85 protein-coding genes (2 of these 85 only partly in view) are annotated in these 115,343 nt (G+C 72.1%); 45 read left to right on the top strand and 40 right to left on the bottom strand.

Going from position 1 to position 115,343, the window contains the following annotated elements:
• On the top strand, positions 1-459 hold the 3' portion of the coding sequence (locus WME97_RS16145) for a molybdenum cofactor biosynthesis protein MoaE (RefSeq protein WP_437552801.1). Its footprint begins 60 nt before the window's first position; only the last 459 of its 519 coding nucleotides appear in the window; its start codon lies beyond the left edge, outside the window; the stop codon is at positions 457-459.
• Between the two features lie 41 nt (positions 460-500).
• On the opposite strand, the gene phoU is transcribed toward WME97_RS16145, so the two are convergent.
• The 7 genes from phoU to WME97_RS16180 all read right to left on the bottom strand — a co-directional run bounded on the left by phoU (position 501) and on the right by WME97_RS16180 (position 7,497).
• Entirely contained in the window at positions 501-1,226 is a 726-nt protein-coding gene (phoU, locus tag WME97_RS16150) for a phosphate signaling complex protein PhoU (protein WP_437552802.1), read from the bottom strand.
• A 20-nt stretch (positions 1,227-1,246) separates the two neighbouring features.
• Positions 1,247-2,110: a phosphate ABC transporter ATP-binding protein PstB gene (gene pstB, locus WME97_RS16155; protein WP_437552803.1), complete on the bottom strand. Its 864-nt coding sequence runs from the start codon at positions 2,108-2,110 to the stop codon at positions 1,247-1,249.
• Between the two features lie 9 nt (positions 2,111-2,119).
• On the bottom strand, positions 2,120-3,031 hold the full coding sequence (gene pstA, locus WME97_RS16160) for a phosphate ABC transporter permease PstA (RefSeq protein WP_437552804.1): 912 nt from the start codon (positions 3,029-3,031) through the stop codon (positions 2,120-2,122).
• A complete protein-coding gene (pstC, locus tag WME97_RS16165; RefSeq protein WP_437552805.1) occupies positions 3,028-4,011 on the bottom strand; it encodes a phosphate ABC transporter permease subunit PstC in 984 nt (327 codons plus the stop codon). The genes pstA and pstC overlap by 4 nt, the downstream gene beginning before the upstream one ends.
• An 80-nt stretch (positions 4,012-4,091) precedes the next feature.
• Positions 4,092-5,201 (bottom strand): phosphate ABC transporter substrate-binding protein PstS, encoded by a 1,110-nt coding sequence (pstS, locus tag WME97_RS16170; protein ID WP_437552806.1) that lies wholly within the window; start codon positions 5,199-5,201, stop codon positions 4,092-4,094.
• 96 nt (positions 5,202-5,297) lie between these two features.
• A complete protein-coding gene (locus tag WME97_RS16175; protein WP_437552807.1) occupies positions 5,298-6,794 on the bottom strand; it encodes an ATP-binding protein in 1,497 nt (498 codons plus the stop codon).
• 7 nt (positions 6,795-6,801) lie between these two features.
• Positions 6,802-7,497: a response regulator gene (locus WME97_RS16180; RefSeq protein WP_437536566.1), complete on the bottom strand. Its 696-nt coding sequence runs from the start codon at positions 7,495-7,497 to the stop codon at positions 6,802-6,804.
• Between the two features lie 333 nt (positions 7,498-7,830).
• Between WME97_RS16180 and ndk the strand changes: the two genes are divergently transcribed.
• From ndk to dapE, 4 genes are read left to right on the top strand one after another with little or no spacing between them, the layout of a single operon-like run.
• Positions 7,831-8,265 (top strand): nucleoside-diphosphate kinase, encoded by a 435-nt coding sequence (gene ndk, locus WME97_RS16185; RefSeq protein WP_437552808.1) that lies wholly within the window; start codon positions 7,831-7,833, stop codon positions 8,263-8,265.
• On the top strand, positions 8,265-9,158 hold the full coding sequence (locus WME97_RS16190; RefSeq protein ID WP_437552809.1) for a hypothetical protein: 894 nt from the start codon (positions 8,265-8,267) through the stop codon (positions 9,156-9,158). Before ndk ends, WME97_RS16190 begins: the two co-directional genes overlap by 1 nt.
• A gap of 42 nt (positions 9,159-9,200) precedes the next feature.
• Positions 9,201-10,076, top strand: coding sequence for a 2,3,4,5-tetrahydropyridine-2,6-dicarboxylate N-succinyltransferase (locus tag WME97_RS16195; protein WP_437552810.1), 876 nt, complete (start codon positions 9,201-9,203; stop codon positions 10,074-10,076).
• Positions 10,073-11,176 carry a succinyl-diaminopimelate desuccinylase gene (gene dapE, locus WME97_RS16200; RefSeq protein WP_012235583.1) on the top strand — a complete coding sequence of 368 codons (1,104 nt, stop codon included), beginning with the start codon at positions 10,073-10,075 and terminating at the stop codon, positions 11,174-11,176. The genes WME97_RS16195 and dapE overlap by 4 nt, the downstream gene beginning before the upstream one ends.
• Positions 11,177-11,270: 94 nt before the next feature.
• Here the strand turns inward: dapE and WME97_RS16205 are convergent, their stop codons facing one another.
• From WME97_RS16205 to WME97_RS16215, 3 genes are all read right to left on the bottom strand, one after another.
• Entirely contained in the window at positions 11,271-12,263 is a 993-nt protein-coding gene (locus WME97_RS16205; RefSeq protein WP_437552811.1) for a sensor histidine kinase, read from the bottom strand.
• A 229-nt stretch (positions 12,264-12,492) separates the two neighbouring features.
• Entirely contained in the window at positions 12,493-12,921 is a 429-nt protein-coding gene (locus WME97_RS16210; RefSeq protein WP_012235585.1) for a response regulator, read from the bottom strand.
• Positions 12,922-13,149: 228 nt separating this feature from the next.
• Positions 13,150-13,614: a response regulator gene (locus WME97_RS16215; RefSeq protein WP_012235586.1), complete on the bottom strand. Its 465-nt coding sequence runs from the start codon at positions 13,612-13,614 to the stop codon at positions 13,150-13,152.
• A 348-nt stretch (positions 13,615-13,962) separates the two neighbouring features.
• Between WME97_RS16215 and WME97_RS16220 the strand changes: the two genes are divergently transcribed.
• Both WME97_RS16220 and WME97_RS16225 read left to right on the top strand, forming a co-directional pair.
• A complete protein-coding gene (locus WME97_RS16220) occupies positions 13,963-14,778 on the top strand; it encodes a sensor histidine kinase (RefSeq protein WP_437552812.1) in 816 nt (271 codons plus the stop codon).
• A 120-nt stretch (positions 14,779-14,898) separates the two neighbouring features.
• Positions 14,899-18,969: a HEAT repeat domain-containing protein gene (locus WME97_RS16225; protein ID WP_437552813.1), complete on the top strand. Its 4,071-nt coding sequence runs from the start codon at positions 14,899-14,901 to the stop codon at positions 18,967-18,969.
• Positions 18,970-19,188: 219 nt separating this feature from the next.
• Here the strand turns inward: WME97_RS16225 and WME97_RS16230 are convergent, their stop codons facing one another.
• Both WME97_RS16230 and WME97_RS16235 read right to left on the bottom strand, forming a co-directional pair.
• The gene (locus WME97_RS16230) at positions 19,189-21,216 is read right to left on the bottom strand and encodes a DsbA family protein (RefSeq protein ID WP_437552814.1); all 2,028 of its coding nucleotides are present in this window, start codon (positions 21,214-21,216) and stop codon (positions 19,189-19,191) included.
• Positions 21,217-21,628: 412 nt separating this feature from the next.
• Positions 21,629-22,123 carry a hypothetical protein gene (locus tag WME97_RS16235; protein ID WP_437552815.1) on the bottom strand — a complete coding sequence of 165 codons (495 nt, stop codon included), beginning with the start codon at positions 22,121-22,123 and terminating at the stop codon, positions 21,629-21,631.
• Positions 22,124-22,414: 291 nt separating this feature from the next.
• Here WME97_RS16235 and WME97_RS16240 point away from each other — a divergent pair, with 291 nt between their 5' ends.
• Both WME97_RS16240 and WME97_RS16245 read left to right on the top strand, forming a co-directional pair.
• Entirely contained in the window at positions 22,415-25,234 is a 2,820-nt protein-coding gene (locus tag WME97_RS16240; protein ID WP_437552816.1) for a protein kinase domain-containing protein, read from the top strand.
• A gap of 80 nt (positions 25,235-25,314) precedes the next feature.
• Positions 25,315-26,805, top strand: coding sequence for an MATE family efflux transporter (locus WME97_RS16245; RefSeq protein ID WP_437552817.1), 1,491 nt, complete (start codon positions 25,315-25,317; stop codon positions 26,803-26,805).
• A gap of 19 nt (positions 26,806-26,824) precedes the next feature.
• Here WME97_RS16245 and WME97_RS16250 read toward each other — a convergent pair whose 3' ends face one another.
• The 5 genes from WME97_RS16250 to WME97_RS16270 all read right to left on the bottom strand — a co-directional run bounded on the left by WME97_RS16250 (position 26,825) and on the right by WME97_RS16270 (position 34,717).
• Positions 26,825-28,894, bottom strand: a complete 2,070-nt coding sequence (locus WME97_RS16250) for a bifunctional aldolase/short-chain dehydrogenase (protein WP_437552818.1) — start codon at positions 28,892-28,894, stop codon at positions 26,825-26,827.
• Between the two features lie 46 nt (positions 28,895-28,940).
• Entirely contained in the window at positions 28,941-30,257 is a 1,317-nt protein-coding gene (ahcY, locus tag WME97_RS16255; protein ID WP_437552819.1) for an adenosylhomocysteinase, read from the bottom strand.
• Positions 30,247-31,359 carry an ArsR/SmtB family transcription factor gene (locus tag WME97_RS16260; RefSeq protein WP_437552820.1) on the bottom strand — a complete coding sequence of 371 codons (1,113 nt, stop codon included), beginning with the start codon at positions 31,357-31,359 and terminating at the stop codon, positions 30,247-30,249. Before WME97_RS16260 ends, ahcY begins: the two co-directional genes overlap by 11 nt.
• 263 nt (positions 31,360-31,622) lie before the next feature.
• Entirely contained in the window at positions 31,623-32,918 is a 1,296-nt protein-coding gene (locus tag WME97_RS16265; protein ID WP_437552821.1) for a M16 family metallopeptidase, read from the bottom strand.
• On the bottom strand, positions 32,915-34,717 hold the full coding sequence (locus WME97_RS16270) for a peptidylprolyl isomerase (protein WP_437552822.1): 1,803 nt from the start codon (positions 34,715-34,717) through the stop codon (positions 32,915-32,917). Before WME97_RS16270 ends, WME97_RS16265 begins: the two co-directional genes overlap by 4 nt.
• A 129-nt stretch (positions 34,718-34,846) precedes the next feature.
• On the opposite strand from WME97_RS16270, the gene WME97_RS16275 reads away from it, so the two are divergent.
• The 4 genes from WME97_RS16275 to WME97_RS16290 all read left to right on the top strand — a co-directional run bounded on the left by WME97_RS16275 (position 34,847) and on the right by WME97_RS16290 (position 38,518).
• Positions 34,847-35,356 (top strand): hypothetical protein, encoded by a 510-nt coding sequence (locus tag WME97_RS16275; protein ID WP_437552823.1) that lies wholly within the window; start codon positions 34,847-34,849, stop codon positions 35,354-35,356.
• Between the two features lie 121 nt (positions 35,357-35,477).
• Positions 35,478-35,861: a PilZ domain-containing protein gene (locus tag WME97_RS16280; RefSeq protein WP_437552824.1), complete on the top strand. Its 384-nt coding sequence runs from the start codon at positions 35,478-35,480 to the stop codon at positions 35,859-35,861.
• 127 nt (positions 35,862-35,988) lie between these two features.
• On the top strand, positions 35,989-36,414 hold the full coding sequence (locus tag WME97_RS16285; protein WP_437552825.1) for a hypothetical protein: 426 nt from the start codon (positions 35,989-35,991) through the stop codon (positions 36,412-36,414).
• A 10-nt stretch (positions 36,415-36,424) separates the two neighbouring features.
• Complete coding sequence (locus tag WME97_RS16290; RefSeq protein ID WP_437552826.1) at positions 36,425-38,518, top strand: ATP-dependent DNA helicase; 2,094 nt, start codon at positions 36,425-36,427, stop codon at positions 38,516-38,518.
• Positions 38,519-38,600: 82 nt separating this feature from the next.
• Here WME97_RS16290 and WME97_RS16295 read toward each other — a convergent pair whose 3' ends face one another.
• A complete protein-coding gene (locus tag WME97_RS16295; protein ID WP_437552827.1) occupies positions 38,601-40,241 on the bottom strand; it encodes a hypothetical protein in 1,641 nt (546 codons plus the stop codon).
• A 178-nt stretch (positions 40,242-40,419) separates the two neighbouring features.
• Between WME97_RS16295 and WME97_RS16300 the strand changes: the two genes are divergently transcribed.
• The 5 genes from WME97_RS16300 to WME97_RS16320 all read left to right on the top strand — a co-directional run bounded on the left by WME97_RS16300 (position 40,420) and on the right by WME97_RS16320 (position 49,739).
• A complete protein-coding gene (locus WME97_RS16300) occupies positions 40,420-41,007 on the top strand; it encodes a gluconate 2-dehydrogenase subunit 3 family protein (RefSeq protein WP_437552828.1) in 588 nt (195 codons plus the stop codon).
• Positions 41,004-42,650: a GMC family oxidoreductase gene (locus WME97_RS16305; protein WP_437552829.1), complete on the top strand. Its 1,647-nt coding sequence runs from the start codon at positions 41,004-41,006 to the stop codon at positions 42,648-42,650. Before WME97_RS16300 ends, WME97_RS16305 begins: the two co-directional genes overlap by 4 nt.
• Before the next feature lie 298 nt (positions 42,651-42,948).
• Positions 42,949-44,682, top strand: coding sequence for a sigma-54-dependent transcriptional regulator (locus WME97_RS16310; RefSeq protein ID WP_437552830.1), 1,734 nt, complete (start codon positions 42,949-42,951; stop codon positions 44,680-44,682).
• Positions 44,683-45,084: 402 nt separating this feature from the next.
• Positions 45,085-46,428 (top strand): zinc-ribbon domain-containing protein, encoded by a 1,344-nt coding sequence (locus WME97_RS16315; RefSeq protein ID WP_437552831.1) that lies wholly within the window; start codon positions 45,085-45,087, stop codon positions 46,426-46,428.
• A gap of 209 nt (positions 46,429-46,637) precedes the next feature.
• Positions 46,638-49,739 (top strand): hypothetical protein, encoded by a 3,102-nt coding sequence (locus tag WME97_RS16320; RefSeq protein WP_437552832.1) that lies wholly within the window; start codon positions 46,638-46,640, stop codon positions 49,737-49,739.
• A 4-nt stretch (positions 49,740-49,743) separates the two neighbouring features.
• Here the strand turns inward: WME97_RS16320 and WME97_RS16325 are convergent, their stop codons facing one another.
• On the bottom strand, positions 49,744-51,318 hold the full coding sequence (locus tag WME97_RS16325) for a hypothetical protein (RefSeq protein WP_437552833.1): 1,575 nt from the start codon (positions 51,316-51,318) through the stop codon (positions 49,744-49,746).
• Positions 51,319-51,598: 280 nt separating this feature from the next.
• Positions 51,599-52,282: a hypothetical protein gene (locus tag WME97_RS16330; protein ID WP_437552834.1), complete on the bottom strand. Its 684-nt coding sequence runs from the start codon at positions 52,280-52,282 to the stop codon at positions 51,599-51,601.
• A gap of 672 nt (positions 52,283-52,954) precedes the next feature.
• Between WME97_RS16330 and grxD the strand changes: the two genes are divergently transcribed.
• The gene (gene grxD, locus WME97_RS16335) at positions 52,955-53,269 is read left to right on the top strand and encodes a Grx4 family monothiol glutaredoxin (RefSeq protein ID WP_437552835.1); all 315 of its coding nucleotides are present in this window, start codon (positions 52,955-52,957) and stop codon (positions 53,267-53,269) included.
• Here grxD and WME97_RS16340 read toward each other — a convergent pair.
• Both WME97_RS16340 and WME97_RS16345 read right to left on the bottom strand, forming a co-directional pair.
• Positions 53,266-54,027: a uracil-DNA glycosylase gene (locus WME97_RS16340; protein WP_437552836.1), complete on the bottom strand. Its 762-nt coding sequence runs from the start codon at positions 54,025-54,027 to the stop codon at positions 53,266-53,268. The two genes, grxD and WME97_RS16340, sit on opposite strands and share 4 nt — an antisense overlap.
• Positions 54,024-55,274, bottom strand: coding sequence for an esterase/lipase family protein (locus WME97_RS16345; protein WP_437552837.1), 1,251 nt, complete (start codon positions 55,272-55,274; stop codon positions 54,024-54,026). Before WME97_RS16345 ends, WME97_RS16340 begins: the two co-directional genes overlap by 4 nt.
• 129 nt (positions 55,275-55,403) lie before the next feature.
• On the opposite strand from WME97_RS16345, the gene WME97_RS16350 reads away from it, so the two are divergent.
• Entirely contained in the window at positions 55,404-56,618 is a 1,215-nt protein-coding gene (locus WME97_RS16350; protein WP_437552838.1) for a hypothetical protein, read from the top strand.
• A 4-nt stretch (positions 56,619-56,622) separates the two neighbouring features.
• Here the strand turns inward: WME97_RS16350 and WME97_RS16355 are convergent, their stop codons facing one another.
• The 5 genes from WME97_RS16355 to WME97_RS16375 form a co-directional block, all read right to left on the bottom strand.
• Positions 56,623-57,225: an adenine phosphoribosyltransferase gene (locus WME97_RS16355; RefSeq protein WP_437552839.1), complete on the bottom strand. Its 603-nt coding sequence runs from the start codon at positions 57,223-57,225 to the stop codon at positions 56,623-56,625.
• Between the two features lie 41 nt (positions 57,226-57,266).
• Positions 57,267-58,043, bottom strand: coding sequence for a 5'/3'-nucleotidase SurE (gene surE, locus WME97_RS16360; RefSeq protein ID WP_437552840.1), 777 nt, complete (start codon positions 58,041-58,043; stop codon positions 57,267-57,269).
• A 24-nt stretch (positions 58,044-58,067) separates the two neighbouring features.
• Positions 58,068-59,681, bottom strand: a complete 1,614-nt coding sequence (locus tag WME97_RS16365; RefSeq protein ID WP_437552841.1) for an aldehyde dehydrogenase family protein — start codon at positions 59,679-59,681, stop codon at positions 58,068-58,070.
• 100 nt (positions 59,682-59,781) lie between these two features.
• Positions 59,782-61,989 carry a hypothetical protein gene (locus WME97_RS16370; RefSeq protein ID WP_437552842.1) on the bottom strand — a complete coding sequence of 736 codons (2,208 nt, stop codon included), beginning with the start codon at positions 61,987-61,989 and terminating at the stop codon, positions 59,782-59,784.
• A gap of 98 nt (positions 61,990-62,087) precedes the next feature.
• Positions 62,088-63,908: a c-type cytochrome gene (locus WME97_RS16375; RefSeq protein WP_437552843.1), complete on the bottom strand. Its 1,821-nt coding sequence runs from the start codon at positions 63,906-63,908 to the stop codon at positions 62,088-62,090.
• Positions 63,909-64,346: 438 nt separating this feature from the next.
• Here WME97_RS16375 and WME97_RS16380 point away from each other — a divergent pair, with 438 nt between their 5' ends.
• The 3 genes from WME97_RS16380 (at position 64,347) to WME97_RS16390 (ending at position 71,790) form a co-directional block, all read left to right on the top strand.
• Positions 64,347-65,975 (top strand): TolC family protein, encoded by a 1,629-nt coding sequence (locus tag WME97_RS16380; protein ID WP_437552844.1) that lies wholly within the window; start codon positions 64,347-64,349, stop codon positions 65,973-65,975.
• A 173-nt stretch (positions 65,976-66,148) separates the two neighbouring features.
• Positions 66,149-68,365 (top strand): sodium-translocating pyrophosphatase, encoded by a 2,217-nt coding sequence (locus WME97_RS16385; protein ID WP_437552845.1) that lies wholly within the window; start codon positions 66,149-66,151, stop codon positions 68,363-68,365.
• A gap of 95 nt (positions 68,366-68,460) precedes the next feature.
• Positions 68,461-71,790 (top strand): SNF2-related protein, encoded by a 3,330-nt coding sequence (locus tag WME97_RS16390; protein ID WP_437552846.1) that lies wholly within the window; start codon positions 68,461-68,463, stop codon positions 71,788-71,790.
• Positions 71,791-71,951: 161 nt separating this feature from the next.
• Here the strand turns inward: WME97_RS16390 and WME97_RS16395 are convergent, their stop codons facing one another.
• The 3 genes from WME97_RS16395 to WME97_RS16405 are packed head-to-tail and all read right to left on the bottom strand — an operon-like array spanning position 71,952 to position 73,801.
• The gene (locus tag WME97_RS16395) at positions 71,952-72,560 is read right to left on the bottom strand and encodes an ExbD/TolR family protein (RefSeq protein ID WP_012235622.1); all 609 of its coding nucleotides are present in this window, start codon (positions 72,558-72,560) and stop codon (positions 71,952-71,954) included.
• Positions 72,557-73,120, bottom strand: a complete 564-nt coding sequence (locus WME97_RS16400; protein WP_437552847.1) for an ExbD/TolR family protein — start codon at positions 73,118-73,120, stop codon at positions 72,557-72,559. Before WME97_RS16400 ends, WME97_RS16395 begins: the two co-directional genes overlap by 4 nt.
• A gap of 3 nt (positions 73,121-73,123) precedes the next feature.
• Positions 73,124-73,801 carry a MotA/TolQ/ExbB proton channel family protein gene (locus tag WME97_RS16405; protein WP_012235624.1) on the bottom strand — a complete coding sequence of 226 codons (678 nt, stop codon included), beginning with the start codon at positions 73,799-73,801 and terminating at the stop codon, positions 73,124-73,126.
• A 997-nt stretch (positions 73,802-74,798) separates the two neighbouring features.
• Here WME97_RS16405 and WME97_RS16410 point away from each other — a divergent pair.
• The 4 genes from WME97_RS16410 to WME97_RS16425 all read left to right on the top strand — a co-directional run bounded on the left by WME97_RS16410 (position 74,799) and on the right by WME97_RS16425 (position 78,007).
• Positions 74,799-75,419, top strand: coding sequence for a MotA/TolQ/ExbB proton channel family protein (locus WME97_RS16410; RefSeq protein ID WP_231864858.1), 621 nt, complete (start codon positions 74,799-74,801; stop codon positions 75,417-75,419).
• A gap of 226 nt (positions 75,420-75,645) precedes the next feature.
• Complete coding sequence (locus WME97_RS16415) at positions 75,646-76,215, top strand: biopolymer transporter ExbD (RefSeq protein ID WP_437552848.1); 570 nt, start codon at positions 75,646-75,648, stop codon at positions 76,213-76,215.
• 15 nt (positions 76,216-76,230) lie between these two features.
• Positions 76,231-76,812: an ExbD/TolR family protein gene (locus WME97_RS16420; protein WP_437552849.1), complete on the top strand. Its 582-nt coding sequence runs from the start codon at positions 76,231-76,233 to the stop codon at positions 76,810-76,812.
• A 190-nt stretch (positions 76,813-77,002) separates the two neighbouring features.
• A complete protein-coding gene (locus tag WME97_RS16425; RefSeq protein ID WP_012235628.1) occupies positions 77,003-78,007 on the top strand; it encodes a hypothetical protein in 1,005 nt (334 codons plus the stop codon).
• A 120-nt stretch (positions 78,008-78,127) separates the two neighbouring features.
• Here the strand turns inward: WME97_RS16425 and WME97_RS16430 are convergent, their stop codons facing one another.
• Genes WME97_RS16430 through WME97_RS16440 form a run of 3 tightly spaced genes read right to left on the bottom strand, consistent with a single transcriptional unit; the run spans position 78,128 to position 81,479 of the window.
• The gene (locus WME97_RS16430) at positions 78,128-79,393 is read right to left on the bottom strand and encodes a DUF4147 domain-containing protein (RefSeq protein ID WP_437552850.1); all 1,266 of its coding nucleotides are present in this window, start codon (positions 79,391-79,393) and stop codon (positions 78,128-78,130) included.
• A gap of 32 nt (positions 79,394-79,425) precedes the next feature.
• On the bottom strand, positions 79,426-80,148 hold the full coding sequence (locus WME97_RS16435; protein WP_437552851.1) for a hypothetical protein: 723 nt from the start codon (positions 80,146-80,148) through the stop codon (positions 79,426-79,428).
• Positions 80,148-81,479 (bottom strand): HD domain-containing protein, encoded by a 1,332-nt coding sequence (locus WME97_RS16440; RefSeq protein ID WP_437552852.1) that lies wholly within the window; start codon positions 81,477-81,479, stop codon positions 80,148-80,150. Before WME97_RS16440 ends, WME97_RS16435 begins: the two co-directional genes overlap by 1 nt.
• A gap of 942 nt (positions 81,480-82,421) precedes the next feature.
• On the opposite strand from WME97_RS16440, the gene WME97_RS16445 reads away from it, so the two are divergent.
• Both WME97_RS16445 and WME97_RS16450 read left to right on the top strand, forming a co-directional pair.
• Positions 82,422-84,539, top strand: a complete 2,118-nt coding sequence (locus WME97_RS16445) for a hypothetical protein (protein ID WP_437552853.1) — start codon at positions 82,422-82,424, stop codon at positions 84,537-84,539.
• Between the two features lie 289 nt (positions 84,540-84,828).
• The gene (locus WME97_RS16450; RefSeq protein ID WP_437552854.1) at positions 84,829-86,544 is read left to right on the top strand and encodes a serine/threonine protein kinase; all 1,716 of its coding nucleotides are present in this window, start codon (positions 84,829-84,831) and stop codon (positions 86,542-86,544) included.
• 39 nt (positions 86,545-86,583) lie between these two features.
• Here WME97_RS16450 and mutH read toward each other — a convergent pair whose 3' ends face one another.
• Entirely contained in the window at positions 86,584-87,267 is a 684-nt protein-coding gene (mutH, locus tag WME97_RS16455; RefSeq protein ID WP_437552855.1) for a DNA mismatch repair endonuclease MutH, read from the bottom strand.
• A gap of 217 nt (positions 87,268-87,484) precedes the next feature.
• Positions 87,485-91,102, bottom strand: a complete 3,618-nt coding sequence (locus WME97_RS16460; protein WP_437552856.1) for a protein kinase domain-containing protein — start codon at positions 91,100-91,102, stop codon at positions 87,485-87,487.
• Between the two features lie 418 nt (positions 91,103-91,520).
• Here WME97_RS16460 and WME97_RS16465 point away from each other — a divergent pair, with 418 nt between their 5' ends.
• Positions 91,521-92,720, top strand: a complete 1,200-nt coding sequence (locus tag WME97_RS16465; protein WP_437552857.1) for a kynureninase/PvdN C-terminal domain-containing protein — start codon at positions 91,521-91,523, stop codon at positions 92,718-92,720.
• A 28-nt stretch (positions 92,721-92,748) separates the two neighbouring features.
• Here the strand turns inward: WME97_RS16465 and WME97_RS16470 are convergent, their stop codons facing one another.
• Positions 92,749-93,606 (bottom strand): metallophosphoesterase, encoded by an 858-nt coding sequence (locus tag WME97_RS16470; RefSeq protein WP_437552858.1) that lies wholly within the window; start codon positions 93,604-93,606, stop codon positions 92,749-92,751.
• Positions 93,607-93,783: 177 nt separating this feature from the next.
• On the opposite strand from WME97_RS16470, the gene WME97_RS16475 reads away from it, so the two are divergent.
• From WME97_RS16475 to WME97_RS16520, 10 genes are all read left to right on the top strand, one after another.
• Positions 93,784-95,532, top strand: coding sequence for a phosphoenolpyruvate carboxykinase (GTP) (locus tag WME97_RS16475; protein WP_437552859.1), 1,749 nt, complete (start codon positions 93,784-93,786; stop codon positions 95,530-95,532).
• 179 nt (positions 95,533-95,711) lie between these two features.
• Positions 95,712-96,269: a GbsR/MarR family transcriptional regulator gene (locus tag WME97_RS16480; RefSeq protein WP_012235639.1), complete on the top strand. Its 558-nt coding sequence runs from the start codon at positions 95,712-95,714 to the stop codon at positions 96,267-96,269.
• Positions 96,270-96,359: 90 nt separating this feature from the next.
• The gene (locus WME97_RS16485; protein WP_437552860.1) at positions 96,360-97,436 is read left to right on the top strand and encodes a polyprenyl synthetase family protein; all 1,077 of its coding nucleotides are present in this window, start codon (positions 96,360-96,362) and stop codon (positions 97,434-97,436) included.
• Between the two features lie 80 nt (positions 97,437-97,516).
• Positions 97,517-98,791: a hydroxymethylglutaryl-CoA reductase, degradative gene (locus tag WME97_RS16490; protein ID WP_437552861.1), complete on the top strand. Its 1,275-nt coding sequence runs from the start codon at positions 97,517-97,519 to the stop codon at positions 98,789-98,791.
• Entirely contained in the window at positions 98,788-99,519 is a 732-nt protein-coding gene (gene ubiE / locus WME97_RS16495; RefSeq protein WP_437552862.1) for a bifunctional demethylmenaquinone methyltransferase/2-methoxy-6-polyprenyl-1,4-benzoquinol methylase UbiE, read from the top strand. The genes WME97_RS16490 and ubiE overlap by 4 nt, the downstream gene beginning before the upstream one ends.
• Positions 99,520-99,552: 33 nt before the next feature.
• Positions 99,553-101,397 carry a 2-succinyl-5-enolpyruvyl-6-hydroxy-3-cyclohexene-1-carboxylic-acid synthase gene (gene menD, locus WME97_RS16500; RefSeq protein WP_437552863.1) on the top strand — a complete coding sequence of 615 codons (1,845 nt, stop codon included), beginning with the start codon at positions 99,553-99,555 and terminating at the stop codon, positions 101,395-101,397.
• 49 nt (positions 101,398-101,446) lie between these two features.
• Positions 101,447-101,587, top strand: a complete 141-nt coding sequence (locus tag WME97_RS16505) for a hypothetical protein (RefSeq protein WP_437552864.1) — start codon at positions 101,447-101,449, stop codon at positions 101,585-101,587.
• Positions 101,584-102,519, top strand: a complete 936-nt coding sequence (locus WME97_RS16510) for a 1,4-dihydroxy-2-naphthoate polyprenyltransferase (RefSeq protein WP_437552865.1) — start codon at positions 101,584-101,586, stop codon at positions 102,517-102,519. Before WME97_RS16505 ends, WME97_RS16510 begins: the two co-directional genes overlap by 4 nt.
• Positions 102,520-102,524: 5 nt before the next feature.
• Positions 102,525-103,598, top strand: a complete 1,074-nt coding sequence (locus WME97_RS16515) for a mandelate racemase/muconate lactonizing enzyme family protein (protein ID WP_437552866.1) — start codon at positions 102,525-102,527, stop codon at positions 103,596-103,598.
• Complete coding sequence (locus WME97_RS16520; protein ID WP_437552867.1) at positions 103,586-105,145, top strand: AMP-binding protein; 1,560 nt, start codon at positions 103,586-103,588, stop codon at positions 105,143-105,145. The genes WME97_RS16515 and WME97_RS16520 overlap by 13 nt, the downstream gene beginning before the upstream one ends.
• 38 nt (positions 105,146-105,183) lie before the next feature.
• Here the strand turns inward: WME97_RS16520 and WME97_RS16525 are convergent, their stop codons facing one another.
• Positions 105,184-105,621, bottom strand: coding sequence for an acyl-CoA thioesterase (locus tag WME97_RS16525; protein WP_437552868.1), 438 nt, complete (start codon positions 105,619-105,621; stop codon positions 105,184-105,186).
• A gap of 270 nt (positions 105,622-105,891) precedes the next feature.
• Between WME97_RS16525 and WME97_RS16530 the strand changes: the two genes are divergently transcribed.
• Positions 105,892-106,860: a hypothetical protein gene (locus WME97_RS16530; RefSeq protein ID WP_437552869.1), complete on the top strand. Its 969-nt coding sequence runs from the start codon at positions 105,892-105,894 to the stop codon at positions 106,858-106,860.
• 217 nt (positions 106,861-107,077) lie between these two features.
• Positions 107,078-107,896: a lysophospholipid acyltransferase family protein gene (locus tag WME97_RS16535; protein WP_437552870.1), complete on the top strand. Its 819-nt coding sequence runs from the start codon at positions 107,078-107,080 to the stop codon at positions 107,894-107,896.
• A gap of 25 nt (positions 107,897-107,921) precedes the next feature.
• On the opposite strand, the gene WME97_RS16540 is transcribed toward WME97_RS16535, so the two are convergent.
• The gene (locus WME97_RS16540; protein WP_437552871.1) at positions 107,922-109,100 is read right to left on the bottom strand and encodes a lipin/Ned1/Smp2 family protein; all 1,179 of its coding nucleotides are present in this window, start codon (positions 109,098-109,100) and stop codon (positions 107,922-107,924) included.
• Positions 109,101-109,250: 150 nt separating this feature from the next.
• On the opposite strand from WME97_RS16540, the gene WME97_RS16545 reads away from it, so the two are divergent.
• The 3 genes from WME97_RS16545 to WME97_RS16555 all read left to right on the top strand — a co-directional run bounded on the left by WME97_RS16545 (position 109,251) and on the right by WME97_RS16555 (position 113,746).
• A complete protein-coding gene (locus WME97_RS16545; protein WP_437552872.1) occupies positions 109,251-109,907 on the top strand; it encodes a hypothetical protein in 657 nt (218 codons plus the stop codon).
• Between the two features lie 44 nt (positions 109,908-109,951).
• Positions 109,952-112,156 carry a protein kinase domain-containing protein gene (locus tag WME97_RS16550; protein WP_437552873.1) on the top strand — a complete coding sequence of 735 codons (2,205 nt, stop codon included), beginning with the start codon at positions 109,952-109,954 and terminating at the stop codon, positions 112,154-112,156.
• A gap of 99 nt (positions 112,157-112,255) precedes the next feature.
• Positions 112,256-113,746: a tetratricopeptide repeat protein gene (locus WME97_RS16555; protein WP_437552874.1), complete on the top strand. Its 1,491-nt coding sequence runs from the start codon at positions 112,256-112,258 to the stop codon at positions 113,744-113,746.
• Between the two features lie 24 nt (positions 113,747-113,770).
• On the opposite strand, the gene WME97_RS16560 is transcribed toward WME97_RS16555, so the two are convergent.
• Together WME97_RS16560 and WME97_RS16565 are read right to left on the bottom strand one after the other, a co-directional pair.
• Complete coding sequence (locus WME97_RS16560; protein ID WP_437552875.1) at positions 113,771-114,550, bottom strand: hypothetical protein; 780 nt, start codon at positions 114,548-114,550, stop codon at positions 113,771-113,773.
• Positions 114,551-114,636: 86 nt separating this feature from the next.
• Positions 114,637-115,343, bottom strand: the 3' portion of a protein-coding gene (locus WME97_RS16565) for an NAD(P)/FAD-dependent oxidoreductase (RefSeq protein WP_437552876.1). 631 nt of this gene lie beyond the right edge of the window; the window shows 707 of its 1,338 coding nt (coding positions 632-1,338); its start codon lies beyond the right edge, outside the window; its stop codon occupies positions 114,637-114,639.

Raw genomic sequence — 115,343 nt, forward strand, 5'->3', positions numbered from 1 at the left:
CCTGGCGCGGGCGGCATCGCCACGTTCCTGGGCGTGGTGCGCGACGTCAACGAGGGCCGTTCGGTCACGCTGCTGGAGTACGAGGCCTACGGGACGATGGCCGAGGCCGAGCTCGAGCGGATCCTGTCGGAGCTCGCCGCAGAGATCCCTGGCGTGCGCGTCGCCGCGACGCACCGGGTGGGCGCGCTCCACGTCGGCGATGTCGCCGTCGCCTGCGCCGCGAGCGCGCCGCACCGGGGAGAGGCGTTCCGCGGGTGCCGCCTGCTCATCGACCGCATCAAGGAGCGCCTGCCGATCTGGAAGCGTGAGCACGGGCCGGACGGCCCCTACTGGGTCGGATGGGAGGACGCCCGCTGCGCCGGCGAGCACGGGCACGAGGCGCATCACGGGCATGCGCACGGCGACGAGGAGCCCCACGGCCACGGTGGGACGGCGCCTCCGGCCAGCGCTGGCGCCTAGCGCAGGCGCCGGCCGTGCGCGCCTCCGGGCGGCGCTGGCGCCTAGCGCAGGCGAAGCCCGGCCGGCGGAGGCGAGGAGAGCGGGTCGTTCTCCTTCAGGCGGTTGTGGTGCCGGATGTCCGTCCCCTTGACGAGGAAGACGACCGACTCGGCGATGTTCATCGCGTGATCGGCGATGCGCTCCAGGTACTTGGCGATCGACTGGATGCGTGTGGCCCTGTACACCGTGCTCGGGTCGCGGCTCATGACGAGGAGCACCTCCTGGAAGATGCGGGCGTAGTGCTCGTCGATCACGTCATCGCGCGTGAGCAGCTGGTTCGCTCGCTCGCAGTCGCGGGCGACCAGCGCGTCCAGCGCCTCGTGCACCACCTCGATCGCCTCGTCCGCGAGGCCTTGCAGATCCGCCACCGGCGCGAGCGGCGGCTCCTCGTTGAGCTCCTGCACGCGCTCGCAGACGTTCACCACGAGGTCGCCGACCCGCTCCAGATCGGTGACGATCTTGAGCGCCGTGGTGACGAAGCGCAGGTCGGACGCGACGGGCTGGCGCGTCGCGAGGATCCTCATACAGAGCTCGTCGACCTCGCACTCGAGGCGGTTGATCCGGCGATCGAGCCGGATCGTCGCCTTGGCGAGGCCCGTGTCGCGCGTCGCGAGCGCGGTCGAGCCTTTCTGGATCATCTCCTCGACGAGGCTGCCCATGAGCAGCAGCTTCTCGCGAAGCGTGCGTAGCTCGTGCTCGTAGACCTTGCTCGTGTGCGACGTCGGCATGACTCTATCCCCCGCTTCCATCAGCCGAACTTCCCGGTGACGTAGTCTTCCGTCTTGCTCTCCTTGGGGTTGGTGAAGATCGTCTGGGTCCTGTCGAACTCCACCAAGTCCCCCATGTAGAAGAAGGCGGTATAGTCAGAGCACCGCGCGGCCTGCTGCATGTTGTGTGTTACGAGCACGCAAGTATATCGCTCTTTCAGCTCGTCGATGAGCTCCTCGACGCGCGCTGTCGCGATGGGATCGAGCGCCGAGCACGGCTCGTCGAGCAGGATCACTTCCGGCTCCACCGCGAGGACGCGGGCGATGCAGAGCCGCTGCTGCTGGCCGCCCGAGAGGGATAGCCCGGACTGATCGAGCTTGTCCTTCACCTCGTCCCAGAGCGCCACCTGGCGCAGGCACTTCTCGACGAGGCCTGTGGGATCCTTGACGGAGATGCCGTTCAGCTTGTGTCCGGCGAGGACGTTCTCGCGGATGGACATGGTTGGAAACGGGTTGGGTTTCTGGAACACCATGCCGACGCGGCGCCGCAGCCTTACCGGGTCGACGGCTCTGTCATAGACGTTCACGCCGTCGATCATGACGGAGCCCTTCGCCGAGGCCCCGGGCACCTGCTCGTGCATCCGGTTGAGACAGCGCAGGAACGTCGACTTCCCGCACCCGGACGGGCCGATCACCGCTGTGACCCGGCCGTCGGGGATGTTCAGCGTGATGTCGTGGATGGCGTGGAACTTGTGAAAATAGGCGTTGAGCCGGGTGACGCTGATCTTGGCTGGCGGCGCCTCGTCCTCAGGCTCCATGGAGCGGCTGTCGATGCCATCGGTGTCGAGCCCGCTGCGGCGTTCCCCGGACCGTACTTTGTGGTGCAGTGAGTCAAACGAGCTCATCGAGTGCCTTTAGCGCGCCTTGACGCTCCGCGACGTGACGATGCGCGCGAGCAGGTTGAGGAGGAAGACGATGACAATGAGCACGAGGGCGCCTGTCCACGCCTCCTGCTGCCACTTCGGGTAGGGCGAAGTGGCGTTCCGCCAGATCTGCACCGGCAGCGAGGCGATGGGGCGGTCGATGGCGAAGCTCCAGTACGATGAGCCGAGCGCGGTGAGGAGCACCGGCGCGGTCTCGCCGGCGATGCGGGCCACGGCGAGCATCACGCCGGTGCCGATCCCGGGCGAGGCCGTCCGGAGCACGACGAGGAGGCTCGTGCGCCACTCCGGCACGCCGAGGGCGAGCGACGCTTCGCGGAGGTGGGCGGGCACCAGCTTGAGCAGCTCCTCCGTCGTCCGGGTCACCGTCGGGAGCATCACGATCGCGAGCGCGATGCCGCCCGCGAGCGCCGAGAAGCGCTTCATCGTGACCACCACGAGGGCGTAGACGAACACGCCGATGGTGATCGAGGGGACGCCGCCGAGCACGTCGGCGATGAACCGGATGGCGGCAGCGAGCTTGCCGCGCCCGATCTCGGCCAGGTAGATGCCGGCGAGGATGCCCGTCGGCAATCCGATGCCGCAGCCGATGGCGACGAGGATGAGCGTGCCGACGACCGCGTTGCCCATGCCGCTCCGCTCGTCGCCGACGGGCTTCGGCAGCTGGGTGAAGAAGTCGAGGGACAGCCCGCCAAGGCCTTTGCTGACGACGTAGATGAAGATCAGGAACAGCGGGACCAGGACGACGACGGCGCTCGACACGCAGAGCCCTTCGAAGAAGTAGCTGCGTACGCGGCGCAGCGTCTCGCCGGGCGCGGGCTCGAGCAGCGTGCGCCGGGGGGCGCTCGTGGGGCTCGCCACGGGGACAGGGGTGTCGCTGTTCATGCGCGCTTCTCCAGCTTGCTCTTGGTCGAGCTCACGAGCCATCGGGCGAAGAGGTTGAGGAGGAGGGCGACCCCGAAGAGGAGCAGCGCGATCTTGGACAGCGCCGACACGTACATGTCGCTCGTCGCCTCGACGAACTCGTTGGCGATGACGCTCGCCATCGAATAGCCGGGGTGGAAGATCGACGCGCTCACCTTCGGTACGTTGCCGATCATCATCGTGACCGCCATCGTCTCGCCGAGCGCCCGGTTCAGCCCGAGGATGATGGCCCCGATGATGCCGGAGCGCGCCGACGGGAGGACCGCGTAGCGGATCGTGTCCCACGCGCACGCGCCGAGGCCGACCGCCGCCTCGCGGTGCAGCTGGGGCACCGCCTGCATCACCTCCCGCGACACCGACGTGATCGTCGGGACGATCATGATGGCGAGGATGACGCCCGCGGCGAACATGCCGAATCCGAGCGGCGGCCCCTCGAAGAGGGGGATGTAGCCGAAGTACTTGATGATGACCGGCTCGACGGTGTCCCGGAGCCAGGGGCGGAGCACGGCGATGCCCCAGAAGCCGTAGACGACGCTCGGGATCGCCGCGAGGAGCTCGACCATGAACCCGAGCGGCTTGCGGATCCGGTGGGGGGCCAGATCCGACAGGAAGATCGCGAGGCCGAGCGAGACGGGGACGGCGAGCACGATGGCGATCAGCGAGGTGACGACCGTGCCGTAGACGAACGGGAGCGCGCCGAACTCCTCGCGCGCAGGGTCCCACACGCTCCCGCCGAGGAACCCCAGCCCGAACTTGTCGATGGCGAGCCGCGACGATCGGATGAGCTCCAGCACCATCAGCGCTGGCACCGCGAGCACCGTGAGGCCGAACATCGTCAGGATGGCGCGGAACGCTCGATCGGCTCCGCGCGCGCCATGTGGCGCATCGCTGTGCGGCGCGGGCGAGGCGGCTTGTTGCATCGGGACTTCTACGGTGCTCATGGACCTATCCTGCGCTCCTGCGCGCACGCCAGCCGCGCACGGCGGGGCGCCGTTCGCGCGGCTGGCGCGCATTCCTGGGGTCATGGGGCGAGCAGGGGCTTGCCGTCAGGGCCGACCAGAGCGGCGAGCTTCTTGTTGACCTTCTCGACCACAGCCGCGGGCAGCGGGGCGTAATGGAGGTCGTTCGTGAACTTCTGGCCGTCTTGCATCGCCCACTTGACGAAGCTGCCGAGCACCTTGCCCTTCGCGAGGTCCTTCTGCTCCTGGTAGACGAGGAGGTACGTGAAGCCGGCGATGGGGTATGCGTCCTCGCCCTCGGCGTCCACGAGCGAGATCCGGAGGTCGTCCGGCATCCTGGCGGCGGCGCCGGCGCCCGCGGCGGTCGTGCTCTCCAGCGACGGGGTGATGAACTTCCCGCTCTTGTTCTTGAGCGAGGCGAACGTGAGCTTGTTCTGCATCGCGTACGCGAGCTCGATGTAGCCGATCGAGGCGGGCGTGCTCGTGATCAGGGCGGAGACGCCGTCGTTGCCCTTGGCGCCGAGGCCTCCAGGCCAGTTGACGCTCGTCCCGGCCCCAGGTCCGCTCTTCCACTCCGGGCTGACCGCGCTCAGGTAGTCGACGAAGATCTTGGTCGTCCCGCTGCCGTCCGAGCGGTGGACCGTCGCGATCTCCTTGTCGGGGAGCTTCACGTCCGGGTTCTCCTTCTGGAGGGCCGGGTCGTTCCACTTCTTGATCTTGCCCAGGAAGATGTGCGCGGCCGCCTCCGGCGTGAGCTTCAGGCCAGACGGGACCCCCTCGAGGTTGTAGGTCAGCACGACCGCGCCCAGGCACGTCGGCAGGTGAAGGATGCCGGCGGCCTTCCCGAGCTGCTCCTCGTTCATCGGGGCATCGGTGGCGCCGAAGTCGACGGTCCGCTCGGTGATCTGCCGGATCCCACCCCCGGAGCCGATGGACTGGTAGTTGATCTTGACCTTGGAGTTGGCCTTCTGGAACTCAGCGATCCACTTCGTGTAGAGGGGGTACGGGAACGTCGCGCCCGCGCCCGTCAAGGTGATGTCCCCGTCAGCGGTCGGCTGCGGCGCGGTGTCCTTCTTCGCGCCGGGGAGCGAGCCGGTGTCTTGGGGGGCATCGGAGCGACCGCACGCCGCGGTCAGGAGGAACATCGCCAGGGTGAGCAGAATTCGAGCCATGCACAGCAAGGCGTAATCGAGGTTTGTGACAGCTCCGTGACGGCAAGGTGGAACAGCGAGCACCGCGCTTTCCTGGCTTTGCGTGGTTCGCGTGGATCACCCGGCGCGCGCCAGGCGGACGGTGAACTGGGTGCCGCGGCCGATGGCGCTCTCGACCTCGATCGAGCCGTTCATCAGCTCGACCAGGTGCTTCACGATGGCGAGGCCGAGCCCGGTGCCGCCGAGATCGCGTGAGCGGCCGGCGTCGACCCGGTAGAACCGCTCGAAGATGCGGCCCAGGTGGTGAGGCGGAATCCCGGGGCCGTCGTCGACGACGGCGAGCGTCACCTGCTGATCGGCCGAGCGCGCCTTCACCGTGACGTGAGCTCCCTCGCCCGCGTACTTGATGGCGTTGTCGAGCAGGTTCATGAGCACCTGCTCGAGCGCGCGGCGGTCGCATCGGACGGGCGGGAGCGCGGAGGCGTCGACCGTCAGCGTGACCCTGCGCCGGCGCGCCGCCTCGGCGAGCAGCTGCGTGACGTGCTCGATGGCGGGGGCGATGTCGAGCTCCGACAGCGCGAGGCGGAAGTTCTTCGCCTCGATCTTGGAGAGGTCGAGCAGGTCGTCGACGAGGTGGCGGAGGCGCTTCGCGTGCCGATCGATCACGTCGACGAACTCGGCGGCCTCGTCGGGGTCCTTCAGCGCGCCGAGCTGCAGCGTCTCGGCGGCGGTGCTGATCGCGGTGACCGGGGTGCGCAGCTCGTGGGACACGTTGGCGACGAAGTCGGTCCGGATCGTCTCCAGCCGGCGGAGGTCGGTGACGTCGTGGAACACCGCGATGAGCCCCGGCTCGGCGGACGCGCCGTCGTGATCCGCGCCCCACGCGGCGAGGGCCTCGCGCTCATCGTGCCCGAGCCGCTCCGGGCCCTTCCGGCGCGACACGCGCACGAGCAGCCGCCTCGGCAGCGTCCGCCCGAGCTCGACCTCGGTGTCGACCGGCTCGTCCCGCTGGCCGGCGAGCTGGATCGCCTCGGTGAGCCGCGCGTTGCGGATCGACTCGATGACCGATCGACCGAGCGCGTCCTCGCCGAGGGAGGCCATCGCGCGGAGCGCCCGGTTGGCGAGGAGGATCCTCCCGTCGCGATCGAGCACGAGGACGCCCTCGCTCATCCCGTCGAGGATGCCCGCGAGCAGGGCGCGCTCCGTCCGCACCTCGGCGGTGGAGCGGGAGAGCTCGCTCGTGAGGTGGTTCAGCGCGCGCGCGAGCTGGCGGAGCTCGCCCGAGCCGCGCAGCGGGGCGCGCGTCGACAGGTCGCCCTCGGACATCGCCTGCGCGAAGCGGGTCAGCCTCCGGATCGGGCGCGTGACGAAGAAGGCCGTGGCGGCGCCGACCGAGACGGCGACGACGATCATGGTGCCCATGCCGAGCAGCAGGGTGCGCCGCGAGCGAAGGAGCGCGGCGTCGACGGCCGCGCGCGGGCTGTGCTCCGCGAGCAGCGCCGCCTCCATGTCGCGTGCGGCGAGGCGCTCGATCGGGACGCCAGCGATGAGGAGGGCGAGCACCGTCCCCGCCGCGAGCTTCGCGCCGATGCCCAGCCCCCTCGGCAAGCGCATGGGCCCTCTAGGCGATCTCGGGCTCGGCGCGGAACCGGTAGCCGACGCCGCGCACGGTCTCGATGTAATCGCCCGCCGCCCCGAGCTTCTCGCGGACGCGCTTCACGTGGGTGTCGACGTTGCGCGCGGTGACGTCGACGTGCGAGCCCCACACCTCGTCGAGCAGGAGATCGCGCGACAGCACGCGCCCGCGGCGATCGTAGAGCATCATGAGCAGGCGGAACTCGAGCGCGGTCAGGGCGATCTCGGCCTCCTGCACCCAGGCCCGGTGCGCGGCGCGGTCGACCCGCAGGATGCCGAAATCGAACTTCTCCGGCGCCGACGCCGGGCTCTCCGAGCGCTTGAGGATCGCCCGCGCGCGCAGGATGAGCTCGCGCACGCTGAACGGCTTGACGACGTAGTCGTCGGCCCCGAGCTCGAAGCCGACGATCCGGTCGATCTCCTCGCCCTTGGCCGTGACCATGATGACGGGCACCGCCGAGGTCTGCGGGTTCTGCTTGAGGCGGCGGCAGATCTCCGTGCCCGACATGTCCGGGAGCATCAGGTCGAGCAGGACGAGATCGAACCGCTCCTCCTTGACCGCCCGGAGCGCTGTCTCTCCGCTCCCCGCGGACACCACATCGAACCCAGCCTGACGGAAGTTGTAGGTGAGGACGCGCTGCAGGTCGCGCTCGTCCTCCACGATGAGCACATGGCTCGGCATGGCGGATGTATCTAGCAGCGCATTGTGACAGCTTGATGGCGATCGCGCGTGTCGCGCGTCGCCCTCGCGAGACGGAATTGCGACAAGGACGAGGTGCCGCGCGAGCGCGAGGAGAGCGCGGAGATCCGAGACGGACGGCGGGCGCATCGGACGCGGCCGATCCTCACCCGGGGGGCGCGGCCGGGAGAGCAGCCTGGAGCGGTCCGGCGGGACCGACAGCGATGACGGAAGCGCGGCCGGGCGGCGGGTCGTGCAGCGAGGCGGGCGGCGGCCTTTCAGGACGGAATGCGTGGCGCTTGCAACGCTCGGCGTTTTCGCCTAACTGGGCCGCCCATGGCCCTCGAGCGAACACTCTCAATCATCAAGCCTGATGCGATGGAAAAGAACACGGCCGGCGCGATCGTCGCCCGCCTCGAGCAGGAGGGCTTCACGGTCAAAGCGATGAAGCGCATCCACCTTACCCGCGCGGAGGCCGAGGGCTTCTACGCGGAGCACCGGGGGCGCGGCTTCTTCGACGAGCTCGTGACGTTCATGTCGCGCAGCCCCATCCTCGTGATGGCGCTCGAGCGCGAGGACGCGGTGGCCAAGTACCGCGAGGTCATCGGCGCGACGGACCCGGCCAAGGCGGCGGAGGGGACGATCCGCAAGCTCTACGGGGCGAACGTGGGCGAGAACGCGGTCCACGGGTCCGACAAGCCGGCGACCGCCGCGCGGGAGATCGGCTACTTCTTCGCGGGTTACGAGGTCGCCCCGAGCGCGACGGCCTGATGCTCGGCGAGCGGCTCGCGGCTGCGCTCGGCGCGGCGCGGGACGGCGCGGCAGGCATCGAGAGCTTCGCGCACCTGCTCGGCTCGCGCCGCGTCGGGCCGCGCGGGGTCGCGCTCGCGCTGCCGGAGGTGTGCGAGGGGTGCGCGGCGCTCGTCGTTGCCCTCGACAGCCTGTCCGCGGCGGTCCGCGACGGCTTCGTCGAGACAGACGCCGCCGTGGCGGCCGACGCCGCGGCGGCCGACGCCGCCTGCGCGGTCCTCGGCCACGCGGGCGTCGAGGTAGCGCGCCTCACGGACGAGCTGTCCCGCGCCGCCGCGGGCGCCCCGCCGGCGCGCGGCTCTGGCCGCGGCCGCGCGGATCGCGGCGGCTCCGAGCGCGGCATCGACGCGCGGCAGCGCCTCGGGCTCGAGGCGTCGGTGCGCAGGACGGCCCGGGAGCTGAGCGGCGCGCTTCGCCTGTCCGAGCTCGTGATCGCGACCCTCGAGCTGCGCCCGACGCCGCTCGATCTCATCGACGTGCTCCGCAACTGGAGCGCCGCCCCGGCCGAGGGGCGGCCCGTGGTCGGCATCTCGGTCGCCTCCTCCGATGGCCGCGCCAACGAGGTGGAGGGCGACGTGCGCGCCGTGAGCGGGCTCATGGAGCTCGCGGTCGGCATGGTCAGCGCCGCAGGCGTGGCCAGCCCGCACCTCGCCGTGTCCCGCCTCTCGGACGGGCGCTCGACGGTGCGCATCGCCGAGCGCGGCCCGCGCGAGGGCGCGCCGGCGGTCGCCCTCGACGTGGTGCTGCGCGACGGCGGCGAGCGGGCGGCCGCCGTGGCCCGCGTCGTCGCGCGCCGCGCGCGCATCGAGCTCGTCGAGGGGACGGGCGGGCGCGTCGTCACCATGACGTTCTGACCCCGGTGCCGGTGCTGGCTCGGCCGTGCTAAAGGCGGCGCCATGGCCACCGAAGAATCCATGAAGTCCCTCGTTGAGGCGGCGTTCCGCGACCGCGAGCTCCTCCGCTCGCCCGCGCACGAGGCCGCGGTCCTCCGCACGATCGAGAGCCTCGATCAAGGCCTGCTCCGCGTCGCCGAGCCCGACAAGACCGCGCAGGCGGGCGGCGAAGGCGCGGCGTCCACCGGCGAGGGCGCCCCGCACAGGTGGGTGACGCACGCGTGGATCAAGGAGGCGATCCTCCTCTACTTCTCGCTCCGCAGCATGAGCGTGATGGAGGTCGGCCCCTTCGAGTTCCACGACAAGATCCCGCTCAAGCGCGGCCTCGACAAGGCGGGCGTGCGCGTCGTCCCGCCGGGGACGGTGCGTTACGGCGCCTTCCTCGAGCAGGGCGCGATCGTGATGCCCGGCTACGTGAACATCGGCGCGTGGGTCGGCTCGGGGTCGATGGTCGACACCTGGGCGACGGTCGGCAGCTGCGCGCAGATCGGGCGAGGGGTGCACCTCGCCGGGGGCGTCGGCATCGGCGGGGTGCTCGAGCCGCCGGGGGCGCGGCCGGTGATCATCGAGGACGGCGTCTTCGTGGGCTCCCGCGTGATCGTGGTGGAGGGCGTCGTGGTCGAGGAGGAGGCGGTGCTCGGCGCCGGCGTGGTGCTCACCGCGTCGACGGCGATCCTGGACGTCACGGGGCCGGAGGTCGTCGAGCACCGCGGCCGGGTGCCCGCGCGCAGCGTGGTGATCCCGGGGACGCGGCCGAAGCGCTTCCCGGCAGGGGAGTTCTCGATCCCCTGCGCGCTCATCATCGGCAAGCGGAGCGAGGCGACGGATCGCAAGGTGTCGCTGAACGCGGCGCTGCGAGATTTCGCGGTGCCGGTGTGAGCGCGCGCGCCGACGCGGACGCGGCGGCCGCGGCCGATCTCGCGGACACGCTGCTCTGGCTCTGCTCCGTCCCGTCGCCTACGGGCGAAGAGCAGGAGCTGTGCTGCGCGGTGGCGGAGCGGCTCGGTCGGGCTCGGCTCGCCGCGCCGGTACGCCGCCACGGCGACTCGCTCGTCGTGCAGGTGACGCAGGGCACGGGCGGCCCGAAGATCGCGCTGGCCGGGCACCTCGACGTGGTGCGCACCTCGCACGACGGGCCGCCGCGGATCGAGGGGGATCGCCTCTACGGCCCCGGCGCAAGCGACATGAAGTCGGGGCTCGCGCTGATGCTCGACCTCGTCGAGGGCGAGCGGGAGGCGATCGCGGGCGTGGATCTGACGCTCGTGTTCTACGCGCGGGAGGAGGGTCCGTACCTGGAGAACGAGCTCGCGCTGGTCATCGAGCGCGAGCCGGACCTGCGCGCGCTCGATCTCGCGGTGTGCCTCGAGCCGAGCGACAACCGGCTGAGCCTAGGCGCGAGCGGGTCGCTCCACGCGGGGCTGACGTTCCGCGGGCGGACGGCGCACAGCGCGCGGCCGTGGCAAGGGGAGAACGCCATCTACAAGGCGGGCCCGCTCCTGTGCGAGCTCGCCGCGCTCGCGCCGCGCGAGGTCGAGATCGACGGCTTCGTCTACCGCGCCGTGACGACGGCGACGATGGCGCAGGGCGGGCGCGGGCGGAACGTCGTTCCGGACGAGTTCACGATGAACCTGAACCACCGCTTCCCGCCTGGGACGTCGATCCAGGAGGCGCAGCGGACCATCGAGGCGCTCGTGGACGGCCGCGCCGAGATCGCCTGGCGCGACCTCAGCCCTTCGGCGCCGCCGCACGCGTCGCACCCGCTCGTCGTCGCGCTGCGCGAGGCGGGCGTCGCCGCGGTCGAGCCGAAGCAGGCGTGGACCGACGTGGCCCGCTTCGCGGAGCTCGGGGTGCCTGCGGTCAACTTCGGCCCCGGCGAGAACGCCCAGGCGCACCAGCGCAACGAGTGGTCGTCGCTCCGAAAGCTGTCCGAGGGTCGCACGATCCTCCGCCGCTGGCTCTCGGCGCTCGGCCCGGCCTGACGCCGCGCGCCCCCGCTGCGCGCGCTCGGTGTCAGGGGGGAGCCGCCTGATCGCGCGCGGCGTTCGGGGCGCGCCCCGGTGACGCTCGTGCCCTTCAGGTGGCCGTGCGCACCGAGAGCCCGGCGGCGGGGATGGTGAAGAAGAACGTGCTCCCCTGGCCGGGCGAGCTCTCGACCCAGATCGTACCGCCGTGGGCCTCCACGATGCCCTTGGTGACGAACGCCGCGAGCCCCATCCCTTGTCCCATGGGCCTTCGAGGGGGCGCGTGGCGAGCGAAGAGCAGCGGTCGTTGCTCCGGGGAGATGCCAGGTCCTGTATCGGAGATCGAGAATCGCGCGTCGGTGCCCGACGGCTCGGCGCGCACCGTGATGCGTCCGCCCTTCGGCGTGAAGCGCATGGCGTTGCCGAGCAGGGTGGCGATGACCTGGACGATGCGCTCCCGATCGCACGCGATGGGCGGCAGCTCGTGCGGCAGCTCCTTCGCGATCTCGAGCGGCTTCAGCGCGACCGTGGGCGCCATGAGCTCGATCGCCTTGTCGAGGATCGGCTCGACCTCGTGCGCGCCTTTGCCGACCTTCAGCGATCCGCTCTCGATGCTCATGGCGTCGATCAGGTCCTGCGCGAGCTGGTTGATCTCGTCCGCCGCGCGGGTGATCGCCTCGAGCTGCCGCCTGCCCGGGCCCTCCTGAGGGACGGATCGCATCAGCATGCGGGCGCTCACGACGATCACGCTCAGCGAGTTCCTGAGGTCGTGAGAGATTGTGGAGACGGTCTCGCGCAGGATGCGCTCTGCCGCCTCCGCGCGGCGCTCGAGGAGCTGGCGCTGCTCCTCGATGATCCGCTCGCGCTTGGCCGCGTCGCCCCGCGGGGCGAGCCGCTCCGCGTCCGCCTTCGATCGCCTGGGCGCCCTGGCGCGCAAGGTCGCCGGTCCCGCGGATCGAGGCCCGCTCGCCGCGGCGGACGTCGAGCCCCGCTTCGGAGCGCGCAGGGGCGCCGCCGTGGTGCGCCCGCGGAGCGTGCGGCCGTGCGCTGCGTCCGCGCCGTCCGCCGCGTTCTTCCCGGCTTTTTTTCTCGTCACCCCCGCCATTCTTGTCCCCTCGTGCCTCTCAAGCACTCAGTTAGCCAGAAAGACCGGGCCGAGAATAGTCAGGTGGTGCCGCAGTCAAGTCCTGGCAGCGCGGGAGCGCAGGTGCGTTATTCGCAGTCTCGCCGCAGTCTCGCCGCGGTCTCGCGGAGGGCACGCGCCTCGCGGATCTCGCGAGCTCGTGCGCGCTGTGTAGGTCTCGCCGGTTCCGTGGAGGGGGATTCGCGGCGCGTCAGGGCGCGCTTTCCGGCTGCGATGACGCGCTGCCGCGCGACAGGAGGCGGCGAATCTCGAGCACGAGCGTGTCCGGCAGACACGGCTTCGTCAGGAAGGCGTCGCACCCCGCGTCCTTCGCCTCGCGCGAGTGCCCCGCGAGCGTGTGACCTGTGAGGGCGACGATGGGGATCCTCATGGTGCGAGGATCGCTCTTGAGGTGGCGGGTCGCCTCCCAGCCGTCGATCTCGGGGAGCGAGAGGTCCATCAGGATGAGGTCCGGGATCAGCTCGAAGGCGCGGTCGAGCGCCTCGCGCCCCGTCGCCGCCTCGGCCACGCGGAACCCGGAGAAAGACAAGTACTCCGCGAACATCTCCCGGTTGTCCTGGAAGTCGTCCACGACCAGGACGAGCGGCGAGACCGCGTTGTCATCAGACTTCACTTCCATCCCAGTGAACCTTTCCATTCCTCGGCGCGCCGCGCCGCCCGATCGATCGTAAGGGGCTCCGGCATCGCTCGGCCGGCCTCTCACGCAGGGTCATGTAGGGGGGCGATCCGCTCGGGTCACGTCATGTTTGTATACCTTATTGCGGGCACAATGCCGGGCATTTCCCCTCCCGCGCAGGGGTTATCCTGCATTTGCCCTGAAGGGGTTTCAGGTTGCTCCTGACGTGCCCTAGGTGGGTCCGTAGGGGCGGCGGACGCCGACGATCTCGTGGAGCAAACGAGCGGCGCTGTCCCAGTCGACCGGCTTCACGAGGACACCGTCGAATGCCGAGGCGTTGAGGGCGGCGCGGGCCTCGAGATCGCGCCGGCCAGTGCACGCGAAGATGGCGACGTGCTGGGTCGCCGGATCGGCGCGCAGCGCCTCGGCGACGACGAAGCCGTCGATGCCAGGCATCCTCAGGTCACACAGGATCACATCCGGCACGTCCTGCGTCGCGAGGAACACGCCACGCAACCCGCCGGCTGCCCGCTCTACCAGGAAGCCGTGCGCAGCGAGCGCCGCCTCCGCCATGACGAGGAAATCGGGATCATCATCGACGATGAGCACCCGGCGCCGCCGCTCGATCACCAGGGTATCCTCGTCTCCCTGCTCGTCGTGATGCTCGGTGAACTCTCTGCGCTCTGCCTCGGACATGCTCCCCCGCTCGCGGCTCGGCTGACAGCGCTCCCCAGGTGCTCGGGCTTCGATGCGCTGTGATGCGCGGAAGCGTGGAAGGAGAGCAACGAAGAGCAACGGCCTCCCGCCGGCGTTTCTGGAAAGGCCCCCCCGCGCTGGTGGAGGCGGAACCTGAACCCCAGGTACACCTTGTGCCCAGGTCGCTTATCCGCAACCATCAACTGTCCAGCGCAGATGGGGGTCTCTGCGCGGTTCACCCCCAGCCTCGGGCGACCGCTGTTTCGGGGGAGCCCCGACGACAGTTGGCTTGCTCGTCTGATGCTCGCGGTCCGCGCTGCTGCATATTCGGAGCAGGCGTTTATGTGGATGGATGACGAGTTCTTCGCGCGTGTGGGCCACGATCTTCGGGGCGAGCTGGCGACCATGCTGGCCGGGGTCCACTATCTCCTGCGTTACCAGAAGGACCTCGGGGCGGCCCCGCGGGACATGCTGGAGCGCGTGCGCGGCGCGGGCGAGCGGCTGAAGCGGCTGCTCGACGAGTTCGACAACTCCATCTGGCTCCGCCAGGACGCCAGCCGCCCCATGGCGATCGCCTCGTGTGATGCTGGCGAGCTCGCCCGCCGCGCGGCGGGGCATCTCGAGGAAGCGGCCACCGCGCGCGGCGTGCGCATCTCCTTCGACGCCGAGCCCGACGGGGGCGCGCCCGTGGAGGGGGATCCGGAGCTGCTCCGGGTGGCGCTCGAGTACGTGCTCGGCTTCGCCATCCTGCGCTCGCGCGATCGCCCCGTGCAGATGCGTGTCTCGATCTCTGGCGGCGAGGCGATGGTGACCGTCATCGACGAGGCCGGCCCCGTCGCGCCCGAGCCGCTCGCCCGGCTGCTCGATCCGTTCGGCGAGCGGGCGGCGATCCCCGCCGACCCTGTCGCGCCGCGCCGTCGAGAGCGGCTGGGCCTCGGGCTCGCCATCGCGCGTGGCATCCTCGGCGCGCACGGGGGCGGGCTGACCGTGGAGCCGTCGTCCGAGCGCGCGGACGGCGGCTCGACGGAGCCGGCCTCGGGGCTCTCCGCGACGGGGCTTCGATTCACGTGCTCTCTCGGCGGCGTTCGACGGGGCTCGCCCCCCGGCTCGACCGAAACGACGGATCGCGGCCGTGCGGCAAGCGCGAGCGGCGATGACGGATGAGATCCTGCCCTGGGCTCGCAACGCGCGGATCGTGTCCGATGAAGACTTCGTCTAGGATGGACGGGGCCGCACGTCGCGAGCGTGCTCCAACTTCCACCGCCCACCGATGAATGCGCCTCGATGCCGACGCTGAGCTCTCTCCTCGTGCAGCATGGGGTTACCTCGATGCGGGTGGTCGAGGAGGCGATCGCCCGCCAAGTGCTCCACGGCGGCGATCTCGCCACGAATGTGCTGGAGCTAGGTGCGGTGCGTGAGCGAGAGCTCACGGCGCTGCTCGCGGAGAGCCTCGGGCTCCCGCCCGCCGTGGGCCGGCTGCGGCCCGCGTCGCCCGAGGTGCTCCGGACGATCCCCGTCGATCTTGCGGTCCAGCACCGCGTGTTCCCCCTCGACGTACGCGCAGGCCTCGACGTGGCAGCGACGGGAGCCCCGCAGCGCGAGGCGACGCTCGTCATCGCCACGGCAGAGCCCCTCGCGTTGCCCGTGGCGGAGGAGCTGAGCTTCGCGCTGGGGGTCAGCCTGCGGCAGCTCGCCGCGCCGCTGGTGCGCATCCGCCAGGCGCTCGCCGAGCACTACGGCGTGGCCCTGGAGCGGCGGTTGTCGCGGCTGGTGAAGCAGCTCGACGCGCGCGCCGAGCCGAGCCCCGACGAGTCGAACGAGCCGAACCCGGCGAACGAGCCCGGCCCTGCGGTCCCGCCGGCGCCGGCGCCGCCGCCCGCCTCACCTGCGGGCACCGACGCGGCTCCGCACGCGGCGGTCGACGCGAGCTCGTCCGCGCAGATCGACACGAGTTCGCCTGCCGAGGTCGTCGAGGATCCATCGGCCGAGCTCGCTGCCGCCTCGCCCCTCGGCGCCGATGCGGATTCACCGGCAGGGGTCCGCCCCACGTCACCTCCAGGGGTCGATGCGGCTTCGCTGGCCAGCGTCGATGAGCCCGAGGATGCCGCTGAGACCCAGCAAAAGCGACCCAGCATCGAGGATGCTCCGACGGTCGAATCGCTGACCTCGATCTACGACGAGGACACGGTCGTCGCGGACGTCGCGCTCAACGAGGCGGTGCCCACGCCGAGGAAACCGCCGCTCCACGAGATGGATGACGAGCCGACGGTCGTCGCTGCGTATCCGCTCGATCTTTCCTTGCTCCGCAATCCCGAGGCGCACATGCCTCGGGTCGAGGCGGTCGCTTTACAGCGCGCCGCGCCAGCACCTGGTGAAGCGGCCGCGCCTACCGGCCAGGCGGCCGCGCTGCAGGAAGAGCCGGCGATCGAGCCGGCAGTGCCGACGCCGCGCTCCGAGCAGCTCGCTCCGCACCTCTCGCCGCTGGCGCCATCGGAGGCCGCGCGCACGCCGCCGCGCGTGGAAGCCCCGGCGCCGCCCGTCGAAATCCCGGAGCCGGCCCCGAAAGCAGCGGCTTCGCCGGCGTCGGCGCTGTCCAGCGTGCGTTCTCCAGCGCCAGGCACTCGGCTCCTGACGGGCTGGCTGAAGCGGGCCTCTGCTGCACACCGGCCGCAGCAAGAGCCGCTGCCGGGAGCCGCTGCGGCGCTCCAGCAGCAGCCCCACGGATCCGCGTCCACGGCGTCGACAACGGCGGCATCGCTACCCGCAGGTTCGACACCTGAGGCGCCGGTACCCGTGCCGTCAGCGCCTGCGGCGCCGGCGCCCGCAGTGTCGGCACCTGCGGCAACTCCGGCGGAGCGACGCGAGCTCTCCTCGAGCGCGCCGGCGGCGAAGGTCGCCATGCGGGAGGCGGGACGGTCTGCGTCCGCCGCGCCGAAGCGGAAAGGCCCCTTCACGCTGGCCATGGCCGAGCAGGCGCTCGCCGCCGTCGGATCGAGCGAAGAGGTGCTCGGGGTCCTCTTCGACTTCGCTCAACAGTACTTCGAGTACACGGTCCTGTTCACGGTGCACGGCGAGCGCGCCGAAGGCCGCAACGCTTCAGGTCCAGGCGCCGAGCGCGAGCGCGTCACGAAGATCGCCGTGCCCTTCGAACGTCCGAGCGCCCTCGCCAGGGCGCGCGCGCTCCGCGCGCCGGTCGTCACCGCCGTCGCCGGCAGCGCGCCTGACGCCGAGCTCCAGCGCGAGCTCGGAAGGAAGGTCCATGCGGCCGCCGTGGCGGTGGTCCCGATCGTCGTGCGCAGCCGCGTCGTCGCGCTCGTCTACGGCGACGACGGCGCCACCTCGGTCGAGCTCTCGAGCATCGGAGACCTCATCGCGCTCGCCGGCATCGCGGCGACGGTGCTGGAGCGGCTCATCCTGCGGAAGAAGCAGAACCGCAGCGGCGGAGCCCAGCAAAGCGACGGCCCGGCGCCCCACGAGGCCGCCACGCCGCAGCAGAAGGCGCCCGCGCCGCCGCATCCCGCGCCGCCGCATCCCGCGCCGCCGCATCCCGCGCCCGCGCGTTCTGAGGACGCCGCTGCGCCGATGGACGAGCAGGCCACGGAGGGGCCGCTCTCCCTCCGCACCCGCGCCGCGCTCATGGAGCTGAGCAGCATGGTCCGCGCGGACGCGCACGGCTCGCACGTCGCCGCCGCGGGCGCGCAGCTGCCTGCGGCGGATGCAGACCGCGACGCGGGAGAGCCCCCGCCCGCCGAGCCCTCCGACGCCGCGCCGCAGGCCGTGCGGCCGCAGGGCGGCTGGACAACGGAGGACGGCGCTTCCGGGATCGACGCCGTCGCGCGGGCCTTCGGCCTTCGCGGCACCGGCGTGGAGACCGAGCCCGTGCGGCCGGACGAAGGTGTCGCGCATGCGATGGCCTTCAGCTCGACGATCCCGCCGGCCCCGACGCCGCACGCGCAGCGCATGGGCTCCGAGCCGCAGTTCCGGTCGGGCCTCGAGGTGGACGCGGACGTGGTGTCCGGCACGGCCGTCACGGCGCCGATGATGCCGGCGGTCACGCCGCCCATGATGCCGGCGGTCACGGCGCCGATGATGCCGGTGGTCACGCCGCTGCCTGGGCCGCGCGCCGCGGCGTCGTCGGCGCCGGCGATCATCGACGAGATCCCCGACCTCGAGATCCCCGCGGCGCCCGTCCCTTCGGCGTCGGAGGACCTCGATCTCGGCGAGCCGGAAGAGGCGCGGACGAAGCGGTACTCACGGCCTCCGTGGATGCTCGACAGCTCGATCACGCCGGGCGCAGAAGAGCACCGGGAGCTCGGGCCGGCGCCGGCCACGGGGCGGCCCTCATGGCGCCGCCGTACGCCTGTTGCCGTCGAGACCGCCACGGCGTACGCGAGGCCCCCGTCCGAGCGGCGCGCCGCGGTCTCGCCGTCGCCGGCCGGCGACTTGCGCGCGGAATACACCTCGCTCCTTCAACATGTCCTCTCGGGCGGCGAGGCCGGCGCGAGGGCGTTCGCCGAGCTCGTGCGCAACGGCGACACGGCGATCTCGGTCGTCGCCGCGCGGTTTCCCGGTCCGCTCCGGGTCGATCGCCAGCGCTTCCGTGAGCAGCTCGCCGGCCCGGAGGGCGCCGCGATCGTCGCCACCGTGCCCCCCGCCTCGCAGTGCGGGCCGCTGCTCGAGCTCATCGTCGCGATCCGGCGCCCGGCGCTGCCCTTCATGACCGTGCGGAGCTCCTCGCCCGATCCCGAGGTGCGCCTGTGGGCCACGCACGTGCTCGGCGAGCTGACGTACCCGGAGGCCGCCAACGCGCTGCTCCCACGGCTCTTCGACGACAGCATCGCCGTGCGGCGGATCGCGATCCAGTCGGCCGCCTCGCTGATCGCGGCGCCGCCTGCGGGCGGCCCGATCCTGCAGGGGCTCGACCACATCGCGCGCGACCGCGAGGAGGCGCCCGCGCGGCGGCTCGCGGCCATCGAGACGATGACCGAGATCCGCTCGGGAGCCAGCGTGCCGGCGCTCATCAGCGCGCTCACCGATCCTCACGAGGCGATCGTCGAGGCGGCGGCGCGGGCGCTGGTCGTCGTCACGCGGGACGATCTCGGCCGAGACGCGCGCAGGTGGCTGTCGTGGTGGTCGAGGAACGGCGAGCGCCATCGCATCGAGTGGATCATCGACGCGCTCACGCACGAGAAGCCCGCCATCCGCCGCGCGGCGATCGACGAGCTGAAGGGCGTCACCAAGGAATACTTCGGGTACTACGAGGACCTGCCGCGGCAGGAGCGGGAGGCCGCCCAGGAGCGCTACCGCGCGTGGTGGATCTCCGAGGGGCGCTCGCGGTTCCGCACCACCGGCTGACGCCGCAACCATGGAGCGGGTGGCGGCGGGCGGGCAGCTCGCCGCGCCGCCTCCCGTGGGAGCGGCGCGCCGGCGCCTCACGGGCGACGCGCGCAGAAGGAGGTTGAGCCCGCGTCGCGCGGGGAGGCGGGCGGCTCGGCCGCTCAGCGGGAGCCGCCCGTCGGGTGGGCTTCAGGGAGGGTCAGGGGAAGGGGAGAGAGCGAACCGCGCAGCGGCGGTTCACTTCGGCGCGGCGGGGGCGGCGGCCGGCTGCGTGGTGGGCGCCGGCCTCTTGGCGGGCAGCCCGGCGGGCGCGGTCTCGCCGGCCTCCTTCATGGCCTTGTCGATGAGCTTCTTGAACTTCGAGAACGGCTGCGCGCCGCTGATGAAGTAGCCGTTCACGACGAACGCCGGCGTCCCGCTGATGCCCGCCTTGTCCGCCACGGAGTTCTCGGAGTCCACGAACGCCTTGTGGGTGTTCGCGTCGAGCGCCTTCTTGAACTTCGTCATGTCGAGGCCCTGCTCCTCGGCGTACTTCTCGAGCGAGGCGCGCGAGAAGGCGTCCGGCTGCCCCTGATTCTTGAAGAGCACCTCGTGGTACGCCCAGAACCCGGCGTTGCCCTTCTGCGTGTAGGCCTCCTGCGAGGCCTCGGACGCGAGCGGCGCGTTCTTGTGCATCGGCAGCGGCCGGTGGCGCCACACGATCTTCAGCTTGTCGCCGTAGGTCTTCGAGATCTGGGAGACCGTGTCCTCGACGCGCTTGCAGAACGGGCACTCGAAGTCCGAGAAGACCTGCATCACGACCTTGGCCTTCTCGCCGCCCTTCCACGGGCTGTTCGGCGCCGGCGCGGAGACCTCCTTGCGCTCGGGCGGCGGCGGCTCCTTGCCGTCCTTGATGATCTCGGCGTAGAGGTCCTTGGCCGCGACGCCCTTGGCGAGCAGCGCCTCCGACTTCTTGATCTCCTCGTCGATGATCGCCTTGAACTTGTCGAGCGGCTGCGCGCCGACGAGCCGGCGGCCGTTGATGAAGAAGTGCGGGGTCCCGGACGCCTGCAGGTCGTCCGCGAGCTCCTGATCGGCGGCGATGGACGCGCCGAACTTCTTGGTGGCGATCGCGGCCTTCACCTTCTCGACGTCGAGCCCGAGCTCCTTGGCGTAGCCGAGCAGGTCGTCGTCGCTGAGCTTCTGCTGGTTCTTCCAGAGCAGGTAGTACGCGTCCCAGAAGCCCTTCTCGCCCTTCTGCGCGCGGGCCTCCATGGCGAGCTCAGCCGCGGGCTCGGCGCGCTGGTGGAACGGGAGCGGGTTGTTCTTCCAGACGACCCGGACCTTGTCCCCGTAGGTCGTGAGGATCTCGTCGAGGGTCGGGACGACCTTGGAGCAGAACGGGCACTGGAAGTCGGACCACTCGACGATGGTGACCAGCGCGGTGGCCGGGCCCTTCGCCGGCGCGTCGCCGACGGGCACCTTCCAGACGGTCTTGTCGTCCTCCTGCGGGCGCTCGCGGTCCTTCTGCGGCGGCGCCTTCGCCTTGTTCTCCCCGGCGAGCTTCGCGTACACCTTGTCGGGCTTGGTCCCGGCGGCGACCGCCGCCTGCGCGGCCTTGAGCTGCTCGTCGATGACGGACGTGAACTTGTCGATCGGCTGAGCGCCGCTCAGGAACACGCCGTTGATGATCGAGGCGGGCGTGCCGGTGACGCCCGAGGTCTTGCCGACCGCCATGTCGGCGTCGATCTTGGCCATGTACTCCTGCCGATCGAACGCCGCCTTGAACTTCGCCTTGTCGACGCCGGCGTCGCCGGCCCACTTCTCGAAGTTCTCGGGCGTCAGGCTCTTCTGGTTCTGGAAGGCGAGCTCGTGGAACTTCCAGAACGCCTTCGAGCCGCCGAGGCGGAACACGGTCTCGGCCGCGAGCGCCGCCGGGCGCGCGTTCTTGTGGAAGGGGAGCGGGTTGTTCTTCCAGATGATGCGCAGCTTCTCGGGACCGTACTTGTCCTTGAGCTGGTTGATCGTCGTCTCGACCTTGGTGCAGAACGGACACTCGAAGTCGCTGAAGACGACCATCGTCACCGGCGCCGCCCGCGTGCCCCACATGGGGTCCTTCGACGACACCGGGACCGCCGCTTCCTCGTCGGTCCACGGCTGACCGTCCTCGACGGCCGCCGAGATCTCATGCCCGCGCGAGCCGGCGCTCCGATCGATGCTCCACATCAGCCCCATCCCTGCGATGAAGCAGAGAAGAAAGCCGACGATGGCTGTTCCCTTGTTCATGATGTTTCCTCTCTCAACGTGGTGGGGCTCCGCCAGGCGGGCCCCTCCTTCAACGCGGGCGCGGCACCGGGTGCAGCGCCCGCGACAAGATCGCCAATCGTGACCTCCCGGGGCGGCGAGCCACCCCGGGCCGAGGGAGCCTCCGCCGCGTGCGCGCGGCGCAGCCCCCGGCGGAGCGCCAGGACCGCTCTCGACCCCTCACGCCGGCGCCAGCGACCGGCCTCGGGCGCGGCTGGCACGTCGCCCTCGAGAGGGCGAGCCTGCGCGACGTGGGACCGGACCAGCGCCTAGGAGGCTCGGGTCAGACCGGCAAGCGCTCCGGACCTCGCGGCAGCGCCGCCCTCCCGCCGAGAGCTGCGGTCCACGAGAGACCACGCGGCGCGATCGGGGGCGGGCTGCCGGCGAGCTCGCCTCATCGAGGCGGGTGGTAGACGCCCTGCGCGACGCCGGGACGCGGTCCCCCGGAGACCGCCGCGAACGAGGAGAGCGAGACCGACGCGTACGGGGCAGGGAGGACGAGGTCAGGAAGGAGCAACGCCTGCTGCGGGGCGCTGGAGAGCTCGCTCACAGGGCCGGGGTGCCGCGAGTTCGGCCCGACCATCGGCCCGCCATCGCTCCAAGCGCAGCCTGGCGCCGCGTCGATCCGCGCGTCGGTGATCGGGAGGGTGCGGGGCGGAGCGACCGAGGAAGCTCCGCGGGGATCGCAGATCGGCGCGTACCTCGTCTCGCCCGTCGCATCGTCGACGCTGGTCAAGACGGTGCACGACGGCTCGTCCGGCGGGGCGAGGATCGTCATCCGGTCGTCCTCGCACACCGGGACGATCGCAGCGCGCGCTGTCAGCGGCAGGACCAGCGCCAACGCGAACGTCAGCACGGTCATCAGGCGCTGGACAGCGTGTCGCGACATCCCTCGCCAAGGATTAGCCGAGGCGTGCAGGGAGAGCAATGGCCCGGATCCCCGCGGGAACGCGGCACTTCGGGGTCTTCCTGGACGGATCCCGACGCTTCTCCAGGGTACCGCCCGGAGGACGCCACTTGTCGACAGGGTGTGGATAACTCTGTGGATAAGTTGAAGATCCCCTGTGTCGAAACGGTGGTTCGAGCGGCCCGCGCCAGCAGGAGCACGGGCTATTTCCGCGTCGCGCAGCGTTTCGCGCGAACTTGGCCCACCTTGTCCTACATCCGGTAGGTTCGCTTCATGGCGAACTCCTCCGCGACCGTGCCTCGCCCGGTTCCTCCGCCCTCGCACGAGCCCACCAAGAGCGGCTTCGCCGCGGATGATGTTCCCCGGCCGCTCGGCCGTTACGTGCTCCTGCGGCGCATCGCTCGGGGAGGCATGGGGGAGGTGTTCCTCGCCTCCACGACCGGGCTGGAAGGCGCCGAGCGCCCCGTCGTCGTGAAGATCATCCGCCGCGAGCACGCGTCCGATCCGAGCTACATCGCCCGCTTCCTGGACGAAGCGCGTGTGCAGGCGCAGCTCCAGCACTCAGGCGTCGCGCAGGTCATCGAGGCGGACGTCGACCCGGCGACGGGGGAGCCGTACGCGGTGGTCGAGCACGTCGAGGGCCGGAGCCTCGGCGAGGTCCGGGCCCGCGCGGTGCAGCTCGGGCACCGCTTCGACTGGGCGGAGGCGGTCGCGATCGCGACGATGATCGCCGAGGCGCTCGCCCACGTGCACGAGCGCAGGGACCCGTCGGGCGCCGCGCTCGCCATCGTCCACCGCGATCTGTCGCCGCAGAACGTGATGCTCGGCTTCGCCGGCGAGGTGAAGATCATCGATTTCGGCACCGCCCGCGGGCAGAACCGGCGCTGCCACACGGTCGCGGGCGTCGTCTTCGCGAAGCCGGGCTACGTCGCGCCGGAGGTCGCCAACGGCGACCCAGGCGACGCGCGGGTCGATCTCTATGCGCTCGGGATCATGCTCTGGGAGCTGTGCGCCGGGCGCCGGTTCCTCCAGGGCGACGCGCAGACGCACATGGCCGCGGTCGCGCGCAACCAGAACGACCCGCCGCCGATCGCGCTGTCGCTCGGGGCCCCGTCGGCGCTCGACGCCGCCATCGGGCGGCTCACGGCCTTCGACCGCGAGGCCCGGTACCCGTCGAGCCGCGCCGCCGCGCGCGACCTCGCCGCGCTCCTCGGGGCGGCGGTCGCCCTGCCCGGCGGCGAACGCGGCGTGCGCGCGCGGGCCGCGCACCTGATGCAGCGCCTGTTCCCTGGCGAGCCGGGGCGCTCGCGCGGCGAGTTCGCGGCCCTCGTCGCCGCCGCCAAGGCCCATCGCGCCACGGCCGTCACGCCGGTGAGCCCGCGCGCCGAGGCCATGGCCTCCGCCGAGCGCGTGGACGACGGCACGCTGCCCGGCACGCGCTACCGGCTGCTGCGCGAGATCGGGACGGGCGCGAGCAGCACCGTCCACGAGGCGGAGCACGTCGATCTGGGGCGCCGCGTGGCGCTCAAGGTCGTCTCGGCGGAGCAGTCGGCGACCGACGTGATCGCGAGCCGCTTCCGCCGCGAGGCCCGCGTCCTCTCGCGCCTCTCCCACGAGCACCTCGTGAAGGTCCACGATTTCGGCATGGCCGCGGACGGCCGGCTGTTCTGCGCCATGGACCTCCTGGAGGGCGAGACGCTCGACGCCCTGCTCGTCCGCGGCGGCGCGATCGACTGGAGGGACGCGCTCGCGATGGCCGCCAAGGTGCTGAGCGCGCTCGAGCTGGCGCACGCCGAGGGGCTCGTTCACCGGGACATCAAGCCCGAGAACCTCTTCATGACGCGCCCGCGCGGCGCCGAGGGGGCGCTCTCCCTCGCGGACGCCGGCCTGAAGCTGCTCGATTTCGGGCTCGCGAAGCGCCTCGCCGACGATCGCGGCGAGGCCGACGGCGTCGTGGACGAGACGGGCGCCGGCGAAGGGCCGGCCCGGGCCGCGGTCGCGATCGTCGGGACGCCCGAGTACATGGCCCCCGAGCAGGCCGCGTCGGGGCGCATCGACGGGCGCGCCGATCTCTACGCGCTCGGCTGCGTCCTCTACGAGATGCTCACGGGGCGCCTGCCGTTCGTCGAGCAGAGCCTCGTCGCGCTGATCGACGCGAAGATCAAGGGCAGCCCCGAGCGCCTCCGCGAGCGCGCGCCGACCCGGCAGATCCCGACGTTCGTCGACGATCTGGTGATGCGCGCGCTGGCCCGTCACCCGAGCGTCCGCTTCCAGAGCGCCGCCGAGATGCGAAAGGCCATCCTGGAGGCGCTGGGGCGACCTGCTCGCGCGCGCACCCGCCGCCGCGCGATGGGGTTCGCCGCGGTCGCCGCCGCGATGACGCTCGCGGGCGTGCTGGTCGTCGGCAAGGGGCGCGACCTGGTGGCCCGTGTCCCCGCGGTCGCTGCGCTCGTCGGCGCTGCGGGCGAGGCGGCCGCGTCGTCGGGCGACGAGGCGCAGCCCGCTGCGCCGGCGGTCGCCGCGGAGGCGCCGGCGGCAGCTGCGGAGGCGCAGTCGCTCGCCGCAGCCGCGGAGGCGCCGGCGGGCGGCGCGATTGAGGCAGCCTCCTACGCGCCGGCGTCCGTCGCGGCAGCTCTCGCGGCGGCCAGCGCGGCAGGGCAGGGGAGCGCCACGCCTTCGGCCCTCGCGGCTGTGCCCGCCGCCGGCTCCGATGCCGCCGCGCCCCGAGAGGGAGCCGCGCAGCCTGCGGCGGTCGTGTCGCCTGCGCAGGCCGCCATCGCGAAGAGCGACGCGGCGAAGCCGCCTGCGAGGGACGAGCCCGCCCGGCGCGCCTCGGCGATGACCGCGCGCGCGCCGGCGCCGAAGGCCGACAAACCTGCGGCGCGCGGCGCGGCGGATCGCGCCTCCCGCGAGGTCGCGAAGCGCGAGCCGAAGGCGCGCGAGCGATCGTCCTCGTCCGCGGCGCGCGAGTCGGCCGCCCCGACACCCGCGCGTGGCGAGGCTGACACGGCGGCGAAAGACGCGCACGAGGATCGCAGCGAAGCGAAGCGGCGCCGTCACAAGCGGCGGTCCCGGGTCGCCAAAGCGGAGTAGCCGCGCGTCGCGCGGCGCATTTCGCTCGCGCATGGGCTGCGGCGTTGTATACCGCGCAGCCTGCGATGGCTCAGATCGCCTTGTCCGCGCCGGGTTCGAACGCCGTTACTTCGGGCCCACCCCATCGCGCCATCCTGCGGCTCGCGCTGCCGACCGTGGCGGCGATGCTCACCCAGAGCATCGTCAACGAGGTCGACATCGTCTTCTTCGCGCACCTGCCGTGCCCCGAGTCCTCGAACGCGCACGCGGCGCTCTTGCCGTCGCTGATCGTCCTGTGGCTGTTCGGGGGCTCGCTCAGCGCGATCTCGGTGGGCACGCAGGCGTTCACGGCGCGCCGCTTCGCCGAGAATCGCCCCGGGGACGCCGGCGCGGTCCTCGCGAACGCCCTGTTCTTCGCGATCGTCGCCGGCGTCGTGTTCTCCGCGATCGGGTACCTGACGATGCCGTACATCCTGTCCGTCATCATCAAGGTGCCGGACGCGCGGCAGGCGGCGCTCGACTACCTCGGCTGGCGCCTGCTCGGCGTGACGTCGATGGCGGCGACGTTCGCGCTGAAGGCGTTCTTCGACGGGATCGGCAAGACGCACATCCACCTGATCTCGGCCCTCGCGATGAACGGGCTGAACATCGTGCTCTGCCTCCTGCTCATCTTCGGCAACGCCTCGCTCGGCATCCCGAAGTACGGCATCGCCGGCGCGGGCATGGCCGGCTTCATCTCGACCTACGTCGGCCTCGCGATCATGCTCGCGTACGCGCTCCTGCCGGAGTACCGGCGCCGCTACCGCCCGTTCGCCACGAGCAAGCTCTCGGCCCCGCTCGTCTGGTCCATCCTCCGGCTGTCGATCCCGAGCGCCGTCGCGACCGTCGCGATCATGACGGGCTTCGCCCTCTTCTACGCGATCGCCAGCAAGCTCGACCAGGTCGCGCCGGCGGGCGTCGTCTCGCCGCTCTGTCCCGGCGGCCGCGCGGAGCCGGTGTACGGCGCCGCGACCACGGTGATCGTCGGCATCCTGAAGCTCACGTTCACGGCCTGCCTCGCCTTCGGCACGTCGACGGCGACGCTGGTCGCGCAGTCGCTCGGCGAGAAGGACGGCGACAAGGCCGCGCGCTTCGGCTGGACCAGCGTCCGGCTGGGGCTCGCGATCTTCGGCGTCGTCGGCCTGCTCGAGGCGATCTTCGCGCCGCAGATCCTCGCGTTCGCCAGCAGCAGCGAGCTCGTCCAGGCCGCGGCGCTCCGGCCGCTCCAGATCATGGGCATCTGCACGCCGCTCGTCGCGGTCGGCATGATCCTCACGCAGGCGCTCTTCGGCGCGGGCAACACGATGTTCGTGATGGTCGTGGAGCTCATCCTGCACTTCACCTGCCTCGTCCCGCTGGCGTGGCTGCTCGGCATCACGCTCGGCTTCGGCCTGATGGGCATCTGGGGCGCCGGCGTCGTCTACGTGGTCCTCCTCGCCGCGACCATGGTGTGGAAGTTCCGCTCGGGGGACTGGAAGAAGATCCGGCTCGACGCCCAGAAGCCCCTCGACGAGCCCGTGCTCGGCGAGGGCGGCGGCGGGGCGAGCGCGTAGGCGCGCTGAGCCGACCGGCTCAGCGCGGGAAAGCGGCGGCGTTCCCGCCGTCGACGGTCACGACGCAGCCCGTCGTGGCCTCGGCGGTCGCGAGGTAGAGGAAGGCCTGCGCCACGTCCGCCGCGGTGGTCTCGCGCCGGAGCAGGTTGTCGCGGAAGTAGTCGTCGACCGAGACGTTGCGGGCGCGGGCGCGCGCCTCCAGCAAGCCGGCGCCGAAGAGCGCGGTGCGGATCCGGTCGGCGTTCACGGCGTTGGCCCGGATGCCCTGAGGCCCGAGGTCCACGGCGTACTGGCGCATCAGCGAGACGAGCGCCGCCTTGGCGACGCCGTAGGGGCCGAAATCGGGCCCCTGGTTGAACGCGCTCTTCGACGCGTTGAACAGGATCGCGCCGCCTGAGCCCTGCGCGAGCAGCACCCGCGCCGCTGCGCGGGCGACGTTCTGGTGGCCGAGCAGGTTCAGCTCGAGCGACGCGCACAGCGCCTCGTGCCCCTCGGACGTGTGGAGGGATCCAGAGAACGCGCGGCCGGCGTTCGACACGACGACGTCGACGCCCCCGAAGTGCGCCGCGCACTGCGCGAACGCGCGGTGCACGCTCGCCTCGCTGCGCACGTCGCAGGCGACCTTCATGCAGCGGCCGCGGTAGCGGCCCCCGAGCTCGGCGGCGGCCTTCTCGAGCGACTCCTCGTCGCGATCGGCCAGCGCCACGTGCGCCCCCGCGGCGAGGAACGCCGCCGCCGTCGCGTGGCCGATCCCCGAGGCGGCGCCCGTGATCAGCGCGATCCGTCGATCGAGCTGGCCCCGCGGGCCTGCGCCGAGCTTCAGCTTCGCCTGCTCGAGGCTCCAGTACTCCATGTCGAAGAGATCGAGCTCCGGGACCGGCTGGTACCCGCCGAGCGCCTCGGCGGCCTCGATCACGGAGACGGTATGGGCGTAGACGTCCGCGACGATCTCCGCCTCGGCGCGGGAGCCCCCCACGCACAGCGCGCCCGCCCCGGGGAACAGCAGCACCCGCGGGAACGGATCGAGCTCGTCGCGGACGACGCCCCGCGCCGCGCAGGAGCGGCGGAAGTACTCGTGGTACTCGTCCACGTACCTCGCGATGGCCTGCTCGACGGTCGCGCGGAAGCGCGCCGTGTCGGTGATGTCGTGGCCGTGGATGACGAGCGGCCGCGCCTTGGTGCGGATGACGTGATCCGGCGTGGCGCAGCCGATCTGCGAGACCCTGGCCAGATCGTCGCGCGCGCAGAACGCGAGCAGCTCCAGGCCGGTGCGGAGCGTGCAGACCCAGGGGCGCCCCGACGCGCGGGCGAGCGCTCCGCGGACGACCGGCCCGATGGCGGCCCGGAGGTCCGGATCCGCCACGACCGTGGGGTGCGAGACGATCACGCTGCGCTCGGCGATGTAGTGCTCGGCGCGCGTGACGGCGTCGATCATGCGCGTGTAGCTCTCCTCGGCGGTGTCTCCCCACGTGAAGACGCCGTGCTTGTCGAGGATCATCAGCGACGGGAGCGCCCCTCGGGCGAGGCGCTCCCGGACGAGCTCGGCGACGCGGCGGGCGAGCGCGAAGCCTGGCATGACGTACGGCACGAAGAGCGCGCCGTCCCCGTAGATCGCCTGGACGACCTCGGCCGAGCCGGGCTGATCGATGACCGCGAGCACCGCGTCCGCGTGCGTGTGATCGACGAACTTCGCGGGGATGATCGCGTGCAGCAGCGCCTCGACCGACGGCGTCGGGCTCGCCGGATCCAGCATCTGGCCGCGCAGCAGCGCGACCATCTGCTCGTCGGTCATCGCCTCGAGCGCGCAAGCACGCTGGAGCGGCGCGAGGCGGCACGCCGGGAAGCCGCGCGGCTCGATGGTCGCGAGGTCCCACCCGCTGCCCTTGATGAAGAGCACCTCGACGCGATCGCCGAGCAGGTCGACGGCCGTGCTCTTGACGCTCGTGTTCCCGCCGCCGTGGAGGACGAGCGACGGATCGGCGCCGAGCAGGCGCGAGGTGTAGACGCGGAGGGCGAGATCCTCGCCCCAGGTCGAGGCGTAGGTGTCGAGGGTGCGCTGGGCTTCGTCCTTGCTGTGGCGAGGATCCATCGATCGGCCGCCTACCCCAGCGGCGGAGGCGCCGAAAGCCCGCCGCTCAGTAGCGGTAGTTCTCGGCCTTGAAGGGGCCCTCGGCGGGGACGCCCAGGTACTTCGCCTGCTCCGTCGTGAGCTGGGTCAGCTCGACCCCGAGCTTCGGCAGGTGCAGCGCCGCGACCTTCTCGTCGAGCTTCTTCGGCAGCAGGTGCACGCCGATCGTGTGCTTCTCGGTCCACAGGGCGATCTGCGCGAGGACCTGGTTGGAGAACGAGGTCGACATCACGAACGACGGGTGGCCGGTAGCGCACCCGAGGTTCACGAGCCGGCCGCGCGCGAGGACGATCAGCCGCTTGCCGTCCGGGAAGATGAAGTGATCGACCTGCGGCTTGATGCTCTCCTCCTTGATCTCGGGGTTCTTCTCGAGCCACGCGATCTGGATCTCGGAGTCGAAGTGCCCGATGTTGCAGAGGATCGCCTCGTCCTTCATCGCGATCATGTGCTCCGCCCGGACGACGTCCTCGCAGCCGGTCGCCGTGACGAAGATGTCGCCGACCGGGGCGACGGTCTCGAGGCGCTTCACCTCGTAGCCCTCCATCGCCGCCTGCAGTGCGCAGATCGGGTCGATCTCGGTGATGATCACGCGCGCCCCCAGGCCGCGCAGCGACTGCGCGCACCCCTTGCCGACGTCGCCGTAGCCGCACACGACGGCGACCTTGCCGGCGAACATCACGTCGGTGGCCCGCTTGATCCCGTCGCCCAGCGACTCGCGGCAGCCGTAGAGGTTGTCGAACTTGCTCTTGGTCACCGAGTCGTTGACGTTGATCGCGGGCACCTTCAGCTTGCCCGCGCGGTGCATCTCGTAGAGCCGGTGCACGCCGGTCGTCGTCTCCTCGGAGAGCCCGCGGATCGGGTCGGCGCCGGTGAAGAGCTCCGGGTGCTTCTCGTGGGCGACGATCGTGAGATCGCCGCCGTCGTCGAGGATCATGTTGGGCCCCTTGCCGCCCTTGAAGGCGTAGAGCTGCTGCTCGATGCACCAGTCGTACTCCTCGAGGGTCTCGCCCTTCCACGCGAAGACCGGGATGCCGGCCGCCGCGATGGCCGCCGCCGCGTGGTCCTGCGTCGAGTAGATGTTGCAGCTCGTCCAGGTGACCTCCGCGCCGAGGGCCACCAGCGTCTCGATCAGCACCGCGGTCTGGATCGTCATGTGGAGGCAGCCGGCGACGCGCGCGCCCTTGAGCGGCTGCGTCGGGCCGTACTCCGCCCTGAGCGCCATCAGCCCGGGCATCTCCTTCTCGGCGATGCGGATCTCCTTGCGACCCCAGTCCGCGAGCGTGATGTCGGCGACCTTGTAGGAGAGCTTCTTCTCAGCAGTCATGGTGTCCCTTTGCCTTTTCGGTGAATGCGCTTGTGCGCGCGCCGCGCCAGCCGACGAGCAGCTGCCAAACCAGGTGTCGATCCGGGCCTTCGCCCTGCCATGCGGACGGGAGCCGCCGGAGCTCGACGCCGGAGAGCCCGGCCTCCTCGGCGAGGCCTCGGAGGTCGCCCGGCGAGAAGCCGAGCCAGATGTCCGCCTCCTGCTCCCGGAGGGCCTGATCGTGGTGCGCCTCGTAATCGAGCACGCACACCGCGCCCCCGCGGGCGTGAGCGCCGTCGCCGCGGCCGGGCGCGGCCGGGCGCGCGAGCTCGACGAGCGCGCGCATCGCCTTCGCCGGCTGAGGCGCGTGGTGCAGCACGCGCGCCGCGAAGACAACGTCGGCGCCCCCGGAGAGGGCCTCGCCCGCCTCCGGAGGATCGCCGCCGAGCGCGCGCGCCACGGCCCGGATCACCTCGGGCCCGTCGATCTCGCCGCACACCAGCTCGACGTTCTCGAGGCTGCGCCGCCGCAGGCGCTCCCCGGCGAGCTGCAGCTGCGCGCTCGCGCGATCGAGCGCGACGACGCGATCGAAGACGGGCGACAGCACCTCGAGCAGCGCCCCGTCGCCGGTGCCCGCGTCGACCGCCAGCCGCCGGTGGGGCAGGAGCGGCGCGAGGGCCGCGAGGTAGGCGGCGAGCTCGGCCGGCGGCCCCGGGCGCAACGGCCGCCCGCCGCGCGCGAAGAACTCGCGCGTCTCGGCGTCGCGCGCGGCCAGCACCTCCTCGACGCGCGCGAGCGTCCCGTCCGCCGCGCACGCGCGCTGGCCCGCGCGCACCGCGTCGTCGACCACGGGATCGGTCGTCGCGCGCGGATCCAGGCGGAGCAGCGTCCACGTCCCCTGGCGCCTGGCGAGCAGGATCCCCGCCTCACGGAGCGCGGCCGCGTGGCGCGAGATCTTCGGCTGGCCCTCGCGGAGCAGCTCGGCGAGCTCCCCGACGGCGAGCTCCTCCGCCGCGGCCAGGCCGAGGAGCCGCACCCGCACCGGATCCGCCAGCAGCCGGTACAGCTCGCACCGCGCGACCGCCTCCTCCGGCTGGGCCGGCGTCTCTGCGACCGAGACCATGGCTCATGTATATGTCTTGATGCGCATGAATGCAAATAGTTTGAGCAAGGCCTTGAACGCGCTCGGTTCGCCGAGAAGGCCCGGCTGACATGCGTGGGCACCCCTCGGGTCGCGCGGCGGGGCAGGCTCCCGTGCAGCGGCCAGCCGTGGCCAGCCATGCGCACGGGGGCGCCCTTCGACGGCCGCCTCCTTACCGGGGCTCCTTCTGCTTCCTCTTCGATCGCCGCTGCCGTGGTGCGCCGCGGCTCCTGGCTCGCGCTGGGTCAGCCGAACGAGCGGACGACCTTCTCCAGCTTCGCCTCTTCCGAGGAGCGGAGCAGGCCCACGGCCACCACGGTGAGGCGCTCCGGCCGGAACAGCGCGCGCGCGGCGTCGCGCACGTCGGCGACGCTGACGCGCGCGAGCTCCTCGTGCCGCGCCTCCGGGGTGCGCGTGATGTCGGCGAGCGCGGCGAGCCCATGGAAGCCGGCGGTCGCCTCGGCGTCGTCGAGCATCGCCTCCACCGACCAGAGGTGGCGGTCGCGCGCCTTGGCGAGCTCGTCCTCGCGCGGGCCGACCTCGGCGAGCTCGCGGAGCAGCGCGAAGATCTCCCGGACCACCACGGTCGCGCGGTCGTGCTGGACGCCCGCGGCGATGTCGACGACCCCGTCGTCCTCGTAGGCCTCGAACATCCCCGACACGTCGTAGCAGAGGCCCAGCCGATCGCAGATCCGCTCGTACAGCCGCGTCGACATGCCGTCGTCGAGGACGCGGAGCAGCATCTCCACGGCGGGCTCGCGCGGATCGCGCTCGCTCACGCCCCGGAACGCGATCCGCAGATCGGTCTGGCTCGACTGGTTCTCGATGAAGCGGAACCTCGGCTTCTTCTGCGCGTTGGGCGGCGGCGCGGCGGGCACCTGCTCGCCGCGCGGCATGGCGCCGAAGTGCCGCTCGGCGACCCGCGCGCACGCCTCGGGATCGAGCCGCCCCGCGAGGCAGAGCACCGCGTTCGCCGTCGTGTAGTGCCGGGCGTGGTGGGCGCGCAGCATCGGCTCGTCGAAGCGATCGAGCGCCTCGATGTCGCCCGTGATGGTGAACCCGAGCGGGTGTCGCTCGTACATGAGCGCGCGCGCGTTGTTGTCCGCGTCGATGTCGCGCCCCTCGTCGTCGAGGTCCTCGAGGATCTCCTCGCGCACGATGCCGCGCTCGACCTCGATCGCTGTGAAGCGAGGCGACGTGGCCACCTCGCCCAGCAGGGCGAGCACCGGCTCCAGGTTCGTCGGCGGCACGGAGATGCTCATCACGCCGTGGTCGACGTGGGTCGCCGCGTAGAGCGTCCCTCCGAGGCGCTCGAAGGCGAGCGCCTGCGCGTGCGCGGTCGGCAGCGTCGGCGTCCCCCGGAACACCATGTGCTCCAGGAAGTGAGAGATCCCGTTGTTCTGCTGGCTCTCGAACCGCGAGCCGACGCGCAGGTAGAGCGACGCGACCGCCCGGTGGACGTGCGGTTGCGGGACGAGGACGACCTTGAGGCCGTTCGAGAGGACGACGTCGCGCGCGTCACGCAGCGGGAGCGACGTCATTCCCCCTCGTCTTCGAGCGGCAGCGGCGGCTCGCCGGAGCCGTCCTCGGCTGGCTTGGACTCCTTGAGGAGGTTCTGGTCGTACTTCACCTCGCTGCCGATCGTCGACTTCAGCCGGCGCACGTACCCGATGAGCGCGTCGTTCTGCTTCGCGGCGCGCATGGCCGACGTGTAGAACTCGCGATCCTTGTCCCACTGCTCCTGGCTCGCAGAGGTCTTCTCCTTGAGCTGGATCACCGCATAACCGTTCGCCAGCGCCACGACGTCCTTGGGCAGGTCGCCCGGCTTGTCGAGCTGGAAGGCGATGCGCGCGGCCTCGGTGCTGTCCCTCGCGTCGGCGATGGGCGAGCCGGAGACGTTGAACGGCAGGCTCGTCTCGACGGTGGGCCGGTTCGGGTGCGTCACGATCGTGTAGGGAGCTCGCGCCTCCCCGGCCTCGCCACCCTCCTTCGCGCCCGCGTCCTTGTTGCCGTCCTGCTTCGCCGCGCCGCCCGCCTTCGCGCCCGGCGCCGCGGCGCCCTCCTTCTCCTTCGCTTTCGCCGGCGTGAGCTGGGCCATGTACGCGGCGAGCGCGTCCTCCAGCGACTTGCCGCCCGCGGCGGCGGCGAGCACCTGCTTCGCGGCCTCGGCCGCGAGCCGCTCCGACTCGTGGGCGATGTAGAGCTCGCGCGCCGCCTCCTGCCGGCCGATCTTCTCGGCCTCGGCGTCCTTCGCGATCTGCTCGAGCTTGATGACGTGGAAGCCGTCCTCGGTCTCGATGAGGTCGGACACATCGCCCGCCTTCATCTCGAAGAGCTTGTCCTCGACAGGCTTGCTCAGGCGCCCCTTGGCCACGCATCCGAGCTCGCCGCCGCGCGCCGCGCTCGGATCGTCGCTCGCGCTGCGGGCCACGTCGGCGAAGCTCTCGCCCTTCTTGAGGCGCTGGACCGCGCCCTCGATCCGCGCCTTCGCGGCGGCCTTGCCCGCCTCCGGCCCCTGCTCGGCCTCCTCGGGCCTCACCTCGACCCTGAGGACTCGGGCGACGCGGCACTCGGGCTGATACTGCGCCTTCCGCCCCTCCCAGGCCTTGTCGAGCTCTTCTTTGTTGTTGTCGGCCCAGGCCTGGATCGCCTTCTCCGACGTGTCCACGATGAGATCGCTGTAGAAGCGCCGGTCGAAGCGCACATAGGCGAGCGTCCTCGTGGATTTCTCGCGCGAGAACTGCTCGAACGCCTCATTCTCGCCGACCCGGACCCGCGCCCGGATGAGCTCGCGCATCCGGGCGGCGATGAGCTCCTTCCGCTGGTAATCGCGGAAGTCCGTGGGGCTCATCTTCGTGATGTTCCGGATCTGCTTCTCGTACTGCTTGTTGTCGAATTTCTTCGTTTGCCGGTTGCGGACGTCCAGGTAGCGAGTGAGGTCTTCCCGGAGGCTGAGGGCGTAACCGACCTGGCGGATCTTGTCTGCCGGGAGCGAGACATGCACCCTGCCAGCCACGAGCTCGCTCGTGAGCTCGTCGTCCGAGACGGTGATCCCGAGGCGCTTCGCGTCCTCGTTGAGGAGCCACCGCTCGTAGAGCCCCTCCGCCGTGAGCCGCCGGTAACCCATCGCCCGGAGGCGGTTTTCGTCGGGGCTCCGCATCGCGAGCAGGTTCTTCGACGCGTTGAAGTCGATCGAGGAGATGCAGCTGCCTCGGACCTCGACCGCGCAGGTGTTCCCGGCCGACTGCACGGGCCCCGTGCTCGGGCGGAACTGGACGATGAAGACGACGGCGATCGCGATGATGATGGCGGCGCCGAAGATTTGGCTCAGTCTGTTCACGAAGGGCTCGCTCCCGGGGCGTGCGCCGCTCGCTCTTCGAGCGGCCTCCCGCCTTGGCCTGGCGCGGCATAGCACGGCGTCGACGGCGTGTCTTTACGGCGGTCGGGAGCGGGGCTAGGGGCACATGCCATGGCAAGCTCGAAGTCACACCTCCCCGATTGCGGCCTCTACCTGACGACAAAGCCGCTCCCCGGACACGAGGACAAGGTGCCTGCTGGCACCATCGTCTCCTTCCACAACCACTCGGACAACGGTCTGCCGACGGTGACGACGCCCGACCACAACGTCCACAACCGCTGGCACTTCCACGGCCCTGCCGTCGCGTTCCGGGGCACGACGTGGGCAGACTCCCTGCAGCGCCTCCCCGCCGAAGGGTTCTACACGCTTCGCAAGGAGCTCGCGTTCGACGGCGGCAACTGGCCGAAGGGCACGCTCGTGCAGCTCGGTTACACGCAGGCGGGCATGCCTATCCTGTTCATCGCCCGTGTGCGTTCGCGGCTTCAGGAGAACGACCTCTTCTTCTCCGACAAGGGCGTAGGCATCAAGCGCGAGCAGCTTTCCCTGCTCGAGCCCGTCTCCGTCTTCGAGGAGCCGAGCGACGGCTCCGGCCACCAGCCCGATCACGCCGACGCGCACTGAGGACCGCCGTAGAGGGCGCATCCTCGTGCACCGCGCAGGACGCAGCTCCCGTCCATACTGAATATCGACCGGAGCTCACATTTCTGTCCCCGGGCACGGCGTGTGCTTGTAATTTTCTTTCGTGATTCGACGCAGAACCCTCACACCCCCGTCACTCCAGATTCCGCCTGAGCTCCTGGCCAACCGTCGCAGGAGCCCACGCCGTGAGCTGAGCGAACGGGTACGCCTGGAGACCGGCGAGCGCGCCGTCGCCGGCTGGACGCTGAACGTGAGCGTCGGCGGGCTCAGGGTGGTGATAGAAAATTCACTCGATCCCGGTACCGAGCTGACGGTCTGGCTCGACGGCAGAAGCCCACGTCCGGGTAGGATAATGTGGGTGCAAGACGAGCCCGATGGATCGATCGTTGGGGTGTGCTTCCTGGATTGCCTGGAGGGTCGGGAGGGCATCAACGGTCTGGGGGGCCTGGAAGGAGGCCCCTCGAGGTCGCCGCGATCGAGCTCCTGAGCCCACAGGAGCGCGCCGGCGCGCCAGAGTGCCACACGGGGTCGGCGCTGTCGGCTTGACGAGGCACCCGCAATTTTGCGATGGATGTTCCTGCTGACAGCTGGGGGTAGCCGGAAACCAGCGGAAGATGCCGACACCCGCGGAGATAAAGAAGGCCCTGCTCCAGGCCGGATTCGAGGTCTACCGCACCCGGGGCGACGCCGTGCAGGTCGCGGAGCGGGTGCGGGAGAACCTCCTCATGGACTCGGGGATCGTCGTGGGCGCCGAGCCGCTGCGGGTCGGGTTCGTCGTGCGCGCCCAGCGCAACGACTTCCCGGGTGCGGCGGACGAGCTGCTCTTCGAGCGCGCGCGCGGGATGGCCGAGCCAGCCGTGGCGCGTGGCTACACCGAGGCCGAGGCCGCCCTCCGCCACGTCCGCGACCCCGGCGACGCCGAGCGGACGCTCGATACGTGGTGCGAGGTCCACTTCGAGAAGCGTGTGGCGTCGCTCGAGCTCGCCGTCAGCGAGGTGGGGTTCGCCCTCTCGCTGGAGAAGACCGCCCTGCCGCGCTGAGCGGTACGCGATGCCCTTTGACCGCGCCGCGAGCCTGCTCGGGCCGTCGGGCCCGTTCGCGCGCGGCCTGGACGGGTACGAGGACCGACAGGGGCAGGTGGCGATGGCGAGCGCCGTCGAGCGCGCGCTCGCGGAGGACCGCATCCTCCTTTGCGAGGCGGGCACCGGGACGGGCAAGACGCTCGCCTACCTGGTGCCCGCGATCCTGAGCGGTCGCAAGGTCGTCGTCTCGACCGCGACGAAGGCGCTCGAGGACCAGATCTACACGAAGGACCTGCCGCTCGTGGCCGAGCACCTCCGGCTGGATCCGCGCGCGGCGCTGGTGAAGGGGCTCGGCAACTACCTGTGCCTGCGGCGCTTCAGCGAGCTCCGGACCAGCCCCGGCGCGGGCGCCGGCATCGCGGGGCGCTCGCTGCCGCTGATCGAGGCGTGGGCGCAGGAGACCGAGATGGGCGACGTCGCGGAGCTCGCCCACCTTGCCGAGGGGGATCCGCTCTGGCGAGAGGTCGCGTCGTCCAGCGAGACGCGCCTCGGCGCCTCGTGCGAGCACTTCGAGAGGTGCTTCGTCACGCGGATGAAGCGCGACAGCGAGGCGGCGCGCCTCCTCGTCGTCAACCACCACCTCTTCTTCGCGGATCTCGCGCTGAAGATCGCCGGAGCGCGCCGCGGCTTCGCCGGCGCCGGCGCGCTCCCGCCGTACGACGCGGTCATCTTCGACGAGGCGCACCAGCTCGAGGACATCGCGACGGGCTTCTTCGGCGTCCGCGTCTCTCGCGCGCGGGTCGACTCGATGCTGCGCGACGCGGACCGGGCCTTCATCGCGTCGGGCCTCGCCGATCGCATCCTCGGGCGGGGCGAGGGGACGGCGATCACGGCCGTGGTGCGCGAGTCCGCGGACGCGCTCTTCGATCGGCTCGCCTCGCTGGGCGGCGCCGGCGGCGGCGGGGATCGCGGCGAAGCCCGGAGCCCGCTCGCCAGGGACGCCTGGTCCGGCGAGCTGCTCGACGCGTACCACCGCCTCGACGACCACCTCGAGGCGCTCGCGGCGTACGCGAGCGCGAACGCGATCAGCGAGGCGGTGCAGCTCGTCGGCAACCGCGCCGCGCAGCTGCGGGACGACGCGGCGCGGATCGTCGACCCCGCGACGAACCAGGTCACGTGGGTCGAGGTGCGCGGCCGCGCCGTCTCGTTCGGCGCGTCGCCGGTCGATCTCGGGGACATGCTGCGCGAGCACGTCTTCGAGCGGATCGGCGCCGTGGTGCTGACGAGCGCCACGCTGACGACGGGCGGCTCCGCCGGGGCGGGGTTCCGCTTCCTCCGCTCGCGGATGGGCCTCGACGAGGACGTGTCGGTCCCTGTCGACGAGCTCGAGGTCCCTTCGCCCTTCGACTACCCGACCGCCGCGCTGCTCTACACGCCGCGCGACCTCCCCGAGGCGACCGACGCGGCGTTCGTCGAGCGGGCCGCCGATCGCGCGGCCGAGCTCATCGGCATCACGGGCGGCGGCGCGTTCCTCCTCTGCACGTCGATCCGCGCCATGAACGCGCTCGCCGCGGCCCTCCGCGTCCGGCTCGGGCGCGCCGCGGCGGTGGCCCGCGCGGACGGCAGCGCTCCGGGGCGGCAGGCCCCGCTGCTCGTGCAGGGGGACGCGCCGAAGGGCGCGCTGCTCCGCCGCTTCCGCGCAGAGCGGCACGCGGTGCTCGTCGCGACGATGAGCTTCTGGGAAGGCGTGGACGTCCCCGGCGAGGCCCTGCGCCTCGTGATCATCGAGAAGCTCCCGTTCGCGGTGCCGACCGATCCCGTCGTCGCGGCCCGGTGCACGGCGATCGAGCAGGGCGGCGGCAACCCGTTCATCGCCTACAGCGTGCCGCAGGCCGCGATCACCTTGAAGCAGGGCTTCGGCCGGCTGATCCGCGCGCGGACCGATCGCGGCATCGTCGCGATCCTGGACCGCAGGATCCGCACGCGCGGCTACGGCCGCGTGCTGCTCGACAGCTTGCCCGACGCGCGCCGGACCGACCGCATCGAGGACGTGCGCGCCTTCTGGGCGGCCCACGCGGCCGACGCGGAAGCGGAGCGAGGCGGAGCGCCGGCGCGGACGTGAGGCGCGGCGCGAAGGGGCCGCGAGGCGAAGCGCGAGATGAGGCGCGCGCTCCGGCGACGCGCGGGCTGCGTCGGCGCGCTCGTCAGGGATACGACGTCTTCCCGTAGATGCACCAGGCGCCGCCCTTCCGGAGGGCGATGGCCTGGCGGAGCCTGTAGTCCGCCTTGAACCTGGGGTCGTCGTACGAGGCGCGGGAGGAGGGCACCGTCGGGCTCTTGCAGTCGATCGCGGAGGAGATGAGCAAGAAGTAACGCGGGTTCTTCGCGAAGATCGCGTCGGTGTAGCCGGCCCCGACCTTGTGCGTGTACGCGCCCGGCAGGCGGGAGACCTCGGGGCTGAGCAGCCCGAGCAGGTCCACGACCGGGAAGCCCGTGCGGTAACCGATGTAGCCGATGTCGGCGAGCGCGATGGGGCCAGGCTCCGCGTTCTGGACGAGCCACTCCGCGGAGCGCCCTGCGGCGTCGTCCCAGAAGCCCTTGTCGTTGACGAGGAGGTTCCGCTGGGCCCGCACGAGCTCGCCGGCGCGGGTCGCGATCGTGATCGCGCCGAACGCCGCGATCGCGAGCGACGCCACGCGCTCGCGGCGCGCGGCGATCGCGCGGACCGCGTCGTCGGCGAGCAGGAACGCGAACGGCTCCGCGGGCGCGAGGAACCGGAAGTAAGGCATCCAGTCGCCGCCCACCGCGACGACGTACACGCCGAACAGCAGCGCGATCGACGCGATCGCGAGGCCGCTCCGGCGCCGGTGGACGATGGATGAGGCGACCGAGAGGATCCCGAGCCACAGGAAGGCGCCGGCGTGCTGCGCGTACTTGCGGACGTAGTCGCCCCCGCCCTGGATCTGCTGCGCGAAGTCGCCCGTCTTCGCGGCGAGCGTGTTCGGGAGCCACGCGCCGTAGTAGCTGTGCCGCCACACGAGGTGCGCGGCGACCGGGAGCGCGAACGCGACAAGGCGCAGCACGCTCCGGCGCGAGAGCGCCTGCTCCGAGTGCCAGACGACGAGCAGCCCGAGGAACAGCGGCGCCTCCGGGCGGGTGAGCGCGGCGAGCGCGAACACCGCGCCGGACCAGGGGAACCATGAGACGAGCGTGGGTCGAGCGGCGCTGTCGTCGCTGGCGGCGTCCTCTTCGCGGAAGAAGAGCTCGGTCCCCGCGAGCGTGAGCAGGAGGAACAGCGGCGTCTCCAGCCCGAACACCGCGTAGCCGGAGAAGAGGACGCTCATCGCGAGCAGCCACGTCGCGAGGCAGGGCACGTTCGAGAACGGACGCAGCCGCCGGGAGAGGAGGTAGGTCGGGACGAGCGCACCTGCGGCGCACCCGGCGCCGAGCACCTTCGCCGCCGCCGCCGGCGCCGCGCCGAGCTTCACCGCCGCGGCGAGGAGCACCGTCCAGAGGAAGTTCGTGTAGCCCTCGACGCGCTCGCCCACGTTGTAAACGAGCCCGTTTCCGTTCGCGAGGTTCTCCGCGTACCGGAACGAGATGTACGCGTCGTCGATCGTGAAGCTCGCGACGCGGAGCGCAGCCGCGATCGTGATCACCATCGGCGCGAGCAGCCCGAGCGTGAGCTCCAGCGAGGCGGGGAGGGGAGCGCCAGCGAGCCAGGTTCGAAGATCGCGCGCCGGCGAGCTGTGGCGCTCGGCTCCGGACGGCTCCTCGCCTTCGATGGACTCGTCGTGTCCCACCTCCTCGCTCCTCCCCACTGCGGTCACGGGCTCGTCGCTCATCGGGCGCGACCATACCGCGATTGTCACAGCCACAACGTCGAGCTGCGTAAATCGGGACAGGATGGTGTGCGAACACCCGGACGCAGTGCGAACGAAATTGCGCACTCTGACTGTAGGGCTACGCTGTCGAGGCAGCCACGGCGACGGCTTCCCGTGCTGACAAGGAAGGAGTCGAGTGATGAGCGAGCTCGTTGCGCACCTGCCCGTGATTGGTCCCGTCGTTGTCCTGGCGGCGCTCGCCCTCGCCGCCGTCTTCCTCGTGCGCAGGGCGTCGGCCTCCGGTGCGCCCTCTTCCGCGCTGTCCGTGAAGGAGCGGGCCATCGTGGCGGCCTGCGCTGACGCCCTGTTCCCGGCCGGGGGCCCGATCCCGGTCTCCGGCACCGAGGCCGGGCTGGTCGAGTACGTGGACCGCTACGTCGCGCGCACACCGCGGCCTCTCCGGCCCTACATGCGGCTGCTGTTCCACTTCGTCGAGCTCTCGCCGTGGGTCTTCGGGCCGCGCCGCGCACGCTTCACGCGCCTCCCGCAGGCCGATCGCATCGCGGTGCTCGCGTCGATGGCGCAGAGCTGCATCTACCTCCGGCGGGTGACGTTCCTCTCGCTGCGGACGATGCTCTCGATGGGGTATCTCGCGAACGAGAAGGTCGCCGGCGCGATCGGCGTCGCCTGCTGCGCCACGCCCTTCGAGCGCCGCGCCGCCGGCAGAGCGGCGGGTGAGCCCGCCGCCGCGGCGCCCCCGTCGCTCGCGCCGGGGGTGACGGCGTGAAGCTCCCCGTCTTCCCGGAGCCGCCTCGCGCCGTGGGCCGCGAGCGCAGCGAGCGGCGCTCGCTCTCCGAGGCGACGCTCCGATCGAGGGGCGCGGTGGAGCCGCTCGCGCCCGAAGAGCCGCGCTCGCAGGTGAAAGTGTTCGCCGACTACGAGGGCGAGGTGCGGGCGTCGTGCGAGGTGCTCGTCGTCGGCTCCGGTCCGGGCGGCGCGGTCGTCGCCAAGGAGCTCGCCGAGGCGGGGCGCGACGTGATCCTCGTCGAGGAGGGGCCGCCGTTCGGGGTGGAGGATTTCCGCCAGGAGCCGGGCGAGTCGCTCTCGCGCACGCTGCGCGAGGGGGGGATGCGCGCCGCCCGCGGGCGCATGCTCATCCCGACCATGCAGGCGATCGCGCTCGGGGGCGGCTCGGTCGTCAACTCGGCCATCTGCGCGCGCTCGCCTGCCTGGGTGTTCGACAAGTGGGCAGAGCGGACCGGCACGTCCTCGCTCACCCTGGACGCGCTGCTGCCCCACTACGATCGCGTCGAGCGCCTGCTCGGCGTCTCACCCACGCCGATGGAGGTGCAGGGCGAGCGCAACCTGCGCTTCAAGCGCGGCTGCGATGCGCTGGGGCTGTCGAGCGAGCCGACCCACCGCAACGTGCGCGGCTGCCGCGGCTCGGGCGAGTGCTTCACGGGGTGTCGCAACCGCGCAAAGATGTCGACCGACGTCTCGTACGTCCCCGCCGCGATCCGGGCGGGCGCGCGCGTCTTCACCAGCGTGCGCGCCGAGCACCTGCTGCTCGCCGGCAGGCGCGCAACCGGGATGCGCGGGCGCACGATCGAGCCGTTCACCTGGCGCGAGGGGGCGCCCGTCGAGATACGGGCGGAGCTCGTCGTGCTCGCGGCCGGCTGCATGGCGACCCCGCTCATCCTGCTCCGCAGCGGCGCCGCCGGCTCGAGCGGTCATGTGGGCAACGAGCTGCAGCTCCACCCTGGGCTCGCCATCATGGCGGTGTTCCCGGAGCCCATCGATCCATGGGAGGGCGCGACCCAGGGCTATCACTCGCTCCACTTCATCGAGCAAGGGATCAAGCTGGAGGTCCTCTGGTCGCCTCCGGCCGTGCTCGCCGCGCGATTTCCCGGCCTCGGGCACGACTACCAGCGTCATCTCCGGACATACAATCGGATGGCGCCGTTCGACGTCATCATTGCAGCCGAGCAGTCGCGCGGGACGGTGCGTCCGAAGCGCGGCAGCTGGGACCCTGATGTGCGATTCGACTACGCACCGCGCGACGTCGAGAAGATCCAGCGCGGTCTCGGCATCTTGTCCGACATCTGCTGGGCGGCGGGGGCCTCGTCGATACTGCCCGGGCTGCACGGCGTGCCCGACGAGCTGACGTCGCCCAAAGAAGCCGAGATCCTGAAGAGCAAACGGCTCGACGGGCGCGACACGATCACCGCGGCGAATCACGCCTTCGGTACGGCGCGGATGTCGAGGCGCCCGCGGGACGGGGTGGTCGATGAGGAGGGGCGCTGCCACGATCTGGACAATGTGTACGTCGCTGACACGAGCATCTTTCCTGGAAGTCCGGCAGTGAATCCGATGCTTACGTGCATGGCGCTGGCCGATCGCATCGCATGCGGCATCATCGAGCGCTGGTGATGCGCGCGGCGGCGTGTCACCACAGGAGTCAGTGAGCCAGGGGCGCCACATCCGTCGGGCAGGCACGGCATGTCGCGGACGGTATGTGAGGGGGGCTTTGCACCCGAGAAGGAGGCAACTCCCGAGTTGATACGAGGCCCCGCGAGGTACAAGTTTAACGGCACGTTTCAACTCGCACGGGGCCGAGCCGTCCGTCCGCCGAGCTGGGAGGGAAGCTTTGGGACCGAACGCAGTTTCAGCTGCAATTCCGCGCGGACAAGCGCGCTCGCCGCATCGGAGCCACAGCCATCACGGCCGTGTGCTCCTCGTCGAGGACGAGCCCGACCAGGCGGCCATCCTCGAGGCGGTGCTGCGCCATGAAGGGCTCGACGTCGTCGTTGCGTCGAGCGGCGAGCAAGCGCTCGAGATTCACCAGCGGACGCCGGCTGACGTGCTCGTCACGGATCTCAACCTTCCGGGCATGACGGGGGTCGATCTGATGCGCCGGCTCTCGCCCGGCGAGCTCGAGGGGCCCGAGCCGAAGGCGCCGCCGCCCCACGTGGTCATGGTCACCGGCGCGGCGTCGATCACGAGCGCCGTCGACGCGCTCAAGCTGGGAGCGGCCGACTACCTCCAGAAGCCGCTCGATCCGGCGCGCCTCGTGCTGCTCGTGCGCGAGCTCCTCTCGTCGCCGCCGACCGAGTTCGACGACGACGATCCCCTCCATGGGCAGCTCGTGTTCGAGGGGATGATCGGCGGCTCGACGCGGATGCGGGAGGTCTTCACCCGCATCGAGCGCGTCGCCGCGACGATGGCCCCCGTGCTCATCGTCGGCGAGAGCGGCACGGGCAAGGAGCTCGTCGCGCGCGCCATCCACAACCGGAGCCGCCGCCGCGCGGGCCCGTTCGTGCCGGTCCACACGGGCGCGATCCCGCGCGAGCTCATCGGCAGCGAGCTCTTCGGCCACGAGAAGGGCTCGTTCACCGGCGCGTTCGCGGCCGCGGAGGGCAAGTTCGAGGCGGCGGCGGGCGGCACCGTCTTCCTCGACGAGGTGGGCACGATGGACGCGGCCGTGCAGGTCAGCCTCCTCCGCGTGCTCGAGACGTACCGGTTCACGCGCGTCGGCGGCCGCAAGGAGATCGAGGCCGACGTCCGCGTCGTCGCCGCCACGAACAAGGACCTGCTCGACCTCGTCGACGACTGCGTCTTCCGCGAGGACCTCTACTACCGGCTCAACGTGTTCACGGTGACGCTGCCGCCGCTGCGCGAGCGCAGGGAGGACATCCTGCCCATCGCCGAGCGCTTCCTGCTGAAGTTCGCGAAGCGCTACGGCACCCCGGCCCGCCGCCTCTCGGACGCCGCCGTCGAGCGGCTGGCCGAGCACGACTGGCCGGGCAACGTCCGCGAGCTGCGCAACGTCATCGAGCAGACGGCGCTCTTCGCCTCGAACGAGCTGGTCTCGGCCAACGACGTCCAGCTCGGCCAGGGCCGGATCGAGCGGCGCTCGGGCCGGCGTTCCTATGACAGCATCCCGTCGGCGAGGGTGGCGGCGCCGGTCGTCCCTGCCGAGCCGGCCGAGCCGCTCTCGGTGCCGATCGTTCATGCCGCCGACCTGGTGGTTCCCTCCGAGCCCGTGCCGTCGCACGTCGGCGCGCAGCCCGTGCCGTCGTCCATCGGCCCAGCCTCGATGCCGCGGAGGCCGGGGGAGGCGGGCGCGCACGAGGCCGAGCCGTCGCGGGACGCCGGCGAAGCGGCCGAGCACCCGCTCGTGCTGCGCCTTCCGGTCGGAACGCGACTGGCGGACGCCGAGCGCAAGCTCATCCTGCTGACCCTCGAGGCGGTGCGCGGCAACAAACAGCGCGCCGCCCGCGTGCTCGGGATCAGCCGCCGCGGCCTGTACTCGAAGCTGCAGGCGTACGGGGAGCACGTGGGGAGCCACGAGGCCCAGGGGCACAGCGAGAGCGCCGAGCCGCAAGACCCGGTCGACGATGTGCCGGTCGTCACCGACGAGCCGGTCCTGGAAGAGCTCGGTTCCGCGCGCGGCGACGCCTGACGGAGCCTCCTTGCCGCTCTGCGCCGCGAGGGCACACCGCGCCGCGCCGCGAGCTCACACCGCCACACCGCAGGTTCGCAGTGCCGCAGCAATCACGGGTCGCGCGGGCGCGTCGAGTGTGAGGCGCCTCCCCGCGCGGATGGGCCCCTGAGCCGCCCCGCGAGGCGGCTGGTCGCACTCCGGAGCCCGATCTGGGCGCTGCTGCGCCGCACCCCGACAACGGTCTCGTTGGAGGTCCGTCCCTTTGTGCTTTACGAAGGGACGACGACCTCGGCTATCGTAAAGCGGAGCTGCGAGATCAGACGCGCGACTGGCACGTCAGAGAGCGAGCCACCGGCGCGGCATCAAGGTAAACTCTACGCGACGCCTCGCCGGCACTACACCCCAGCGGGCCAGCCCCCAATGAAGATCACCTGCCAGTCCTGTCAGTCGAAATACACCGTCTCGGACGAGAAGGTCCAAGGCAGAACCGTCAAGATCAAGTGCCGCAAATGCGGCGCGACGATCCTCGTGAACAGCTCGGGCGTGACGACCAACGGCGGGGTCGCCGATCCGGTCTCCGGCACGAGCGTTCCGAATGACGGGACGACGTACCTGGTCAACGTGGCGGACGGCGATCAGCGCTCGATGGCGCTCGCCGAGATCGTCACGAGCTACCAGTCGGGGGTGATCAACGCCGAGACGTACGTCTGGGCGGACGGCATGGCCGACTGGCAGCCGCTCGGCCAGATCGACACGATCGTCGCGGCCCTGCATGCAGGCAGCGCTCCTGCCTCCGTGGCCGCGCAGGAGGCGGCGCCGGTGCAGTCGACGTCCGCGCCCAGCGGGGGAGCGGCCCTCGGGCAGACCTCCCCGGGCGTCGAGTCGGTCGCGGCGGCCGCTCCTCGAGCCGCGGCGGTGCGTCGCGATCCGGCACGTCCGACGCAGGATCTCTTCGGCGCGAGCCCGGGCGTCGAGGCGCACCGGCCCAGCTCCGACGACGTGGCCACGAGCGCTCCGCTCTTCAAGAGCGGCGCCGCGCCTGGCCAGCGCGACGAGAACTCGATGCTGTTCTCGCTGAGCGCCCTCACGGCGAAGGCCGCCGCTCCGGCCCCGGCGCGGGCGGCCGTCAGCGCCTCGGACGACTCCGGCCTCATCGACCTGAAGGCCCTCGCGTCGGGAGCTGGTGTCCGAGCGCCGTCGCCCGTCGCGAGCATCGTCGCCAACGACGGCGGCCTGTTCCAGCTCAGCGCGCCGATCGTCACCACGGCGCGAGCGCCGTCGGTCGCGCCGCCGAACGTCGGCGAGGCCCCTTCCAAGAACCGCGCCCCGTTGATCATCGCCGCGGGCATCGCGATCGCGGGCATCGCGATCGCAGGTGTCTTCTTCCTGATGAAGGGCGGGGGTAGCACGCCGGTCCCCACCGCGGTCGAGACCGCGCCGCCCACGGCCGCCGCGCCGGCGACGACGGCGCCCCTCGACACGGCGCCGGCGCCCGCGCCCACCGCGCCGGCGACGGCGTCGGCGACCGCGACGGCAGAGCCGGTCGCGAGCGCCGCGCCGAGCGCCACGCCGACGGCAGCAGGGGCGCGCCCGAACGCGAGGCCGACGCCGCGACCGAACACCGGCGGCAGCACCGCAGGCAAGCAGTCGCCTGCTGCGGCCGCCCCGGCGCCGGCCGCTCCGGCCCCCGCGAAGCGCGGCGGCTGCGGGTGCGCGGTCGGCGATCTGATGTGCGCGATGCAGTGCTCCGCAAAGGGCAAGTGAACGCGCGTCGGCCGTCGTCCGATCGGTGAGCGGAGATGCTCGTCGCCGGAGCCGCGCGTGCAGCGGCTGCTCCGGCGCTCGGCGTGCGATGCGCGACCGGCGTGGGCCAGCCGCTGCAGAGACGCGCGACGCGAGCCGCGGCTGAACCTTGGCGTGGGCGCCCGCAAGGACGGTGCGGCGCCTGGACCGCCGCGCTAGCATCGTCCGTCATGAGTGAGCCCGACGGGCGGCTGCGCGCGCCGATTCCTCGGCGGATGCCGGGCGCGGCGCGGCGCTCCGCGATGGCGCTGCTCCTTTGCGCGAGCGCGGCAGGGTGCGGTGGACAGGCGGCGATGGCGCCCTCCGGAGGACCGGCGTCGAGCGATCGCAGCGCTTCCGGGCAAGCGTCGCGCCCGGCTCCGGGCGGGCGATCCTCGCAGGGGGCGCTCGTGACCATGGTCACTCCATCGCGGCTGCTCCCGGATCTCGTCGGAGAGCGCGGGGTGGTGGCCAGCGAGGCGGGGGCCAAGCGGGTGCTCATCGATCGCATGCGCGTCGTCGCGCACGACGATGGATCGCTGGAGCGCGCCGCCGACCTGTTGCCGTCAGGTCAGATCACCTCGCTCAAGCTGCCGACGCGCCTGGGCGGCGGGTACCTGTTCCACGCCTCGAGCCGCGGCAGCGCGCAGCTCTGGCGGGCCCAGGCGTGGCTCGCCCCGCTCGAGCCGCTCGTGCAGCTGCCGTCGGAGGCGAACGAGATCCTCGCGGGGTTCGATCGCCTCTACGCGCGGCTCTCGCACAGCCACCGGCTCCTCGCGATCGACGCGCAGACGGGCGCGGCGATGCCGCTCGGCCCGCTCCCACCGGCGAGCACGTACGGCCAGATCGCGTTCGCCGACGGATGGCGCGCCCTGGTCGAGGCCGATCTGCGCGGCCTGCTCGTCACGTTCGACGCAGGGGCCACCTGGCGTGAGGTCGAGATCGACGCGCGGCCGACCTCTGTCGCCGTCGTCGGCGGCGATCCTGCCGTCATGACCGCGAGCGGGCTCTACGCGGTCGATGCGCGCGGCGGCGTGACGTACCGCACGCTGGAGGCTTCCGACGACGTGCAGGAGCCGCCGGCGCGCGCGCAGGGGCCTCTCGGGAGGCGCCCGCTCCGCGCCGCGGTCGAGGACGGGTGGCCCGACTCGAGCACGACCGCGGTGGTGGCTCGCGGCGGCGCCCTGGCGCGCGTCTCGCTGCGCGACGGGGCGGTCATCGACGTCGCGCCCGACGCCTATCCGGAGCGAGAGGCGGCCTGCCATGCGATCCGCGCGGGGGCGTCGTTCGGGTTCGTGTGCGGCGAGCGCGAGGGGCCGACGACCCTGTACGCTTTCCAGCCGCCGCTCGGCATGCGCCGGCTGATGCGCTTCGACGAGCCCCGCTTCGTGGTCGCGAGCGGCAACGGCGCGCTGGTGATCCGCGGCTCCTGCAGCGAAGACAGCGCGGAGCGCGCCGGGCGTGCGTACTGCGTCGTCGCCGCCGACGGGCGCACCCGCGAGATCCACGTCCGCGCGCCCGCGCGAGACGTCGGCATCGAGCGCGTCGTCGCGCTGTCCGACGGCCGCATCGCCGTCCTCTCGCCGCCTCGCCTGGACGCGTCGGGGCAGCTCACGCTGCTCAAGGGGAGCGACGTCACGACCGTCCCGCTGATCCTCCCGCCCAAGCCGCGCAGCACCGCGCGCGATCTGCAGCACGGCATGTGGATCGAAGGGTTCGAGGAGCGTGAGCCCGGCGTCATCGGCGGCTGGGTAGAGGCAGGCGGTCCGATCGTGGGCGTTCGGATCGACGCGAAGAGCGGGAAGGTGACCGCGGGGGCGCCGCGCCAGGACGGCACGGGCGCGCTCTTGTCTGGGCGGTTCGCGTTCTCCCTCGGAGAAGGCGAGCGCGCCGCCGAGTCGACGGACGGCGGCATGACCTGGCGCTCGCTCGATCTGCCCGAGCGGGACGCCGACACCGCGGCGTCGAGGACGCGCGCGTGCGGCCCCGTCGGCTGCGTCTTCAGGGGCTGGATCCGGGTCGGCTGGGGCAAGACGGCGCTGCCGGACGATCTCGCCGAGGCGAAGCCGCCGCCGGTGCTCCAGACGCCGCTCCGCGCGGGGAGCCCGATCGCGATGCGCTGCGCGGCCCTCGGCTCCTCGACGCCGCCGCTGCCGGACAAGCCTCCCGCCGCGCCTTCCGCGCGCGCCGAGGGAGCGCGCCCGGCCTCGTCGGTCACGCGCTCGGCGTCGACGGAGATACCGACGTCGCCGTGGGCTCCTTTCCGCAACACGCCGCCGCCCAAGCGCGGGGCCGACGAGATCGGCCTCGATAACGGGGCTCCGTACGACATCGTGACGATGCGCGCCTACGCATGGGGCAAGCGAGGCGCAGACTGGGCGCGCGCCGGGCGCTGGCTCCTCCGCTTCGACGATCGCTTCGACCCGGATGGCGGGGTGCGTTCCAGCGGCGTGAGCGCCTCGCCTTGGTCGGATGAGGCGTCGGCCGCCGAGGCGCTCGGGGTGGTGAGTCAGGGGGCGGCGTCCTGGGGCGCGTACCTCGATCCTGGCGGACGGGCCGCGCTGACCCACGTGTGTCGCGGCGCCGGCTGCAGCCTGTTCGCGGCCTCTGAAGGGCTGCCGATCCTTCCGTTGCGCGACAGCGCAGGCCGCGCCGGGAATTTCCTTCGGCCGTTTCCGAACGGCGCCGTGCGGCTCGGCGAGACGTGGTTCTTCGCGACGCCCGGCGGCTCGTATGACGTCGTGGCGCTGTGGCGCGCCGACCTCGGGATCGCGCGGCAGCTGGCGACCTACTATCGCCCTGGCCGCTCGGGCTACGGCGTGGATCCTCCGCGCCTGGTCCGGCGTGCGCTGGGCGGCGGCGTCGGCCTGCTCATCTCGGCGGCTCCGGACCCTGGCGTGCGCGCCGGCTCCTGGCACGTGCTCCCGATCGACCGCGAGACCGGCGCGCTCGGCGAGGCCGTGCCGCTCGGCCGCAAGGACCTCGCGGATACACGGATCGAGCGCTGCGCTCCGGGTCAGGACGGCTGGCTCCTCGACACGAGCCTGGAGGGCTCGCCGAGCTTCGACGTCGGCGGAAGCTCTCCCTCCGTCGACGGCGCCGAGTTCCGGCTTCGCCTGGATCCAGGCAGCGCGTGCGTCGAGGCGATGGCGGTGAGGCTGCAGGGCGCCTTCGCGAAGGCACCCGAGAAGCAGAACGACGTTGGCGCCAGCGCGATCCCGCTCGCTGCGACCGAGCGCGCAACGGGCCGGAGGTGGCGGTTGCGCTGCGAGCCGAAGGACGCCGCCAGATGATCCGCTAGTGGGTGATGGCCTCCGGCGAAACGGCGTTCACCCGTCCCTCGACGCCGACCTCCTCGCCTCCTCCGTCGCGGATGGTCCCGAGCCAGTCAGCCGTCCATGCGATCGGCGCGGCGGAGCTGTCGAGCTGCGCAGGGCCTGAAGCGTTCACGACGATCTCGCCGATCCTCCCGGCTGTCTCCGATGCCTCGGTTCCAGCACGCCACAGGAGCGTGAGCCCGTCAGCGCACAGCATCGCCATGCAGTCGCTCGTGCACTCGGAGTAGCCGCCGAGCAGCTCGCCGAGCGCCTGGCACTCTGCGGCCGCGGCGAGCGCCGCGGGGACGGACTCCGCGGCCGTCTCCGCTGCGACCCCGAGCCCCGTCAGCCCGCCGATGGTTCGGGTTGGCGACCACGTCAGCGTCCCCGCGAGCCGGAGCACGTCGCCGGGATCCGCCGTCCACGACATGAAATGTGCCGGTGGTACGCCCGCGTTGTCAGAGGTCACGCTGCCGAGCCAGCTCGCCTCGAAGAGCGCGCGTCCCTGCATGTCTGCCACGCCGCTCAGCTGGCCGTCGAGCGCGAGCGGCGTCCCCGCGAGCCCGGCACGCGCCCATCCACGACACCTGTCGCGCAGGGGGATCGGGAGCGCGGCGAGGTGCGCCTGTGCTGCGGCGTCCCAGTCACGCTCGACCCGCTGCGCGGCAAGCGCGCGCGCCTGGTCCGGCGGCGCCGCGCGCTGCATGGCGTCGAGCAGGGACGCGGCTTCCGCGCCGGCAGGCAAGAAGGCGTCGAGCAGCTGCTCGGTCGCTGCTTCGAGCATCGCGCTCAGGCCCTCCGCCGTCACGAGGGTCAGCTTCGTGTCGAGGCGCGCCGCCGCCATATCGATCGGCAGGTCCTTGATCGGGACGCGGACGTCGCGCGCGGAGCCGGCCTGCAGCTCTCGTTCGCCCACGCAACCCCACATGATCCGACCGCTGTGCAGGGCGACGGTAAGGCTCGGCCCTACAGGCGCGCCCTTGACGACCACCGGTTCGTCCGGACCGCCGTGCGCCACGAGCGCGCCCACGGGTGCTTCGGGCGCAGCGGCTGCGATCTCCTCGCAGGTGGCCTCCGCGACGACGCTCGCCGTCCAGTCCTTCGCGACGCGCGTCCCCTCATAGACCGGGATGACGCGGAGCGTACCGAAGCCCTCCGCGCTCACCGAAACACCGAGCTCCGCGGACGGCCCGCCCTTTGTCGCGGCGCGGAGCCGAAACGTGCTTCCCAGGGTCGACGCGTGGAGCTGAACCGAGGCCCTGCCATTTTCGTCCGCGACGGCCGTGGTGCGGTCGACCCATGCACCTGCGGCTTCGCCGAGGAGGGTGAAGCTCACCTCGTAGGGCGCCGGTGGTTGTCCCGTGACCCAGACCGTGCGCAGCTCCCCTGGCACGAGCTGGAGCGTGCCTTCCTCCTCGAACGCCAGGACCGTGGGTTGAGCGGTGTCCCCAGGCATGTCGGGGCCGCCCGTCGACTCATCGGCCATACGAAAAGAGCAGGACGCCAGTCCGACGATGGCGATCCAGGGAGCCGAGTACTTCCAAGGCAAGCTCACTCTTGGAGTGTACCTTGCATCTCCCCCAGCGAACAGTGGAGGGGCAAACGTACGACGGCATTCCGGGTGAGCCCTGTCCGTCGGCCACCGACGCTGCCGAGCAGAGCTTGGGGTGAGTAGGGTCGCACAATCGTGCCGTCGCGAGCTGTTCCCCGAGGCGGTGGTGCCGGGGCTGCGTGGCGGCAGCGGACGACCGCAGGGCAGCGGACGTCCCTGGGCGCGACCGGCGGCGCCGCGCCTCGATACCTGAGGCAGACGGCGCCAGCCTGCAGGGGCGCGACTACTTCACGTAGATCTGGGCGACGGCGAGGCCGCTGCCCTTGACGGTCATGATGGCCTTCGCGGGGCCGCCCACGGGGAGCGGATTCTTGAAGCAAGAGCCTTTGCCACCGAGCGTGGCGTTCGGTCCCGTGGTGTTGTCCTGGGAGAGCACCACGGGCGGCAGCATCGGCGCGGGCTGCGCGACGATCTGCAGGTTGAGCTCCTGGACGCCGAGGCCCACGCCGATCACCGAGTAACACTTGCCCGGCTGGATATTGAACGGCTGCTCGAGCGTCTGGCCGTCCTGGAACTGCCCGGCGAACGCGCCGCCCTCCGGCTGCATGCCCTGGACCTCGGAGGCCGCCATGGCGGTGAGGATCGGGGTCGCTGCGCTGACCGCAGCAGGCGCGATCGGGGTCGCCTGGCCGGTGCTCGTGCCCGTTGCGGTCGGCGTCGTCGGCGTCGGGGTGGGGGTCGTGGTGGCCGGCGGCGGGTACTGGCCCGGCTGGGTGGGTTGGCCGTACTGGCCCGGCTGGGTGGGCTGACCGTACTGTCCGGGCGGGTATTGTCCGGGGGGGTACTGGGTTGACGCCCCGTACTGGTTCTGCATCTGCGACGGGTTGTTCGGCTCCGGGTCGCTGCCGCCGCAGGCGAGGGGCGCGAGGCCGAGCAGGGCCGCTGGGATGAGGACGTGCAAGCGCATACGAGGCTCCTTCAGGGTTGTGCGGGTGAGGCCGCGACAATGGGACGCTCGCCGCACCCGCGGCGGCTCACCGCCGCTGGTCACGGTCGGTAAGACGGCCGAGGTGGGGGCGTGTTCTACAACGACTTGGCTGCGCGAGGCCAGACGCTGCGGTGCAGATGGCACGAGGCGCGTCCAGCGAGCGGAAAGCGGCGTCGCCGCGGCCTGGGCACACAGGTCCTGGAGCACGTTGTCGACCAGCGTTCGACGTTTCCGTGTTCGCGGGCGGGCGCGCGCGGTGTCGATCGCCCCCCGTGTCCCCACACGGCCACGGCCGTCGAGCCCCCCCCGATGGATGCGCTGAGCCTGGCCGGCGCCGCCTACCGCCCCATTCCTCGCGAAGACGCACCAAGCCGTCGGCGCACCCGCCGGAGGAACCACGGGTCCCTGCGCCCTCCATGGGACCCCTGCGGCGCTCCAGCCCAGTTGACGCGGGCGGAGGGCGACACCAGAAACCCCGTTCACAACCGCGCGCGGGGCGGGGCGGTCACGTGGTCCGCTTGGCGAGCCCAGCGCGGTCCCGTCGCGAGCCCGGCCGGCACGCCACGGCGTGCGGCCCGGCAGTCACGCGCCGCTTCTGTGTAGATTGAACAATGGGCGATCCCGCTCGCGGCGGGAGATCAGGAACGAGCCATGAGCGACATCCACCAAGCGATCAAGGATACCGTCGAGAGCAACCGCGTCGTCCTCTTCATGAAGGGCACCAAGACCTTCCCGCAATGCGGGTTCTCAGCGCGGGCCGTCGACATCCTGAAAAAGTGCGGCGTGGACTTCAAGGACGTCAACGTGCTGTCCGATCCCTCGCTGCGCCAAGGGATCAAGGACTTCTCGCAGTGGCCGACGATCCCGCAGGTCTACGTGGACGGGAAGTTCATCGGCGGCTCCGACATCCTGACGGAGATGTTCCAGTCGGGCGATCTGCAGAAGCTCCTGTCGAAGCAGGACTAACGTCCGGATCGCTCGGGGGAGCGAAGCCCCGCCGCGCTGACGGCGCGGCGCAGGACCTCGTCGAACATGTCGCCGGTGAGCCGCCCCGTCTGGGTGTTCTGCTGGCTGACGTGGTAGCTGCCGAAGAGCAGCGCCGCCCCGGCGCCGCCGCGCGGATCGGGGATCGCCGCCTCTACGCCGTGCGCGAACGGCGGGAGGCGCGGGTGAGCTTCCGCGCGATCCCCCGCGGACGCGCCGCGCGAGCGGGCGAGCGCGCCGACGGCGTCATAGCCGATCTTGCCGAGCGCGAGGTACACGCGCGCCCGATGCAGCGCCGCGAGCTCTCGGTCGATCCACCCGCGGCACGCCGCGAGCTCGGCGATCGTGGGCTTGTTGTCCGGGGGAGCGCAGCGGCAGGGGGCGGTGATGAACACGCCCCGGAGCGAGAGCCCATCGTCGCGCGAGGTGCTCGTCGGCTGCGAGGCGAGCCCCGCTCGATAGAGCGCCGCGTAGAGGAAGTCACCCGACCGATCGCCCGTGAACATGCGGCCGGTGCGGTTCCCGCCGTGCGCCGCCGGGGCGAGGCCGACGATCACGAGCGGCGCGTCCGGATCGCCGAAGCCCGGCACAGGGCGGCCCCAGTAGGTCTGGTCCCGGTAAGCGCGCCGCTTCTCTCGCGCGACGTCCTCGCGCCACGCCACGAGCCGCGGGCAGCGCCGGCACTCGACGAGCTCCGCCGTGATCAGATCGAGCGCGCGCGCCGCGCCGCCGCGGCTCACGCGGCGGGCTCGCCGCCCGAGCTCGTCGATGCGCTGCTCTGCCCCACGTCCACGCCGCGCTCCGATGCGCGCGCCTCCGCGAGCGGGCGCGGCGGCGCCGCCGCGTGCTCCGTCAGGCCGCTCTGCTCGCCGGCCACCATCCCGGTCACGATGCGGTCGAGCACCGCGTCGAAGCGCAGGCGATTGAAGCGGGCTCCGCTCGCCAGCCAGTCGATGTGCCCGCCCTTGCCCGGAAAATGGCCGACGATGTCCAGGTGGTCGGCCTTGCCGGCCCAGATGAGCTCCCCCCAGACCTGCGAGGCCAGCGGGACCACGCCGTCGTTGGCGTCCGGCGGCGGCAGCTCCCCGAGCACGCGCGCGAGCTTCTGCTCGATCGAGCCGTCATGGGAGCGGCAAGGGTAGTGCTCGTTCAGGCGGGCGGTGATGTTCGACAGCGCGGTGAAGATGGCAGCCGACATCGCTCCCCACGGCGACCGGAGCGCCGATACCCAGTCGCGGACGGCGTTGCGTGGCGCGTACGTCGCGACGCTCTGGTACCGCAAGCCCGCGCGGTCCTCGAGTCCGGCGTGGAGCAGATCCATCGCCTCGGGCATGAGCTGGACGATGGCGCCCTGGTCGTCGCGCAAGAGCTTCAGCCAGGCGCGCAGCTCGCGGCTCGATGCGTCGTCGAGCACGCGGATGAAGCTCTCGACCGCGCGATCGATGAGCTCGACCTCGAAGAAACCGAGCTGCGCCCGGCCGAACGCGGCGACCAGCGCCGACGCGGCGGCGAGCGGCGGCGCGCCGAGCTTGAGGCCGGCCACCGTCAGCGCGGTGACGGCGTAGAGCAGGCGCTGGCCGCTCACCGTGGCGAAGAAGGCGGCGAGCGGGGTGCCGAAATGGGGCGTGTTGATGGTGGTGACGGACCGCAGCCGGCTCGTCCAGCCGAGCCGGCGGTGAGCGTTCCCGGGGAGCCGTGACGTGGGCGAAGCGACGAGGCGAGCGTCCAGGCCTCCGGTCGAGTGGCCTACGATGTGGATGGGGCCGTCGTCGTCCCCGGCGCTCTCGTCCACGAGGCGGGCGAGCTTCGCCGCCCGGCGGAGGATGGAGGCCGTCGGGTGGACCTCGCAGACGTGGATCTCGACGATCCGGCCGCGATCGCGGAACCGCTCCTCGATCGCGCGGATGAAGTGCTCGAAATACTCGAGGGAGGCGAGGGTCGCGAAGCCGAACATGCCCGGCGACAGGTAGACGCGCGTCTTCTGCACGCGCGGGAATGTGCCATGTCCGCCGGCCCTCCGCGGCATTTCCGTCGCCGCCCGCGCCTGCGACCGTGACAGCCGGGCGGCGTGAAGAAGCGGCGGCATGCCGGCGGCGAATCCGGCTACCCTGCGATCGTGGACGACCCCAGCGCGCGGGAGATCGAGGCGGCTGTACAGGAGGCCCTGGGCCTGTTTGGAACATCGGGCTCGGTGAGCGTGCAGGGGCGCCAGATCGCGCTGCGCGGGCGCGGTGCGCCCGTGGCGATCGATCTGGAGCAGCTGGTCGAGCAGTGGCCGCTTCTGCCACAAGAGCTGCGCACGCGTAAGGCGTCCGACATCGCGCGGCGGCTCGCTCAGGCGCACCGCGCGGTGAGCTCGCTCGCGCCGCCTGCGCCGGCCGCCCGGGTCCGGCCAGCGCGGCACCTCGTGATCCCCGTCGGCGCGCTCGCGCTGGTGGTCGTCGTCGCGCTCTTCGCGTCGCGCATGCTCCGATCGCGGGAGGCCCCGGCCGCCTCGCCGACAGAGCCGGAGACGACGTCTGGCGAGGACGCGGCGCGGAACGCGCGCACCTGCGAGGCCGCCCGCAAGCGGATCTACGCCGGCGCTTCCATGGGGCCCTTCGAGCTCGCGGGCTGGGTCGCCGAGCTCTGGCTGGCGATGCCGCGCGGCGCCGCTGCAGCGGAGGTCGCCTCCGGCGCCGGGGAGCCAGCAGCCCTGACCGCCGAGTCCGTGGGGCTCGGCGCGCTCATCGCGCAGGGCAAGCTGACGTCGGGCGCCGACGCCGAGCTCGCCGCGATCACCGACGGGGTCGTGGAGATCGTCCCCGGGTTCGATGCGGAGGAGGCAAGGCGCTCTCCGTCGTGGCGCGCGATCACCGCGCGTTTCTCCGGCGGATACGCGCGGGCATACTTCGATCCCGCGCACCGGGCGCGCTTCGTCGCGCTCGGCGATCGCATGGCCGACGCGTCTGCCGCGGCGCTCGGCGCCCTGTACGCGCGCTGCGCGCACCTGCCCTACCACGACGCCGGCGCCTGGTTCCGCGGCTCGGATCCGGCCGCGGCGGCGACGGCGCTCGTCTATGCGTCCGGCCTCTTCGCCGAGATGTCGGCGGTCGATCGAGGGGCGCTCGCCGGGCTGCCAGGGGTGGGGCCGATCGACGCCTTGCGCGGCGCAGGCGCCTCGCTCGATGCCGCGAGCCTGGGCAAGCTGGTGGGGGCGCACGGCGGGGGCATCACCAAGGGCGGGACAGGCGCGGTCGTCATCACGTTCCCCGTCGGCGGGCCGACCCGGGCGACGACCGCGAGCCGCACCGTCGCGCGCAAGCTGCAGGTCGGCGTGGGCCAGGAGTGAACGCTCACTCGCCCGCGGCGAAGTGCACGATCGAGAAGACCCGCGCCGCGTCGCCGGCGCGCTCCGTGAGGAGCGCACGACCGCCGAGGAAATCGAGCTCGACGACGAAGGCGAAGCCGGCCACCTCGCCGCCCTGCTTGCGCGCGAGCTCGGCCGCGGCCGCGGCCGTGCCGCCGGTCGCGAGCAGGTCGTCCACGATGAGGACCCTGGCCCCCGGCCTGATCGAGCCCTTGTGCATCTCGAGCTCTGCCTTGCCGTATTCGAGCGCGTACGCCACGCGATCGGTCGCGGCCGGGAGCTTGCCTGGCTTGCGCACGGGCACGAAGCTGGCGTTGAGCCTGGCCGACAGCGCGCCGCCGAAGATGAAGCCCCGGGACTCGACGCCGACCACGACGTCGACGTGCTCGCCCACGAAGCGCTGGGCCAGGAGATCCAGCGTGATGTGGAGCGCCCGCGGATCCGCGAGGAGCGGCGTGATGTCCTTGAAGAGGATCCCGGGCTTCGGAAAATCCGGGACGTTCCGGAGGTGCGCCTTCAGATAACGGAGCGCGTGCTCGGAGGGCAGGGCGTCGTGGTTGAACATGACGCCGAGCGTAGGCGAGCACATTCGAGCCGGAAAGCGCTCCACGCGTCGCGACGCGAGCTACGTCAGGTGACCTGGCCGTCGTTGAGCTCCGCGGCGAGGAGGCCTGCGATGCCCTCGTGCTGCGCGGCGAAGAGGTCGAGGGTCAGCGGCGTGACGCTGACGGCCCCTGCGTCGTAGGCCTCGGTGTCCGAGCCGGGGACGAGGTCGTGGCGCACGCCCGCGCCGCCGATCCAGAGGTACTCATGCCCGCGCGGATCCCGGCGGAAGATCACCTCTTCGGTGTACAGGCGCGCGCCCATGCGCGTGGCCCGCACGGGCCAGCTGCTGCCCGCAGGGATGTTGACGTTGAGCAGCGGCGCTGGCCGGCGGCCCTCCTTCCCGGCGGCGCGGTGGAGGGCGAGGGCGAGCTTGACGCCGAGCGCCGCTGCGGCAGGGAGCGACGCGCCTGCATCGGCGGAGAGCGCGATCGAGGGGACGCCGCGGAGCGCTCCTTCGCGCGCGGCGGCCACGGTGCCCGAGTAAAAGATGTCGGCGCCCAGGTTGAGCCCGTGGTTCATGCCCGACACGACCAGATCGGGGCGCCGCGGCAGCACGCGCGTGCCGGCGTGAAGGGCGACGTAGATGCAGTCGGCGGGCGTCCCGTCGACCGCGAACACGCCGGGCGCAGCCTCCAGCAGCCGGAGGACGCGGTGCAGGCTCAGGGAGTGGCTCGTCGCGCTCTGGTTGACCGCGGGGGCGCACACCACCACGTCGGCGTGCCGGGCGAGCTCGTCCCGCACCGCGGTCAGACCCGGGGCTGAGTAGCCGTCATCGTTGGAAAGGAGGATCAGAGGGCGCATGCGTTCGCTCGATGGGTCTCTGGATCAGCGACCGAGCATGCGCCTCGCGAGCGCGGCGACGAGCTCGACGAGGGCGCTGACGCGGCCGAACCATCCGGCTCCACCGCGCGCCCGCGCCATCGCGAAGGCGACCGTCCGGAGCGCGGGCGTATAAGGGTACCACCACAGCTCGCTCTTCGCCCTGCTGCGGTCCTCGAGCAAGAAGCGCGGCCGCGTGAGCTCCGCGAGCGCGTGTGGGCTGCTCGTGACGCCGTAGCCGCTGTCTCCCGCCCCCGTCCACGGCGCGGCCGGGAGCGCGCCCGTGAAGCCGTGGTTGTTGATCGTCACCACGCCGGAGCGCAGCCGCCGCGCGAGCGCGTGGGCCCGCTCGTAGCCGCGGGTCCAGAGGCTTGTCGTGAGCGCGAAGCGGGACGCGTTGGTGCGCGCGATCGCCTCCTCGGCGTCCTTCACCACGAGGATGGGAAGCACGGGGCCGAAGGTCTCCTCCCGGAGCAGCGGCGTGTCCTCGCGCTCCACCCTGAGGACCGTCGGTGGGAAGGCGAGCGAGCCCTCTTCCGGCGCGCCGCCGGCGAGGATCTCTGCCCCGCCCTCGACGGCCGCCTCGAGCTGATGCCTTACGATCTCCGCCTGCCGCGCCGTCGTCATCACGCCGACGTCGATGCCGGCCCGGAGCTGCCCCGTGAGCGCGACGACGCGCGCGACGAAGCGGTCCGCGATCGCCTGCTCGACGTAGACGCGCTCGATGGAGGCGCAGTTCTGTCCGGCGTTCGTGAAGGCGCCCCAGAGGACGCCGCGCGCGGCGCGCTCCAGATCGCAGTCGCCGAGGACGATGGCGCTGTCCTTCCCGCCGAGCTCCAGGGACGCCGGGATGAGGCGCTCGGCGCACGCGACGGCGATCTTCTTGCCGGTCGCGACGCTGCCCGTGAAGACGACGAGATCGACGCCGGCCCCGGCGAGCGCGGCGCCGACGTCGCCGCCGCCCTGCGCGACGGCGAGGACGCCGTCCGGGAGCAGCCCGTCGAACAGCGACGCGACGAGCGCGCCGGAGCGCGGCGTGACCTCGCTCGGCTTGAGGACGACGGCGTTGCCCGCGAGCAGCGCCGGCACGATCGTGCGCAGCGGGATCGCGACAGGGTAGTTCCAGGGCGTGATGAGCGCGACGACGCCGCGCGGATCCCTCTGGATGCGCCCGACCTTGCCGGGGTAGGCGAGCGGATCGAGCGCGACGGTGGAGTCGTCGAGGAGCTCCTCGATGGACCGAGTCCAGTAGTCGATGAGATCCGCGTTCGGGAGCACTTCGGCGAGCGCGGCCTCCTCGATCGGCTTGCCGCACTCGCGGTGCACGAGCGTCGCGATCTCCTCGGCCCGCGCGAGCAGGCGCTTCTTGACGCGCGCGATGAGCTCGGCGCGCTCCCTGATCGGGACCTCCGCCCAGGCGATCTGCGCCGCCCGCGCTCTGGCGACGATCGTCGCGAGGTCGCTGAGCTCTGTCTCCGCCACGTCGTCGAGGGGCGCTCCCCCTGCCGGGCTGCGCAGCGGGAAGGGACCGGAGCTCGCTTCCCTGACGGACGCCGACGACGCCGCGTCGCCAGCTGCGGCGCCGGCCTCGTGGGGAAGGGGAGTCGTCTCGGAATCCATCGGGCGCGGAGCCTAGCACCGCGCTCCTGCCCCTCTGCATGGGGCATGTGGCGGCCCCGAGGGAGCAGGCCCCGACCGGACGGGCCGGGGGCGCGGGTTTCTACGGAGCGGGATCAGGTGCAGGCGCGGTCTCTTCAGCGGGCGCGGGCGCAGCGCCCTCACCGTCCGGGGTAGCGGTGCCGGCGGGGCTGCCTTTCCGCTTCGTGGGCCGGTCGGGCGTCGGGCTCGCCGCGGCGGGCGTGATCGACACGACCGTTTGCTTGCGGCAACCGACGATGACCGCCTGGCCGGCGGAGAGCCACGCGGGGGTCGACGTCTTCTCCGTCGTCAGCTTGCCAAGCCGCACGTAACGCGTCCCGCAAGGCACGTCGAGCGTCTCTCCGGTGCTTCCGGCGAGCGAGCCGTTCACATACACCGACGCGCGCTCTGGCGAATTGACCGTCAGGTGGCCCCGGTTCGGCGGCAGATCCTCGGCCTTGCCTGCGGCCGGCGCAGCGCTCGCCTCGGGCGCAGCGCTCGCTTCGGGCGCAGCGCTCGCTGCCGGCGTCGCGGTCTCGGCCGCGGACGGTGCAGCGGGCGCCGTCTCGGTGGGCGCGGCGGTGGGCGTCGGCTCGGTGGTCGGCGGCTGCGCTGTCGCGCCCTGGGTCGCTCCCGCAGACGTGTCGGGGGCGACGTTGGGGAGGGGCGCGGGCTCGGAGTCAGACATGCTGAGCCGGTACGCGACCGCTGCGCCGCCCACGAGGAGCGCCACGGCGGCGATCACGATGCCCACGCGGGAGCGCGGGCGCGGCGGCGGTCGCACGGTGATGCCGGCGTCCGCGGCCGGCCGCGTCGTGACGTGGTCGGAAGGCTTCACGTCCTTGTCGGCCGGGAGGGGCGGGTCCTTGGTGATGACCTTCGGCAGAAGGTCGCGGTCGGCCGCCTTCGGCCTGGACCTGCGATCCGCTTCGTCGCTCGCGTCTCTGGACAGCGCTCCGGGCGACGCATTGCCGGTCTCTTCCGCGACCGAGCGCGCGATAGCCTGAGCTTCGGACCGCGCGGAACGGACCGCCGTCTCCTCGTCTTCGAGGCCCTCGGGGCGAGAACGAATGACGGTGGGCTCGTCCTCGAGCATGCCGCGGATCACGGTCGGCTCGTCGTCGACCATCTCGCGGCTGAACTCTCGCTCGGTGGAAGGCTCCCCCATCGCGCGCCGCGTGGCGGCGGCGATCGGATCCGGCGCCTTGGGGGTGACCGGCTCACCAGAAGAGGACGGCCCACGGGCAGTGACCACCTCGAGCGTGGAGGCGTCGTCCGCGGCGGCCGACGCGGCCGTGGCGTGTACCTCCGCGCGGTCGGGCAGGGATCTGCGCTCCGCGCGCGCCTCGGCATCCGGCGCCGCCCTGCGCTCGGCCGGGAGCTTCAGCGCTGCAGCGGGCCTCTGGCCGGGTTCCGGCTCGTCGGGGAGGAGCCCTGCGAACGAGAGCTCGCTGTCGCTCTCCGCCACCTTCGGCCGCGCAGCGACGTCCTCGTGGGGGAAGAACGGCTTCGTCTCTGCGCGCGGGCTGGAGCCCCGGGCCGGGGGCACCGCCGCGCCTGCAGCGGGCGCGTCCTTGCCCAGGGCAGCTGACCTGGCCGCAGGCGCGGTGACCTTGGCCGCGGTCCTGGCTGCCTCTCTCGGCTTCAGCTCGGCCGCCTCCGCGGGAGGACGGAAGGTCTCCTGAGCACCGGCGGGGGGGCCGGCGTCAGCCCGCGGGAAATCGATCGAGGCGGCGGGCCTGGCGGCCGGCTTCCCGGGGGAGCTGGGAGGCGGCGCAGGGGTGCGCGCCTGCGTCGCCGCGGCCGGCTTGACGGCCGCGGCCTTGACCCCGCTCGCTGCGGGCGTGGCCGCCGCGGGCGTCTTCACCGGGGGCTGTTGCGGCGTCTTCGCCGGAGATTGCTGCGGTGCCTTCGCGGCCGCTGCTGGCTGCTTCGCGGCGCTGGCCGCCGCGGTCTGCGAGGCCTGCGCGGCCGCCGGGCTGAAGGCGTCGATGCCACCGACGTCGTCCAGGGCGGGCTCGAGGGAGCGCGGCGCAGACGGTCCGCCCGCGGCGATCGCGCTCGCGGCCGGCCGTGCTTCGTTCGCCGGCGACGTTTCCGTCGAGCTGAACCTGGGGTCGGGCGAGGCCGCGCCCGCCGTGTCGTTGGCGATGGCGCCGGGCGCCTCGCCGCGATGCGGGACGAGCTCGGCGGAGGCCGCGAGCTGCGCCCGGGTGCGGGGCGCAGCGGCGTTCCGCTGCACCCGGTGGAGGAGCGCTTCGAGGGTGGCGACTTTTTCGGCGACGTTCACGCCGCGCCAGCATATCGCGGCTCGGCGCTCGTTACATCATTCGCGGTGAAGGGGCGCGATCGGGCGGGCTCACCGGCGGAAAATCCCGCCGGGAGGGGTCAGAGGGTCTCGAGGTAGGCGACAAGATCGTCGATCTGGGCGTCCGAGAGCTGGGACGTCTTGCCGTGCCGGTCGCCGCCGCCGCAGGCGGGGTTGGTGAACCGGTCCTTCAGCGTCGGCGCGCATCCGTCGTGCATGAACGGCGCGCGCGCGCCGATGCGGACCAGCGACGGCACCTGGAAGGGCTTGCCCGTGCCGACGTCGAACGAGTCGTTGGTCGTGAGCTGAGCGCCCGCGTGGCAGCTCGCGCAGTCGACGGCCTTGTCGTGGAAGAGGGTCTCCCCGCGCGCGACGGCCTCTGCGTCGGGCGCCGACGACGCCGGCGGAGCGGGGAGGCTGTCGATCCACCGGGCGAAGACCTTCACCCGGCGCGGTCCCTGGTGCATGCCGCCCATGCGCCGCTCGAAGACCTCGTCCATGATGGCCTCGATACCCGACATATCGCCGTCCCAGTGGAACGGGGCCGTGTTGAGGATCCCGCCGCTGACGAACTGGGTGCGCCGCGCTCCGATGGGGTTGAAGTGCCAGGTATGGCTGTCGTCGCCTCCCTCCGGATGGCATGACGCGCACGCCATCGGGCCGGCAGCGTTCCGGTGGAACATCTCGTGGCCGGTGTCCCTCCGGCTCTCCCCGGGGAGCGTGATGACCTTGGCGACGCGGGTGCCGGCGGTGTTGGGAGCCCCGAGGACCTGGATGCCCGCCGGCTCGCGGGTCTGCACCACCACGGAGCCGCCGGCGAACGCGACGGCCGTGGGCTCGCCTTCCACGACCACGCGCTGCTCCGCCTCGACGCAGGTTCCTTCGAAGGCATCAGCCGTCAGGTTCAAGTTCGCGCGGCTGGTCATGAGGATCTCGCTCCTGCCTGCCGCGACGACCGCATACGAGAGACCGTCATCGGACACCGCGACATCGACCGGCAGGGTCGCGGAGGGGAGGGCAGCGGCCAGGTTCGGCTGGCCGTCGGAGTCGGGCGTGCCGACCTCCGAGACCGTGGTGTGGACGACGCTCCCATCGCATCCGCCGGAGCTGTAGCCCCCCTCCACGATCTCGACGGGCGCGATCAAGGCGCGCTGGTGGACCATCGCGACACCGCCTGTCGGCAGCTTGATCGTTCGCCAGGCGACGGTCGGCGCGAACTCCTGCCCGAACAGGTTGAACTTCGGGAGCTTCTTTTGCTCCATGACGATGCCGTCCGCCCCGATGGTGAGCAGCTCGGCAGACCGGAACTTGCTGACCAGGAGCCGGTCCCCGTCCACGATCACGTCGCGCAGATCGCGATCGAGCTTCAGGCGGCGCGTCGCCGCTCCGGGACCGGCCGGGAGCGTGACGAGCTCGCCGCCGAGGCACGCGACATGGAGCGCGTCGGTCTGCGCATCGTAGGCGACCCCCCGCGGGGCCGGGCACACGTCGCGACGGTCGACGATCGTCCCGCTCTCCGCGTCGACGGTCACGATCGCGCCGCCGCGGCGGAGCGCGACGTGGAAGCGACCCGCGTTGTCCTCGACGACCCTGCCCGGCTCGTCGCCCTTCTGCAGGGCGATCTCCGCGGTCAGCTGCTGCGCCTGGAGATCGACGATCCAGACCCGGTCGCGATCCGGATCCGCGGCCACCGCCCGGAGGGCGCTCTTGCTCACGGCGAGCGTTCCGCCGCTGATGGCGGGCGGCGGCTCCGCCGCGACCGCGACGCTCCCAGGATCGCCGATGTCGGGGGTGTCGTCCTCACCGAGCTCCCACGGAGCGCAGGCGGCAAAGGGTGATGCGATGACAAGGATGGCGAGGAACGGGGAGAAGCTGCGGCGCGACGCAAGCAGTCTATGCATGAGGGCCTCCGGTCCGCCGCCAAGCAAGATGGCGGCCACTTCATTCGATGTTCTTCCATCCGATCGCGCGCGGCAATACGTGTTGCCGCGGAGAGAGCGACGTATTCCTGCCGTCCACAACGCGCGTGAGCGGGGTTGGGGGGCGCGTCCGGCGAGAGTCCCGTGATGCGCATCGGTGACGCCGTCCCTGCTGTCGTGGCCCATTGCGGCACGGCATGACGAGCCCACCAGACCATCGGGCCCGGCGTGGCCCCGGACGGTGTGTGGCGCGGTCTGCGTATGACGTGGGCCTTGGGGCGCAAGCATCCCGTGGGCCGAGAGCGCGGGCTGCCCGGTCACCTTCGCCGGACCGCGAGGCGAGCCATCGCCGAGACGCGATGCGGGGGATCGCCTGTGACTTGACGGGTGCTCTCGCCGCCCATAAGTGACCGACCGGTCATGAAAAGCACCGCACCCTCGTCTCGACGCAGCATCTCGCTGGCTTCGACGCTCGCCGGGCTGCTCGCCCTCGGGCTCATCGCCTCACCGGCCGCGGGGCAGCCGGCCGCTCCCCGACCGGCGGCTCCGCAGCCGGTCACCCCGCCGCCCGCCCCGGCGCCTCCTGCCGCGGGCCAACCGCAGCCCCCGGGCGCTCCTGTCGCTGCGGCCCAGCCGGCGGCGCCGAAGGCCGATCCGCTCGCCACGGCGCTCGCGCCGCAGCCGGGAGGGCTGACGCCGGACGACGTCGCGAAGGCTGCGCTGCGGACGCGCGCGTCGCTCCGCGCCAAGCAGGCCGATCTCCGCGCGGCGGCTGCGAAGGTCGACCAGGCGATGGTCAATTTCTTTCCGCGGGTGACCCTGACGGCGACGTACACGCGTCTGTCGGAGGTCGAGAGCGCAGGGCTCGGGGGCGTGGTCGGCGCGCAGAACACGGGGCTGATCCAGGTCGGTCCGTGTCCGCCTGGCGTGCAAGGGCAGTGTGTCGTCGACAGCGGCGGTCAGCCGGTGGGGGCAGCCTCGCTGTCCTTTCCGGCGCCCCTCAACAGCATTTCGCTCGCGGCGAATCTCGCCGTCCCCATCTCGGACTACGTGTTCCGCATCTCCCAGGGATATGCGGCTGCGTCCCACGCGGAGAGCGCGAAGAAGCTCGAGCTCCAGGCGGAGACCCTTCAGGCCGCGGCCGACGCGAAGGTCGCCTTCTTCAACTGGGTCCGCGTGAGGGGGCAGGTCGTCGTCGCAGGTGAGGCGGTGTCTCAGGCGAAGGCGCACGTCGAGGACGCGCGCCGCACCTTCGAGGTGGGTCTGCTCTCACGCGCCGACGTGCTCCGGCTCGAGGCTCAGGTGGCCGGCGCGGAGCAGGTGCTCAACGAAGCGCAAGCCGCGCTCCTGGTCGCGGATGACCAGATCCGGATCGCGCTCGGCGCCGCACAGGACAGGCCGCTCACGCTGGGGATCGACGTGATGGGCAGCGCGCCCGCGAAGCCGCCCGCCGAGGCGCTCCCGGCGCTGGTCCAGGAGGCGCTCCAGAAGCGCCTCGAGATCCGCGCGCTCGACGAGACGCAGTACTCGCTCGAGAAGGCCGAGGCGGTCACGAGGGCCGGCTACTTTCCGCGCGTGGATGGGTTCGCCGATCTCACCTACGCGAACCCCAACCAGCGTGTCTTCCCGACGCAGGATAAGTTCGCTCTGACATGGTCCGCCGGCGTCCGCGCCACGTGGGTCGTCAACGACATCTTCACCACCGCGGGCGCGTCCGCCGAGGCGAACGCCCGCACCACGCAGATCGCGGAGCAGAAGGCCGCGCTGCGCGACGCCCTCCGCCTCGAGGTGGCCTCCGCGTATTCCGAGCTGAGCAAGACCGCGAGCAGCATCGAGTCAGCGGAGCGCCAGCTCGCGGCGGCCGCGGAGTCGATGCGCGTCCGATCCGAGCTGTTCCGGGCAGGGCGGGCCACGAGCGTCGACGTGGTCGACGCCGAGGGCGAGGTGACGCGCGCGCGGCTCCAGCAGCTCAACGCGCGTGTCGGCGCGCTCGTCGCCAAGACCCGGCTGGACCACGTGGTCGGACGCGACGTGAAGGACCTGAAATGAGCTCGCCGCGCGCGTCTTCTTCGCTTGCGCGGCCCTCCTGGCCGGAGTAGGGAAGGCGTGCGCCGCTGCACCGCGGGTTCCTGCGGCGCCGTTGTCGACACCACGGCAACCACCCGCATCATCCCTCACCGACCGAGGCAGCGCGTCCACGGTGCGCGCCCGGTCCGCCCGTCATGACGGAGCTTGCGCTCATCCTCAGCGGCGGCCTGCTCGGGCTCGCCTTTGCGGCTTACCTCGCTCGCTGGGTCGTCGCACGCCCCGCGGTCGAGCCCGAGATGCAGCGCGTCGCCGCGATCATCCAGGGGGTCGCGGAGGCGTACTTTCGCCGCCAGAGCAGCGTGATCGGCGCGGTCTCCGCGATGCTCGGAGGCGCCATCTTCCTCGCTTACGGCCTCCTCCGGCGCGCCGGCGAGAACAACCCGGTGCCAGCGCTGGAGCTCGGTGTCTGGTTGACGCTCTCGTTCGCGGTCGGGGCCGCCAGCGCGGTCGCGACCGGCCGCGTCGCCGCCTGGATCGCGCCCCGCACCAGCGTACGCGCCGCGAGCGGCGCCCGCCGCTCGCTCGATCTCGCCCTGCAGATCGCCCTCCGCGGCGGCGCCGTGTCGGGGCTCTTCGTCGCGAGCATGAGCCTGCTCGGCCTCGGCGGCCTGTTCGCCGCGGTCCTCGCGTTCCGTGGCGGCTTCGGCGCCGAGCCGGCCGAGGCGCTGGCGCTCGCCCCGACCATCCCCTGGGTCATCGCCGGTTACCCGCTCGGCGCCTCCTTCGCCGCCCTGATGGCGCAGCTCGGCGGCGGCACCTTCTCCAAGGCGGCCGACCTCGGCGCGGACCTCGCCGGCGCCGAGGTCGGGCTCGATGAGGACGACCTCCAGAACCCGGCCACGATCGTCGACCTGGCGGGTGATACTGTCGGCGACTGCGCCGGGCGCGCGGCCGGCGTCTTCGCCTCCACCGTCGCCGAGAACGCGGGCGCCATGGTGGTGGGCGCGATGCTCTTCCGCAACAACGCCGGGCTCCCGAGCGCCCTCGCCGTCGTGCTCTTCCCGCTCGTCAGCCGCGCGTTCGGCCTCATCGCGACGCTCTTCGGCGTGATGGTCGTCAAGACCGACGACCGCGAGGACGCCTTCAACGCCCTCGTGCGGGGGCTCTACGTCACGGCTACCCTCCACGCCGTCGGCATCGCCGGGGCCGCCAAGTGGCTGCTCGGCGCCCACTGGGTCATCTTCTTCGCCTGCGGCGTGATCGGCATCGTCACCGGTATCGGCGTGCTGCACGTCACGCAGTACTACACCGAGCAGCGGCACCGCCCGGTGCGCGAGCTCGCCGAGGCGGCCCGCAGCGGCTCCGCGATGGCGGTCTTGCGCGGGCTCGCCATCGGCCTCGAGAGCTCGGTGCTCCCGCTCCTGGTCGTCGTCGGCGCCACCTTCGGCTCCTACCTGCTCGGCGCCCGCTCCGGGCTTGCCGGGGGGGGCCTGTTCGGCACCGCGGTCGCGACGATGGGGATGCTGGGCACCGCGGGGTACGTCCTCGCCATGGATGCGTTCGGCCCCATCGTGGACAACGCGGGCGGCATCGTCGCCGTGACCGTCGCCCGCGAGCGGCCGGACGTGCGTGGCCGCACCCTCGTGCTCGATGCCGTCGGCAACACGACCAAGGCGCTCACGAAGGCGTACACGGCGGGCGTGGCCGCGCTCGCCTCGCTGCTGCTCGTCGCCGGCTACCTCGATGAGTCCCGGCGCCGCGCGTTGGCGTCGAGCGCGCCGATCCGCGGCGAGACGACCGCGATGGTCCTGCGCCTCGACCGGCCCGAGGTCTATCTCGGCGCCCTGGTCGGGATCCTCCTTGTCTTCTGGCTGGCCGGCCGCTGCATTCGCAACGTCCTCCAGGCTGGCCGACGCGTCCTCGACGAGGTGAGGCGCCAGGCCCGCGCCCGCCCGCCGGGCTTCGTCGGCGACCACGAGCCCTGCGTCGAGATGGTCTCTCGGGCCGCGCTGCGCCATATGATCGCGCCAGCCCTCGTCTCCGCGGTGGTGCCCGTCGTCGTGGGACTTGCCTTGCGCTTTGCAAGGACGGAAGATAATCCTCTGGTCGCGGCCGATTCAGTCGCGGCCTTGATCATGGCCGGGACGGTCGCAGGCGTCCTCGGGTCGCTCTTCTTGGGGAATACCGGGGCGATCTGGGACAATGCGAGGCAGTACATCGCGACCGGCGCGCACGGTGGGCGCTACCTTGTCGACGAGACGGGGGCGCGGGCGGACAACCCCACCTATGGTGCCGCCGTCGTCGGCGACACGATCGGCGATCCGCTCAAGGACGTGGCCGGCCCCGCGATCCACGTGCTCATCAAGATGCTACCCGCCGTGATCATCGTGTTCTTGCCGTTCTTCATCTGATGACGGTTCTTCACCCAGCGGGATTTGCCAAGAGATCCCGTTCACCCGACCCATCCCGGCGAATCACCGCCGCACCCGTATCCCGAGCCCACGACGTGCCGCCTCCGATCTCCGACGCACTCTCCACCCTCAGCGATCGTGGCCTGCGAAGGCTGCTTGGCGCCCGCACCTTCCTCCGCGGGCTGGAGTACTTCCGCCGCCGTGTCGTCGAGGACATCTCCATCAACGAGACGATGGCGAGCGGCACCGTCCGCGCCGCCGACTCCGAGCCGTATCCGGTCAAGGTCGAGCTATCGCCCGATGGCATCCAGTCGCAGTGCTCCTGTCCGGCGTTCCAGAAGGCTGGGCAGCACTGCAAGCACGTCGCGGCGCTGCTCATCAGCATCCGCGACCAGGCGCGCGGCGCGCAGCCGCGGCGCGAGCCTCCGATCCCGGCGCTCGTCCCGCAGACCGCCCACGCCGGCGGTGATGCTCTGAAGCGCGTGCGCCGTCGCGACCGCCGCGGGCGCCTGGCGATCACGCCGGCGGCGCCCGTCCCGACCGTCGTCGGCACCCACGGGCCGCCGGGCTCACCCGTCGCCCTCGCGGCGCCGATCCTGGACGCGACGGCCAAGCAGACCGGGATCGGCGCCTGGCTGCCGCCCGAGGGCGTCACCGGGGCACGACGCGTGGAGTTCCGCCTCCACGTGCGGCAAGGGGCGCTGACCGTCACCGTCCTCGACGCCGAGGCGCGCGTCCCGGTGCTGCCCTCTGCGGCGCTCGCCTGGCAGGCGCTCTACCCCACGCCGGATCGCGACGCGCTCCGGCTGCTCGCCCGGTTCGAGAGCGGCAACCCGCGCCACCCGGCCGTCGACATCCGCGGCGAGGACGTGGCCGAGCTTCTCCCGCTGCTCGAGGGGCAGCGCGTGCTGCTCGAGCCGGCGCTGATGCAGCTCCGCTTCGGCGACGACAGCCTGCGGCCGCGCTTCGATCTCGAGACCGTCGGCGGCGACACCATCATCGTGAAGACGAGCTTCGAGCGGGGGAACGACAAGCGCCGCTTCTCGCTGCTGCAGGGCGGGTGGTTCGAGGGCTGGCCGGGCTGGCACATCGACACGCAGGAGGGGCTCGCGCGCCGCATCGACAAGCGCGTATCCCCCGCGGCGATGCGCCGCCTGCTCCGCTCGCCGACCATCGGCGAGCCGATGAGCGAGCTGGCCCGCATCATCATGCAGGGGCTGCCCAAGATCGCGCTCGAGGTCGGCGCGGAGCTGCCCGACCTGAACCAGATCGCCGAGGTCGTCGATCTCGTGCCCACGTTCCGCATGCGCGCGGGCGGCTCGCTCATCGAGGCACGCGTCACGCTGACCGCCGCCTACGGCGACGCCGAGGTCGCCGTGCGCGCCGACGGCATGTCGCCCCCGGTGCTCATTCAGCCGCCCGAGGAGGGGATGAAGCGCGCCCGCTGCATCCGCGTGGACATCGCCGCGCAGCAGGAGGCGGCGAGCAAGCTGCTCGCCCTCGGGCTCAGGCCGGACGAGACGGGCCAGGGCTTCATCGCGAACGGCGACCAGGCGCTCACCTTCTGGACCGAGGGGCTCGCCGAGCTCCCCGACGACTGGGACCTCTTCGTCCCCGAGGATCTCGTCGACACGCAGGTGCGCGGCAGGCCGATCGGCGTGTTCGCCAAGGTCACCTCGGGGATGGACTGGCTGAACGTCAAGCTCAGCTTCGAGAGCGAGGGCGTCGGCGTCGATCGCGACGAGCTGCGCCGCTGTCTCGCCGAGGGCAAGCGCTACGTCCGCCTCGAGGACGGGTCGTTCGCCGCGTTCGATCCCGACGCGGTGCGCGCGATGCTCGATCGCGAGGTCGAGCTGATGATGGCGTCCGGCAAGAACGGCCGGCTGCCGCTCGCGCAGGCCGGGCGGGTGCACGAGCTGCTCCAGCACGCGAGCGGATCGAGCGTGACCGCCTCCGCGCGCGAGCTGTTCCAGAAGCTCAGCAACATCGACGAGATCGGCAGCACCAAGCGGCCCAGGAACCTGAAGGCGACGCTCCGTCCCTACCAGGAGGCGGGCCTCTCGTGGCTCAAGTTCATCCATGACATCGGCTCTGGCGGCGTGCTCGCCGACGACATGGGCCTCGGCAAGACGGTCCAGACGCTCGCCCTCCTGCTCGCCGTCAAGCAGGAGGAGAAGCACATGCGCGCGCTCATCGTCGCCCCGACGAGCGTCGTCACGAACTGGGAGCGCGAGCTCGCCCGGTTCGCGCCCTCGCTGTCGGTCGCCCTCTGGCACGGCGCCGATCGCAAGGATCAGATCGACGAGGTGAAGGCCGCGGAGGTGGTGATCACGAGCTACGCGCTCCTCCGTCGCGACGAGGATTTCCTCGCGCAGCTCGACCTGAGCTACGCCATCCTCGACGAGGCGCAGCACATCAAGAACCCGATGAGCGCCACCGCCGCGGCGGCCAAGCGGCTCCGCGCGAAGCGCCGGCTCGCGCTGACGGGCACGCCCATCGAGAACCGGCTCTCGGAGATCTGGTCCATCTTCGACTTCGTCTCGCCGGGCCTGCTCGGCTCGCTCGACAAGTTCGAGGCCCGCTTCTCGCGCCCGATCGAGGCGGGCGACTACAAGACAGCGCAGCGGCTCCGCGCCGCCATCCACCCGTTCATCCTGCGCCGCACGAAGCAGGAGGTCGCCAAGGATCTTCCCGAGAAGATCGAGATGGATCAGATCTGCGATCTCACCGGCGAGCAGCGGGCGCTCTACCTGCAGGTCGCGCGCGAGGTGCGGGCGCAGGTCCTCGGCGAGGTCGAGCGCGTCGGCCTCGCAAAGAGCCAGCTGCAGATCCTCGCCGGCCTCACCCGCCTCCGGCAGGCGGCCTGCGACCCGCGGCTGCTCGGCTTGCCGCGGGAGTTCGGCGACGACGATTCGGGCAAGCTCGTCGCGGTCCGGGAGCTCATCGCGAACGCCGTCGAGGGCGGGCACAAGGTCCTCGTCTTCAGCCAGTTCGTGATGATGCTGAGGCTCATCGAGAAGGCGATGAAGGAGGATGGTGTCGCCTACGAGTACCTCGACGGCTCCACGAAGGACCGGGCGGAGCGCGTCGACCGATTCCAGAACGATCCGAGCGTGCCGGTCTTCCTCATCAGCCTCAAGGCGGGCGGCACGGGCCTCAACCTCACCGCGGCCGACACGGTCATCCACTTCGATCCGTGGTGGAACCCGGCGGTCGAGCAGCAGGCCACCGACCGCGCCCACCGAATCGGGCAGACGAAGGTGGTGACGGCCTACCGGCTCATCGCCGAGGGGACGATCGAGGAGAAGATCCTGCTGCTCAAGGACAAGAAGCGTCAGCTCGTCGCCTCCGTCCTCAGCGAGGACGCGGGCGGCGCGAAGAAGCTCACCAAGGCCGACCTGGAAGAGCTGTTCGCGGTGGACTGACAGAACGACGGCGCGCTGGGGGAGCGCGCCGGTCGGGGAGCACCGGCCGATGCATGAGGGCGCGCAGGGGAGCGCGCCCTCATGGGGGCACAGGTCGATCCATGGCGGCGCTCGGAGTGCCCTCGCGGGGCCTTCCGGCACCGCAGGGCGGGGGAGGGGGGCTACGGCTTGCGGCCGCCGCTCAGGACCATCAGGTGGTACTTGCCGAACTCGCTCTGCCCCAGGGTGAACAGGACCTCGATCAGGAGGCGGTACGGCGTGGTTGCGTCGGCGACGATGATCGCCTCCGACGACGACGGATCGAGCCCTTTCGCTGCGCGGATGGCCTTGTCCGTCTCGCGCGCGTGGGACAGGGCGTTCGCCAGCGGCACGATGTAGAGATCGTTCGGGCCGCTGCGCTTGTACTTTGCGTCGACGCCCGACTGCGCGAGCTGCTCGCGGTTGGGCAGCATGACGATCGGGGTCGGATCCTCGCCGACCAGGATCTGCGACTTCGAGACGATGACGACGACGCCCTCCTGGGAGGGCTCGGCCTGCATCACCGACTTCGGAAGGGTGAGGTCCTTCGACTGCGGGATGGATGCCGCCGACGATCCCACGCTCTTCAGCAAGAAGACGAGGATGATCGTCATCAGGTCGAGCATCGCCGTGATGTTCAAGAAGTCGATCTCGGGGTCCCGCCGGTTCCTTCGGATCGCCTTCCGGAGGGCCGCCTTGTAGCGGACGACGCTCGCCTTCGGCCGCGGGGCAGGTCGCTGCTCGGCGCTCATCGGGCCACCCCGAAGTGGACCTCCGGGAACAGCACCTCCCCGTCGTCGCTCCTCAGCGCATCCATCACGTCGATGATCGTCTTGTAGTCGATGCCCGGGTTCGCCGTGATCGTCACCTGCGTCTCCTCTTTGAACTCGGGGCGGGCGTTCTTGAGGCGCTTCGCGCACGCCGTGAGCGCGGGGTAGTCATAGCTGTCGTTCGCCTTCGGCACCGTGACCCCGCCGCCCACGTCCTGGCAGCCGGTCGCGATGTTGCCGCTCGACGTCTTCAGCGAGATCCCCTGGCTCGTGATGAACGCGGAGAGGTTCAACGCCTTGCTCGAGAGCTCGCTGCGCACCTTGCCCCCCCCGATGGATGGCGGGGTCGTGTCGATCGACGACACGAATGTCACCGACACGCTGGCGAGCACGAAGATGAGGATGTTCATGATGATGTCGAGGTACGGGACGACGTTGAGCTCGCCGGCCTCCTCCCCGGCTTCGGGCTCCTTGGGGTGCGATAGGCGCCGGATCTTCGATCGCTGCGCCGAGCTGAGCGGGACGTCTTGCGGGTCCGCCATGGGCTAGTAGCCAGGCTTGCTGCTGATTGTGAGCAGGTTGAAGACGCGCTCGGTCGTCGACTCGAGATCGTGCTGGATGTTCTTGGAGCGGGTGTGGAGCAGCACGTGCGCGATCATGCAGACGACCGCGATGGCGAGGCCGAACGCCGTGTTGTACATGGCCTCCGCGATGCCGTTCGAGAGCATCCGCTGCTTGTCGGCCTGCGAGAGGCCCTGGGCGGCGATGGAGGCGAACGTGTTGATCAGGCCGGAGACCGTCCCGATGAGGCCGATCAGCGTCGCGATGTTCGCGAGCGACCACAGGGCGCCGATGCGCTTCTCCACGGCCGGCTTGAGCTCGGACAGCTTCTCGCTGAGGGCGGCGTCGATCTCGTCGGCCCCCTTGTTCGCGTGGGTCAGGCCGGCCTTGACGAGCTGCAGGATCGGGTAGTCGCTCGCGTCGCAGAGCTTGATGGCGCGGTCGATGTTGCCGGCCGCCACCAGCTTCTTGACCTGCGCGAAGAACTCCTTGGAGTTCACGCGGTAGCGTCCCAGCTGGAACGCCGTTCGTTCGATGATGATGGTCACCACGACCGCGGAGACGACCAGGTTCGCGATCAGGAAGGTCGGATTGTGCTTGATGGCCTCCCACATCCCACCTTCGCCACCACCCTCGGCCGCCAACATCAGCAGATGACGCATCCTCGAAGTCCCTTTCTCAGCGTCGTCAGAAGCCCGACAATCTCCAGGCGCGGCGACTATAACTGCCGCCCGATCCCGTGTGCAAGCTCGGCGATGCTGCAGCGCCCCGAGCCGCGAGGCCGGGATCGCCGAAAATCCCCGCAAGAACCAGCGCATCTCACGACGAGCTCGCCCCGGCCACGCGGACGGGCGCCGTCGGCGCCGAGGCCGGACAGGGTGGTCCGGAGACCCCTGAATCGCTCCGGCTGCCGGCGTCTGAGCGGGCCGCCGTGCTCTGCCATCGCCGCGTCGTCCGGGCGGATGAGTCGCTGCGCTCGCTTTCGGGTGACGCGGCTCGCACTGCCGCGGCGCGCGATCCGGCCGGCGATGGTCCATGCGGGCGCTGCGCCCCCTGAAATTCGCGGCATCTGCCGCTGGTCGGCCCGCATCGCTCCCGGCCGATCATGACATAACCCCGCGATTGTTGTAAAGTTTTGCCCGTATCAGAGCGCTCACGTGTGGCCAAATCTCTCTTGACGGCGCCGGGTCTCAATCGCGAAGATGCGCGAGTCCCCCGGGCGCGTCGGCGTAGCTCGGCCACAAGGCGGCACGCTCTGCGGTGAACGGGGAGCCGCGCCCAGAGCCATGAAAGGGCCCCTGGCGCGACGACGCGAAGTCAGTCTTGGACGACAGGTGGGAGAGCTGGGACGGCGCCGCGCGCCGGCACCAGAAGAGACGATCAGGACTCTTGCAGAGGTCAGCGCCGCTCGGCTAGCGTCCCGTGGGCATCTCGCCAGAGAGCGACAGCAGCACGCCGTCCACGGCCAGCGCCGCCAAGCAAAACAGGCCTCTCATCCGTCTTTACGTGTGAGTGAAAGACTGCCGCCCCTCGGCAACACGAGTCTGACAAAGGGAACCGATCGAGTTGCGCGAAACCTCATCCCGGGGACGCGAGGCGAACTGGAGGACAGAAGCAATGCACGGAGCGTATGAAGCTTTCAAAGAGGGTGGGTGGGGTATGTGGCCCATCCTGTTCTGGTCGATCCTCACGATCGGCATCATCGTCGAACGCGCCCTCTACCTGTTCGGCTCGTCCATCAACAAGGACGTCTTTCTCGCCACCATGCAGAAGTGCATCCTGGCGGGTGACGTTGCCAAGGCCGTGAAGATGTGTTCGGCGGCGAACGCCCCGCTCGCCCGCATCGTCCAGGCCGGCCTTGTCAAGGTGAACCGTCCCGACGAGGAGGTCCAGGCGGCGATGGACGAAGCGGCTCTCCGCGAGCTGCCGAAGATCTCGGCGCGCACCTCGTACCTCGCGCTGCTCGCGAACCTCGCGATGCTCTCCGGCCTCCTCGGGACCGTGACGGGCCTCATCAAGTCGTTCGGCTCCGTCGCCGGCGAGTCGGTCGACCCCAGCCAGAAGGCCCGCGTGCTCGCGCTCGGGATCTCCGAGGCCATGAACTGCACCGCCTTCGGCCTCGGCGTGGCCATCATCGGCCTCATCGGCTTCGCCGTGCTGAACGGCAAGACGCAGCACATCGAGGACGACATCAACGAGGCGTCGGTGCAGATCCTCAACCTCGTCGTTGCGAACCGTCAGAAGGTGAATGTCGCAGCAGTAGGTCAGGCGGCTGCCTGATGGTCCTCGGCGGGCCCGGGTCGTCGAGCGCCCTCCGCGCGCGATGTCGCCTGGGCCCGCTCTCGCGCCTCGAAGCCCCGGACGGCGGGTTCCGCCGCCGGGGTCCCGGGAACTTCGGAAAAGCGACGAAGTCAGACCCAGCATGGTGGCCCACCGCGAGCTGCGGGCAGGGCGTTCCCCGGAACAACTTGGATAGGTGGGCTCAGGCTCACGTTGGGAAGGCAATATGGGCGGCGTAGACGTCGGCGACGGTGGCGGCAAGAAGCGGTCGACGAACACTGATATCAACATGATCCCGTTCATCGACCTGCTGATGGTCACGATTGCATTCCTGTTGATCACGGCGGTCTGGGTCACCAACTCGCGCATGAACGCGGACGCCCAGGTCCCTGGCCCTCCGGACCCGAACAAGGAGCTCACCCCGCAGACGCCGGAGAAGGTGCTGAACCTCCACATCGGCGAGAGCGAGTTCGGGCTCGTGTGGAAGCAGGGCGCGACGGTGGTCAACGAGGTCAAGGTGAACAAGTCGCCCGTCGAGATCGGCAGCGCGGACTCGAAGATCGTCCGCTACCCCGAGCTGGCGAAGCGGATCGAGGAGGAGTGGAAGACCCACGGCGGCCACCGCGATCCGAGCGACAAGAAGCTCGACCAGGCCATCCTCCACACCGACAACCGGACGCCCTTCAAGGAGATCGTCGCGGTGCTCGACGCGCTCTACGCGCCCAAGCGCGAGATGCGGCTGCCCGATGGGAACAAGCAGGTCCCCGTGTTCAACATGACGTTCTCGGTCCGCTGAGGCAGGAGCGCGCACATGGATAGGTTCAATCCGAAGCACCACAAGAACCCCCACGCTCATGTGATCCACCAGCCGGGCCGCCGGCTGATGAAGGGCGTGCCGCTCCGGTTCGTGTGGAACAAGGTGTCCGGACACGGGGCTCGCAGCCCGAACGCGGGGCTCAACCTCGTGAGCTTCATCGACTTCCTCGTCGTGACCGTGATCTTCCTCCTGATGTCCTTCTCGGCGTCAGGCGAGATCGCTGTCGACAAGAACGTCAGGCTCCCGAAGGCGGAGAACGTCGAGGACGTCATCGACGCGCCGATGGTCGCCGTGAACGGCAACCAGATCCTCGTCGACGGCGCCCTGGCCGGGTCGACCCGCGCGATCGAGGAGCTCGGGCGGCTTCAGAAGATCGACGAGCTCTTCAACCTGCTCAAGAACAAGCGCGAGCTGTGGAAGCAGGTGCAGCCGAACAAGCCGTTCCCCGGCGTGTGCATCCTCCAGGTCGATCAGAACGTGCCCGCGCTGGTCGTGAAGAGCGTGTTCCAGACCGCGGCGTTCGCCGGTTACCCGAACGTCAGCTTCATGGTCAGCAAGCTCCCGAAGTCGCAGTGATCCCCGCTTCTTGACCTATCGAGCACAGAAGGATGGGGCACGCCGGGCGACCCCCGGCGGCCTCGGTCACCATGGAACGTGGTGGCTCCAGCGGCGCGCTCGGCGCGGCCTTCGCCTCTACGCGGCTCGCGTGGAGGAGGCTGCCTTGCTCGGGTGATCGGGCTGGGGCCTCCTGCGTGGAGCCTCTGCTATGTCCTCTGAACAGCCGCCCCGCGAGCGCGGCCTGCCGTCGGTCTACAAGGCGCGCGAGGCGCGCTCCAAGATGCGCTGGCCCCCGGCGAAGTTCTGGGGTTACACGGCCCTCGTCCTGGCGGTCTCGGCGATCCTCCACTGGAAATGGTCGCAGGGGCAGATGGAGAGCGCGCGCCAGAAGCTGATGGCGCGCCAGCGTGCCGTCGCCGTCGAGCTTGGCCCGCGCTGGTTCCCCATGCGCGAGCGCGTGGAGGGCTGGACCCTCGATCTGGCGCGGAGCGCCGGCGCCGATCTCGTGGATCGCGAGGCGCTCAAGACGTGGAATTTCCGTGAACTTGCGGGTATTTACCTGCGCCTCCGGGTAGACGAGGCCACGGGCGTCGACGCCGTCCGGAAGAACGCGCAGCAGTCGCTCCGCGACGCGTTCACTGCGTGTCTCTTGCGTGTGCCGAACCCGAACCCGCTGGCCGGCGCGGAGTGCAAGCGCACGCGGGACTGCCCCGCGGGCGAGTACTGCAACGAGGCCGAGCGCTGCTCCAGGCCCGCGCAGCCCTTCAACCTGCGCGTCGCTTACCGGACGATGCACGTCCTCTCGGACGAGTGGGTGCGTGACGCACAGGATGCCTCGAGCGAGCTCCGCTTGCGGCTGCTGGAGTCCAGCTTCGAGGATACGATGCGCGACGATGTTCCGCTCGCGGCGGAGCTCCTCACGCGGGCGCAGTATTACCTCCTCGTCCTCGACGAGCCGGCCGAGGGAGCGGCGAGCACCGAGGCGTTGCTCGGGGTTCCGCACATGGCGCGGGTCGGGGTGTGGCGGCTGTCGGACGGCAAGCCCATCCTGCGGGTGCGCCGCGAAGCGAGCGGCAACCTCATCGGCGGGACGCCCTCGGTCGAGGGGAGCGTGCTCGACGCACGGCAGCGGCAGGCGAACAGCTGCGCGCTTGCGCTCGCGGTGCGCGAAGCGATGGGCGACACCACGGCCGCGGTCACCGAGCCGCAGTAAGGCGCGCCGCCCCCGCGGCGGACGTGCCGCTCATCGCGCCCGCGCGCGTGAGCTCGCCGCGTAGCCCGCGCCGCCGCGTGAGCTCACGCGCGCTGCCGCGCCGCAGCGCGCGCTACCGCGTCAGCGCACACGCGCGCCTCCGAGGAAGTCGCGCGCGACGATGTGCAAGTCCGTGAGGTTGTGACCTGTCGGGCCCGTCTCGACGCGCGTGCCGAGCGCGCGGTGAACGACGGCGTCGTCGAAGCGCGCGAGCGCGGAGTCGATCGTGCGGTCGTCCGTCGCGGCGGCTGCCGCGCGGGCAACGGCCGCTCCCGCGGCGCCGGAGCTGCCGTCGACGCCGTCGGAGGCCGCGCAGAGGAGCGCGACGTCCGGCGGCAAGCCGCGCAGGGCAGCGAGCGCGATCCATCCTGCGCGGCCGCCAGCCCCGCGGTGAGCCGACAGCGCCAGCGTCGGTTCGCACGGGATCACGGCCGCTTCGCCGGGCGCGAGGGTGCGCGCGAGCGCGAGGCGACGCTCCACGATCGCGCGCGCGTCGCCGTCCTCGGCGGGGGCGGCGGTGGCGCGGAGCCCTGCCCTGTCGGCGAGGGCCGCCGCCACGCGCTCCGCGAGCTTGTCCGGATCGGCGAGCACGCGCGCCTCCAGGCGCCGCGCGTCCGCTGGCTTCAGCGACTCGCTGAACGCGGGCGTGAGCCGCGCGAACCGAGGGGCCCAGCGATCGAGCGCGGCGAGCGCCTCCTCCACGCGCGTCGGGTCCGGGACGGTGGGGCCCGAGCCGACGTCGTGCGGGAGTCCACCCACGACGTCGCTCATGAGCAGCGTCAGCACGCGCGCCGGGGCCGCCGCCGCTGCGAGCCGCCCACCCTTGATCCGCGACAGGTGGCGGCGAATGAGGTTGACGTCCTGGATCGGCGCGCCTGTTTCCAGGAGCTCTGCGACGACGGCCCGCTTGTCCGCGAGGGACACGCCCGGAGGCGGCGCGGCGAGCAGCGCCGAGGCGCCGCCGGAGAGGAGGGCGATCAACAGATCCTCGGGCCCGAGCGCGGCCGCGATGGCGAGGGCCGCTTCGGCCGCGTCCACGCTGTGCGCGTCGGGGATGGGGTGCGCCGCGCGCATCACGCGCAGCGGGCGCAGCGCGGCCTCCTCGGGGGCGGCCATCGATGTCGTCTCATCGCGCGCGGCGAGCGCCGGGGCCGCGACGGTGATGACGAGCCCTCCGGCGATCCTGTCACCCCAGCGGCGGAGCGCGCCCTCGGCCATCCCGGGCGCCGCCTTCCCCGCTGCGATCACGAACACGCGGCCGCGGTGCGCTTCGGCCTCGGCGTCGAGGGCGCGCTCGACGAGCCCAGCTGGGTCGAGCTCTGCCAGCCCGGCGCGGAACGCGGCCACCAGCGCCGCGCGCAGCTCGTCGAGGGCGGCGCTCAGCGGGTCCTCGCGCCGACCACGTTGCGCTGCGCCGCCCCCTGGGCGGGGGCGCGGTCGCCTGCGTCGACGAGGTGCGCGCGGAGGACGTGATGCCAGCCGAGCGTGACCGAGAGGAGCGCCCGCTGCGCGTCGCGCGGGCCGTCGTCGCCCGAGAGCTCCGGCCCGCGAAAGCGGAGCGCGCCCCGCAGGCCGAGGAACGGGCCCGTGGCGTCTCCCAGGAGCGGCACGTCGAGCGACAGCGAGAGCTCCAGCCCGGGCTCCGCGGCGAGCCCGGCTCCGGGCGGCGCTTCCCAGAACGAGCCCACGCCGAGCGCCACGGAATCGATGAAGAGGTCGAGCCAGGGGGCGCTGCGCTCGAGATTGCTCGCATAGCGGGCGAGGAAGAGCGGCTGGATGAAGACGCCGCTCGCGATCGAGCGCGCGACGGGCGCCCCCTCTGCGCCGAGCGCGTCGGTGTAGTGCGCGTACAGGCCGGCGGTCGAGAGGTACACCGCTGCGCCGCGCGCGCAGAGCGCCGGACCGCCGTCCGCGAACGAGGCGCCCGCGCCTGCGCGCAGATCGAGGTCTCCGTCCAGCCGGCCGTACGCGCCGTCACCTTCCGCATGCGCCGTGGACGCCCCCGCCAGCGCCGCGAGCGCTGCGACGCCGGCGAGCGCTCTGGTGATGGCGCGGCGCGCGGGCTCGGACGATCCCCGGGCTGCCTTGTTCCTGGTGGTCATCAGCGTATCAGCGCCTCCCGCACCGTATCCCGCAGCTCGGGCGCGAAGAGGATCCGGGTGCGAGTCATCGTCTCGTTGCGCAGCCGATCCAGCAAGAAGGACACCTCGGCGGGGCGCCGCGGGCGCCCTCTGGAGTAGACGACCATGAGCGACGCGTCCTCGGCGTAGGGCGTGTCCTCGGCGACGTCGACGCCGACGTACACCTCCGGGTCGAGCCCGGCGCTCTGCGCGATCTCGCGTACGGTCTCAAGCGCCGCCGCGCGCCGGGCGTCGCGCTCGGACGGCGACTCGCCGGGCTCCGGGAACAGCTCGACCGACTTGAAGAGCGAGCGCACGCGCAGGCGGCGGGCCAGATCGGACAGCACGGGATCGGGCGCCGCTTCCCAGGCATGGATGGACCCGAGCAGGACCTGATCGTCGAGCTCGAGGTACTGCTCCAGGGTGGGCATCTCGCCGACGGCCATCGCCGCGACGGCCGCGGGGACCTCGGGGATCCGGTCCCCGGCGGCGAGGCGGGTGACGACGCGCCGGAGGATGGCGCCGATCATCCACTCCGCGCTGCGCGTCGTCTTGTGGAAATAGACCTGCTGAAACATGAAGAAGCGAGCGAGCAGGAACGACTCTATCGCGCTCATCCCCTTCGTCCCGTCGATGGCGAGCGCGGGCGCTGGCGGGGCAGACGCGGCGCCGCCGCCGGGCATCTCCACCTGGACGTCGCTGAACCTGAGGCTGCGGAGCAGCCATGGCAGGTCGTACTCGCCGTACCTGACGCCCGTCGCGTGCGCGTCGCGGAGCAGGTAGTCGCAGCGATCGACGTCAAAGGTGCCGCTCACCGCCTTGGCGAGGTACGGCAGCTCGTGCCGCCCGCCGATGAGGTCGGCGACCCGCTGCGGGAGGTAGGGATCCTGGCGCACGAGCACCTGGTGCACGTCCGAGGACGGGTCGAGCAGGATGCGCTCGGTCCAGCGCTCGTGGTGGAGCGCCCCCGGCATGGCTTCCTCGAAGAGGTGCGACAGCGGGCCGTGGCCGAGATCGTGCAGGAACGCTGCGGCGATCGCGTCGCGCGCGCGGTCGCTGGTCACTCTCTGCCAGAACGGAAGGTCGCGATCGATTTGACGGAGCCTCGCGATCAGGAGGCGCATCACGTGGGCGGCCCCGAGCGCGTGAGAGAAGCGGGTGTGCTCGGCGCCTGGGAAGGCGAGCGACGTCAGCCCGAGCTGACGGATGCGCCGCAGCCGCTGCACCTCGCGAGCGCCGAGCAAGCGCGGAACGATGGCCGCTTCGCCGCTCTCGAACTCGATCAAGCCGTGGACTGGGTCGCGCAGAATCAAGATGGGTCTCCACTCGACGCCATGGGCGCAAACGGCGCCGAGTCACTCAGGAGTCGCCTGATGGCGTCGATCTGCGGGCGTGCGCGCGGGGGGGAGGGCTCATTGCTTCGGGCGTGCGGCGTGGAGCACAGCATGGTGCGCCTCGAACAGGGGCGGGAAATCAAGGAGGTATGCGACGTTCCCACGTGGGCCCGCGGGAAGGCAAGCGCGGCTCGTCGCCGAGCCTTCCTCGTGAGCGATCCGACGAACCGGTCGGCTCCGCCTGACGAGGACGACAGGCGCGCGGCATCGGGGCGTCATGAGCGTGGCGTGCGACGGAATCCACGCGATGGGGGGCCATCCACGCCGAGGCGGAATCGCGCGGCGGACGTCGTGCGGCCCACGTCGCGGACGTCGCCGACGTCGAGCGAGCGGCAAATCGTGTCGGGCGTTGCGTGAGGCGAAGGCGCGCGTGGCGCACCACGGGACCGCGAACGCTGCCCCGCGGCCGCATGCGATTGCGTACGAGCGCGTGTGATTGCGTGCGGTTGCGTGCGGTCGCGGCACACGAGACGAGCGCGCGAGATGCGCGGTGAGATGCCTGAGGCGAATCAGGCGAACAGCGCGCGACCATGCGAGGAACGTACGAGGAACGTGTGAGGACGACGTGAACCACAGCGGGGTGAACAGACGCGAACAGACGAAAAGGAGGCGCCGCGATGCCAGCGCGAGCGAAATTGTGATCGGAGAAAATTGTGTTCGGAGGAGGAAAGTGCTCGATTTCTTGAAGCTGGACGAGCATCCTGGTGTACGGTAGGAGGCTGACTATTCCGTTGGTTAACGCGGGTCATCGGATATCCGGGAGATCAAGTCGAGCGCATGACCACGACCAACGGACGGCAGTCGGGGCGGGAGCATCCTGCAGATGAGGAGCAAGGTCGGGTGACACGCGAATCGGGAGGCATGGCGAGCAGTGATGACGCTGAGCTCGACGAGTCGCCGAGGCGGCTCGACGCCATCCTCCGCGCCCTCCCAGAGTCGGAGCTCAAGGGCCTCATCACACGCATGGGGATCCGCATCGACGCTGCGAAGCGCATCGACGCGCCTTCTCAGGCGGCGCGGGCGCTGGTCGGCCTCCCCGACGTGCGCGACCCGTCGCGGCTCCCGACCGCCAGCCGCGAGCTGCTCCATCGCATCGCCGAGGCGGGCGGCGTGCTCGTCGTCCCCTCGCTCCCGGCCGGCCTCGAGCCGCTCATCGCCCGTGGCGTCGTCTACGCGCGCAAGACCGACGAGGGCATCGAGCTCGTGCTCCCGGCGGCGTTCCTCGTCCAGCTGAAGAGCTGGGAGAGCGAGGACCCCCGGGCGATCCGGGCGCTGCTGGCGCAGGCGCCCTTCGAGACGATGAGCGCGATCGCGACGCACTACCTCGGCCGCCCGGCCACGCCGCCCATCGCGCTGTCCCTCGAGAACGCGTGGGAGACGCTGAGCGATCCGGAGCGGCTCCGCGAGGAGATCGATCGCCTCGCGCCCGTCGAGCGCCGCCTGCTCGAGTCCATCGAGGCCGTCGGCGGCGAGGTGGACACGCAGGAGCTTCTCGATCTGGAGCGGGAGCCGATGCGCCTGCGCAGCGCGAGCGGGGTGACGGCGAGCCGCCGCGGCGCGGGCTTCGCGCTCGAGCGCCGCGCCTTCCTCATCCCGATCCATCCGAACCGGCACGTCGTGCCGACCGAGGTGGCCGCCATCGTCGGCGCGGATCGCCGCCGCATGCGCGAGAAGCGGCGCGAGCAGATCCGGTCGTTCGTCCTGGAGGAGGATCACGCCCCGCGGCGCGCTCGCTTCGCCTCGGATCCCGGGATGCTCGCGCTGGCGCTCGCGTACTGCGTGCGCGAGCCCGGCAGCGACGTGCGCCCCGGCGTCGGGACGCCGCGATCGCTGCTCGTCCGGCTCGCGCAGCGCTTCGGGCGGGACGTCGAGGGCGTCGCGCTCGTCGCGGCGCTGTCGCGCGCCGTCGGGCTCTGGGACGCATCGGCCGCGTCGCCGGCGACGCCGCCCGGCTCGCTCCAGGTGCAAGAGCTGACACCGCTCCTGTTCACGACGTGGCGCCGCGGCGGCGCGTGGGATGAAGCGCGCGCCGAGCGGGAGGTGCTCCGGGTCGCGTCGGACAACCGCGACGCGAGCCCCATCGGCGCGCTCCGCGAGATGGTGCTCGATGCGCTGCACGACCTCGGCGAGGGTCGCTGGGTCCCCTGGCAGTCGCTGCAGGGCTACCTGGCGGCGGACGAGCGCATCGCCGGGGTCGAGCGGCTGGTCCGTCGCTGGGCCGAGCGCGCCTCGGTCGAGGCGCCCGAGGTCCCCGACATCACGCGGCGGATCGCGCTGGAGTCGCTGCCGGCGCTCGGGATCATCGATCTCGGCGGCGCCGAGGACGTGGCCAGCGCGGAGCTGGCGCTCCGGCTGACGCCGCGCGGGCGGGCGCTCCTCGCGGGCTCCGCGCCGAGCTCGGACAACAGCAAGAGCAAGTTCGTCGAGGCGCACGCGCTGCGCGTCGGCCTGAGCGCCAAGGTCGCTGCCGTGCTCGGGCTCTCGTCGTTCGCCGAGATCGGCCGCGTCGGCGATCAGGTCGATCTCCTGCTCACGCCGCCGTCGATCGCGCGCGCGCTGTCGGTGGGCCTCGACAGCGACGCCCTGCGCGCTCGCATCGAGGCGGTCGCGCCGCTGCCGGACACCATCTCGCGCATGCTCATCCAGGCGAGCGTCGTCATCGGCAAGGCGAGCTTCGTCGGCGCCTCCGGCTTCCTCTGGATCGAGGATCCCGAGATCCGTGAGCTGCTCCGCACGCGGAGGCCGGCGGCCGAGATGTTCGTCGATCCGTCGCCCCCCTCGGGCTTGCTGATCGAGGCGGGGGTCGATCTGGAGCGGCTCATCCGTCGCTGCCGCGCGCTCGGCGTCGAGATCGAGGCCGATCTCGGCAACCTCAAGGCGACGCGGCAAACCCCGGCGCACGGCACCGAGGGGCCGCACCGGTCCTCCTCGACGGCGAACATGCGCCGATCCCGGACTCCGCCTGCGCGCACCCGTTGAGCTCGCTGTCAACCGGCATTGAGAGGCGAGAGGCCATGAGCGCGGGCTGACCGCCGAGCCGAACCTGAAGGAACGGCCTTTCGGTCATCGGCGCTCACAATCGGACCGCGGGGGTGCTTCGTCCGCGGTGCGGTGGTGCGTGAGGCGCGCAGGCTGGCCCTGGGCTGCGCTTGATTCCGCCTGTTCCGCGCCCGCGTCCCACCTGGGAGGCGGTTTTTCGCAGCTCTTTGCATTCCTGCGGCGTGAGGGGAATCGCTTCGGAGAAGCGCGACGTGTATACCTTAGCTCGATGGCGCCCTCCTCTGGTGAGCCGGACTCGACCGAAGGAGAAGTCTCGGTCGGCCCGGAGACGGCTGCGTTTCCGCTCGGCCCGGGGGAACCGAAGGCTGACAACGTCTACACGATCGCGCCTGGCACCGTCATTGCGCGCAAGTACCGCGTCGAGCGCACGATCGGCCGTGGAGGCATGGGCCTCGTGGTCGAGGCGCTGCACCTCGATCTCGATACGCGCGTCGCCATCAAGTTCCTGCTCCCGGAGTTCATGTCGTACACCGAGGCGTCGGAGCGGTTCATGCGCGAGGCGCGTACGGTCGCCAAGCTGCAGACGCACCACGTCGTGCGCGTGCTCGACGTGGCTGCCCTCGACAGCGGCGAGCCGTACATGGTCATGGAGCTGCTCGACGGCGTGGACCTCGCGGGCCACGCCGCCGAGGCGGGCACGCTCGCGATCGGCGAGTGCATCGATCACATCGTCCAGGCGTGCGAGGCGCTCGCGGAGGCGCACGCGCTCGGGATCGTCCACCGCGATCTGAAGCCGGCGAACCTGTTCCTGACGACGCGCCCGGACGGCGCGCCGCACATCAAGGTGCTCGACTTCGGCGTCTCGAAGATCCTCACCGGCGACACGGGCAACGTCTCGCTCACGCAGACGACCACGATCCTCGGGTCCGCGCTCTACATGTCCCCCGAGCAGATGCGCTCCTCGAAGAGCGTCGATCCTCGCACCGACATCTACGCGCTCGGCGTGTGCCTCTTCGAGATCATCGGCGGCAGGCCGCCGTACGTCGCCGATAGCTTCCCCGAGCTGTGCGCGAAGATCTACACGTCGCCGCCCGAGGCGCTCCAGGACCTCCGCCCCGAGGTGCCGGAGGGCCTCGTCGAGGTGATCGAGAAGTCGATCGCGCGCGAGCCGGAGGATCGCTTCCAGTCGATCGCGGAGTTCGTTCAGGCGCTCGCGCCGTACGCCGCTCCGGGGACGCGCACGACCATCGGCGCGATCCTTCGCCAGCACGCCGTGGAGCTCGATATGCCTCCGCCGGCCTCGCGGGCGGCCATGACGCGGACGTCGCGCGCCTCGCGCACGAGCAGCGGCGGGCCGTCGGTGAGCGACAGGGGCGCGCGCACGGGCAGCTCTACGCCTCCGGTCGAGGAAGAGGCCCCGCGCCGCGGGCGCACGCTGCTCTACGTGGGGGTCGGGGCCGTCGCCGTCCTCGTGGGCGCGTGGGGCGCGCTCCAGTTCCAGCGCAGCCGGTTCGCCGTGGGAGGGAGCGAGGCGACCGCTCCGGCGGACGCGCCTTCGTCAGGCGACACCGCGGCTCCCGGCGCGCCGACGGCGACGGCTCCGCAGACGCCAGACACGGCCGCCGCGATCCCGACGGTCGCTGTCCCTGCGGCCACCGCAGCGGCCGCTGACGCGGGCGCGGCGAGCGCGAGCGAGGTGGACGCGGGCGCATCGGATGCGGGCGTCAGCTCCACCGAGACAGCGGCGGACGCGGGGAGCGGGCCGTCCGCAGCGGGGACGACGTCGCCGAGCGCCAGCGCTGGCAAGCCGCCGCGCGCCGGCGCGGGCGGCCGAGGGCGCACGCGCCCAACGGAAGCTGGAGGGGCCGCCGTGGATGCGCCGGCGCCGCGCACCGTCACGCCGACCGTGAACGACGATCTCTCGCTGGAGACGTGCACCGCCACGATGCCGGACGGCTCCAAGAAGGTCGTCCCCTGCAAGTGACGCGCGCCGGGCCGCCCGTTCGCGGCGGGGGCTCTCCGGTCACGCCGGGATCGCGGCCGGATCGCTGAGGATCGCGCCGGTGAAGCTGGGGCGCAGGTAGAAGCCGCGCGGCAGCGCGGCGATCATCTCCCCGTCGCGTCCGAACGCGAGCGTGCGCGAGCGCCCGCTCGCGGCCTTCGGCCGCACCTGGAGCCAGCGCCCCGCGTGCGCGGTGAGCGCCTCGACGGCGCCGATGCCGATGAGCCCCATCAGGTCCTCGAAATCGGCGCGCAGGACGCGCTCCTGCGCGTCCGTCGGCCGCCAGAGCCGCGGGGCGCCCAGCCGTCGCTCCTCGCTCGGCCGGCCCGGAGCGGCGATGATCGGGACCCAGAGCACACAGGCGAGCTTCGCGCGAGCGCGCGACGTCTCCCACTCCGCACGATCGGCGTCCGACAGCGAGATCGAGCAGACGAACGTCGACTCCTGCGGCGCCCCGGTGACCTCGACGGGGATCGTCTTGAGCTCGATCCCGAGGTGGGGAAAATCGGGCCTCGACGTCGAGCCGGCCGTCGCGCCGAGCGCGCGCTCGACGAGCGCGCCGGCGGCGCCCTTCGTGCGCACGCCGCCTCGGGGCACGGCGCAATCGAGCGCGCGTGCGAGATCGGCGAGCGTCAGGCCGGCGAGCGCGGCCGCCCGGCACCGGAGCTCGGCTTCGTCGCGAGGCGGTTTCAGCGCAGAGACCAACGACGCCGCCCTTAGAGCATCGCGGGGCGCGATTCCAGCGCTCAGCCGCGATCGAGAAAGGTTGGCCGCCGGGGTGCGCCGGGACGTCGATGGGGATCGAGCAGCGCTGACCCGGGGGCCATGGCGGCCTGATACGCGGCCCCCCGAACGCGCCGCCGAGAAACAACCTACTGCTTAAATCCTTCTTTGAGCCGACAGGATTCAGAGGAAAAACGCATCAGGAATTTCCTGTATGGACTTTCCGAGGTCCACCGATGCTGGGCCTGGCAGCGCGCTCGTCGTCGAGCGGCCATCGCAGGTCGGCGAGCTGGCCGGTGATCCGCAGCAGCATTTCCCTCAGGGAGGAGGCGTTCGCGCGATCGTTCGGGTTGTGTCGTAAACAGGCATACATGAACGCCGCGATGTCTGCGGTCCTCGGATCGTCGGCGATGCGCTTGATGGGCGCAGGGAGCCCGTCGTGCGTGACGTGCGCCGTGATGAGCGCGACCTCGGTGGGCGCGTCGAACAGCGTCTTGCCGGTGAGGATCTCGTAGGCGAGGCAGCCGAAGCTGTAGACGTCGGCCGTGAGCGGGGTCGGCGTGACCCCGGCGGGGACGACGCCCCAGATCTCCGGGGCGCCGTAGCAGCCGGTGGCGCAGCCAGGGCGGATGTGGCGGCCGGCGAGGCCGAAATCGACGAGCACGGGCTCGCGTCCCCCGCGCAGGATCACGTTCGTCGGCTTGATGTCGAGGTGTCCGACGCCGACGGCGTGCATGGCTTCCAGCCCGGCGAGGATGCCATCGAGCAGCGCCACCGCGGTCCGCGAGGTGAGGCCTCGAGCGTCGAGCAGCTTGTCGCAGCGGATGCCCTCGATGAGCTCCATCACGAGGATCGGCTTGGGGCGGGCGCCCGCGTCGAACGTGACGAAGCCGGCGAGGTTCGGGTGATCGGGCAGCGAGAGCAGCGCGCCCGCCTCCTCCCGGAACAGGCGGAGGAAGTCGGCTTCCGAGACGCTCCTGGCCGCCGTGTGATCGTACTCCGGCACCTTGAGGGCGAAGCGCTCCGCCGACGGATCGTGTCGTTCCTCGGTGCGGGTGACGACGAACACCGTCCCCAGCGAGCCGCCGCCGAGCTGGCGGTGCACGTAGAAGCCGCCGAGCGTGCGCCGGCTCGGCAGCCACGCGGGCAGCGGCTGCTCGGGCAGGGCGACCCCGCTCGGCGCGCTCTGCCGCCGGACCGGGAGCAGCAGGACGCGCGGCACGACGAGGGCGACCACATCGGCGAGCGCGCTCGGGATGCTCGCGCGCGCGGCCGAGACGAGCGCCTCGATCGGCGCCGCGACGCTCGGCTCCGCGTCGCCTTCCTCCTGCAGCGCGACCTCGATGGCGAGGCGCAGCGGCTCGGTCGCGCCGGAGGGCGCGGAGGCCGGGTGCTCCCCGCAGCGCCGGCGCGCGCCCGCGGTCAGCTGCGCGAGGCGCGTCAGGGCCTCGTCCAGGGCGGCGAGCGGCGAGGCGTCCGCGTCGCCGTCGCCCGCGCCGGTCAGCGCGCTGAGCGCGCGGGCAGCGTTCATCGCTCCGAGCGCGCGCGCGAGGCGGGCGAGCGCGCCCCGCACGATCTCCGTGCGCTGCGACGCGCCCGCAGGGAGCGCCGTCACGAGCGCCTCGATGGCGGCGATGCGCTCGAGCGCCACGCGCGCGCGCTCGGCCTCGGCGAGCTCCGCGTCGAGGCCGCCTTGCCGGGTCGACCGGCGCGACGCCGCGGCGTCGCCCTCCGGCGCGCGCGCGCCGCCCTCGCGCCCGCCGCGCGCGAACCGCGCGTAGGCGCGCAGCAGCTGGGCGACGTCCGGGTGCATGCTCGCCTGGCCGAGCACGTCGAGGTCGTCGGGGTCGCCGCCGCGCATCGCCGCATGCAAGAAGATGTCGGCCGCGTCGGCGGCGCCTTCGCGCACGAGCGCGTCGAGGCCGCGGGCGACCGAGGCGGCGATGGCGCGGCGGAGCGACGAGCCGCGTTCGGCGCGCAGCCGGTCGAGCAGCACGCCGATGGCGCCCGTCCAGCGGGCGAGCACCCGCGCCTTGAGCTCCGGCTCGCTGCCGAAGTCGGTGCTCTCGCCGTCGATCAGGTGGATGAGCGCGCGCAGGTTGCGCTGGTGCACGGTGACGTGCAGGGGCGGCGAGGCGCTCGCCCGCGCGGCGGGCCCCTCGGCGCGGAGCAGCCAGCGGGCGAGCCGCTCGTCGAGATCGTCCAGGGACGCGACCCCGGTGGCGTCGTCGCTTGGCCGCCGGTTCAGGAGCAGGAGGCTCTTCAGCAGGCCGGAGCCGAGCAGCTCGGCGTCCAGCTCGCGCACGAGCCCCACCGCGGCCCTGCGCGCCGCAGTGCTCTGCGCGTCGTCGTGCTCGCAGAGCTCGATCTCCTCGAGCGCGCCCACCACCTCGGTCGCGAGGGCGTAGGCCTCGAGCGCGCGGCCGTGCGCGTCGCGCGGGCCGGTCTCGACGAACGCCGCGACGGCGCTGTCGAGCGCGCCGCGCAGCAGCGCCACCCCGGCGCTGTCCATCGAGAGGTCGCGGTGGATGACGCGCGCCAGCGCCGCGAGCCCGTCGTCGCGGACGTGCGCGCTGGGCGGGGCCTCGAGCGCGTCCTCGAGCGCGCGGGCGCAGCGCGCCGCGGCGCGGGTGCCGAGCGGCTCGCCGCGGCTCATCACGCCGCGCAGCTCGCGCCGGAGCTCGACGATCGCCTCGGCGGTCGCCATCGGGGACGTGCGCGCGATCTCGTCGAGCAGCGCGTCGGCGGCCTCGGGCTCCGCGTCGGCCGCGACGGGGAGCCCCCAGGCCATCGCCGTGGCGATGCCCGGGTCCGCGGTGAGCAGCGGGCTCCGGAGCAGCTCGATGGCGCGTCCGAGCGCGCCGTCCGGATCCACCGCGATGCTCGCGGCCAGCGACGCCGCGCCGCGCCGCCACTCGGTGGGGGAGAGATCCTGGGCGAGCAGCGCGCGCACCTCCTCGGCGAAGTCGGGCAGCACCCCGGCGAGCAGCCCTCGCGCCGCGGCGACGTGGCGCCACACGAGCGGCTCGCGATCGGCGAGGAGCGTCTGCCAGGCGAGCGCGATCCCGTCGGCGCTGCGGTCGAGGTCGCGCCGCCGCCCGTCGCCGACGTTGCGGAACAGCCGGAGCGGGAGATCGTCGCCCTGCATGGCCCGGCGGGTCGCCTCGCGGGCGGCGCGCTCGATCAGGCGCGCGGCCAGCCGTCGCTCCGGGAGCGAGCCGGTCGACGGCGCGGCGATCCAGTCGCGCGACAGCTCGCGCCGCGAGGCGAGCAGGAGCGCGAGCGGTTCGACCGGGATGTCGGTGCCGGCGGGGAGCCAGAGCGAGAGCATCACGCGGGCGCGGATCCCTGCCCCGGACAGGCCGCGGGCCGAGCCGGCCGCCATGCGCGTCGCGAGGGCGACGAACGTCGCTGCGTTGCCGGCATAGAGCTGTCCCAGGACGCGCCTGCCCAGCTCGCGCCGCTCCGGCCCGAGCGGGAGCGCTCCGGCGATCTCGTAGAGCGCCACGCTCGCCGCGGCCGGCGCGAGCCAGCTCAGATCGTCGAGCAGCCCGTCGGCCATGGCGGTCTGGACGCTCCGGAGCAGGCCATCCGGGCTGAGGGAGTCGAGCGGGGTCGATCCATCGAGCGCATCGACCAGCGCCAGCGAGGCGATCGTCTGCCGGAAGAGCGCGCGCCGGACGTTCGGGTCGTCGTGGGACGTGAGGTCGACGAGCCCTTCGAGGTATTCCGCGCGCGGTCGCATCGGCAGGTTGCGCAGTCTAGCGCGACGACGCGTCGGCCCCCCTCCCACGCCGCTGCAATCCTCGCCCTTCATGGAACCTCCCACCTCGATCCGGAGCGCATGCCGCTCCACATGGCTCCGAGAGAGCTACCTCCCCCTACGATGATCGGACCGGCCGGAGGCGCGCCCCCGCCGCGCGTCCCGCCGCCTCGCCCCGGCGAGCACGTCATGGCGGGGCGAGGAGCCAGCCCCGTTGAGGCTCGATTTCGTGCGGAAGCGGGTCCTCTCGCGTCCGGCCGCCTGGGCTGTCGGCGCGCGCGTGGGGCAAGTGGCAGAGGGCTTCAGGCCGCGCCACGCGCGTTGAGGACGCAATCCACGCATCCTGCGCAACGCACCGCACCCCACGGACCGACTGGGTGGAAGTGGGCATCGAAGTGGGTTAAGCGGCAGCGCGTACGGGGCCTCGTCGCCCTGCGTGTTCGCCGCGCGATGTCGCGACCGAAGAGCTGGAATGCAAGGAGACGTGGAACAGGGCTTCTCTCTCGACCTCGACGCGTTTCGCGCGGCGTACTCGCGGTTCCTCGCGCCGGCGGGGGACGCGGAGCCGCGCATCCTGCTCACGGGGCACTCCCACCAGGCCTGGCCGGATGTGGCGCGCGACGCGCTCTCCGCATGCTTCGACGATGCCGCGCGGCTCGTCGACGGCAAGTGGGACGCCGCGGTGTTGCCGAGGCTCTCGGCCGTCGGCGCGGCGATCCTGGAGCGGATGGGCTTCGAGCGCGGCGACGCCATCGCCTTCGGCCAGAACACCCACGAGCTCGTCTACCGGCTGATCACGTCGCTCCCTCGGCGCGAGCGGCTCCGGATCGTCACCACGCAGGGCGAGTTCCACTCGCTCAGGCGCCAGCTCGCTCGCCTCGCCGAGGAGGGCGTCGAGATCGACTGGGTGAGCGTCGAGCCGCGCCACGCGCTCGCCGACCGGCTGCTCGCCGCGCTCCGGCCGGGCACCTCGATGCTCGCGATCTCGGCCGTGCTTTTCGAGAGCGCGACGGTGGTGCCGCGGCTCGACGAGGTCGTCGCGCGCGCGGCCGAGATCGGCGCCGTCCCGCTCGTGGACGCCTACCACGCGTTCAACGTCGTCCCGCTCGCGTGGGGCAGCGCGGCGCCCCACGTCTTCGCGGTCGCGGGGGGCTACAAGTACGCGGCGATGGGCGAGGGGATCTGCTGGATGCGCGTCCCGCACGGCTGCGGGCTGCGCCCGGTCTTCACCGGCTGGTTCGCCGACTTCGGCTCGCTCGCGGGCAGCAGCGGCGGCGTCGCGTACGCGCCCGGGGGCGCGCGATTCGCGGGCTCCACGTTCGACCCCTCCGCGCTCTACCGCGCCGCCGCGGTGATCGAGCACTGGGATCGCTTCGGCCTCACCGTCCCGCGGCTGCGCGCGATATCGCTCCGGCAGACCGGGCGCATCCTCGACCTCCTCGACGCCGCGGGCCGCGGCGGCGACGTCGTCTCGCCCCGCGAGCCCGAGCGCCGGGGCGGCTTCATCGCCGTTCGCTCGGCGCGAGCGGGCGACGTCGTGGAGCGCCTCCGCGCCCGGCGCGTGCTCGTCGACGCCCGGCGCGACGTGCTCCGCATCGGCCCCGCGCCGTACCTCACCGACGCCGAGATCGACCAGGGCGTCGCGGCCCTCGTCGAGGAGCTCGGTCGCTAGCGCCCTGGCGGCGTTCTCGTCGGGACGATCAAGGTTCGCTGTGGACGCGCGGCGCGTCGGGGTACAGCGACCGGAGCCCGCGCCAGGCGACGTCGGCCGCGCTCTCCGCGGGCTCGGCGAGATCCCACTCCAGGTAGAGCTTGTCGCCGTCGTAGCAACCGAAGCTCGTCGACAGGCAGAGCAGCGGCTCGCGCTCGGTGGCATACCCCTCGCGCGCGACGTCGTGCCCGTAGATCGCGACGCGAGCGTCCGGGTCGATCGCGCGGAGGAAGGCATAGGCGCGGTCGCTCGATGTGCTCCGCGCCCAGAGCAGCGCGCCGAGCGTCCCGTGCAGGCTCATCTCCGAGAGCGGCACGTCGAGGAACCCGTCGAGCGGGAGCCGATCGAGATCTTGCCGGCTCTGAATGCGGGCGTGCGGTGCCGCGTGGAGCATGACGAGCCGGGCCGCGCGCGCGGCCGCCACGAACGGCCACCCGCGGAACCAGCTTCGCATCGCCAGCGTGTCTTCCGGGCCGAGGAGATCTTCGAGCCGCAGCGCCTCGTCCGGGAAGAATTTCGCCACCACCGGACCTCCCACGTGCGCGTGCTCGTGGTTTCCGAGCAGGTAGTGAACCCTGCCGGGGTGGCGTTCCGCGAGACTCCTCGCCTTTTTCAACAAGGTCACGGAATCGCCCCGATAGAACGAGCCCAGGTAGTCGGGCCATTCACCCTCGTCGAGCTCGGGTCCGTGGACGAGGTCGCCCGTGATCACGAGGACCGCGCCGTCACGGCCGGTCGCCGCCTGCTCGAAGATCTCGGCGATTCGCTCGAAATCCGCGACATTGCCCTGGAAGTCGGTGGCGACGATCAGTCTGCCCCGATCAGGGAGGTCGACGACACGCTGCACGTCTCCAGCATAGCCGAACGTCCCTGCGTTCGCCTCGCGTGAACTGAGCCCATCCGACCCGTGAACGCCGGCCGGCTGCCACGCCACGCCCTCTGCCAGATCGTCCAGATTTGACGAAATGCTACAATAGTACTGTCACTTGGCGGAGGTTCTCGCTCGGGCTAGGCTCGCAGTCGTATGCAAAACCGGAAACTTTCAGCGTGGGTGGACGAGGTCGCCCATCAGACGCGGCCTGATCGGGTCGTCTTCTGTGACGGCTCCGAGGCGGAGAACCGAACGCTGATCCAGGGGATGCTGAGCGACGGTACGCTCCTCGCGCTCGACGGGGAGAGATACCCCGACTGCTATCTTCACCGGAGCGACCCGACCGACGTCGCCCGGACTGAGCACCTCACGTTCATCTGCACTCGCGACAAGGAAGACGCGGGCCCGACGAACAACTGGATGTCGCCGGACGAGGCCTCGCAGCGGGTTGGACGGCTATTCGACGGGGCGATGAAGGGGCGGACGATGTTCGTCGTCCCGTACCTGATGGGCCCAGTGGGGTCGCCCTCGGCGAAGGTCGGAATCGAGATCACCGACAGCCCTTATGTCGTGGCGAGCATGCGGATCATGACCCGTATGGGCCGTGTCGCGCTCGATGCGCTGGGCAGCTCCGATGACTTCTGCAGGGGGCTGCACTCGCTCGGGGACCTGAGCCCCGAGCGCCGCTTCGTCTGCCATTTCCCGGCGGAGCGGCTCATCTGGAGCGTCGGCTCCGGGTATGGCGGCAACGCGCTGCTCGGGAAGAAGTGCTTCGCGCTGCGCATCGCGAGCACGATGGCGCGCGACGAAGGGTGGTTCGCAGAGCACATGCTCATCCTCGGCCTGGAGGACCCGGGAGGGCGGGTGACGTACGTCTGCGCGGCGTTCCCGAGCGCCTGCGGGAAGACGAACCTCGCCATGCTCGTGCCGCCGGCGTCCCAGAAGGGGTGGAAGGTGTGGACCGTCGGCGACGACATCGCCTGGCTGCGGATCGGCCGGGATGGCCGGCTCTGGGCGATCAACCCCGAGGCCGGCTTCTTCGGCGTGGCGCCGGGGACGAGCTCAAGGACGAACCCGAACGCCCTGGCGACGCTGGCCCGGAACTCGATCTTCACGAACGTGGCGCTCACGCCGGAGGGGACGCCGTGGTGGGAAGGCTTCGACGGTCCGGTGCCGCCCGTGCTCACCGACTGGAGGGGACGCCGGTGGACGCCCGATAGCGCGGAGCCCGCGGCGCATCCGAACAGCCGGTTCACCGCGCCGGCCCGCCAGTGCCCGTCCATCTCGACGGAGTTCGACGCCGCAGCGGGCGTGCCCATCTCGGCCATCGTCTTCGGCGGACGGCGCGCGCGGCTCGCGCCGCTCGTCTGCGAGGCGCGCGGCTGGGCCCACGGCGTCTATCTGGGCGCGACGATGGCCTCGGAGACGACCGCGGCCGCCACCGGGAAGGTCGGGGTCGTCCGCCGCGACCCGATGGCGATGCGCCCCTTCTGCGGATACAACATGGGCGATTACTTCCGGCACTGGATCGAGCTCGGCGAGAACCGCGCGGCGTTCCCGAAGATCTTCCACGTGAACTGGTTCCGGCAGGGCGAGGCGGGCGCGCTCCTCTGGCCAGGCTTCGGCGAGAACCTCCGCGTCCTGCGCTGGATCGTCGCGCGCGTGCGCGGCGAGGCGAAGGGACACGACACAGCCGTCGGGATCATGCCCACGGACGGCGAGCTCGACACGAGCGGCCTCGGCGTGAACGATGAGGCCATGCGCGAGCTCTTCGCCATCGATCGCGACGCGTGGCTGGAGGAGGCGCGCGATCGCGAGGCGTTCCTGGAGTCGTTCGGCTCGCGCATGCCCGAGGCGCTGCTCCGGCAAAACCGGGATCTCATGGCCCGGATCCGGGCGTGAGCTAGCGCCGTCGAGAGCGATTCACGCGCGGTTCACGCGCGATCCACGCCCGATTCACGATCGATTCACGCCACGCACCACCCCCGCTCGTCCGCGCTGCGTGGCGAGAACGGTCGGGAATGTCTTGACGCCGGCGCAAGTCGGCCCACACAGTTCTTTCAGAGAATTTTGAAACTTTCATGAGCCACGCAAGTGACATCCATCGCCAGGCGGAGCTGCTCGCGGCGGATGCGATCGGCGACGTCATCGAGCACTGGGGCTTCCGCCGAGTGCTCGGGCGGATCTGGACCGTCCTGTTCATTGAAGGCGGAGCCCTCTCCGCCGCCGAGATCGGCGAGCGGCTGCAGGTTTCTTCCGGCGCAATGAGTATGTCGCTGACAGAATTGCAAAGGTGGGGTGTAGTACGAAGAGTATGGAAACCGGGCGAGCGGAAGGAGTTCTTCGAGGCCGAGACGGACTTCTGGAAGATGATTTCCAAAGTGTTCGCCGAGCGCGAGCGGCTGATCGCCGACTCCGTGAGGGAGCGCCTCGAGCGGGCTTCGGCGCTGCTCGAGGGCCTGCCTCCCACCGACGCCGCCCGGTTCAGCCTCGATCGAGTGGAGCGGCTCCTCTCGTTCGTGATCGTCGCGCAGGCGGCGCTCGACGGGTTCATCAAGAGCAGGACCGTGGATTTCTCGCGGTTCGGGGATCTGGTCCGGTTCCCCATCCGCGCCGTGCGTTCCCGGCGAGGCGCCTAGCGGGACCGTGATTTCGGAGAGCCCGACCGTCACGGGGGCCCCGCGCGGTGCGGGGCGCAGCGTGCGCTCGTGCTTCCAGGTGGAGATGGGATGACTGCGACTACAACGTTTACTGGGACGGTCCAGCGGAGCGATGTCGTCTCGAGCCTCGGAGGCATGTGCGCTGGGCGAGGGCTCGACGCGCTCGCTGCGCGCCTCGCGGAGCTGAGGCGCCTGCTCGACGGGGACCTCGGCGACATCGAGCGCGAGATCGCGAAGGTCGGGCTGGACGGCGAGACGCCGGCGCACCAGAGCGCTCGGCACCTGCTCGGCCTGAACGGCAAGCGGCTGCGGCCCATCTGCGTCGCGCTGGCCTCCCACATCGGGAGCGGCTTCAACGACGCCGCGCGGACGTTCGCGGTCGCGGTCGAGCTCGTCCACAACGCGACGCTGCTGCACGACGACGTCGTCGACCTCGGCGACCGCCGGCGCGGCGCGGACGCGGCGCGGGTCATCTACGGCAACGCCGCCTCGATCTTCGGCGGCGACTACCTCCTGCTCGACGCGCTCTCCAAGATCCAGGCGGTCGGCATGACCGACGTGCTCGAGCGGGTGCTCCTCGTGATCAAGGAGATGGTCGTGGCCGAGGCGCTCCAGCTCGCGTCGCGGGGCCGCGTGCGCACGAGCACGAGCGAGTACTTCCAGATCGTCGACGGCAAGACGGCGTCGCTGTTCCGCTGGGCGATGTTCGCAGGGGCGCGCGCGGGCGGCGTGAGCGAGCCGCTCTGCAAGGCGCTCGAGAGCTTCGGGACGAGCCTCGGGGTCGCGTTCCAGCTCGTCGACGATGTCCTCGACTTCGCCGGAGACCCGGAGGCGACCGGCAAGGCGCTGCTCACGGATCTGCGCGAGGGCAAGATGACGTACCCGCTGCTCCTCGCCATGGAGCGCGACCGCGAGCTCACGCCCGCCCTCGAGGCGCACTGCGCGTCGGAGGACGCGGCCGTCGAGCCGGAGCTCGGCCGGCGCATCGCGCACATCATGGTCGAGAAGCGCGTCGTGGACGACTGCCTGGAGCTCGCGTCCCGGCTGTGCGGAGACGCGGTGCGGAGCATCGAGCCGCTCCCGGAGAGCCCGGCGAAGGCGGCACTGGAGGGGGTCGCGATGTCGACGCCCCGGCGGAAGCGGTGAGCGGCGATGACGAACCCCTTGATGCAGTGCGCGGGGCGCGCGCCCCGCTCGCGAGCGCGCGCGGCGCGCGGAGACACCCGATGAGCCAACACGTGTCCAGCCGGATCAGCGGCTTCTACAAGCGGTGCCTCGAGGAGCGGCTCCGCGCGATCCAGGCGCTCGGTCTGCTCGACGAGGAGGCGCTCGCGCACCTCGCCAGCGGGGGAGGGCTGCCGACGGCGGTGGCCGATCGGATGTGCGAGAACGTCATCGCGACGCACGCGCTCCCGCTCGGCCTGGCGCTGAACTTCCGCGTGAACCAGCGCGACGTGCTGGTGCCGATGGCGGTGGAGGAGCCGAGCGTCATCGCCGCCGCGTCGAATGCGGCGCGCATGGTCCGGCGGTCGGGCGGCTTCTCCGGCGAGGCGGACCCGCCGATCATGACCGCCCAGGTCCAGCTCGACGACGTGCCGGACGCGGAGGCGGCCGCGGGCCGGCTGGAGGCGGCCCGCGCGAGCCTGCTCGCGGCCGGGGACGCGGCCATCCCCAGGATGGTGGCGCGCGGCGGCGGCTGCCGCGATCTCGAGGTGCGCGTCCTCTCGGCGGAGCTCGGCGTGCTCGTCGTGCACCTCTATGTCGAGGTCGGCGACGCCATGGGCGCGAACCTGGTCGACACCGTGGCAGAGGCGGTGGCGCCGCTCGTGCAGCGCATCGCCGGCGGGACGCTGGGCCTGCGGATCCTCTCCAACCTGACCGTCCGCCGCCTCGTCCGGGTGACGGCCACCGTGACGGACGACGCGCTCGGGGGCGCGGACGTGGCGAGCGGCATCGCGCGGGCGAGCCGCTTCGCGGAGCTCGATCCGTACCGGGCGACGACCCACAACAAGGGCTTCATGAACGGGCTCGACGCGGCCGCGGTCGCGCTCGGGCAGGACTTCCGCGCCATCGAGGCGGGCGCGCACGCGTACGCGGCGATCGGCGGCCGGTACCGGCCGCTGAGCACGTGGGAGCGCATCCCCGGCGGGCTCGTGGGGCGGGCGGAGCTGCCGCTCGCGGTCGGCACGGTGGGCGGCGCGACCGAGGTGCACGCGGGCGTGCGCGCCGCGCTGCAGCTCGTGGGCGCGAAGAGCGCGCGCGAGCTCGCGGTGGTGCTGGCGTCCGTCGGGCTGGCGTCCAACCTGGCGGCGCTGCGCGCGCTCGCGAGCGAGGGCATCCAGCGAGGCCACATGCGGCTCCACGAGCGGAAGCGCGCGATCGGCGGCACGTCGACGGCGGGCGGGGAGTCCGCCCCGCCGCCGTCCGGCGAAGGCAAGCGGTTCGCCGCAGAGCGAGCCGAGGCGCCGCGCGCGGTGCACCAGGCGGGGGGCGGGACATGAGCGACGCGAGCCAGGATCAGGCGCCGCGCGGCGAGCGCCGCTTCGGCACGGGCGAGATGTTCGACGGCATCGCCGAGCGGTACGACCTCCTGAACCGGGTCATCTCGATGGGGCTCGATCAGGGCTGGCGGCGGCGCGCGGTGCGCTCGCTCGAGCTCTCGCCCGGCGCGACGGTGCTCGATCTCGCGACTGGCACCGCCGATCTCGCGATCGCGATCGCGCGGGCGCACGAGGTGAAGGTCATCGGGGTCGATCCGTCGCAGGGGATGCTCGGCGTCGGTCGCCGGAAGGTGGAGGCCGCGGGGCTCGCCGGGCGGATCGATCTCGAGGTCGGCGACGCGCAGCAGCTCCAGCTCGGCGACGCGAGCGTCGACGCCATCTCGATGGCGTTCGGGATCCGCAACGTCCCGGATCGCGCGCGGGCGCTCCGCGAGATGGCGCGCGTCACGCGGCCCGGGGGGCGCATCGCGATCCTAGAGCTCAGCGAGCCGCGCAGCGGGCTCATGGGCAAGCTCGCGCGCTTCCACATCCACACGGTCGTCCCGTACGTGGGCGGCGCGATCTCCGGCAAGGACGAGTACCGGTACCTGCAGGACTCGATCGCGAGGTTCCCGCCTCCGGACGAGTTCGCGGAGCTGATGCGCGGCGCGGGGCTGCGCGTGCTCCGCGTGGAGCCGCTCACGATGGGCGTCGTGTGCCTCTTCGTCGCGACGCTCGAGGGGGCCTGAGGTGCGCGCGAGAGAGGGCCTCGGGGGGCGGTGATGGGCGGGTCGAACCTCCACTCTGCCTGGGCGCAGCTGTTCGTCCGTGCGCTCGCGCAGGCCGGGGTGCGCGACCTGGTCCTCTGCCCCGGCTCGCGCTCCACGCCGCTCGCGATCGCGGCGATGGAGAGCGAGGAGGTGCGCTGTCACAGCGTCGTCGACGAGCGCGCCGCCGCGTTCTTCGCGCTCGGGCAGGCGCGCGTCACCGGACGGCCCAGCGTCTTCGTCTGCACCTCGGGCACCGCCGGCGCGCACGCGCTCCCGGCGATCATCGAGGCGCACCAGAGCTTCACCCCGTTCATCGCGATCACGGCCGACCGCCCGTGGGAGCTCGCCGACGCCGCGGCCGCGCAGACCATCGATCAGACCAAGCTCTTCGGCGACCACGTCCGTCACTTCGCCGAGCTCGGGCTGCCGGATCCGTCGCCCCTCGCGTTGCGCGCGGTGACGCGCATCGCGGCCCAGGCGGTCACGCGCGCGCTGTCGCCGACGCCGGGCCCGGTCCACATCAACGCGCGCTTCCGCAAGCCGCTCGAGCCGGTCGACGCGGCCGGGCCCGAGCCATGGCAGGCAGAGTGGGAGGCGCTGATGCGCCGCGCCGGCACGCGGGTCGTGTCGGCCCGCGCCGGGGTCGATGGGCGCGCGATCGAGGAGCTCGCCGCGCGCTGCGCGCGCGCGGAGCGGGGGCTCATCGTGTGCGGCCCCGCCGAGAGCCGAGACGACGACGCGCGCGCGCGCCGCGCGGTGCTCGCGCTCTCGCGCGCGACAGGCTTCCCGGTGCTCGCCGAGGGCACGAGCCAGATCTGCTTTGGCGGCCCCACCGAGGGCGTCGTGATGCCGGCGTCGTTCGATTCGTTCCTCCGCGCGCCCGAGTTCCGCGCGGCGAACGTGCCCGACCTCATCCTCGAGCTCGGCGCCCCGCCGACGTCGGCCGGCTACGCGACCTACATCGCCGAGCACACGAGCGCCCGCCGCGTCGTCGTCTCCGCGCACGGCTGGAACGACCCGACGAGCGCCGCGGCTGCCCTCGTCATGGGCGAGCCCGTGGAGGTGTGCGAGGCGCTCGCGGCGCGCCTCGCCGGGGCGGCGCTGAGCCTGGGGCGCGGGCGGCGGGACTGGGCCGCGACGTTCGCGCGCGCCGGCGAGATCGCGGCGGCGCACGCCGCGCGCGCTTGCGCCGGGGACGAGCTGACGGAGGGCGCCATCGCCAGGATGGTGGCCAGCGCGTGCCCTGCGGGCTCGCTGCTCGCGATCGGCAACAGCATGCCGGTGCGCGACCTCGACACCTACTGCCCGCCGTCGGCGCGCGCGCTGCGCGTGCTGCACCAGCGCGGGGCGAGCGGGATCGACGGCCTCGTGTCGGCGGCGGCCGGCGCGCGCGTGGCGGCCGCCGCGCCGGTGACGTTGCTGCTCGGCGATCTCAGCCTGCTGCACGATCTGACCGGGCTGCTCCTCGCCGCGAAGGCAGCGGGCGACGGCCGAGCGCCGCTCGTCATCGTGGTGGTCCAGAACGACGGCGGCCGCATCTTCGAGCACCTCCCCATCGCCAGGCGCGGCGCCGAGCTGCTCGAGCGGTGCTTCACGATGCCGCAGCACCTCGATTTCGCGCCGGCGGCGGCGATGTTCGGGCTCGCCTACGAGCGCGCCGGCACCGCCGGGGATCTCACCCGCGCGCTCGCCGCGGGGTACCAGCGGGCGGGCGCGACGCTGATCGAGGCGGTGGTGCCGCCCCACGACGGCGCCGCCCGCGTGGCGCGGCTCTGGTCCGACGTTCGTCGCGACGTCGCGGCCCTGGTCAGCGCGCCGGCCGCGGACGGAGCGGCGGCCGATCTGCAGACTCCATGAGCGGCGTGCGCGCCGAGAACCCCGAGCTTGCCGAGAGGGATCCACGATCATGAGCCACGTCAACGCGAACACGAGTCCCGCACCCGACGACGTCGCGCGCGGCGCGTCCGGCGAGGGCGCCGCGCAGCGCGGGAGCGCTCGCGCCGCCGCGAGGGCGCGCGGGCCCCGCGAGCTGGAGAGGGGATCGTGAGCGCCGCGGCGGCCCCTCAGACGGCGGGCGCAGCGGCCCCGGGTGGCGTGCGCCCCGGCTCGCTCCGGGCGTGGCTCCTCGCGTGCCGGCCGGCGACGCTCACCGCGGCGCTCGCGCCGGTGATGGTCGGGACGGCCGTCGCCTACGCGCTCGGCGGGATGCGGCTCGGCCCGGCGCTCTCGGCGCTCGCGGGCGCGATGCTCATCCAGATCGCGACGAACTTCGCGAACGACGTCTTCGATCACGAGAAGGGCGCCGACACACACGAGCGGCTCGGCCCCACGCGCGCCGTGCAGGCGGGGCTGCTCACGCCGCGCCAGGTGCGCGCCGGGCTGCTCGTCACGATCGCGCTCACGCTGCCGTTCGGGGTGTACCTGGCGTTCGTGGGCGGGTGGCCCATCGTGGTGATCGGCGTCGTCTCGATCCTCGCTGGCGTCGCGTACACGGGTGGGCCGTACCCGCTCGGCTATCACGGCCTCGGCGACCTCTTCGTGTTCGTGTTCTTCGGCCTCGTCGCCGTCTGCGGTACGGCGTTCGTCCAGCTCGGCTCGGTCCCGCCGCTCGCGTGGGCGGCGGCCGTGCCGATCGGCGCCATCGCCACCGCCGTGCTCGTCGTCAACAACGTCCGCGATCGCGAGACGGACGTCGTCGCCGGCAAGCGCACGCTCGCCGTCCGGCTCGGGCGCCGCGCGGGCGTCCTCGAATACGCGATGCTCTTCGCCGTCGCCTACGCGGTGCCGGTCGCGCTCGCCGTCGGCGAGGGCCGTCGGTGGACGCTCCTCGTGTTCGCGACGTTCCCTCGCGCGGTGCGCCTGCTCCGGGTGCTGGCGACGACCGACGGCCGGCCGCTCAACGACTGCCTCGCCGGGACGGCGAAGCTGCTGCTCGCCTATGCGCTGCTCTTCTCGCTCGGCCTCGCGGCCCAGCTGTAGGGATCATGCGCGTCGTCGATGCCCGCCTCGCGTCCCGGGTCCTCGAGGGCGCGCGCCGGGGCCTCGTGCTGTCGCTCACCGACGACGAGGGGCGCGTCGGCCTGGGTGAGGCCACGCCGCTCCCCGGCTTCTCACCCGATACGGCCGACGAGGACGAGCGCGCGCTCGCCGAGCTGCCGAGGGCGCTCGGCGCCATCGAGCTGCCGGCCGAGGGCGCGACACCGACGGCCTCGGCGTCCGCGATCCTGCGCGCGCTCGCGCCGCTGTCATCGCGGCTGCGGGATCTCCCGGCGGCGCGCTTCGCCCTGGAGACGGCGCTGCTCGATCTGCTGGGCCAGCGCCTCGGCCTCTCGTTATCGGCGTGCCTCGGCGGACACGGGCGCTACGCCGACGTCCAGGTGAACGGGCTGCTCACGACCTCGGTGGCGCTGCCGGAGATGCTCGAGCGCGCGCGTGCGCTCGCCGCGCGCGGCGTCCGCGCGATCAAGGTGAAGCTCCGCTCGCGCGGGGAGGACGGCTTCGCGCGCGACCTCGAGGCGCTGCGCGCGCTGCGGCGGGAGCATCCGGGCGTCGAGCTCCGGCTCGACGCGAACGCGGCGTGGTCGCTCGACGAGGCGCCCCGCCGGCTCGCGCTCCTCGCGCCGCTCGGCCCGCGCTTCGTCGAGCAGCCGGTCGCGCCCGAGCTCCTCCATCACCTCGGCGCGCGCGAGGTCCCGTGGGCGGCCGACGAGTCGCTCGCGGTCGAGGGCATGCCGGAGCGCCTGCTCGAAGCGGAAGGCTGCGCTGCGTTCATCCTGAAGCCCGCGATGCTCGGCCTGCTGCACGCGCACGCGCTCGGCTGCAGGGCGCAGGCGCGCGGCATCGAGGCCGTGGTGACGCACCTCTTCGACGGGCCCATCGCGCTCGCCGCCTCGTGTGAGCTCGCGCTCGCCTTGCCGCGCGCGCCGCTCGCGTGCGGCCTCGACGCGCACGCCGGCCTGGAGGCGTGGCCCGCGATCCGGATCCCGCAGCTCCGCGAGGGCGGCCTGGTCGCGGCCAGCGATCAGCCCGGCCTCGGCATCCGGCCATGGACGGGCTGAGCCTCCTCGCTGCCGCGCGCGATCCCGCGAGCGCCGCCCGGACAGCGATCGTCCTCGGCGGCGCCGAGGACGACGCGCCGCGCGCGATCGACGTCCCGGCCCTCGGCGTCGGCCCCGGCGGCGTCCTCCGCTTCGACGAGCTGGCGCCCGCGGTCGCGGCCGTATCTGCCCGGCTCTCCCGCGCGGGGATAGGGCAGGGAGCCCGCGTGGCGCTCGTCGCCCCGAACGCGCTCGGGACCGTGGTCGTCATCCACGCGCTGCTCGCGCTCGGCGCCGTCCTCGTCCCGATCCATCCCCGGCTCACGGCCGGCGAGGCGAGCCTCCTGATCGACGACGCGCGCCCCGACCTCGTGCTGCGCGAGCCTGCGCTCGCCGCCCTGCTCGACGACGCCGCGCCGGCGATCGGCGCGCTCCGCGAGCGCGGGGCGCGCGCCGCCGAGGCCGCGCGCGTCCCGCCGCCGGACCCTTCCGGCGATCTGGCGATCGTCTACACCTCGGGCACCACCGGGCGTCCCAAGGGCGCGGTGCTCTCGCGCCGCGCGTTCCTCGCCGCCGCCGAGGGGAGCGCGGCCAACCTCGGCGTGCGCGACGACGATCGCTGGCTGCTCTGCCTTCCGCTCTGCCACGTCGGCGGCCTCTCGATCGTGACCCGCTGCTTGCTCGCGCGCCGCGCTGTCATCCTCGCGCCTCGCTTCGAGCCCGCCTCGGTGCTCGCCTCGATCGTCCGCGACCGCGCGACGCTGCTCTCCGTGGTGCCGACGATGCTGCTCGCGCTGCTGGAGGCCGATCGCGATAACGTCCTCGCGCGGCTCCGCGCGGTGCTCGTCGGCGGCGCGGGCGCTCCGGAGCGGGCGCTCGACGAGTGCGCGCGCCGCGGGGTCCCCGCGCTCACCACGTACGGCCTCACCGAGGCGTGCTCGCAGGTCACCGTGCAGCGCCCGCGCGATCCGCGCGCGACAGAGCCGGGCTCCGGCTCCCCGATCGCCGGCGTCGAGCTCCGCATCGAAGGCGCCGGCAGCGACGGCGTGGGCCGCATCGAGATCCGCGGCCCGGTGCTGTTTCGCGGCTACTACCGCGGCCCCGACCGCGCGCCGGAGCTCTCGGTCGACGGCGCCGGGTGGTTCGTCACCGGCGATCTCGGCGCGCTCGACGCCGCCGGGCGGCTGCACGTCGCGGCGCGCCGCAGCGATCTCATCGTGACCGGCGGAGAGAACGTCTATCCCGCCGAGGTGGAGCAGGTCCTCGCGTCCTGCGAGGGCGTCGCCGGCGCGGTGGTGTTCGGCGTGCCTGACGATCGCTGGGGCCAGGTCGTCGCCGCGGCGATCGTCCCCGAGCAGGCCGCGCCGTGCGAGGCGGGCGGCGCCGCACCCTCGCCCGCATTGCTCGGCGACCTCGCGGCCGTCGTCGCGGCGCGGCTCGCCCCGCACAAACGCCCGCGGCGCCTCTGCGCCGTCGCGGCGCTGCCGCTCACCGCGGCGGGCAAGCTCGATCGCGCCGGCGCGGCGGCGCAGCTCGCGGCAGCGCTCGCCCCGTTCCCACCACGCTAGCGCTCGGCGCGCCGTCCAGCGGCCGTCGCTCGGCGCGGCTAGGCGAGCGCGCTGCGCAGATCGCCCGGGAGCGAGCACGGCGTGAAGCGCGCGCCGTCGATGCACACGTGCACGGTCTGCCCGATGGCGGCGACCCGGCCCGCCGTCGTCACGCGGTAGCCGACCGTGAACGACGTGTCACCGAGCTTCGGCGCGAGCACCTCGACCTCGATGGCGTCACCGAACCGGAGCGGCAGGAGGTAGTCGGCCTCGGCGTGGACGAGCGGCAGCTTGATCGTGCCGCCCGCGATCATCGCAGGAAGGTCGATGCCTCGCTCCTTCAGCGCGATCATGTACGCGTCGCTGAAATACTCGAGGACCCGCGGATAGAAGACGATCCCGGCCGCGTCGACGTCCTGGAAGCGCACGGCGCGGCGCTCCACGGCGAGGCGCGGCGCGGTCTGCTTGAGCTCATCGACGCTGAACGCGCGCTTCATCGCGCCGCAGGGTAGCGCAGAGACGCCGAGCACGTCGCGAGGAGCGCGGTGCTCCGCCGCACCGCGGCGCCCTCCTTCTCCGGCTCTGACGCGGGCGGTCACGTCGGACCGGCGACGCTTCGCCGGGTCCTTCTCCTGTCCCTTTCTGCTCGCCGTCGTCCGTTTCGCAGTCCATGCTCGCCCGCGATGGCTGACCGACGTCCCGGCGGTCTCGGGGCCGGGTCCCGCAGGCTGCGTCGCGCCACCGCGAAGGATCGCGAGCGCCGCGCGATGCGATGCCCCGGGCCCCGAGCGCCGCGCTCCCGCGGCGTGCTCGCGGCGCTCGCTTGCCTCCTGGCGGCGAGCTTCACGGTCGCGTGCGAGTCGGCGCCGGTGTCGACCCCGACGCCGATGCCCTCTCAGAGTCCGCCGGTCGCTGCGCTGCCGCGGCCTGCGTTCGCGGAGACCTCGACGCCGACCGGCCCGGCGCACGCGTCGAACCCGCTCGGCCTCCCGCCGTACCCGATCAAGCTCGAGCCAGGCCGCCGCGTGTTCACCTTCTCGGACCGGATGCTCGCCGGGGCCAAGCTCGGGTCCACGCTCGTGCTGTATGCGGCGACCGTGGTCGGCTTCGACGGCGACGACCTCATCGTCGAGGGGAGGGGTGGACCGTCGTACAAGGTTCACCCGGGCTACGTCATCCCCGTGCCCGACGCGCCCCGCCTCCGGCCCCACGACCCGCTGCTCACGGAGTGGAACGGCGTCATGAAGCACGCCGTCCTCACCCGCTTCGTGAAGGACAAGATCGAGGTCCGCTACACCGACATGGACCCGCGGACCCCGCTCGCGCAGCTCAAGGGCGTTCGCTTCGTCGTGCAGACCGCGGGGCTCGCCCCCGGCAACTTCGCCGCATGGAAGGACGATGACACGTGGCGCCACGTGCTGCTCGTGTCGCGGCTCGGCGGTCCCGCGGCCGAGCCAGGCGCCGTCCTGACGTCGCTCTCCAGCAGCTCCGCACGGTGGTTTGCCCTCGGTTATGGTGGCGCCGCGCTGCTCGCCGACGAGTCGGCGCTCCGTCCGCTCCCCGTCAAGCCGCAGCTGAAGATCGGGGCGAGCGTCTGGGCTGAATGGGTCGGCGCGCTGCGCCCCGCCGTCGTGCAGAGCGCCGAGGAGACAGGCCTGTACACGGTCAAGTTCGAGCGCGCCGGGCGGCCGGCCACGGTCGGCTGGGGGCTGCTCACGCCGCCGCTCGAGCCGTAACCGCACGCCGCCGCAAGAGCGCGTCGCTCGAGCCGTCACCCTGGCCCGCGGAGCGCTCCTGGCCATGGCGAACTTCCGAGGTGGGCGAGCGCCGGATCGCGGATCTCTCCGGCCGCGAAGCGGCGATCCGGAGTCGAGCAACGCCGCTCGCACGCAGCGCCAGTGCGCAAGACGCTACGCGTTTTCGCCCGACATGGAGAGTGGTAAGCGCTGTAGTATGGATCTCAGGAGCGCATGGCTGGCGACGCGCCAGTGGGTCCCTTTCACCCTCAGGACCATGGCGTACGGCACCGTGTCTCTGACGCTGGGCCCCCTCACGCCGCAGCGCTCGGCCAGCCTGTGGGCCATGCGACGCTGGTGTCAGGCGAGCGCGCGAGGGCTCGATATCGAGATCCAGGCGAGCGGACTCGAGAACGTCCCTCCCGGGGTGTTCGTCTACTGCTCCAACCACCAGAGCCTGCTTGACATCCTTGCCCTCGGCGCCGTGCTGCCGGGCGATTTCAAGTGGGCCGCCAAGCGCTCTCTCATGAAGATCCCATTCCTCGGCTGGCACCTCCGGCTCGCGGGTCACGTGCCTGTCGATCGTACGGTCGGCTCCCGCGCCGCGGTCGAGGCGATCTCGCGGTTCGAGGAGGTGCTCAAGAGCGGCAAGCCGCTGCTCGTCTTCCCCGAGGGGACGCGGAGCGAGGACGGCATCCTCCGGCAGTTCAAGAACGGCGGCTTCTATGCAGCCGTCCGCGCCGGCGTGCCCGTGGTGCCGGTCGCCATCGACGGCACGCACCTCCTCATGAAGAAGGGCGCCCTCGACACCGGCGACGGCACCCTTCGGATCGTCCGCGTCCGGATCGGCGCGCCGATCGCCGTGCGCCAGGACGGCCGCGAGGGCGCGCGGGTCAACGACCTGCGCGAGCGCGCCCACGCCGCGGTGAGCGAGCTCCTCCGCTCGATCGGCGGTCGCGTCGAAGCGCCGGCCGGCGCCGCGGCCGCCTCGGAGGCGCCGGCGAGCGGCGCCCGGACCGAGCAGGCGTCCGGCTGACGGGTCGACGCGCCGGCGGGGCGGATCAATCGCAGAGGCTGGGGAGCGCGTCGATCTCGGCGAACAGCTCGTCGTAGCCGTCGATGCGACGGCCACCGTGCGCCTCATCGTCGAACCGGTAGAACACGCGCCGCGCGACCGGCATCACGCCGCCGTTGTCGTAGGCCTCGGCGTCGGTCGCCGTGTTGCCGAAGGCCCACGCGGGCAGCATCTCCCTTCCGTCGAACAGGCGCTCCAGCTCTGCTGTCTTGTACTTCGCGGCGGCGTCGCCCGTCGCGCCTGTCAGGCTCAGCGCGGTGTGCACGATGCCAGGCGGGAAGCCATACGCCTCGAGGAAATCGCGCGTGCGCTGGACGAGCCACTCCGGCCGCGCGGTCAGGTACATCGGGCGATAGCCCTTCGACGTGAGCCGGTGGAACGCCGCCGCGGCGTGCGCGTGCACGCCGGGCAGCTCGCCGAGGAGGAGCGAGGTGAACTCCTCGGTCTCCGTGCCGGTGAGCGTCCCATCGACGTCGCTGACGAACATCGGCGCGCCCCGCGGGACGACCTCGATGAAAAGGTCGGTGCTCGAGAGGTCACCGCGGACGACCAGGTGGACCCGGTGCCGGCCCGGACCGAGCCGCTGTGCCGCGGGGATCTCGAAGTAGACGCGGCCGCCGTCGTCGCTGACGCCCTCGACCGCGCGGTGCGCCGAGTCCGCTTCCGTCGTGGTCGCCGAGCCGAGGCGCTCCCACTCTCCGCCGCAGCCGCGGAGCAGATAGACGTCGACCCGCTCATCCTTCAGGTCCTTGTCCGTGATCCCGTAGGAGAACTTTCCGATGATCCACTGCGGGTCGTCCGGCGTCAGGTAGAGGTCGCGTCCGCGGTGGTTGGGGCTCCCAGCGCCCGCGATGAGGTAGGAAGACGGGTGATTCCACGCGAGCTCCTCGCCCGGATCGGGCGGCGCCGCGTCGCACGCCGGAGGTGGGTTGCAGGAGGCTCCCGGCGCCCCGCCGCCGCCCGAACCGCCGTCCTCGCCGCTCGGCGCGCCGCCGCCGCCATCGCCCTTACCCCCATTCTGGCCCCCGCCGCTGTGCTGGCCGTCGCCATCGCCGCCCCGGCCATCGTCATCGCCTCCCTGGCCACCGCCCCCGCCTCCGTTCGGCGTCCACTCGAGCGTCGCGTCGGCCGAGCCGCAGCCGATCGCGAGCGCTGTTGTCGCCATGACAAGTAGGATCCTGGTCTGCATCGGGCCCGAGTGTGACCGAGTCGCCCCCGTTCGAACAGCGACCTCCGGTCGTCGAGGGCCTCCCGGCGGACCGCGCTCGCCCCTTGCGCGCTGGCCCGACTCCGGGCAATCGTAGCGGCCCCAACGATGCCCAAGCCCGATCCGAAGGTCTTGCTTCGCCACGCCGGTGACTATCTCAAGGCGCACCCCGAGGAGATCGCGAGGGCGCTCCGCGGCGCGCTCCGCCTGCGGTTCGGCGTCCCGATCGATGCGCTGCGCTATCTGGCGCGAGAGCTCAGCGGCGGCAAGCGCGCGCCGAAGGACATCGTGATCGAGGCCGCGCCCCCGGGCCTGCGCCTCGCCCTGACGGTGAAGATCATGGGCGCCCCGATCCGGGCCTCGTTCACGGCCTTCGCCGAGGAGCTCGACGTGCGCGCGGACGCGATCCAGGTCGGCCTGCGGGTCGCCGACCTCAAGCTGCAGGTGATGGGCGACGAGGCCTCGCCGATCGCCGGGCTGATCGGCTCGGGGGCGATCGACCTGAACAAGCCGGGTGATCTCGTCTCCTTCATGCCCAAGCGGCCCGCCGCGCTGATCGACGCGAAGGGGGACAGGATTACCCTGGATCTCCTCAAAATCCCGGCCCTCGGCGGGAATCCGGCGGTCGTGCGGGCGCTGCGCATCTGCGCGCCGGTGCTCGGTGTCCGTGCGCTCAAGACCAAGGATGACCACCTGGACGTGCACCTCAAGGCCACCCCCTCCGGGGTCGCCGCCGCGATCGCCGCGGTGCGCGCGGGCGTCTGAGGCTCTTTCCGGTGGGGGCCGTCGCCCGCTAGACTTCTCCCTGCATGTCTCGGCTCCCCGAGCCCGCGCCGGCTGCGCTCTCGTTCCAGTTCCTTGCCGAGATCGCATCCGGGGCCACCACCCGCGTTGATCTCTGCAGGTCGGCAGGTCCGCACCGGCCTGGGGAGCTGCTCGCCGTCAAGCGGCTGCACCCGCACTTCGCCGAGGATCAGAACGTCTCCACCCGGTTCCTCGACGAGGTGCGCACGACCGCGGCGCTCAAGCACCCGAACGTGGTCGAGGTCGCCGGCTGGGGGACGGACGAGCAGGGGTGGTACTTCGCCGTCGAGCTCGTGCAGGGCGTGAGCCTCGCGCGGCTCATGAAGACCGTCTTCGACACCGGCGAGATGTTCTCCGAGCGGCTCGTCGTCCACGTCGGCGCGACGCTCTGCCGCGGGCTCAGCGCGGCGCACGAGCTCCGCTCGCCTTCCGGCGCGCTGCTCAACCTCGTGCACCGCGATCTGACGCCGGGCAACGTGCTCGTCGGGTTCCAGGGCGAGGTGAAGATCGCCGATTTCGGGCTCGCCAAATCGTCGCTCCGCGTGATGACGACGGCCGTCGGGGCGCGCCGGCGCGTGACGACGTACATGGCGCCGGAGCAGGCCCGCGGGGGCGCCGCCGACAGGCGCTCCGACCTGTTCTCGCTCGGCGTCGTGCTGTTCGAGCTCTTCACCGGCAAGCACCCGTGGCCGTCGACGAGCGACTACGAGCTCCTGCGGAGCATGTCGACGCAGCCGGCGGCCGACCTGCGGGAGCTCCGACCGAAGATCGACAAGGAGCTCGTGTCGATCGTGATGCGCTGTCTCGAGAGGGACCCGCCGTCGCGCTTCCAGAGCGCGGACGAGATCCTCGCTCGGCTGGAGGGGTGGCTGCACAGCCACGGGTACCACGAGGGGAACGAGGAGGCGCTCGGGCGCTTCGTGCGGCGCAACGCGATGAGGCAGATGCGCTGGTTCGAGCGCGCCGTCACCGGCGGCTTCGCCGGGGTCGCCAAGGCGCCGCGCCCCTCGCTCTCGACAGCCGAGGCGATCCCGCGCCGGCCTTCGGCCGATCCGCGGGGCAGGGGGGCGAACACCCCCGGTCGGCCCCGCGGCGGCGGGGGCGCGCGCGCTCAGAGCGACGACGCGACCGACATCGAGGCGCGCCGCGGGACGCTGTCCCGGTCGCCGACCGGCCTCACGCCGCGCGAGGCGGACGCCGCGGACGACGACCTCGACCGGCGCGGACCGATGGCCTCCGAGATGGCCGACGAGGCGACGGTCGTCGTCGGCAGCAACGGCAGGGTGCGCGCAGACCCCGGGTCCTCCAGCTCGGGCGGAGCACGGCGCCGCAGCAGCCTGCCCTCGTACGGATCCATCACCGATCGGGACAGCGAGCCGCTGCCGGTGTCGGGAAACGAGCTGCGCGCGACGTCGGGGAACGAGGCGACGCCCTCGATCTCTGCCGTGGGCGTGTTCTCCGTGGATCACGACGCAGACACACCGCTCACGGCGCAGGGCGCGCCGGGAGTGGCGAGGCCGCTGCACGCGGAGGTCGACCGCCTCACGACCGAGGCGCTCCGGCTCCGCGAGGAGGCCCGCTTCGCGGTCGCCCACGCCGAGCGCAAGCTGGCGCTGTCCAAGGTGGCTGCTCACCTCTCCGAGATGGCCACCGAGGCGCTGCGCCTCTCCGCGAGCGCCGCCCCGGAGCGCGCGTCGCTCCGCCTCGACGAGGCGCTCGCGCTCGAGCGGGCGATGCACAAGGTGATGTCCGCGCCGCTCACGCTCGCGCCCGAGATGACGGCGCTGCCTGTCGCGTGGGGCAACGAGCAGCGGGCCATCCTCGCCCAGCTCGGCCTCGAGCACCTGGCGTCACCGGCCGCGTCGAGGCCCTCGGATTTCGGTGCGCCCCCGCATCGGCTCACGCCGGCGCCCGGGGACGCGAGCGCGGCCCAGCATCGGCTCACGCCGGCGCCCGGGGATGCGGGCGCGGCCCAGCCGTTCATGGGCGCCGACCCCGCGAGGCGTGACGCGGCAGGCGTGCCATACGCCGCGCTCGCCGTCCGGGGCGACGCTGCGGGCGACGCGATCGGCCCGCCCACGGCCGCGGACGCCGTCGCGTTTCAGGCCAGCCTCCGGCCGATGCTCCTCGGCGTGCCGCGCGCGCTCGCGCTCGCCGTCGCGGCGGCGGCCTTCATGGCGTTCGTCTTGCTGGCCTGGTTCTATTCCTGAAGCGCCGCTGCGCGCGCTGGCGGGGAGCGCGCGAGCGCGCCCGACGCGCCGAGACGTCGCTTGATCCCGGCGGGGCACGGCGGCTACCGTCCTTGGATCATGAGCGAGCAAAGCGACTGGGTGCTGATCGGCCTGGATGAGACCACGGCGCGCCGGCAGGGGATCCCCGCGCGCATGCCGGTGCCTCGGGGGGAGTTCGAGGGGCTGGCTGACAAGGGGCTCAGCATCGACGCCGCCCGCAAGTGGATCAAAGACTTCCTCACGAACTCCGAGCCCGGCAAGAGCGGCGTCTGGCGCAAGCAGAACAGCACGCTCGTCTCGCAGTTCGAGGCGTTCCTCGACAAGGCTCCGGTCTGGGAGCGCGCGCAGAAGGCGTTCGGCGAGCGCGATTACGAGAAGGCGATCTCGGCGCTCAAGCGCATCATCACGATGGATCCGGACGATCACGCCGCGCGGCTGAACCTCGCCTCGGCCCAGGCGAACATGGGCGATCACCCCGCGGCGCTGAAGAGCTTCCAGTCGATCCGAAAGACGTTCCAGGGGGACGCCGACTACCACGTGGCGGTCGGGCAAGTGCACCTGGCGATGCAGAAGAAGGACGCCGCCCTCGATGAGATGGTGCTCGCGCTCGAGGCGAAGCCCGACTGCCAGCCGGCGCTGGACGCGATGGTCCAGCTCGGGGTCCTCCTGCCGATCTACGAGAACCCGCGCGACGCGGCCTCGCTCGTCTACGTGCGCTCCGACGCGGTGCTCGAGTACCTCGCGGGCCAGTGGGACGCGGCGCCCCGCGACGGCGCCTTCTATCTCGAGCAGCTCGCCTACCACGAGCGCGAGCTCCGCCACGACGTCGCGCTGGCTGCAGCGGAGCGCGCCGTCGCCGCCTCGGGCGAAGGGGCGAGCCGCGAGCGCGCGCACCTCGCGCGGATCGCCGCGCTCCGCTCGCTCGGGCGCACCGACGAGGCGCTCGCCGCGGCCGAGGCCTTCGTCGCGACGGCGCCGTCCTCGTCGGGCGCCTGGGTCGAGCTCGCCAAGTGCCTGTCCCAGGCGGGCCGCGGAGCGGAGGTGCCCGCCGCGGTCGAGCGCGCGCTGGAGAGCGACCCAGGCGACCTCGCGGCGCTCTCGCTCCGCTTCTGGCCGAGCGATCCCGCGGACATCCAGAAGGTCAACGAGGCGATCCCCGCGCTCGCCGCCTTCGTCGCGGCTCACCCCGAGAGCGCCGGCGCGCGCCGCTCGCTCGCCCGCGCCGAGCTGGTCGCAGGTCGGATCGACGACGCGCTCGCGGGCTTCGCGGCGGCCGTCGCGCTCGCGCCCGGGGACGACGACCTCCGGGCCGAGTACTGGACCGAGCTCGGGAAGCAGCAGCGGTACCCGGACATCATCGCCGACGCCGCGAAGCTCTCGGACCTCGCGAAGCGCGACTGGAAGCTGCGGTGGAACGAGGCCGAGGCGTACGCCGCGCTCGGCAAGAACATCGAGGCGCGGGCGGCGTTCTCGGCCATCAACTTCGACGAGTCGCTGCACGTCGACGTGCGCCGCAGGGCCAAGCGCGCCGTCAAGACGATGGATGAGACGCCGCCCGTCGCGCCGTGACGCCGGGCCGCGGGCGGCGCGCGCTCAGAGCGAGCCGGAGACGCCGAGCCCGACGGTGTCGCCCGTGACGATCGGCTTCACGGACAGGGCGACGTCGTTGCGGACGAGCTTCTTCTCCGGCGCGGCGAGGCCGCCGATGAACATCGCGGCCCCGGCGACCTGAGCCAGCCCGTCGACCATGAGGACGAAGACGCCGCCGCCCTTCGCATCGGCGGTGCCGACGGTGATGAAGGGGCCGGCGAGCGGGATGTAGAGCGGGAGGTAGCTCTCGCCGCTGCCGCCGCTCGCCCTGTCAGCGCTCTCCGCCACGAGCCCGACCATCGCCGAGAGGATGTAGGTGACGCCGAACGTCACGGCGCCGCCGATGACCAGGCCGCGGCGCGCCCTCTCCTCGACGCGGTAACCCTCCGGGACGGCCTGCCCTTCCTCGTAGTTCATGATCCTCGGGCCAACCGGATACGAGCCGGAAGGCGAGGCGTATCCCGGAGGCGGGGCGTATCCCGGGGGCGGAGCGTATCCCGGAGGCGGGGCGTATCCCGGGGGCGGGGCGTATCCCGGAGGCGGGGCGTATCCCGGAGGCGGGTAGTAGCCGGGCTGCTGCCCGTACGGGGCAGGCGCGCCGTACGGAGCGGGGGCCCCGTGGGGCGCGGGCTGCGGCTCGGCGCCTGCGCGCGGCGAGGACGCAGGAGGCGCCTGCGCGAAGGCGGAGGGGGCGCTGAGCAGGAGTGCGGCGAGGGGTGCTGCGCAGGCGAGGAGCGCTCGCCACGGGTGCGTCGAGGCGCCCTGTCCGGGATGGGTCGTCATGGTCAATGACGCTAACGCAGCTCCGTCGCCAAGGTCCAGACGAGCGCAGCACGCCGGCGGGCGGCGTGTGTGCTCTCGGGCGGCGGCTATGCGCGCGTGCGCGCGGGCTCCATCGGCTGGTGCCTCCTCACGGCGCCACCGTCCATGCGCGCCTCGATCGCCGGCGCGTGGTGGTCCTCCAGGAGCGGCGGGATCTCGCCCGTGATCAACCGCGAGGCGCGCTCGTAGGTCACGTAGGACAGGGCCCACGAGAACAGCACCAGGAAGCGGTTACGGAAGCCGATCAGGAAGAGGATATGCACGAACAGCCACGCGAGCCACGCCAGGAACCCGGAGAGCTTCAGCTTGCCGAAGTCGGCGACCGCCGCGGCGCGCCCGATCGTCGCCAGGGATCCCCGGTCGTTGTACCGGAACGGCAGCCGCGGCAGCCCCCGCAGGGTGCGCGCGATGCAGCGCGCGGCGTGGCGCCCTCCCTGGATCGCCGCGGGCGCCACGCCGGGCACGGGCGTCCCGTCCTCCTGCTTCAGCGACGCGAGGTCGCCGATGACGTAGATGTCCTCGTGACCCGGCACCGTCAGGTCCGGCGCCACCAGCACGCGCCCTGCCCGGTCGAGCGGCGCTCCGAGGGTGCGGGCGAGGGCGGACGCCGCCACGCCGGCCCCCCAGAGCACGGTCCTGGCTTCGATCCGCTTGTCGCCGATCGAGACCCCCTCCTCGTCGATGTCGGTGACGCGGCAGTTCGTCCGCACCTCCACGTTGAGCGAGACCAGCTGCTGTCGCGCCTTCTCGCCGA

The organism is Sorangium sp. So ce367 (assembly GCF_051520455.1).
GTDB lineage: Bacteria > Myxococcota_A > Polyangia > Polyangiales > Polyangiaceae > Sorangium > Sorangium cellulosum_B.

Bases quoted from the DNA above. Each gene is read 5' to 3' on its own strand.
- WME97_RS16355 (WP_437552839.1), bottom strand. From the start codon at position 57,225: ATGTGCTCGCCTACGCTCGGCGTCATGTTCAACCACGACGCCCTGCCC.
- ndk (WP_437552808.1), top strand. From the start codon at position 7,831: ATGGCCCTCGAGCGAACACTCTCAATCATCAAGCCTGATGCGATGGAA.
- WME97_RS16215 (WP_012235586.1), bottom strand. From the start codon at position 13,614: ATGTCCGAGGCAGAGCGCAGAGAGTTCACCGAGCATCACGACGAGCAG.
- WME97_RS16410 (WP_231864858.1), top strand. From the start codon at position 74,799: ATGTGGCCCATCCTGTTCTGGTCGATCCTCACGATCGGCATCATCGTC.
- WME97_RS16425 (WP_012235628.1), top strand. From the start codon at position 77,003: ATGTCCTCTGAACAGCCGCCCCGCGAGCGCGGCCTGCCGTCGGTCTAC.
- WME97_RS16400 (WP_437552847.1), bottom strand. From the start codon at position 73,120: ATGGCGGACCCGCAAGACGTCCCGCTCAGCTCGGCGCAGCGATCGAAG.
- WME97_RS16180 (WP_437536566.1), bottom strand. From the start codon at position 7,497: ATGCCGAGCCATGTGCTCATCGTGGAGGACGAGCGCGACCTGCAGCGC.
- WME97_RS16190 (WP_437552809.1), top strand. From the start codon at position 8,265: ATGCTCGGCGAGCGGCTCGCGGCTGCGCTCGGCGCGGCGCGGGACGGC.
- WME97_RS16490 (WP_437552861.1), top strand. From the start codon at position 97,517: ATGAGCCAACACGTGTCCAGCCGGATCAGCGGCTTCTACAAGCGGTGC.
- WME97_RS16220 (WP_437552812.1), top strand. From the start codon at position 13,963: ATGGATGACGAGTTCTTCGCGCGTGTGGGCCACGATCTTCGGGGCGAG.
- WME97_RS16420 (WP_437552849.1), top strand. From the start codon at position 76,231: ATGGATAGGTTCAATCCGAAGCACCACAAGAACCCCCACGCTCATGTG.
- WME97_RS16445 (WP_437552853.1), top strand. From the start codon at position 82,422: ATGGCGAGCAGTGATGACGCTGAGCTCGACGAGTCGCCGAGGCGGCTC.
- ubiE (WP_437552862.1), top strand. From the start codon at position 98,788: ATGAGCGACGCGAGCCAGGATCAGGCGCCGCGCGGCGAGCGCCGCTTC.
- WME97_RS16525 (WP_437552868.1), bottom strand. From the start codon at position 105,621: ATGAAGCGCGCGTTCAGCGTCGATGAGCTCAAGCAGACCGCGCCGCGC.
- WME97_RS16230 (WP_437552814.1), bottom strand. From the start codon at position 21,216: ATGAACAAGGGAACAGCCATCGTCGGCTTTCTTCTCTGCTTCATCGCA.
- ahcY (WP_437552819.1), bottom strand. From the start codon at position 30,257: ATGACTGCTGAGAAGAAGCTCTCCTACAAGGTCGCCGACATCACGCTC.
- WME97_RS16435 (WP_437552851.1), bottom strand. From the start codon at position 80,148: ATGACCACCAGGAACAAGGCAGCCCGGGGATCGTCCGAGCCCGCGCGC.
- WME97_RS16365 (WP_437552841.1), bottom strand. From the start codon at position 59,681: ATGGATTCCGAGACGACTCCCCTTCCCCACGAGGCCGGCGCCGCAGCT.
- menD (WP_437552863.1), top strand. From the start codon at position 99,553: ATGGGCGGGTCGAACCTCCACTCTGCCTGGGCGCAGCTGTTCGTCCGT.
- WME97_RS16240 (WP_437552816.1), top strand. From the start codon at position 22,415: ATGGCGAACTCCTCCGCGACCGTGCCTCGCCCGGTTCCTCCGCCCTCG.
- WME97_RS16265 (WP_437552821.1), bottom strand. From the start codon at position 32,918: ATGACGTCGCTCCCGCTGCGTGACGCGCGCGACGTCGTCCTCTCGAAC.
- surE (WP_437552840.1), bottom strand. From the start codon at position 58,043: ATGCGCCCTCTGATCCTCCTTTCCAACGATGACGGCTACTCAGCCCCG.
- WME97_RS16405 (WP_012235624.1), bottom strand. From the start codon at position 73,801: ATGCGTCATCTGCTGATGTTGGCGGCCGAGGGTGGTGGCGAAGGTGGG.
- WME97_RS16465 (WP_437552857.1), top strand. From the start codon at position 91,521: ATGCAAGGAGACGTGGAACAGGGCTTCTCTCTCGACCTCGACGCGTTT.
- WME97_RS16205 (WP_437552811.1), bottom strand. From the start codon at position 12,263: ATGGCGGGGGTGACGAGAAAAAAAGCCGGGAAGAACGCGGCGGACGGC.
- WME97_RS16540 (WP_437552871.1), bottom strand. From the start codon at position 109,100: ATGGCGACAACAGCGCTCGCGATCGGCTGCGGCTCGGCCGACGCGACG.
- WME97_RS16290 (WP_437552826.1), top strand. From the start codon at position 36,425: ATGCCCTTTGACCGCGCCGCGAGCCTGCTCGGGCCGTCGGGCCCGTTC.
- pstA (WP_437552804.1), bottom strand. From the start codon at position 3,031: ATGAACAGCGACACCCCTGTCCCCGTGGCGAGCCCCACGAGCGCCCCC.
- pstS (WP_437552806.1), bottom strand. From the start codon at position 5,201: ATGGCTCGAATTCTGCTCACCCTGGCGATGTTCCTCCTGACCGCGGCG.
- WME97_RS16330 (WP_437552834.1), bottom strand. From the start codon at position 52,282: ATGCGCTTGCACGTCCTCATCCCAGCGGCCCTGCTCGGCCTCGCGCCC.
- WME97_RS16475 (WP_437552859.1), top strand. From the start codon at position 93,784: ATGCAAAACCGGAAACTTTCAGCGTGGGTGGACGAGGTCGCCCATCAG.
- WME97_RS16450 (WP_437552854.1), top strand. From the start codon at position 84,829: ATGGCGCCCTCCTCTGGTGAGCCGGACTCGACCGAAGGAGAAGTCTCG.
- WME97_RS16295 (WP_437552827.1), bottom strand. From the start codon at position 40,241: ATGAGCGACGAGCCCGTGACCGCAGTGGGGAGGAGCGAGGAGGTGGGA.
- WME97_RS16460 (WP_437552856.1), bottom strand. From the start codon at position 91,102: ATGAAGGGCGAGGATTGCAGCGGCGTGGGAGGGGGGCCGACGCGTCGT.
- WME97_RS16520 (WP_437552867.1), top strand. From the start codon at position 103,586: ATGGACGGGCTGAGCCTCCTCGCTGCCGCGCGCGATCCCGCGAGCGCC.
- pstC (WP_437552805.1), bottom strand. From the start codon at position 4,011: ATGAGCACCGTAGAAGTCCCGATGCAACAAGCCGCCTCGCCCGCGCCG.
- WME97_RS16235 (WP_437552815.1), bottom strand. From the start codon at position 22,123: ATGTCGCGACACGCTGTCCAGCGCCTGATGACCGTGCTGACGTTCGCG.
- WME97_RS16560 (WP_437552875.1), bottom strand. From the start codon at position 114,550: ATGACGACCCATCCCGGACAGGGCGCCTCGACGCACCCGTGGCGAGCG.
- WME97_RS16275 (WP_437552823.1), top strand. From the start codon at position 34,847: ATGGCAAGCTCGAAGTCACACCTCCCCGATTGCGGCCTCTACCTGACG.
- WME97_RS16395 (WP_012235622.1), bottom strand. From the start codon at position 72,560: ATGAGCGCCGAGCAGCGACCTGCCCCGCGGCCGAAGGCGAGCGTCGTC.
- WME97_RS16195 (WP_437552810.1), top strand. From the start codon at position 9,201: ATGGCCACCGAAGAATCCATGAAGTCCCTCGTTGAGGCGGCGTTCCGC.
- WME97_RS16225 (WP_437552813.1), top strand. From the start codon at position 14,899: ATGCCGACGCTGAGCTCTCTCCTCGTGCAGCATGGGGTTACCTCGATG.
- pstB (WP_437552803.1), bottom strand. From the start codon at position 2,110: ATGAGCTCGTTTGACTCACTGCACCACAAAGTACGGTCCGGGGAACGC.
- WME97_RS16375 (WP_437552843.1), bottom strand. From the start codon at position 63,908: ATGCATAGACTGCTTGCGTCGCGCCGCAGCTTCTCCCCGTTCCTCGCC.
- grxD (WP_437552835.1), top strand. From the start codon at position 52,955: ATGAGCGACATCCACCAAGCGATCAAGGATACCGTCGAGAGCAACCGC.
- WME97_RS16260 (WP_437552820.1), bottom strand. From the start codon at position 31,359: ATGGTCTCGGTCGCAGAGACGCCGGCCCAGCCGGAGGAGGCGGTCGCG.
- WME97_RS16385 (WP_437552845.1), top strand. From the start codon at position 66,149: ATGACGGAGCTTGCGCTCATCCTCAGCGGCGGCCTGCTCGGGCTCGCC.
- WME97_RS16415 (WP_437552848.1), top strand. From the start codon at position 75,646: ATGGGCGGCGTAGACGTCGGCGACGGTGGCGGCAAGAAGCGGTCGACG.
- WME97_RS16550 (WP_437552873.1), top strand. From the start codon at position 109,952: ATGTCTCGGCTCCCCGAGCCCGCGCCGGCTGCGCTCTCGTTCCAGTTC.
- WME97_RS16300 (WP_437552828.1), top strand. From the start codon at position 40,420: ATGAGCGAGCTCGTTGCGCACCTGCCCGTGATTGGTCCCGTCGTTGTC.
- WME97_RS16380 (WP_437552844.1), top strand. From the start codon at position 64,347: ATGAAAAGCACCGCACCCTCGTCTCGACGCAGCATCTCGCTGGCTTCG.
- WME97_RS16315 (WP_437552831.1), top strand. From the start codon at position 45,085: ATGAAGATCACCTGCCAGTCCTGTCAGTCGAAATACACCGTCTCGGAC.
- WME97_RS16175 (WP_437552807.1), bottom strand. From the start codon at position 6,794: ATGCGCTTGCCGAGGGGGCTGGGCATCGGCGCGAAGCTCGCGGCGGGG.
- WME97_RS16545 (WP_437552872.1), top strand. From the start codon at position 109,251: ATGCCCAAGCCCGATCCGAAGGTCTTGCTTCGCCACGCCGGTGACTAT.
- WME97_RS16210 (WP_012235585.1), bottom strand. From the start codon at position 12,921: ATGGAAGTGAAGTCTGATGACAACGCGGTCTCGCCGCTCGTCCTGGTC.
- WME97_RS16555 (WP_437552874.1), top strand. From the start codon at position 112,256: ATGAGCGAGCAAAGCGACTGGGTGCTGATCGGCCTGGATGAGACCACG.
- phoU (WP_437552802.1), bottom strand. From the start codon at position 1,226: ATGCCGACGTCGCACACGAGCAAGGTCTACGAGCACGAGCTACGCACG.
- WME97_RS16250 (WP_437552818.1), bottom strand. From the start codon at position 28,894: ATGGATCCTCGCCACAGCAAGGACGAAGCCCAGCGCACCCTCGACACC.
- WME97_RS16515 (WP_437552866.1), top strand. From the start codon at position 102,525: ATGCGCGTCGTCGATGCCCGCCTCGCGTCCCGGGTCCTCGAGGGCGCG.
- WME97_RS16505 (WP_437552864.1), top strand. From the start codon at position 101,447: ATGAGCCACGTCAACGCGAACACGAGTCCCGCACCCGACGACGTCGCG.
- WME97_RS16285 (WP_437552825.1), top strand. From the start codon at position 35,989: ATGCCGACACCCGCGGAGATAAAGAAGGCCCTGCTCCAGGCCGGATTC.
- WME97_RS16320 (WP_437552832.1), top strand. From the start codon at position 46,638: ATGAGTGAGCCCGACGGGCGGCTGCGCGCGCCGATTCCTCGGCGGATG.
- WME97_RS16485 (WP_437552860.1), top strand. From the start codon at position 96,360: ATGACTGCGACTACAACGTTTACTGGGACGGTCCAGCGGAGCGATGTC.
- WME97_RS16535 (WP_437552870.1), top strand. From the start codon at position 107,078: ATGGATCTCAGGAGCGCATGGCTGGCGACGCGCCAGTGGGTCCCTTTC.
- WME97_RS16530 (WP_437552869.1), top strand. From the start codon at position 105,892: ATGCGATGCCCCGGGCCCCGAGCGCCGCGCTCCCGCGGCGTGCTCGCG.
- WME97_RS16480 (WP_012235639.1), top strand. From the start codon at position 95,712: ATGAGCCACGCAAGTGACATCCATCGCCAGGCGGAGCTGCTCGCGGCG.